Origin of the sequence: Paenibacillus sp. LjRoot56 (assembly GCF_964253335.1) — a bacterium.
Lineage (GTDB): Bacteria > Bacillota > Bacilli > Paenibacillales > NBRC-103111 > Paenibacillus_E > Paenibacillus_E allorhizoplanae.
Genome location: NZ_CAXURV020000001.1, coordinates 2,283,361 through 2,395,416 on the forward strand (window position 1 = coordinate 2,283,361; position 112,056 = coordinate 2,395,416).

Annotated in this window: 135 protein-coding genes and 2 pseudogenes (1 of these 137 only partly in view); 113 read left to right on the plus strand and 24 right to left on the minus strand. The window is 44.3% G+C overall.

Annotated elements, in window-relative coordinates; genetic code table 11:
- Positions 1–114: 114 nt before the first annotated feature.
- From ACSQ8O_RS10130 to ACSQ8O_RS10200, 15 genes are all read left to right on the plus strand, one after another.
- Entirely contained in the window at positions 115–276 is a 162-nt protein-coding gene (locus ACSQ8O_RS10130) for a hypothetical protein (RefSeq protein WP_436241454.1), read from the plus strand.
- A 67-nt stretch (positions 277–343) separates the two neighbouring features.
- Positions 344–664 (plus strand): transposase, encoded by a 321-nt coding sequence (locus tag ACSQ8O_RS10135; RefSeq protein ID WP_436240722.1) that lies wholly within the window; start codon positions 344–346, stop codon positions 662–664.
- A gap of 11 nt (positions 665–675) precedes the next feature.
- The gene (locus ACSQ8O_RS10140; RefSeq protein WP_436241947.1) at positions 676–1,596 is read left to right on the plus strand and encodes an IS3 family transposase; all 921 of its coding nucleotides are present in this window, start codon (positions 676–678) and stop codon (positions 1,594–1,596) included.
- 556 nt (positions 1,597–2,152) lie between these two features.
- On the plus strand, positions 2,153–2,455 hold the full coding sequence (locus ACSQ8O_RS10145; RefSeq protein ID WP_065854190.1) for a YunC family protein: 303 nt from the start codon (positions 2,153–2,155) through the stop codon (positions 2,453–2,455).
- Positions 2,456–2,681: 226 nt separating this feature from the next.
- Entirely contained in the window at positions 2,682–3,470 is a 789-nt protein-coding gene (locus ACSQ8O_RS10150; RefSeq protein ID WP_436241990.1) for a basic amino acid ABC transporter substrate-binding protein, read from the plus strand.
- A gap of 83 nt (positions 3,471–3,553) precedes the next feature.
- The gene (locus ACSQ8O_RS10155; RefSeq protein ID WP_056624247.1) at positions 3,554–4,201 is read left to right on the plus strand and encodes an amino acid ABC transporter permease; all 648 of its coding nucleotides are present in this window, start codon (positions 3,554–3,556) and stop codon (positions 4,199–4,201) included.
- A gap of 1 nt (position 4,202) precedes the next feature.
- The gene (locus ACSQ8O_RS10160) at positions 4,203–4,934 is read left to right on the plus strand and encodes an amino acid ABC transporter ATP-binding protein (protein WP_056624244.1); all 732 of its coding nucleotides are present in this window, start codon (positions 4,203–4,205) and stop codon (positions 4,932–4,934) included.
- A 141-nt stretch (positions 4,935–5,075) separates the two neighbouring features.
- Positions 5,076–6,830 (plus strand): sensor histidine kinase, encoded by a 1,755-nt coding sequence (locus tag ACSQ8O_RS10165; protein WP_436241455.1) that lies wholly within the window; start codon positions 5,076–5,078, stop codon positions 6,828–6,830.
- A 7-nt stretch (positions 6,831–6,837) separates the two neighbouring features.
- Positions 6,838–8,409 (plus strand): response regulator transcription factor, encoded by a 1,572-nt coding sequence (locus ACSQ8O_RS10170; RefSeq protein ID WP_436241456.1) that lies wholly within the window; start codon positions 6,838–6,840, stop codon positions 8,407–8,409.
- A 151-nt stretch (positions 8,410–8,560) separates the two neighbouring features.
- Positions 8,561–9,250 carry an ABC transporter ATP-binding protein gene (locus tag ACSQ8O_RS10175; protein ID WP_436241457.1) on the plus strand — a complete coding sequence of 230 codons (690 nt, stop codon included), beginning with the start codon at positions 8,561–8,563 and terminating at the stop codon, positions 9,248–9,250.
- On the plus strand, positions 9,240–10,280 hold the full coding sequence (locus ACSQ8O_RS10180; protein WP_436241458.1) for an efflux RND transporter periplasmic adaptor subunit: 1,041 nt from the start codon (positions 9,240–9,242) through the stop codon (positions 10,278–10,280). Before ACSQ8O_RS10175 ends, ACSQ8O_RS10180 begins: the two co-directional genes overlap by 11 nt.
- Before the next feature lie 64 nt (positions 10,281–10,344).
- Positions 10,345–13,218 carry an FtsX-like permease family protein gene (locus tag ACSQ8O_RS10185; RefSeq protein WP_436241459.1) on the plus strand — a complete coding sequence of 958 codons (2,874 nt, stop codon included), beginning with the start codon at positions 10,345–10,347 and terminating at the stop codon, positions 13,216–13,218.
- Positions 13,219–13,220: 2 nt separating this feature from the next.
- Positions 13,221–14,105, plus strand: coding sequence for an ABC transporter ATP-binding protein (locus ACSQ8O_RS10190; protein ID WP_056624229.1), 885 nt, complete (start codon positions 13,221–13,223; stop codon positions 14,103–14,105).
- A gap of 177 nt (positions 14,106–14,282) precedes the next feature.
- Positions 14,283–15,578, plus strand: a complete 1,296-nt coding sequence (locus ACSQ8O_RS10195) for a homocysteine synthase (RefSeq protein WP_056624226.1) — start codon at positions 14,283–14,285, stop codon at positions 15,576–15,578.
- A 178-nt stretch (positions 15,579–15,756) separates the two neighbouring features.
- Positions 15,757–16,647 (plus strand): M15 family metallopeptidase, encoded by an 891-nt coding sequence (locus ACSQ8O_RS10200; RefSeq protein ID WP_436241460.1) that lies wholly within the window; start codon positions 15,757–15,759, stop codon positions 16,645–16,647.
- 58 nt (positions 16,648–16,705) lie between these two features.
- Here ACSQ8O_RS10200 and namA read toward each other — a convergent pair whose 3' ends face one another.
- The gene (namA, locus tag ACSQ8O_RS10205) at positions 16,706–17,710 is read right to left on the minus strand and encodes an NADPH dehydrogenase NamA (protein WP_436241461.1); all 1,005 of its coding nucleotides are present in this window, start codon (positions 17,708–17,710) and stop codon (positions 16,706–16,708) included.
- 249 nt (positions 17,711–17,959) lie between these two features.
- Between namA and ACSQ8O_RS10210 the strand changes: the two genes are divergently transcribed.
- Both ACSQ8O_RS10210 and ACSQ8O_RS10215 read left to right on the plus strand, forming a co-directional pair.
- On the plus strand, positions 17,960–18,976 hold the full coding sequence (locus tag ACSQ8O_RS10210) for a Gfo/Idh/MocA family protein (RefSeq protein ID WP_436241462.1): 1,017 nt from the start codon (positions 17,960–17,962) through the stop codon (positions 18,974–18,976).
- A 40-nt stretch (positions 18,977–19,016) separates the two neighbouring features.
- On the plus strand, positions 19,017–19,985 hold the full coding sequence (locus ACSQ8O_RS10215; RefSeq protein WP_436241463.1) for a helix-turn-helix domain-containing protein: 969 nt from the start codon (positions 19,017–19,019) through the stop codon (positions 19,983–19,985).
- Positions 19,986–20,435: 450 nt separating this feature from the next.
- Here ACSQ8O_RS10215 and mtnA read toward each other — a convergent pair whose 3' ends face one another.
- Positions 20,436–21,533: an S-methyl-5-thioribose-1-phosphate isomerase gene (gene mtnA, locus ACSQ8O_RS10220; RefSeq protein WP_436241464.1), complete on the minus strand. Its 1,098-nt coding sequence runs from the start codon at positions 21,531–21,533 to the stop codon at positions 20,436–20,438.
- Complete coding sequence (gene mtnK / locus ACSQ8O_RS10225) at positions 21,530–22,750, minus strand: S-methyl-5-thioribose kinase (RefSeq protein WP_436241465.1); 1,221 nt, start codon at positions 22,748–22,750, stop codon at positions 21,530–21,532. The genes mtnA and mtnK overlap by 4 nt, the downstream gene beginning before the upstream one ends.
- Before the next feature lie 238 nt (positions 22,751–22,988).
- On the opposite strand from mtnK, the gene ACSQ8O_RS10230 reads away from it, so the two are divergent.
- The 8 genes from ACSQ8O_RS10230 (at position 22,989) to sufB (ending at position 29,970) form a co-directional block, all read left to right on the plus strand.
- Positions 22,989–23,447, plus strand: coding sequence for a Dps family protein (locus ACSQ8O_RS10230; RefSeq protein ID WP_436241466.1), 459 nt, complete (start codon positions 22,989–22,991; stop codon positions 23,445–23,447).
- A 92-nt stretch (positions 23,448–23,539) separates the two neighbouring features.
- Positions 23,540–23,719: a hypothetical protein gene (locus ACSQ8O_RS10235; RefSeq protein ID WP_436241467.1), complete on the plus strand. Its 180-nt coding sequence runs from the start codon at positions 23,540–23,542 to the stop codon at positions 23,717–23,719.
- A 230-nt stretch (positions 23,720–23,949) separates the two neighbouring features.
- On the plus strand, positions 23,950–24,519 hold the full coding sequence (locus ACSQ8O_RS10240; protein ID WP_436241468.1) for a DUF1802 family protein: 570 nt from the start codon (positions 23,950–23,952) through the stop codon (positions 24,517–24,519).
- A gap of 166 nt (positions 24,520–24,685) precedes the next feature.
- Entirely contained in the window at positions 24,686–25,516 is an 831-nt protein-coding gene (gene sufC / locus ACSQ8O_RS10245) for a Fe-S cluster assembly ATPase SufC (protein WP_056624201.1), read from the plus strand.
- Positions 25,517–25,569: 53 nt separating this feature from the next.
- Positions 25,570–26,865 (plus strand): Fe-S cluster assembly protein SufD, encoded by a 1,296-nt coding sequence (sufD, locus tag ACSQ8O_RS10250; protein WP_436241469.1) that lies wholly within the window; start codon positions 25,570–25,572, stop codon positions 26,863–26,865.
- Positions 26,862–28,088, plus strand: coding sequence for a cysteine desulfurase (locus ACSQ8O_RS10255; RefSeq protein ID WP_056624194.1), 1,227 nt, complete (start codon positions 26,862–26,864; stop codon positions 28,086–28,088). Before sufD ends, ACSQ8O_RS10255 begins: the two co-directional genes overlap by 4 nt.
- Positions 28,075–28,509, plus strand: a complete 435-nt coding sequence (gene sufU, locus ACSQ8O_RS10260) for a Fe-S cluster assembly sulfur transfer protein SufU (RefSeq protein ID WP_056624191.1) — start codon at positions 28,075–28,077, stop codon at positions 28,507–28,509. Before ACSQ8O_RS10255 ends, sufU begins: the two co-directional genes overlap by 14 nt.
- A 63-nt stretch (positions 28,510–28,572) precedes the next feature.
- Entirely contained in the window at positions 28,573–29,970 is a 1,398-nt protein-coding gene (gene sufB / locus ACSQ8O_RS10265; protein ID WP_056624188.1) for a Fe-S cluster assembly protein SufB, read from the plus strand.
- Positions 29,971–30,028: 58 nt separating this feature from the next.
- Here the strand turns inward: sufB and ACSQ8O_RS10270 are convergent, their stop codons facing one another.
- Positions 30,029–30,454: a PH domain-containing protein gene (locus ACSQ8O_RS10270; protein ID WP_436241470.1), complete on the minus strand. Its 426-nt coding sequence runs from the start codon at positions 30,452–30,454 to the stop codon at positions 30,029–30,031.
- Positions 30,455–30,638: 184 nt separating this feature from the next.
- On the opposite strand from ACSQ8O_RS10270, the gene ACSQ8O_RS10275 reads away from it, so the two are divergent.
- The 6 genes from ACSQ8O_RS10275 (at position 30,639) to ACSQ8O_RS10300 (ending at position 34,966) form a co-directional block, all read left to right on the plus strand.
- On the plus strand, positions 30,639–31,751 hold the full coding sequence (locus ACSQ8O_RS10275) for an NlpC/P60 family protein (protein ID WP_436241471.1): 1,113 nt from the start codon (positions 30,639–30,641) through the stop codon (positions 31,749–31,751).
- 121 nt (positions 31,752–31,872) lie between these two features.
- Positions 31,873–32,094 carry a hypothetical protein gene (locus ACSQ8O_RS10280; RefSeq protein WP_436241472.1) on the plus strand — a complete coding sequence of 74 codons (222 nt, stop codon included), beginning with the start codon at positions 31,873–31,875 and terminating at the stop codon, positions 32,092–32,094.
- Positions 32,091–32,732, plus strand: a complete 642-nt coding sequence (locus tag ACSQ8O_RS10285) for a hypothetical protein (RefSeq protein ID WP_436241473.1) — start codon at positions 32,091–32,093, stop codon at positions 32,730–32,732. Before ACSQ8O_RS10280 ends, ACSQ8O_RS10285 begins: the two co-directional genes overlap by 4 nt.
- Before the next feature lie 4 nt (positions 32,733–32,736).
- Complete coding sequence (locus ACSQ8O_RS10290; protein ID WP_436241474.1) at positions 32,737–33,933, plus strand: glutathionylspermidine synthase family protein; 1,197 nt, start codon at positions 32,737–32,739, stop codon at positions 33,931–33,933.
- Positions 33,930–34,580, plus strand: a complete 651-nt coding sequence (locus ACSQ8O_RS10295) for a signal peptide protein (RefSeq protein WP_436241475.1) — start codon at positions 33,930–33,932, stop codon at positions 34,578–34,580. The genes ACSQ8O_RS10290 and ACSQ8O_RS10295 overlap by 4 nt, the downstream gene beginning before the upstream one ends.
- Complete coding sequence (locus ACSQ8O_RS10300) at positions 34,577–34,966, plus strand: DUF350 domain-containing protein (protein ID WP_056624173.1); 390 nt, start codon at positions 34,577–34,579, stop codon at positions 34,964–34,966. Before ACSQ8O_RS10295 ends, ACSQ8O_RS10300 begins: the two co-directional genes overlap by 4 nt.
- Before the next feature lie 12 nt (positions 34,967–34,978).
- Here the strand turns inward: ACSQ8O_RS10300 and ACSQ8O_RS10305 are convergent, their stop codons facing one another.
- Genes ACSQ8O_RS10305 through ACSQ8O_RS10315 form a run of 3 tightly spaced genes read right to left on the minus strand, consistent with a single transcriptional unit; the run spans position 34,979 to position 37,865 of the window.
- The gene (locus tag ACSQ8O_RS10305) at positions 34,979–36,028 is read right to left on the minus strand and encodes an HD-GYP domain-containing protein (protein ID WP_436241476.1); all 1,050 of its coding nucleotides are present in this window, start codon (positions 36,026–36,028) and stop codon (positions 34,979–34,981) included.
- A gap of 46 nt (positions 36,029–36,074) precedes the next feature.
- Complete coding sequence (locus ACSQ8O_RS10310) at positions 36,075–37,139, minus strand: ThiF family adenylyltransferase (RefSeq protein ID WP_436241477.1); 1,065 nt, start codon at positions 37,137–37,139, stop codon at positions 36,075–36,077.
- Between the two features lie 21 nt (positions 37,140–37,160).
- Complete coding sequence (locus tag ACSQ8O_RS10315) at positions 37,161–37,865, minus strand: molybdenum cofactor biosynthesis protein (RefSeq protein WP_436241478.1); 705 nt, start codon at positions 37,863–37,865, stop codon at positions 37,161–37,163.
- A gap of 124 nt (positions 37,866–37,989) precedes the next feature.
- On the opposite strand from ACSQ8O_RS10315, the gene ACSQ8O_RS10320 reads away from it, so the two are divergent.
- The 11 genes and pseudogenes from ACSQ8O_RS10320 to ACSQ8O_RS10370 form a co-directional block, all read left to right on the plus strand.
- Complete coding sequence (locus ACSQ8O_RS10320; protein ID WP_436241479.1) at positions 37,990–38,460, plus strand: molybdopterin-dependent oxidoreductase; 471 nt, start codon at positions 37,990–37,992, stop codon at positions 38,458–38,460.
- Positions 38,461–38,528: 68 nt separating this feature from the next.
- Positions 38,529–39,995, plus strand: coding sequence for a bifunctional metallophosphatase/5'-nucleotidase (locus ACSQ8O_RS10325; protein WP_436241480.1), 1,467 nt, complete (start codon positions 38,529–38,531; stop codon positions 39,993–39,995).
- 40 nt (positions 39,996–40,035) lie between these two features.
- Positions 40,036–40,848, plus strand: a complete 813-nt coding sequence (locus ACSQ8O_RS10330; protein WP_436241481.1) for an undecaprenyl-diphosphate phosphatase — start codon at positions 40,036–40,038, stop codon at positions 40,846–40,848.
- A 118-nt stretch (positions 40,849–40,966) separates the two neighbouring features.
- Positions 40,967–42,100 (plus strand): HD-GYP domain-containing protein, encoded by a 1,134-nt coding sequence (locus ACSQ8O_RS10335; RefSeq protein ID WP_056624156.1) that lies wholly within the window; start codon positions 40,967–40,969, stop codon positions 42,098–42,100.
- 72 nt (positions 42,101–42,172) lie between these two features.
- Positions 42,173–44,398, plus strand: a complete 2,226-nt coding sequence (locus tag ACSQ8O_RS10340; protein ID WP_436241482.1) for an MMPL family transporter — start codon at positions 42,173–42,175, stop codon at positions 44,396–44,398.
- A 128-nt stretch (positions 44,399–44,526) separates the two neighbouring features.
- Positions 44,527–45,654: a radical SAM/CxCxxxxC motif protein YfkAB gene (gene yfkAB / locus ACSQ8O_RS10345; RefSeq protein ID WP_436241483.1), complete on the plus strand. Its 1,128-nt coding sequence runs from the start codon at positions 44,527–44,529 to the stop codon at positions 45,652–45,654.
- A 26-nt stretch (positions 45,655–45,680) separates the two neighbouring features.
- On the plus strand, positions 45,681–47,018 hold the full coding sequence (locus ACSQ8O_RS10350) for a hemolysin family protein (RefSeq protein ID WP_056624147.1): 1,338 nt from the start codon (positions 45,681–45,683) through the stop codon (positions 47,016–47,018).
- Between the two features lie 38 nt (positions 47,019–47,056).
- A complete protein-coding gene (ytvI, locus tag ACSQ8O_RS10355) occupies positions 47,057–48,079 on the plus strand; it encodes a sporulation integral membrane protein YtvI (RefSeq protein WP_436241484.1) in 1,023 nt (340 codons plus the stop codon).
- A 625-nt stretch (positions 48,080–48,704) separates the two neighbouring features.
- Positions 48,705–48,944 (plus strand): spore coat associated protein CotJA, encoded by a 240-nt coding sequence (locus ACSQ8O_RS10360; protein ID WP_056624140.1) that lies wholly within the window; start codon positions 48,705–48,707, stop codon positions 48,942–48,944.
- A complete protein-coding gene (locus tag ACSQ8O_RS10365; RefSeq protein WP_056624138.1) occupies positions 48,941–49,207 on the plus strand; it encodes a spore coat protein CotJB in 267 nt (88 codons plus the stop codon). Before ACSQ8O_RS10360 ends, ACSQ8O_RS10365 begins: the two co-directional genes overlap by 4 nt.
- 15 nt (positions 49,208–49,222) lie before the next feature.
- Positions 49,223–49,597: pseudogene (locus tag ACSQ8O_RS10370) on the plus strand (manganese catalase family protein); the annotation flags it as partial.
- 26 nt (positions 49,598–49,623) lie between these two features.
- Here ACSQ8O_RS10370 and ACSQ8O_RS10375 read toward each other — a convergent pair.
- A complete protein-coding gene (locus tag ACSQ8O_RS10375) occupies positions 49,624–51,060 on the minus strand; it encodes a recombinase family protein (protein ID WP_436241485.1) in 1,437 nt (478 codons plus the stop codon).
- A 352-nt stretch (positions 51,061–51,412) separates the two neighbouring features.
- Complete coding sequence (locus ACSQ8O_RS10380; protein WP_436241486.1) at positions 51,413–51,589, minus strand: helix-turn-helix transcriptional regulator; 177 nt, start codon at positions 51,587–51,589, stop codon at positions 51,413–51,415.
- A 150-nt stretch (positions 51,590–51,739) separates the two neighbouring features.
- Here ACSQ8O_RS10380 and ACSQ8O_RS10385 point away from each other — a divergent pair, with 150 nt between their 5' ends.
- The gene (locus ACSQ8O_RS10385; protein WP_436241487.1) at positions 51,740–52,150 is read left to right on the plus strand and encodes a hypothetical protein; all 411 of its coding nucleotides are present in this window, start codon (positions 51,740–51,742) and stop codon (positions 52,148–52,150) included.
- Between the two features lie 224 nt (positions 52,151–52,374).
- On the opposite strand, the gene ACSQ8O_RS10390 is transcribed toward ACSQ8O_RS10385, so the two are convergent.
- Entirely contained in the window at positions 52,375–52,785 is a 411-nt protein-coding gene (locus tag ACSQ8O_RS10390; RefSeq protein ID WP_436241488.1) for a helix-turn-helix domain-containing protein, read from the minus strand.
- Between the two features lie 158 nt (positions 52,786–52,943).
- Here ACSQ8O_RS10390 and ACSQ8O_RS10395 point away from each other — a divergent pair, with 158 nt between their 5' ends.
- The 47 genes from ACSQ8O_RS10395 to ACSQ8O_RS10625 all read left to right on the plus strand — a co-directional run bounded on the left by ACSQ8O_RS10395 (position 52,944) and on the right by ACSQ8O_RS10625 (position 83,554).
- Positions 52,944–53,159 carry a helix-turn-helix transcriptional regulator gene (locus tag ACSQ8O_RS10395; protein ID WP_436241489.1) on the plus strand — a complete coding sequence of 72 codons (216 nt, stop codon included), beginning with the start codon at positions 52,944–52,946 and terminating at the stop codon, positions 53,157–53,159.
- Positions 53,160–53,179: 20 nt separating this feature from the next.
- Positions 53,180–53,413 (plus strand): hypothetical protein, encoded by a 234-nt coding sequence (locus ACSQ8O_RS10400; protein WP_436241490.1) that lies wholly within the window; start codon positions 53,180–53,182, stop codon positions 53,411–53,413.
- A 60-nt stretch (positions 53,414–53,473) separates the two neighbouring features.
- Entirely contained in the window at positions 53,474–53,608 is a 135-nt protein-coding gene (locus tag ACSQ8O_RS10405) for a hypothetical protein (protein ID WP_436241491.1), read from the plus strand.
- Positions 53,605–53,934: a hypothetical protein gene (locus tag ACSQ8O_RS10410; RefSeq protein ID WP_436241493.1), complete on the plus strand. Its 330-nt coding sequence runs from the start codon at positions 53,605–53,607 to the stop codon at positions 53,932–53,934. Before ACSQ8O_RS10405 ends, ACSQ8O_RS10410 begins: the two co-directional genes overlap by 4 nt.
- 14 nt (positions 53,935–53,948) lie before the next feature.
- Entirely contained in the window at positions 53,949–54,128 is a 180-nt protein-coding gene (locus ACSQ8O_RS10415) for a hypothetical protein (RefSeq protein ID WP_436241494.1), read from the plus strand.
- Complete coding sequence (locus tag ACSQ8O_RS10420) at positions 54,103–54,270, plus strand: hypothetical protein (protein ID WP_436241495.1); 168 nt, start codon at positions 54,103–54,105, stop codon at positions 54,268–54,270. Before ACSQ8O_RS10415 ends, ACSQ8O_RS10420 begins: the two co-directional genes overlap by 26 nt.
- Positions 54,271–54,286: 16 nt before the next feature.
- A complete protein-coding gene (gene yyaC / locus ACSQ8O_RS10425) occupies positions 54,287–54,814 on the plus strand; it encodes a spore protease YyaC (protein ID WP_436241496.1) in 528 nt (175 codons plus the stop codon).
- A 17-nt stretch (positions 54,815–54,831) separates the two neighbouring features.
- Positions 54,832–55,422, plus strand: coding sequence for a host-nuclease inhibitor Gam family protein (locus tag ACSQ8O_RS10430; RefSeq protein ID WP_436241497.1), 591 nt, complete (start codon positions 54,832–54,834; stop codon positions 55,420–55,422).
- A 2-nt stretch (positions 55,423–55,424) separates the two neighbouring features.
- Entirely contained in the window at positions 55,425–56,090 is a 666-nt protein-coding gene (locus tag ACSQ8O_RS10435; protein ID WP_436241498.1) for a DUF1071 domain-containing protein, read from the plus strand.
- Between the two features lie 36 nt (positions 56,091–56,126).
- A complete protein-coding gene (locus ACSQ8O_RS10440; protein ID WP_436241499.1) occupies positions 56,127–56,603 on the plus strand; it encodes an AP2/ERF family transcription factor in 477 nt (158 codons plus the stop codon).
- 23 nt (positions 56,604–56,626) lie between these two features.
- Entirely contained in the window at positions 56,627–56,965 is a 339-nt protein-coding gene (locus tag ACSQ8O_RS10445; RefSeq protein WP_436241500.1) for a hypothetical protein, read from the plus strand.
- Between the two features lie 20 nt (positions 56,966–56,985).
- The gene (locus tag ACSQ8O_RS10450) at positions 56,986–57,834 is read left to right on the plus strand and encodes a phage replisome organizer N-terminal domain-containing protein (protein WP_436241501.1); all 849 of its coding nucleotides are present in this window, start codon (positions 56,986–56,988) and stop codon (positions 57,832–57,834) included.
- Positions 57,822–59,078: a DnaB-like helicase C-terminal domain-containing protein gene (locus ACSQ8O_RS10455; RefSeq protein ID WP_436241502.1), complete on the plus strand. Its 1,257-nt coding sequence runs from the start codon at positions 57,822–57,824 to the stop codon at positions 59,076–59,078. The genes ACSQ8O_RS10450 and ACSQ8O_RS10455 overlap by 13 nt, the downstream gene beginning before the upstream one ends.
- A gap of 1 nt (position 59,079) precedes the next feature.
- Positions 59,080–59,250, plus strand: a complete 171-nt coding sequence (locus ACSQ8O_RS10460; RefSeq protein ID WP_436241503.1) for a hypothetical protein — start codon at positions 59,080–59,082, stop codon at positions 59,248–59,250.
- Between the two features lie 9 nt (positions 59,251–59,259).
- Positions 59,260–59,733, plus strand: coding sequence for an HNH endonuclease signature motif containing protein (locus tag ACSQ8O_RS10465; protein WP_436241504.1), 474 nt, complete (start codon positions 59,260–59,262; stop codon positions 59,731–59,733).
- An 11-nt stretch (positions 59,734–59,744) separates the two neighbouring features.
- Positions 59,745–59,930, plus strand: a complete 186-nt coding sequence (locus ACSQ8O_RS10470; protein ID WP_436241505.1) for a hypothetical protein — start codon at positions 59,745–59,747, stop codon at positions 59,928–59,930.
- An 8-nt stretch (positions 59,931–59,938) separates the two neighbouring features.
- Complete coding sequence (locus ACSQ8O_RS10475) at positions 59,939–60,106, plus strand: hypothetical protein (RefSeq protein WP_436241506.1); 168 nt, start codon at positions 59,939–59,941, stop codon at positions 60,104–60,106.
- Between the two features lies 1 nt (position 60,107).
- A complete protein-coding gene (locus ACSQ8O_RS10480; protein WP_436241507.1) occupies positions 60,108–60,239 on the plus strand; it encodes a hypothetical protein in 132 nt (43 codons plus the stop codon).
- A 385-nt stretch (positions 60,240–60,624) separates the two neighbouring features.
- Positions 60,625–60,915, plus strand: a complete 291-nt coding sequence (locus tag ACSQ8O_RS10485; protein WP_436241508.1) for a RusA family crossover junction endodeoxyribonuclease — start codon at positions 60,625–60,627, stop codon at positions 60,913–60,915.
- A 3-nt stretch (positions 60,916–60,918) separates the two neighbouring features.
- A complete protein-coding gene (locus ACSQ8O_RS10490) occupies positions 60,919–61,128 on the plus strand; it encodes a hypothetical protein (protein ID WP_436241509.1) in 210 nt (69 codons plus the stop codon).
- Between the two features lie 102 nt (positions 61,129–61,230).
- The gene (locus tag ACSQ8O_RS10495) at positions 61,231–61,419 is read left to right on the plus strand and encodes a hypothetical protein (protein ID WP_436241510.1); all 189 of its coding nucleotides are present in this window, start codon (positions 61,231–61,233) and stop codon (positions 61,417–61,419) included.
- Positions 61,420–61,423: 4 nt separating this feature from the next.
- Positions 61,424–61,615, plus strand: coding sequence for a hypothetical protein (locus ACSQ8O_RS10500; protein WP_436241511.1), 192 nt, complete (start codon positions 61,424–61,426; stop codon positions 61,613–61,615).
- Positions 61,616–61,744: 129 nt separating this feature from the next.
- Positions 61,745–62,728, plus strand: coding sequence for a hypothetical protein (locus tag ACSQ8O_RS10505; RefSeq protein ID WP_436241512.1), 984 nt, complete (start codon positions 61,745–61,747; stop codon positions 62,726–62,728).
- A 252-nt stretch (positions 62,729–62,980) separates the two neighbouring features.
- The gene (locus ACSQ8O_RS10510; protein ID WP_436241513.1) at positions 62,981–63,499 is read left to right on the plus strand and encodes a hypothetical protein; all 519 of its coding nucleotides are present in this window, start codon (positions 62,981–62,983) and stop codon (positions 63,497–63,499) included.
- A 233-nt stretch (positions 63,500–63,732) separates the two neighbouring features.
- Positions 63,733–63,933, plus strand: a complete 201-nt coding sequence (locus tag ACSQ8O_RS10515; protein ID WP_436241514.1) for a BhlA/UviB family holin-like peptide — start codon at positions 63,733–63,735, stop codon at positions 63,931–63,933.
- A gap of 4 nt (positions 63,934–63,937) precedes the next feature.
- A complete protein-coding gene (locus ACSQ8O_RS10520) occupies positions 63,938–64,111 on the plus strand; it encodes a hypothetical protein (protein WP_436241515.1) in 174 nt (57 codons plus the stop codon).
- A 4-nt stretch (positions 64,112–64,115) separates the two neighbouring features.
- On the plus strand, positions 64,116–64,541 hold the full coding sequence (locus tag ACSQ8O_RS10525; RefSeq protein ID WP_436241516.1) for a transposase: 426 nt from the start codon (positions 64,116–64,118) through the stop codon (positions 64,539–64,541).
- The gene (locus ACSQ8O_RS10530; RefSeq protein ID WP_436241517.1) at positions 64,516–65,922 is read left to right on the plus strand and encodes a PBSX family phage terminase large subunit; all 1,407 of its coding nucleotides are present in this window, start codon (positions 64,516–64,518) and stop codon (positions 65,920–65,922) included. The genes ACSQ8O_RS10525 and ACSQ8O_RS10530 overlap by 26 nt, the downstream gene beginning before the upstream one ends.
- Positions 65,923–65,934: 12 nt before the next feature.
- Positions 65,935–66,057 carry a hypothetical protein gene (locus ACSQ8O_RS10535; RefSeq protein ID WP_436241518.1) on the plus strand — a complete coding sequence of 41 codons (123 nt, stop codon included), beginning with the start codon at positions 65,935–65,937 and terminating at the stop codon, positions 66,055–66,057.
- A 7-nt stretch (positions 66,058–66,064) separates the two neighbouring features.
- Entirely contained in the window at positions 66,065–66,274 is a 210-nt protein-coding gene (locus tag ACSQ8O_RS10540) for a hypothetical protein (protein ID WP_436241519.1), read from the plus strand.
- Positions 66,275–66,395: 121 nt separating this feature from the next.
- Complete coding sequence (locus tag ACSQ8O_RS10545) at positions 66,396–68,174, plus strand: hypothetical protein (RefSeq protein WP_436241520.1); 1,779 nt, start codon at positions 66,396–66,398, stop codon at positions 68,172–68,174.
- A gap of 15 nt (positions 68,175–68,189) precedes the next feature.
- Positions 68,190–68,393: an Acb2/Tad1 domain-containing protein gene (locus ACSQ8O_RS10550; protein WP_436241521.1), complete on the plus strand. Its 204-nt coding sequence runs from the start codon at positions 68,190–68,192 to the stop codon at positions 68,391–68,393.
- A gap of 64 nt (positions 68,394–68,457) precedes the next feature.
- Positions 68,458–69,297 (plus strand): hypothetical protein, encoded by an 840-nt coding sequence (locus tag ACSQ8O_RS10555; RefSeq protein WP_436241522.1) that lies wholly within the window; start codon positions 68,458–68,460, stop codon positions 69,295–69,297.
- A 16-nt stretch (positions 69,298–69,313) separates the two neighbouring features.
- Positions 69,314–70,144 carry a N4-gp56 family major capsid protein gene (locus tag ACSQ8O_RS10560; RefSeq protein ID WP_436241523.1) on the plus strand — a complete coding sequence of 277 codons (831 nt, stop codon included), beginning with the start codon at positions 69,314–69,316 and terminating at the stop codon, positions 70,142–70,144.
- A gap of 3 nt (positions 70,145–70,147) precedes the next feature.
- The gene (locus ACSQ8O_RS10565) at positions 70,148–70,294 is read left to right on the plus strand and encodes a hypothetical protein (RefSeq protein WP_436241524.1); all 147 of its coding nucleotides are present in this window, start codon (positions 70,148–70,150) and stop codon (positions 70,292–70,294) included.
- A gap of 61 nt (positions 70,295–70,355) precedes the next feature.
- A complete protein-coding gene (locus tag ACSQ8O_RS10570; protein ID WP_436241525.1) occupies positions 70,356–70,760 on the plus strand; it encodes a phage tail fiber protein in 405 nt (134 codons plus the stop codon).
- A 133-nt stretch (positions 70,761–70,893) separates the two neighbouring features.
- Positions 70,894–71,067, plus strand: coding sequence for a hypothetical protein (locus ACSQ8O_RS10575; protein WP_436241526.1), 174 nt, complete (start codon positions 70,894–70,896; stop codon positions 71,065–71,067).
- Positions 71,064–71,369, plus strand: a complete 306-nt coding sequence (locus tag ACSQ8O_RS10580; RefSeq protein ID WP_436241527.1) for a hypothetical protein — start codon at positions 71,064–71,066, stop codon at positions 71,367–71,369. Before ACSQ8O_RS10575 ends, ACSQ8O_RS10580 begins: the two co-directional genes overlap by 4 nt.
- Positions 71,370–71,379: 10 nt before the next feature.
- Positions 71,380–73,059 carry a glycosyl hydrolase family 28-related protein gene (locus ACSQ8O_RS10585; protein ID WP_436241528.1) on the plus strand — a complete coding sequence of 560 codons (1,680 nt, stop codon included), beginning with the start codon at positions 71,380–71,382 and terminating at the stop codon, positions 73,057–73,059.
- Positions 73,056–73,316 carry a hypothetical protein gene (locus ACSQ8O_RS10590; RefSeq protein ID WP_436241529.1) on the plus strand — a complete coding sequence of 87 codons (261 nt, stop codon included), beginning with the start codon at positions 73,056–73,058 and terminating at the stop codon, positions 73,314–73,316. Before ACSQ8O_RS10585 ends, ACSQ8O_RS10590 begins: the two co-directional genes overlap by 4 nt.
- 139 nt (positions 73,317–73,455) lie before the next feature.
- Entirely contained in the window at positions 73,456–74,037 is a 582-nt protein-coding gene (locus ACSQ8O_RS10595) for a phage adaptor protein (protein ID WP_436241530.1), read from the plus strand.
- A 1-nt stretch (position 74,038) separates the two neighbouring features.
- Positions 74,039–76,474 carry a glycosyl hydrolase family 28-related protein gene (locus tag ACSQ8O_RS10600; RefSeq protein ID WP_436241531.1) on the plus strand — a complete coding sequence of 812 codons (2,436 nt, stop codon included), beginning with the start codon at positions 74,039–74,041 and terminating at the stop codon, positions 76,472–76,474.
- An 11-nt stretch (positions 76,475–76,485) separates the two neighbouring features.
- Complete coding sequence (locus ACSQ8O_RS10605; protein WP_436241532.1) at positions 76,486–77,886, plus strand: hypothetical protein; 1,401 nt, start codon at positions 76,486–76,488, stop codon at positions 77,884–77,886.
- Positions 77,883–78,521: a hypothetical protein gene (locus ACSQ8O_RS10610; protein WP_436241533.1), complete on the plus strand. Its 639-nt coding sequence runs from the start codon at positions 77,883–77,885 to the stop codon at positions 78,519–78,521. The genes ACSQ8O_RS10605 and ACSQ8O_RS10610 overlap by 4 nt, the downstream gene beginning before the upstream one ends.
- 61 nt (positions 78,522–78,582) lie before the next feature.
- Positions 78,583–79,146, plus strand: coding sequence for a hypothetical protein (locus ACSQ8O_RS10615; protein ID WP_436241534.1), 564 nt, complete (start codon positions 78,583–78,585; stop codon positions 79,144–79,146).
- A gap of 44 nt (positions 79,147–79,190) precedes the next feature.
- Positions 79,191–80,318, plus strand: a complete 1,128-nt coding sequence (locus ACSQ8O_RS10620) for a hypothetical protein (RefSeq protein WP_436241535.1) — start codon at positions 79,191–79,193, stop codon at positions 80,316–80,318.
- Between the two features lie 17 nt (positions 80,319–80,335).
- Complete coding sequence (locus tag ACSQ8O_RS10625; protein ID WP_436241536.1) at positions 80,336–83,554, plus strand: hypothetical protein; 3,219 nt, start codon at positions 80,336–80,338, stop codon at positions 83,552–83,554.
- Here ACSQ8O_RS10625 and ACSQ8O_RS10630 read toward each other — a convergent pair whose 3' ends face one another.
- Positions 83,555–83,722 (minus strand): hypothetical protein, encoded by a 168-nt coding sequence (locus ACSQ8O_RS10630; RefSeq protein ID WP_436241537.1) that lies wholly within the window; start codon positions 83,720–83,722, stop codon positions 83,555–83,557. It abuts the gene before it with no gap.
- Between the two features lie 111 nt (positions 83,723–83,833).
- Here ACSQ8O_RS10630 and ACSQ8O_RS10635 point away from each other — a divergent pair, with 111 nt between their 5' ends.
- Genes ACSQ8O_RS10635 through ACSQ8O_RS10645 form a run of 3 tightly spaced genes read left to right on the plus strand, consistent with a single transcriptional unit; the run spans position 83,834 to position 84,940 of the window.
- Positions 83,834–84,004, plus strand: coding sequence for a hypothetical protein (locus tag ACSQ8O_RS10635; protein ID WP_436241538.1), 171 nt, complete (start codon positions 83,834–83,836; stop codon positions 84,002–84,004).
- Positions 84,001–84,228, plus strand: coding sequence for a hypothetical protein (locus ACSQ8O_RS10640; RefSeq protein WP_436241539.1), 228 nt, complete (start codon positions 84,001–84,003; stop codon positions 84,226–84,228). The genes ACSQ8O_RS10635 and ACSQ8O_RS10640 overlap by 4 nt, the downstream gene beginning before the upstream one ends.
- Positions 84,185–84,940 carry a peptidoglycan recognition protein family protein gene (locus tag ACSQ8O_RS10645; protein ID WP_436241540.1) on the plus strand — a complete coding sequence of 252 codons (756 nt, stop codon included), beginning with the start codon at positions 84,185–84,187 and terminating at the stop codon, positions 84,938–84,940. The genes ACSQ8O_RS10640 and ACSQ8O_RS10645 overlap by 44 nt, the downstream gene beginning before the upstream one ends.
- A 35-nt stretch (positions 84,941–84,975) precedes the next feature.
- On the opposite strand, the gene ACSQ8O_RS10650 is transcribed toward ACSQ8O_RS10645, so the two are convergent.
- Both ACSQ8O_RS10650 and ACSQ8O_RS10655 read right to left on the minus strand, forming a co-directional pair.
- Positions 84,976–85,950: an HNH endonuclease gene (locus tag ACSQ8O_RS10650; protein ID WP_436241541.1), complete on the minus strand. Its 975-nt coding sequence runs from the start codon at positions 85,948–85,950 to the stop codon at positions 84,976–84,978.
- On the minus strand, positions 85,925–86,179 hold the full coding sequence (locus ACSQ8O_RS10655) for an XRE family transcriptional regulator (RefSeq protein ID WP_436241542.1): 255 nt from the start codon (positions 86,177–86,179) through the stop codon (positions 85,925–85,927). Before ACSQ8O_RS10655 ends, ACSQ8O_RS10650 begins: the two co-directional genes overlap by 26 nt.
- Before the next feature lie 261 nt (positions 86,180–86,440).
- Here ACSQ8O_RS10655 and ACSQ8O_RS10660 point away from each other — a divergent pair, with 261 nt between their 5' ends.
- The 6 genes and pseudogenes from ACSQ8O_RS10660 to ACSQ8O_RS10685 form a co-directional block, all read left to right on the plus strand.
- Positions 86,441–87,799 carry an FtsK/SpoIIIE domain-containing protein gene (locus tag ACSQ8O_RS10660; RefSeq protein ID WP_436241543.1) on the plus strand — a complete coding sequence of 453 codons (1,359 nt, stop codon included), beginning with the start codon at positions 86,441–86,443 and terminating at the stop codon, positions 87,797–87,799.
- Positions 87,738–88,277 carry a replication-relaxation family protein gene (locus tag ACSQ8O_RS10665; protein WP_436241544.1) on the plus strand — a complete coding sequence of 180 codons (540 nt, stop codon included), beginning with the start codon at positions 87,738–87,740 and terminating at the stop codon, positions 88,275–88,277. The genes ACSQ8O_RS10660 and ACSQ8O_RS10665 overlap by 62 nt, the downstream gene beginning before the upstream one ends.
- A gap of 12 nt (positions 88,278–88,289) precedes the next feature.
- Positions 88,290–88,730, plus strand: a complete 441-nt coding sequence (locus tag ACSQ8O_RS10670; protein ID WP_436241545.1) for a hypothetical protein — start codon at positions 88,290–88,292, stop codon at positions 88,728–88,730.
- A 16-nt stretch (positions 88,731–88,746) separates the two neighbouring features.
- Positions 88,747–88,950 (plus strand): hypothetical protein, encoded by a 204-nt coding sequence (locus ACSQ8O_RS10675; protein ID WP_436241546.1) that lies wholly within the window; start codon positions 88,747–88,749, stop codon positions 88,948–88,950.
- A gap of 13 nt (positions 88,951–88,963) precedes the next feature.
- Complete coding sequence (locus ACSQ8O_RS10680; protein WP_436241547.1) at positions 88,964–89,152, plus strand: hypothetical protein; 189 nt, start codon at positions 88,964–88,966, stop codon at positions 89,150–89,152.
- 25 nt (positions 89,153–89,177) lie between these two features.
- Positions 89,178–89,384: pseudogene (locus ACSQ8O_RS10685) on the plus strand (manganese catalase family protein); the annotation flags it as partial.
- A gap of 389 nt (positions 89,385–89,773) precedes the next feature.
- Here the strand turns inward: ACSQ8O_RS10685 and nagA are convergent.
- Both nagA and nagB read right to left on the minus strand, forming a co-directional pair.
- Positions 89,774–90,946: an N-acetylglucosamine-6-phosphate deacetylase gene (nagA, locus tag ACSQ8O_RS10690; protein ID WP_436241548.1), complete on the minus strand. Its 1,173-nt coding sequence runs from the start codon at positions 90,944–90,946 to the stop codon at positions 89,774–89,776.
- Positions 90,943–91,671, minus strand: coding sequence for a glucosamine-6-phosphate deaminase (gene nagB / locus ACSQ8O_RS10695; protein WP_171637939.1), 729 nt, complete (start codon positions 91,669–91,671; stop codon positions 90,943–90,945). The genes nagA and nagB overlap by 4 nt, the downstream gene beginning before the upstream one ends.
- A 262-nt stretch (positions 91,672–91,933) precedes the next feature.
- Between nagB and ACSQ8O_RS10700 the strand changes: the two genes are divergently transcribed.
- The 4 genes from ACSQ8O_RS10700 to ACSQ8O_RS10715 all read left to right on the plus strand — a co-directional run bounded on the left by ACSQ8O_RS10700 (position 91,934) and on the right by ACSQ8O_RS10715 (position 94,616).
- Positions 91,934–92,605: an HAD family hydrolase gene (locus ACSQ8O_RS10700; RefSeq protein ID WP_436241549.1), complete on the plus strand. Its 672-nt coding sequence runs from the start codon at positions 91,934–91,936 to the stop codon at positions 92,603–92,605.
- 76 nt (positions 92,606–92,681) lie between these two features.
- Entirely contained in the window at positions 92,682–92,906 is a 225-nt protein-coding gene (locus ACSQ8O_RS10705) for a spore germination protein (RefSeq protein ID WP_056624122.1), read from the plus strand.
- Between the two features lie 250 nt (positions 92,907–93,156).
- Positions 93,157–94,209 (plus strand): cation diffusion facilitator family transporter, encoded by a 1,053-nt coding sequence (locus ACSQ8O_RS10710; protein ID WP_436241550.1) that lies wholly within the window; start codon positions 93,157–93,159, stop codon positions 94,207–94,209.
- Between the two features lie 29 nt (positions 94,210–94,238).
- On the plus strand, positions 94,239–94,616 hold the full coding sequence (locus tag ACSQ8O_RS10715) for an ArsR/SmtB family transcription factor (RefSeq protein ID WP_056624115.1): 378 nt from the start codon (positions 94,239–94,241) through the stop codon (positions 94,614–94,616).
- A 66-nt stretch (positions 94,617–94,682) separates the two neighbouring features.
- On the opposite strand, the gene ACSQ8O_RS10720 is transcribed toward ACSQ8O_RS10715, so the two are convergent.
- The 5 genes from ACSQ8O_RS10720 to ACSQ8O_RS10740 form a co-directional block, all read right to left on the minus strand.
- On the minus strand, positions 94,683–95,789 hold the full coding sequence (locus ACSQ8O_RS10720; protein WP_436241551.1) for a YheC/YheD family protein: 1,107 nt from the start codon (positions 95,787–95,789) through the stop codon (positions 94,683–94,685).
- Positions 95,790–95,795: 6 nt separating this feature from the next.
- Complete coding sequence (locus ACSQ8O_RS10725) at positions 95,796–96,923, minus strand: YheC/YheD family protein (RefSeq protein ID WP_436241552.1); 1,128 nt, start codon at positions 96,921–96,923, stop codon at positions 95,796–95,798.
- Entirely contained in the window at positions 96,923–98,287 is a 1,365-nt protein-coding gene (locus ACSQ8O_RS10730) for a YheC/YheD family protein (RefSeq protein ID WP_436241553.1), read from the minus strand. The genes ACSQ8O_RS10725 and ACSQ8O_RS10730 overlap by 1 nt, the downstream gene beginning before the upstream one ends.
- Positions 98,288–98,392: 105 nt before the next feature.
- On the minus strand, positions 98,393–99,499 hold the full coding sequence (locus ACSQ8O_RS10735; RefSeq protein WP_236286083.1) for a YheC/YheD family endospore coat-associated protein: 1,107 nt from the start codon (positions 99,497–99,499) through the stop codon (positions 98,393–98,395).
- Positions 99,500–99,513: 14 nt separating this feature from the next.
- Positions 99,514–100,905 (minus strand): YheC/YheD family endospore coat-associated protein, encoded by a 1,392-nt coding sequence (locus ACSQ8O_RS10740; RefSeq protein WP_056624098.1) that lies wholly within the window; start codon positions 100,903–100,905, stop codon positions 99,514–99,516.
- A gap of 534 nt (positions 100,906–101,439) precedes the next feature.
- Between ACSQ8O_RS10740 and ACSQ8O_RS10745 the strand changes: the two genes are divergently transcribed.
- The 4 genes from ACSQ8O_RS10745 (at position 101,440) to ACSQ8O_RS10760 (ending at position 104,514) form a co-directional block, all read left to right on the plus strand.
- Positions 101,440–101,778 (plus strand): hypothetical protein, encoded by a 339-nt coding sequence (locus ACSQ8O_RS10745; RefSeq protein ID WP_436241554.1) that lies wholly within the window; start codon positions 101,440–101,442, stop codon positions 101,776–101,778.
- A gap of 29 nt (positions 101,779–101,807) precedes the next feature.
- A complete protein-coding gene (locus ACSQ8O_RS10750) occupies positions 101,808–102,773 on the plus strand; it encodes an FAD:protein FMN transferase (protein WP_436241555.1) in 966 nt (321 codons plus the stop codon).
- Positions 102,770–103,342 carry a ferric reductase-like transmembrane domain-containing protein gene (locus ACSQ8O_RS10755; RefSeq protein ID WP_436241556.1) on the plus strand — a complete coding sequence of 191 codons (573 nt, stop codon included), beginning with the start codon at positions 102,770–102,772 and terminating at the stop codon, positions 103,340–103,342. Before ACSQ8O_RS10750 ends, ACSQ8O_RS10755 begins: the two co-directional genes overlap by 4 nt.
- Before the next feature lie 116 nt (positions 103,343–103,458).
- On the plus strand, positions 103,459–104,514 hold the full coding sequence (locus ACSQ8O_RS10760) for an acyltransferase (RefSeq protein ID WP_436241557.1): 1,056 nt from the start codon (positions 103,459–103,461) through the stop codon (positions 104,512–104,514).
- A gap of 132 nt (positions 104,515–104,646) precedes the next feature.
- On the opposite strand, the gene ACSQ8O_RS10765 is transcribed toward ACSQ8O_RS10760, so the two are convergent.
- Positions 104,647–105,108 carry a hypothetical protein gene (locus ACSQ8O_RS10765; protein WP_436241558.1) on the minus strand — a complete coding sequence of 154 codons (462 nt, stop codon included), beginning with the start codon at positions 105,106–105,108 and terminating at the stop codon, positions 104,647–104,649.
- Positions 105,109–105,372: 264 nt separating this feature from the next.
- On the opposite strand from ACSQ8O_RS10765, the gene ACSQ8O_RS10770 reads away from it, so the two are divergent.
- The 5 genes from ACSQ8O_RS10770 to ACSQ8O_RS10790 all read left to right on the plus strand — a co-directional run bounded on the left by ACSQ8O_RS10770 (position 105,373) and on the right by ACSQ8O_RS10790 (position 109,674).
- Positions 105,373–105,693, plus strand: coding sequence for a transposase (locus ACSQ8O_RS10770; RefSeq protein ID WP_436240722.1), 321 nt, complete (start codon positions 105,373–105,375; stop codon positions 105,691–105,693).
- Positions 105,694–105,704: 11 nt separating this feature from the next.
- Positions 105,705–106,625, plus strand: a complete 921-nt coding sequence (locus ACSQ8O_RS10775) for an IS3 family transposase (RefSeq protein WP_436241947.1) — start codon at positions 105,705–105,707, stop codon at positions 106,623–106,625.
- Positions 106,626–107,051: 426 nt separating this feature from the next.
- A complete protein-coding gene (gene nfsA / locus ACSQ8O_RS10780) occupies positions 107,052–107,780 on the plus strand; it encodes an oxygen-insensitive NADPH nitroreductase (protein ID WP_436241559.1) in 729 nt (242 codons plus the stop codon).
- Between the two features lie 86 nt (positions 107,781–107,866).
- Positions 107,867–108,169, plus strand: coding sequence for a hypothetical protein (locus ACSQ8O_RS10785; protein WP_436241560.1), 303 nt, complete (start codon positions 107,867–107,869; stop codon positions 108,167–108,169).
- A 176-nt stretch (positions 108,170–108,345) separates the two neighbouring features.
- Positions 108,346–109,674 (plus strand): DRTGG domain-containing protein, encoded by a 1,329-nt coding sequence (locus ACSQ8O_RS10790; protein WP_436241561.1) that lies wholly within the window; start codon positions 108,346–108,348, stop codon positions 109,672–109,674.
- On the opposite strand, the gene ACSQ8O_RS10795 is transcribed toward ACSQ8O_RS10790, so the two are convergent.
- Genes ACSQ8O_RS10795 through ACSQ8O_RS10805 form a run of 3 tightly spaced genes read right to left on the minus strand, consistent with a single transcriptional unit; the run spans position 109,671 to position 110,870 of the window.
- Positions 109,671–110,048 (minus strand): YtpI family protein, encoded by a 378-nt coding sequence (locus ACSQ8O_RS10795; RefSeq protein ID WP_436241562.1) that lies wholly within the window; start codon positions 110,046–110,048, stop codon positions 109,671–109,673. The genes ACSQ8O_RS10790 and ACSQ8O_RS10795 overlap by 4 nt on opposite strands.
- Position 110,049: 1 nt before the next feature.
- Positions 110,050–110,541 (minus strand): hypothetical protein, encoded by a 492-nt coding sequence (locus ACSQ8O_RS10800; RefSeq protein WP_436241563.1) that lies wholly within the window; start codon positions 110,539–110,541, stop codon positions 110,050–110,052.
- The gene (locus tag ACSQ8O_RS10805; RefSeq protein WP_056624073.1) at positions 110,538–110,870 is read right to left on the minus strand and encodes a YtrH family sporulation protein; all 333 of its coding nucleotides are present in this window, start codon (positions 110,868–110,870) and stop codon (positions 110,538–110,540) included. Before ACSQ8O_RS10805 ends, ACSQ8O_RS10800 begins: the two co-directional genes overlap by 4 nt.
- 123 nt (positions 110,871–110,993) lie before the next feature.
- Here ACSQ8O_RS10805 and ACSQ8O_RS10810 point away from each other — a divergent pair, with 123 nt between their 5' ends.
- Positions 110,994–112,056: the 5' end (the start) of a DNA polymerase III subunit alpha gene (locus ACSQ8O_RS10810; protein WP_436241564.1), read on the plus strand. 2,537 nt of this gene lie beyond the right edge of the window; only the first 1,063 of its 3,600 coding nucleotides appear in the window; the start codon lies at positions 110,994–110,996; the stop codon falls past the right edge of the window.

Below are 112,056 nucleotides of genomic sequence, written 5' to 3' on the forward strand. Positions count from 1 at the left end.
CTATATCATGATATCATTAGCAAATGTAGCCTCGTTTTCATAAATGGTTCTTTCCCCTGAGTAATTTGGAGTAAATGTGAGTAGAGAAAATAAATCGATATGGGAGGTACCACCTTGGATGATTATACAGCAAGAGAAGATCTAAGATTAAAATTGATAGAAGCAGAAGCCATTCTCAAAGAAGCCGAAGAGGAATATGCTTTATTTGTAAGGCAATTAAAAGTGTATGAAGACGTTATTAAAGGACAGAAAGAAAAAATTCGCATGATCTCCTAGGCCCCCTAAAGAAACTGGAGTCTTCCTACCCATTTTATTAAAATAGGGATAAGGGAGATGATCCGGTATGGGAAAAAGGTTGAACCAAGAAGAACGTCTTAAAATTGTTAAAGAAGCATTGGCTGGAGTTAAGGTTGGGGTGTTAGCCCGCATGTACGACATTCATCCAGAAACTATCCGGGAGTGGATTAGGGAGCATCGTGATTCCATTCCACAAGAAGAAATACCTAAGGCTGACGAGCATTTACAGGAACTTCAAAGGCTACAAAAAGTTGAAGAACGCTATGAAAAGGCCTGTAAGGTGCTTGGTGAAAAGGAACTAGAAATTGAGATTTTACGTGAGCTGCTAAAAAAGAAGAACCCCGCTTATCTGAAAAATTTGAAGTAGCAGACCTATTTATTAAGCGGGGAAATCCAACTGCAAAGGTTCTGCGCATACTTGGATTGTCAGAATCCACCTACTATGATCGGAAAAAGCGAGCTGCACAATTGGAACCAAAAAGCCCGGAAGTTGCTGTAATGGGGCGTCCAGTGCCTGGCTATTCGCTTACGGAATCGGGGGATACGGTTAGTGACGAACAGATCAAAGAGTGGCTGCTCGAACTCCTTGAAGGCGAAGAACATGTCTACGGCTATAAGCTTCTAGCACAATGTGTTCGCAACCAACGTGGTGTGATACTGAACAAAAAGAAGTCGTATCGCTTGTGTAAAGAGCTAGGAATCCTTCAAAAACAACGCAAAAGGATCCAAACACATCCTCGCAGATTAGCGAAAAACAGATCCATTACGGGGCACAACCAGCTCTGGCAAATGGATATTAAGTATGGTTATGTCATTGGACAGGAACGTTTCTTTTATGTACTCAGTATTATTGATGTGTTCGACCGCGTCGTCGTTGGACAATACAAGGGTCGGGTATGTGAAGCCAAACATGCCGTCCAAACACTGTGGAACGCGTTACAGAACCGGACAACAGCAAATGAAACGTTACCCGTCGTTCGAACGGACAACGGGCCACAATTCATTAGCAAGTTATTTCAAGACACCTGCGAGAGCCTTGATCTAGTCCATGAGCGCATACCGCCACGAACCCCGAACTTGAATGCCTTCATCGAGTCTTTCCATAGCCTGCTAGAACGCGATCTCTTCAGTCAAAGAGATTTCATGACCTTTGATGAAGCGTATAAGGGGCTCGACGACTATATGGACTTTTACAACAATCGTAAGATGCACGGTAGTTTGAAGTTAATGCCACCAAGGAAGTTTTCGGAATGGGTAAAGACGCTCGACGACTCATCAGCATTTCATAATTCCATGTAAACGCTCGAAATAAAGAGTATTTCTAAGAATGAGCAAAGACTGTAGGCTAAGACTCCGGATTAAAGGGGCCTAGCCGTGATTAAAGCAACATCGCATTTCCACCTCCAGTAAACCTGTAACAATACCGCATGAAGGAAGGTTGCGCTTTGAAATGGATCGTACTTGTTATCGTCCTATTGAGTGTGCTTCTTTTGATTTATAGACTAACCTTTAGAATTAGAGATAAGGTTGAGACGACGAAAATTATACAGATGTCACTTCACGGGAAGCGAGTATCCAAAGTGAATAAACAAATGTGTTCGTTTTGTCGTAAAAAGGATAAGAAGCTGAGTTTCTATTCAGACGAACAAGGAAGAGTTGTAGGCGTTTGTCCCGTATGTAGACCTCAAGCCGAGCGGAGAGCTCTAATGAGGTTATGAAATGGTTATGAATTAGCCTTATTTCACGAATTCGCAATAAAATGGAAAAACACACAGAATCTTTACAGTGACCTCACACCGTACTAGCCGCAGGCGCATATACTACCGTAAGACTGCGAAGAGGAGCTGTGCAGAGCATGATGCGCGTAGAACCCATTCTTCTTGAAGGACATACAGCAATCGCGATAGAGGTCAAATTGCCGAAGACGACCTTGTTAGTGGTGACAACGGATAAAGGGTACATTATGTGTGGCGCCCTCGATGTGGGGCTGCTGAATGAGCGATTAAGTGACAGGAATATTGTAGCGGCGCGAGCCACCGGGGTTCGAACGATCGAGGAGCTGTTGGAAGCACCGCTTGAATCAGTAACCTATACAGCGGAAGACCTAGGTATTGTAGCTGGGATGACTGGACGAGAAGCGATACTTAAAATGATGTAAAACAATTTAACGGCAAGCTCGAGCGCTTGGGTCTCTAAGACCTAAGCGTTTTTTGCATCATGCAAGATGACAAAGCGTCGTGTGCCGTCTGTGCATGAAACTGAAAATGCATAAAAATTCAGACTTCCTGCAATTTCCTTGCTTTTTTTACACATAAAAGTGTTGTTATTTTATTGACCAAGTGTTAATATATGATTCGTCCATTACATAGAACGGGGGAAAAATGATGAAAAAATTAATGATTTCTGTGGTAGCAGCAGCTTTAGTTTTAACAATGGCAGGTTGTGGCTCGAAAGATAGTGGTGGCACGAAAGTTAAATTTGCAACAGATGCAGCTTATGCACCGATGGAATATATGGATAAAGACAAGGTAGCTGGTTTTGATATTGACTTCCTTGCTGAAGTAATGAAAGAAGCAGGTCTTTCCTATAGCGTTACTAACACGGGCTGGGACACAATGTTGACGAGTGTTCAACAAGGTAAAGAGTATCAAGCGGGTATTTCCAGCGTATCCATTACGGATGAGCGTAAACAAACGTATGATTATACAGCTCCTTACTTCGAGTCAACGAACATGATTCTTGTTAAAGAAGGCAGCCCGATTAAAAGTGCACTTGATTTGAAAGATAAGAAAGTAGCGGTTCAAATTTCAACTACGGCAGATACGCTTATGACGAAAATTATGGGTGGCGATAACAAGTCCCTGAAACGTATGGATAATAACACGCTTGCTTTGATGGAACTTGAAAGTAACGGTGTTGACGCGGTTGTTGCGGATATTGCTATTATTCGTGAGTATGTTAAAAATAATCCAAACAAAAAATTCGTTTCGATCGCTGACGCGAAAAACTTCGAATCCGAGTACTACGGTATCTTGCTTCCTAAAGGCAGCGATCTGAAAGCAAAGCTAGACCCAGCGATTAAGAAAGTAATCGAGAACGGCAAGTATGCGACTGTGTACAAAAAATGGTTTGGTCAAGAGCCAGATACGAAAAAATTGCTCGATCAAAAATAAAAGTTCAAAAGCATGCGTGACTTAACCTTACGCATGCTTTTGTTCTGTGAGTAGCAGAATAATTAATGGAAAGGAAGTGTGGAATGGATTTTCGGTTTGATATTATTCTTGATTATGTCCCATTGCTGCTGAAAGGTACGCTCTGGACGATTGGTATTTCCATTCTCTCCATCTGTTTCGGGTCTGTATTGGGTCTGGCAGTTGGTTTAGGTAAAATGTCACACCGCGGCTATTTGAGATGGCCGACAAGTATATATGTTAACTTTTTCCGCGGCACACCGTTGCTCGTTCAAATATTGCTTGTTCACTTTGGGGTTGTTCCTTTGTTTTTAGGGTCAACGAACCCGATCATTGCATCGATTGTTGCCCTATCTTTGAATTCAGCGGGTTATATGGCTGAGATTTTCCGTGCAGGCATTCAATCGATTGATAAAGGCCAGACGGAAGCCGCGCATTCTCTGGGTATGACGCATTTCCAAACGATGAAATCGGTTATTTTACCGCAAGCGATCAAGCGGATGATTCCGCCTTTTGGGAATGAATTTATCGTACTTATCAAGGATTCCTCGTTGTTCGCCATTATCGCGGCACCTGAATTGATGTATTGGTCCAACGCGATGCGCAGCCAATACTTCAAAGTGTGGGAGCCGTATCTGACAGCTGCACTTATTTATTTCATCCTTACTTACTCTCTTAGCAAGCTTCTTGGCTATATCGAAAGGAGAGTATAATATGACAGCTTTAATCGAAGTAAAGAACTTGAAAAAAGCGTTCGGAGATAACGTTGTTCTTCGTGACATTAGTACGGAAATTCGACACCAAGAGGTACTGGTTGTAATTGGCCCCTCCGGATCAGGGAAATCTACGTTCTTACGTTGCTTGAACCTGCTGGAGCAGCCCAATGGTGGAACGATTACGATTGATGGCCGCAATCTCATGGACCCTGCGAACAAAATTAACGAGATCCGTATGGAATTAGGTATGGTTTTTCAGCGGTTCCATTTATTCCCGCATATGAAGGTTATTGATAATATTATGCTCGCGCCGATCCAGGTACGGAAATGGCCGGAGGATAAAGCACGGAAGAATGCTTTGGAACTTTTGGCCAAAGTCGGACTCGCAGACAAAGCGAACGCACTTCCAGATTCTTTATCCGGTGGTCAAGCGCAGCGTGTTGCGATTGCACGTGCACTTGCGATGGAGCCGAAGATCATGTTGTTCGATGAACCGACTTCAGCACTGGATCCCGAAATGGTTGGTGAAGTACTCAACGTTATGAAACAGTTGGCCAAAGAAGGTATGACAATGGTCGTCGTGACGCATGAAATGGGCTTCGCGCGTGAAGTTGGCGATCGCGTCATGTTTATGGAGCAAGGTGTTATCGTCGAGGAAGGCAGCCCGAAACAAATTTTTGAGGCACCGACCCAGGAACGTACGAAATCGTTTTTGTCCAAAGTGCTATAGTGATATAAATGAGGAGGCTCGCGCTTAGCGCGGGCTTTTTTGTTTTTTCATTAAAAAATGAAACTACATAAATTTCCAATATGCTATGATAGAAAATAGGTTCATTCAGATAACAATTCAGTCGAAAATGAAAGGTGACGTATGCCATCGTTGTTCTCTCACCTCACGAATCGATTCCAACTTCGTGTGTTTCTCTATGTATTTCTGGCGATTTCCCTGCCAGTAGGACTTGTGCTGTATGTGGGCTATCAGCAGTTCTCCTCTTACATGAACAAAACGGTCATGCATGCCGTGGATGTACAACATGATCAAATCATCACGGGATTACAGCAAGAATTAGGTTATATAGTCGAAATGACACATCGACATGCGGCGGATTACGGTCTTATTTCGTATGCGAAACTCAATGATTCTTCCTCATGGGCTGCGAAAGAACTGAGTACCTATGTAAATAACTTGTTATCTGAGCAAACAGTACACACCCGTTATATCGAACAGGTATGTCTGACCGTTCAGTCAACCAATCGAACGTTATGTGCTCGTACTGGAGAAACAGATGGAGCACTCGTTACACAAGTGAAACGTACGAACAAACGTTTTGAGTCGTTAGGAGAAGAATCTAGTCGGTATAACGCCTATCTAATGACCTATTCAGAGTCAATTATAGACAGTTCAAGTACCCAAGAGCTTGGTAAACTTACAATTTGGATGAATATGAACAAGGTTTGGAAGGAGTTCACTGTAAAGAGTCCAACACATACCTATGTATTGATGGATCCAGATCAACGGGTGCTGTATCGAGAAGGAGTTTACACCGGGGATTTGCTGCAAGGAGCAGGTCCGCAAGTTGGCAGCGTGTATAGGGATGGGACAATGATTCATTCGGTGAAACAAATGGAGGTTATCGGAAGTATTCCGTGGCTATCGTATTATGAGGCGCCTATGCCAGAAGGTCTTCTAGATGTATTTCCTAACTACCGTACTTGGCTCATAGCCCTCATCACTTTCATAATCGCACTTAGCCTAGGTGGGTTACTCCTCTTTATCAACGCTGTGACGAAGCCGCTTTATGTTCTGAAAGCATTAATGAATCGTGCAGAGCGAGGTGATCTGAGGGCCTATTGGACGTTCAAAAGTTCTGATGACTGGACGCAAATAGGCGAGAGCTACAATCAGATGTTGAATCGATTGGAAGATTTAATTAAGCAAGTGAAACGGGAGGAATCTCTGAAGAAAGAAGCTGAAATGGAAGCGCTCCATTATCAATTGAATCCCCACTTCCTCTACAATACATTGAATACGATCAAATGGGTGGCCAAAATCCATAAGACACCTCAGATCTCAGAGGTGGTTAGTGCGTTAGTTCGCCTTCTGCAAGCTAGCTTAGGTAAAAAAGGGGACTTTATCACCTTACGTGATGAAATTGGTTTAACGTATGATTACATGGAAATTCAAAGATTTCGTTACGGGGATCGCATTCAGATTGATATGCAAATAGATGACATCACATTAGGTTGTTTAGTTCCCAGGATGCTATTACAACCGCTGGTGGAGAACGCGATTATTCACGGTATTGGGCCAACCAAGCGTCAGGGCGTTATTACGATTCGGACATGGTTGGATCGCGATCTATTATTTTGCCAAGTTGAAGATAATGGTGTTGGCATGCAAGTCGAAGAGGGCGGCTCCGTTTGGAGTGCGGTGGCAGCAACTGGCACTGGAGGTGCGCAGGCTGATCTTATGCTGAAGGAGCGAATGAGCGGTGTGGGGATTTCGCATATTCGAGAGAAAATAAAGCTGATCTATGGACCCGAGTACAAAATGCATATTAGCAGTAAACCCGGAGAAGGAACCACGGTTCGCATGTTTCTTCCCATTCATCAAGGTGAGGAGTGAAGCGTACATGAACGTGCTTGTGGTGGATGATGAACCTATCATTCGGCAAGGTTTGCGTGAGCTGGTAGATTGGGAGCATTTCGGCTTTACGTATGCGGGTGATGCTGAGGATGGCTTAGAGGCATACGAGCTTATTGATACCTTGCATATCGACATCGTCATAACTGATCTCATTATGCCTCGAATGGATGGCTTGGCATTAATCCGAAAGCTCAAAGAATGTTCAAGACCGATCAGCAGTGTTGTCCTGAGCTGTATGGATGACTTCACTTATGTCAAAGAAGCGATGAAGCTGGGAGCCAAAGACTATATTCTGAAACCAACGATGGAGCCCGAGTCGTTAATGGACATCCTGGTTGGCGTTAAGCGCGATCTGGAAATACAGCGAAATGAGCGAAGGGAGCAGGGGCTGCGAGAGCTGGAGCTTGCCTCGACCCTGCAGATGCAGATTTCGACCCGACTGCAGGCATATCTGCAGTTGGGGGTTGGCGAAGCGGAGCTGCAGGCTGAGCTATTCGGCACATCAGCAGGCAGCTCAAGGGCAGATGCAGCAGCAGGCAGCCTAGTCAGCCTGCTGCTGCACACCGGTGCCAGCGCCGCTACCACGGGCTGGCGCTGGACCGGCTGCCTCGCGGCGCTGCCGCTGGCCGCGGACAGCGTGCTGCTGCTCATGCCCGTGGCAGCAGCAGCCACAGACGGCGGCGCCCTCGCCGCTGCCGCAGCGCTCGAGCGCGCTGCGCAGGTCCGGCTCGCAACCGCGCCGGACTGGTTCATTGGAGCCGGCGTCGTCTTACGCCGGCTCCAAGATGTGCAGCCTGCTGCGGCGCTTCATGCGCAGCAGCTGCACGAGCGATTCTACGGCGTGAGCCGGAATCGCCGAATTGTGCTAGCGCCGGAGGCCGCAAGCACGCCAACTGCAGCGCTGCCGTATGACATACGCAGCGACCTGCTGCGCTGTATCGTGCACGATAACAGCGAGGGGTATCTGCATCACGCGGACGTTCTCTGCGCGAGACTGAGGGAGCAGCGTCCAGAGAAGGAGCGGGTGCTGCCTTTTATCCAAGAGCTGCTCGCGTTAGCAGCTGGTTATGCCCGCGAACGCGGCTATGCGGAGATTGAACGTTATGAAGAATTGTTCGTGCATAACAAAGCACTCCATCCATGCACCAGCTTTGAACAGGTAAAGCTGTTTCTACTGCAAGCGATGAGCATGCTTAGCGAGCATCAAATGGCGCTTGGGAACGATCAGAAGCATCGCTCCAATAATCCGTTTATTCGGAAGGTACTCACGTATATGCAAGAGAATTATGCCTCGCCAATCAGCACATCGGACATGGCTGATCATGTCAGGCTCAGCCGCAGCTATTTAAGTGATTTATATAGTAAGGAAATGGGGGAATCTCTGAGCGAAACGCTGATTCGAATTCGAATGGAAGAAGCGAAACGAAGGCTGCGTGCGGGCGAAATGAAAGTATATGAAGTAGCAGATGCCGTTGGCTTTCCTGATGCCAAAACATTTGCAAAAACGTTCAAGCGTGTTGTCGGTTGTTCACCGAAAGAGTTCGAGAAGCCGAATTAGACTGGTATTTCGCCTAAGTTAGTATGGACTCACAAAAACGAACAAACAGACACCTTTTCCAACAAAGGCAGTCTGTTTATTTGTTATGTAAAGGTTTACATTTATAGAGAAGATGCAGGATTAGCGTAAAGATGAGGTGTTCACTTTGACTATGCAGGACAATCAGGTGCCTATGGTGCAAGCCATTGGTGTAACACGTGTGTTTGGAAAGGGGTCAGGAGCGGTTCATGCCTTGCGCGGAGCGAATCTCTCGATCCCCAGAGGCAGACTTGTGGCTTTGCGTGGAAGATCAGGGTCAGGGAAAACAACGTTACTTAACATCATAGGTGCCTTGGATCATCCTTCCGAAGGTGCAGTTTACTTGGAAGGGATGGAGATCAGCACACTCTCTGAATCCAAGCGAAATGAACTCAGACGGAAGCAAATCGGGCTTATTTTCCAATCGTTTGCCTTAGTGCCGTATATGTCCGCTTACGAAAATGTAGAGTTTGGTTTGCGCATATCAGGTGTACCTCCCAGTCAATATAGGACTCTTGCCGAAGAGGCGCTGCAATTCGTGGGTTTAAAGGAGAGAATGAAACATCGACCCTATGAGCTTTCTGGCGGAGAACAACAGCGAGTTGCCATAGCAAGAGCGATTGCTCATAAGCCTAAGCTGATTCTGGCAGACGAGCCTACGGCCGAGTTAGATAGTCGAATGGGGCTTCAGATTCTCAAACTTTTCAAGGATTTGGTGAAGGAAGGGATGACCATAATTTTGACTACGCATGATCTGGCGATTATGGAAATTGTAGATGAAGTTTATGCATTGGAGGATGGTTCCATTGTCGATGAAGGTTAATAAAATCGCATCAAGGCTTGTGCTACTAGCAGGTGCCCTTTTCATACTTGCTGGCTGTTCGTTGCTGCCCAAAGAAGAAGAAGCGTTGAAGCCGCCATTGGTGAAGCCCGTCAAAGAAAACTTTGAGCTGTATGAAGTGAAGAAAGGCTCCATCACGAGGAAAGTCAGTGCGATGGCGACACTAAGATCAAGCAAAACGACTAATTATTTTTTTAAAGAATCGGGTCACCGACTTGCTGGATTACGTGTCAAATCTGGGGATATCGTGAAGCAGGGGGATGTGCTTGCGGAACTAGAGCAAGGTGATTTAGAAACAAAAATTGCCCTGCAGAAATTGAATTTGGAGAAGGCTCAGATCGCTTATACGCAAGTTAGGATGACCTCGAGTTCGTCGGATCAAGAGTTGTCTATACGTCTTAAGGCCATCGATGTGGAAGCAGCACAGCTGCAGCTTGCTAATTTGCAAGCTGAATTGGCCAAAACCAAATTAACGGCTGAAGCCGGAGGCATAGTTACGTACGTGACGGATGCTCAACAAGGAAATATGGTGGATGCTTACAGCACACTAGTCGTTGTTTCAGATCCGAGTAAGCTGCAGTTATTTTATGAAGCACCAGACAGTGGGACGCTAACAGGGATTGAAGTGGGGATGAACGTGGAAGTGAAGTTCGGATCTAATGGAAGTGTGGTGCCAGGCAAAGTGCTGCAGACCCCTTCAAGTGCGCCTCGAACCGATAATAAGCAGATAGCTGAGCGTAATGCCAAAACGATCATGGTAGGGATTCCAGAAGGCACAGCTGGCGCAGAGATCGGGGCATCTGGTGATATGACAATCATCGTAGAGAAACGTGATAACATCCTGATTATTCCAAGAACAGGTCTCCGCTCTTATCTAGGTCGAGATTATGTGCAAGTACTGAATGGCGAGAGCCGCAAAGAAGTCGATGTCGAGAAAGGGCTTGTCTCCGCTACGGAAGTAGAAATCCGAACGGGGCTAACGGAAGGCCAGAACGTCATTTTAAATAATTAGCACACTTGAAGGATAATGTTTACGATACTAGTTTTGCTAAAGCAAAACTTTTAGGAGGATTACAATGGCTTTATTACTGATGATTCTCCGCAAAATGGCAAAGAACCGTTGGTTAGAGCTAAGTTTATTACTAGGGTTAATTATTTCTGTCGCCCTTGCGAGCTCCATGCCGATTTATACGCATGCCATTTTGCAACGGATGTTGATCAAAGACTTGGAAGTTCAACAAACGAATACACAGAAGTATCCAGGACTTGTAGCGAACCAAGCTTACTTTGGCAAAGCCAAAGAAGGTGATAAACGATTAGCAGAAACGGACGCACTCATGACCGCAATGAGTAAGCGCTTTGATTTACCGATTCTGCTTTCTACGGTAACCAGGGGTACCAAGACGTATAAACTTACACCTAGCGATCCAAGTAAATTAGATCCCAAGGTAAATAGGTATGGCGAAATCGCTGCCATGACCGATTTGGAAAAGCATATTCGTCTTGTTGATGGCGTCATGCCTTCGACAAAGCCTGTGAACGGCGTTTATGAGACTTGGGTATTTCCAGAGTTGTTGACGAAACAGAAAATCGTATTAGGTAATGAACTCACCATGGTGGACGATGATTTGAAGAGCACTATTCGAATTAAACCGGTTGCCGTGATTGATCGGGCAGATTTCACTGACCTGTATTGGACGAATACGATGAAGGATCTGAATTCAAGATTTTTCATTCCGTCGGCCTTATTCGAACAAGATTTTACGAAAAGCAGTAATTTCATGGATCAGTTTTCATACTGGAATATCGTCTTGGATTATCATCAATTGAAGTTAGAGGGTATTGACACCTTTATCGCGACTCAGAAGGAAATGGACGACTATTTTAGTCGGAACTTAGAAACATACACATCCAGTAATATAACGGTACTCACCTTGCAATCCTATGGGGAGAAAGAGAAAAAGCTCCGTATCCTACTATGGTCATTGAATGTGCCCGTCTGTATTTTACTTGCTTTCTATTTATTTATGGTTGCGAATTTGATTACCGATCGGCAGAAAACGGAAATCGCTGTGTTACGAAGCCGAGGTGCAAGCCGAGCTCAGATCATGATTGGGTATGTGATCGAAGGTATTTTACTAGGTGGAGTTGCTTTATTAATTGGTCCTTTTGTAGGGCTGGAATTAACGAAAGTCTTGGGTGCTTCGAATGGTTTTCTGTCGTTCGTTCAGCGTGCAGCTATTGAAGTAAAGCTAGGTCAGGAGGCTTACCAATACGGATTGATTGCAGTGATTGTTTCGGTTGGTATGGTTCTCATTCCTGCCGTACTCGCGACACGAGTGAGCATAGTGGGTCATAAACAAACAATCGCGAGGAAGAATAAGCTTTCTTTTGTCCATAAAATATATCTAGACGTCGTCTTATTGATTGTGTCCATGTATCTCTTGCAAAGCTTTAAGCGACGGATGGATGATTTAAATGCTCTAGGGTTAGATTCTCTGGACATGAAGGTTGATCCGCTTTTATTTGTTGTCCCCGCCTTTTTCATATTCGCTATGGGGCTCTTTCTGCTCAGGATCTATCCTTGGATCATTAAACTGATCTATGCAGTCGGTCGAAAATGGTGGCCGCCCTACTTATATTCAACGCTGTTGCAAGTGGGGAGATCAACGACCCAATATCAATTCATCATGTTATTTATTATTATGACATTGGCAACGGGTATTTTTAGCGCGAGTGCAGCAAGAACGATGAATAAGAATGTGGAAGAGAAGATTCAGTATAAGAATGGTTCGGACATCGTCTTGCAAACCGCATGGGATAATGATGCACCACCTCCACAGTCAGGTCCGCCAGGATTCGATAGTGGAGAGAAACCTCAAGGCAGCGAAGGTGGGGGGAAGAAACGCGTCCAATACGTAGAACCGCCGTTCATGCCGTTCACACAATTGACCGGTGTAGAGTCAGCGGCAAGGGTATTTAAGAAAGAAGATGCGTATATTTCCATTGGCAAAGATACGAAAAAGACGACACTCATGGGGATTGATACCGATGATTTTGGTCGAACAGCCTGGTTCCGTGATCATTTATTAGATCATCATTTCTATGACTATCTGAACGTGTTGGCGACGGATTCCAAAGCAGTTCTGATCTCTAGGTCCATCGCGGAGGAAACGGGAGCCAAGGTGGGAGATGTCATTCGAATCGGCTGGAATGATGTGGAAGGCGCTACATCGGTGATCTATGGCATCATTGATTATTGGCCTAGCTGGAATCCGAATCCGATCTTAACGGCCTCATCGAGTTCAGGAAGCAAAACAAATGCACCGAAGCTCGTCATCGGACATCTTTCTTTTATCCAAAATAATTTAGCTGTAGAGCCTTATGATGTGTGGCTAAAGCTGAAGCCAGATATGACTAGTCAAGCCTTATATGAGTCATTAGAGCAGAAACGCTTGTCAGTCACACGTCTAGTTGATACGAATATGATGGTGATTCGGTCGAAGAACGATCCCTTCCAACTGGCAGTGAATGGTGTTATGACGCTTGGTTTCCTGATCGCGATTGGCATCAGCTTCATTGGATTTCTCCTATATTGGTTACTCTCGTTGTATGGCCAGATCCTACAATTCGGTGTGCTTCGTGCCATGGGGATTTCCTATAGACAGTTGATCGGAATGCTAGTCGCCGAACAGCTTCTAACGTCGGGAGCCGGCGTGCTGATTGGTATGATTACGGGGAATGTGGCTAGCCGCTTGTTCGTTCCTTTATTCCAGTTAACATTCGATTCGTCAAGCCAAGTGCCACCTTTTCAAGTCAGCTTTGATCCGAAAGATCAGCTTCATTTGTATATGATCGTTACAATCATGATCGGGCTTGGATTACTGCTGCTCGGCACGATGCTCTCCAGAATTAAGATTCATCAAGCCGTTAAGCTTGGGGAGGATTAGGTATGATTCATTGTGAGAATTTAGTTAAAATTTATAAGGCAGCTGATCTTGAAGTTGTTGCGTTGCAAGGGCTAGACCTCCATATTCAAGAAGGGGAGTTGATGGCCATTATCGGCAATAGCGGCAGTGGGAAATCGACGCTGCTCAATATGCTGGGAGGGTTGGATCGACCTTCAGCAGGTAATCTGAGTGTGGATGGGAAGGATTTATTGAAGTTTAAAGAGTCCGATTTGGTCAAATATAAGCGGGAAACCGTTGGCTTCGTATGGCAAAATAATGCCCGTAACCTGATTCCTTATTTGACGGCATTGGAAAATGTAGAATTGCCCATTCTACTGCAGGGACGGCGCAAGCGCTATCGTGCAATGGACTTATTGGAAGCTGTAGGCTTGAGCCATCGGAGAAATAACAAGCTTAATGAACTTTCTGGCGGTGAGCAGCAGCGCGTGGCGATCGCGATTGCACTGGCTAATCAGCCTAGGCTTTTGCTGGCGGACGAACCGACTGGATCTGTCGATACGAAGATGGCGAATCAGATCCTTGATCTGTTTCGAGAGCTGAATCGCAGCTTCGGTTTGACCGTCGTGATCGTTACGCACGATCCACTTCTGGCGAAGAAAGTAGACCGTGTAGTTGCGATTCGTGACGGCAAAACCTCCTCTGAGATATTACGACGCAAATCCTATCAGGAAGAATTACTGGAGCTGGAGCAGGGGATTATTTCGTCAGAAGAGGACTCCCATGTTGAATATGCGGTCGTCGACAAAGCTGGCAGATTGCAAATTCCGGCTAACTATCTGGAATCGATAGGTGCTGCGGGGACGAATAAAATGCGTGTAGAACTGGAAAATGGACGCATTATACTACTCCCACAGGACAAAACGTGAGAAATGCCCGTAATCGAAATTCGTTTCGATTGCGGGCTTTTACAAATTGGAAATTCTTGTGTTGACTTTAGGTAGAATATTCCTTTAAACTTATACCATACTATTTTAGTAGGAATTAAATTGGCTATTATTTCTTTGGTGGATCCACAATGAATCATTATCCTAGGAGGCATGTTCATGTCAAATTCGGAACGTAAACATTTACCAGAAACACTAGCGATTCACGCAGGTCAAAAGGTTGACCCCGCGACTAATTCACGAGCGGTTCCTATCTATCAAACGACGTCGTATGTGTTCAACGACACCGAGCATGCTGCGAATTTATTTGCACTGAAGGAATTTGGCAATATCTATACACGGATTATGAATCCAACGACAGATGTATTTGAGCAACGTATTGCTGCACTGGAAGGTGCGCCTGCCGCGCTTGCGGTGGCGTCCGGTCAAGCAGCTATCACGTTTTCGATTCTGAACATTGCTGAAGTTGGTGATGAAATCGTATCTGCTTCGGCTTTATATGGCGGGACTTATAATTTATTTGCCAATACATTGCCTAAATTAGGGATTAAAGTGAAGTTCGTTGATGCAAGTAATCCTGATAATTTCCGAGCTGCGATTACGGAGAAAACGAAAGCCATCTATGCTGAATCCATTGGCAATCCCAAAGGGGATGTTTTGGACATTGAAGCTGTAGCGGCGATTGCGCATGAAAATGGCATTCCGCTTATCGTAGATAATACGTTCCCAAGTCCGTATCTGCTCAGACCGATCGAGCATGGCGCTGATATTGTGGTGCACTCTGCGACTAAGTTTATCGGAGGGCACGGTACGACTATCGGTGGGGTTATTGTCGACGGAGGGAAGTTCGATTGGGCAGCAAGCGGCAAATTCCCAGGTTTGACGACACCAGACCCGAGTTATAATGGTGTTGTTTATACGGAAGCGGTCGGTTCGATAGCTTATATTATCAAGGCACGCGTGCAATTATTGCGAGATTTGGGAGCGTCCCTGTCCCCGAATAGTTCATTCTTATTATTACAAGGCTTAGAAACGCTGCATCTTCGTCTTGAGCGTCACAGCTCCAATGCGTTGAAGGTAGCTCAATATTTAGAAGCACATGAGTCCGTGGAGTGGGTAAGCTATGCTGGTTTAGAAAGCCACCCGACGTATTCACTGGCTAAGAAATACTTGCCGAAAGGTCAAGGCGCCATATTGAGCTTTGGCATTAAAGGCGGTATCGAAGCGGGCAAAAAGCTGATACATGCTGTAGAGCTATTCTCTCATTTGGCCAATGTGGGAGACTCCAAATCCTTAATTATTCATCCTGCAAGCACGACACATTCGCAATTAAATGAGCAGGAACAAGCATCAGCTGGTGTATCTCCTGGACTTATTCGTCTATCCGTTGGAACAGAAGCGATTGAGGATATTATTTATGATTTGGAACAAGCCATCGTCGCTAGTCAGAAGTAAACTTGAAACGTTAACCTGTTCCGCATAAAATATGAGAAGGCTGCGATTTAGGAGCTCAACCTAAATGCAGCCTTTTTTGTTGAGCTAAACTAATAGCGAGCATGAAACTTTTTCATCCAAATCGCGGTCTATTACTTTGAAAAGCTTTTTCAACCTCTAGGAGGCATGACGACACGAAATGAAAGGACTAATGAAAACCAACATGAAAATCAAAATGAATGTATCCATTGCCATTCTCTTGGTGTTAACTATTGTGGCAGGATGTGGGAGTAAGAACGAAGGAGCCTCTACGACTACTCCTAGCCCAACACCTACAGCTAGTGCGACAACAAGCCCCACGGTTTCACCAAGTGTAGGAACGACACCTACGACATCAGCGACTACTTCACCTGCGGCTACAGCTACAGTGAAGCCATCGTCAAATCCTGTGACTTCACCTGCTCCAAGCCCTACGCCAACTAAGAATGGCGCGATTCAGGTGATTGCCAAACCAGAAAGTATTACAGTTCTCGTCAATAAGATGAATTCGCTGCCTTCCAGCTATGAGCCGACAGATCTTGTCTATCCGAACATTGCCTTTACATTTTCCGAAAAAATTGATAAGCGCAAAATGCGCCAAGTCGCAGCAACTGCCATAGAGAAGCTATTCGCTGGAGCGGCAAAGGATGGAGTTCCGTTAGCAGGTGTTTCTGCGTATCGTTCGTATGCCACACAGAAATCCCTTTTTGAAGCCTATGTGAAAAAAGACGGGGAAGAAAAGGCTAAAACCTACAGCGCTGTACCTGGAACTAGTGAGCATGAAACAGGGCTTGCCATCGACGTCACCAGCAGCAATGGGAAATGCGCAGCTGCGGATTGTTTTGGTGGAACGAAAGAAGCGATTTGGTTAGAGAAGCATGCAAGTGAGTATGGTTTTATTATCCGCTACCCACAGGGGAAAGCTGCCATTACGGGCTATCAATATGAGCCATGGCATTTACGATATGTGGGAGCCGACATTGCGCAGGAAATCCAGTCGAAGAACTTGACGATGGAAGAGTATTATCACACCGTTCCAGTTTCGAAATAAATGTAAGCCAAAAACCCCGCTTGGACGTTTGCAGTCCAAGTGGGGTTTTGGCTTTGGTTTACCATCCTCGTTGATAAGGTCCCGGTGGTGCGAGCTCGACGCGTAAGTCACGGGCGGCAGATCTAGCCCAGTAAGGATCTCGTAAGAGCACTCTACCTAGAAAAATAAGATCGGCACGGTGATTCTGAAGAATCTCTTCCGCTTGCTGCGGTTCTGAAATCAATCCGACAGCGCCGACAGGGATGTCGGCTTTGCTACGAATTTCTTCGGCGAAAGGCACTTGGTAGCCTGGGAAAAAGTTCGGAACGATCGGTGCATTGCCACCGGAGCTGACATCGATAAGATGGACGCCAAGTTCTTTGAGCTGAGTCGCGAAATAGACATGATCCTGCGGTGTAAGTCCGCCTTCCACATACTCATGAGCCGAAATACGGACAAACAGGGGACCACTCCACCGCGTTTGAATAGCCTGAACCGTTTCACGCAAAAAGCGGAATCGTCCCTCTTGATCACCACCGTACGCATCTTGACGATGATTCGAGTATGGAGATAGGAATTCATTAATGAGATAACCATGCGCCGCATGTATTTCTATCACGTCAAAACCCGCTTGCTTGGCACGGTCAGCTGCATCAGCGAACGCTTGGATCGTATCCTGAATGTCCGTGAGTGTTGCTTCCTCAGGTGTTTTGAACGTTTCTGAGAAGGGTATGGCAGATGGGGCTATAATCGGCGTATCCAGGACGGCTTTTCTTCCTGCGTGGGCGAGCTGAATGCCTGCATGAGAGCCATGATTATGGATGGACGTGACAACACGCTTTAAGCCATCGATATGTGCGTCATCCCAGATCCCTAAATCACGAGTTGAAATCCGTCCTTGTGCAGTAACTGCTGTTGCTTCAAATGTGATAAGTCCCACTTGGCCAACAGCTCTTGTAGCGTAATGAATATGATGCCAATCCTTGACTTCACCGGATTCATCCGATGCATACATACACATAGGTGACATCACGATACGATTCTTCAAGGTTAGGCCGGCAATGGTGTAGGGTGTAAATAACATGCAAAATCAACTCCTTACAAAGGATAGAAATAATCATTCAATTGTATACTATTCCTGTTGGAATTATCAACTTTAAGTTTCTGATTGAAAAGGCTTGACGTACTAGACATTTTATCCTAATCTTCGAGTAAGCTAGTAAAGATAAACATGTCGTAATTTTGCACCTTCATCTGTCACGAATTCGAAATTTATCCGCTTTCAAGCCCATGATACAATGAACCCAAGTCACTTATTTGGAGGTCATTCAGGATGAAAGTAGCAATGTTGAGTTTCTGGCATGTACATGCAAAGGATTATGCGAAACAGGTAAACGAGCACCCGGATACAGAGATCGTAGCGATTTGGGACGAGATTGTAGAAAGAGGGCAGAAAGAAGCTGAAACACGAGGTGTGGCTTTCTACGCAAGTCTTGAAGAGTTACTAGCCAATCCAGAAATCGAAGCCGTTGTTGTTGATACACCAACCAACCTTCACCGAGATGTCATCATCGCTGCTGCACGGGCAGGTAAACATATTTTTACAGAGAAAGTAATTGCTCCTACGCTTCACGAAGTGAACGAGATCCTCGGAGCTGTTGAGGAAGCAGGCGTGACCTTAACGGTCTCCTTACCGCGTTTGAATTCACCATCAACACTCGCTATTCAAGATATCGTTGCTAAAGAGTTATTAGGTCAAATCACGCTTGTGCGTACACGACTCTCGCATAATGGCGGAATTTCGACGACGGCGAATCCGAATGGCTGGTTGCCTCAGCATTTCTATAATGCGGAGCAATGTGGTGGCGGAGCACTCATCGATCTTGGTTGTCATCCGATGTATCTCAATCGTCTACTACTAGGTCTGCCTGTCGCAGTAAGCGCTTCTTATGGCTATGTGACGGGAAGAGAAGTGGAAGATAATGCCGTTTCACTGCTCCAATATGAGAATGGTGCGTTGGGTATCGTTGAAGCAGGCTTTGTGAATGCTTTCTCGCCTTTCGTTATTGAAGTACATGGCACGGAAGGCAGTGTATTATACTCAGAGCAAGATGGCCGTGTCATGCTGCGTACGAACAAGCTGGAAGAAGCGACAGGACAATGGGTGGCTTACGAATCTATACCAGAGGCAAAGCCAACTGCGTTTGACCAATGGGTTGCTCATATTCAAAATGGTACCAAAGCTACCGAAAATATCGGATTGGCTGTAGACTTAACGAAGCTAATGGAAGCTTCCAATCTATCTGTGGCTAGCAAAAGCCAAGTACGATTGGATTCTCTGACCAACTAATACTAATCGTCAAATCTGGAAAGGAAGCGGTGTTTCCCCTATGAGTCAACCCTTTTACTTCGAACCTATGTTAGAAAATCCGATGGCGTTAGATCGCCTGGAATTAAGCTTCCGTTGGGGAGCATACGGAATTCGAGTATTGCGTTGTCATCTTACTTCCTTTCCAGCTGGAGCCATCGTAAATTATCATCAGCATTCCGAATACGAGATTCACTATATCCCTTGCGGCAAGGGGAGCGTAATTCTAGATGGGATTACACATCCACTCCACGAAGGACTGCTCTACGTCACAGCACCTGGTGTCATTCATCGGCAAGAAGCAGATGAGCATGAAGCGATGGGCGAGCTATGTCTACACGTGGATATTGTGAAACTATCAGATAAGGAAGAAGCAGGATCCTCCGCGTTGTCTTCCTCTGGTTGGGGAGAGGAATGGGAGATGGCAGAAGCCGAAGCGTGCATTGGACAGCTTGGTGAACTGCCGCATACGCCAGCAGTGGATCGCCATGAAGCGATGAAATGCTTCCTCGTCGCTTACGAAGCGTGGCGAAACAATCAGTTAGGTCAGTACACGGTTATTAAACAGTCCATTATCCAGATGCTGTTAAGAACCGTTAGTGCGTATAAACCGGAACAGCAGGGAGTTAATCTGCCAGCCCGTGATATGAAGAACTATCGCTATCAGATGGCGGTACAATTCATTACAGACAATTTCCGTCGTCCCCTGACCTTGGAGGGGGTAGCTGAGCGTGTGCAGATCAGCTCTAGGCAGCTTCAACGGATTTTCAAGGAGAAGGCCAATGTTTCCTTCAGTGAATACTTGGAGCAAATTCGCCTTAAATTCGTATGCAGCGAGCTGCAGCAAACCACGCTGACGCTTGAGAAAATTGCCGAGCGCAGCGGCTTCACGTCCAGCAATTACTTGCACTACGTATTCAAGAAGGCGCACGGCACAACGCCTAATGCCTACCGCGAGAATACAGTGCTCCAACACGCGAGCACGATGTAAACCCAAAAAAGAGCTGTCCGTAAAGTAGAGAATCTACTTCTGGACAGCTCTTTTTGGTTACGCCCTAGCAATTTATACCGCAAACTATAGTCAGTACACTGAAAACTAGCATCTAACGTCTAGATCAGTTCGAATCCCCTAGCTACTCCTACCACCACAGCAGTCAGGACAGCAGAAAACTAGCAAGCTATTATCCAGTTAACCAGGTAATCACATCGAATTCTCTGACTACTCCAATCACACAAATCAGCTTCTGGAATCCACCAACCAACCAGCCACACGCTAGCACACTCTACTAACTGGAAAACATACAGCTATTTCGCTCCAATTTCGCACTATATGCCGAATAACTGGAAAAACTCCAGCTATTTTCAGGCTTTCTCTGCAAAAGAAGCAGATTACCTGAATTTAACTGGAGTTTTTCCATTTAAACTTCATCCCAACAAAGATCTATTCGAAAAGCTTACGCAGGTTTTCGCCATATGGTGCCTGAACGATGCCTTTTTCCGTGATAATCGCGGTTACATACTCATTCGGCGTCACATCGAAGGCCGGATTGAACACTTTCACGCCAACAGGCGCTGTGCGCTTACCAAATCCTTGCGTGATCTCGTCCTCATGGCGCTCCTCGATCGGAATATCGCCGCCAGTCGGCGTGTTCAAGTCGATCGTCGACAGTGGACTTGCCACATAGAATGGGATGCCATGCGCTTTCGCCAGCACAGCTACGCTGTAGGTGCCGATTTTGTTGGCTACATCGCCGTTCGCCGCAACACGGTCCGTTCCGACGATGACCGCTTGAATCCAGCCCTTCGCCATGACCGCGCCGGCCATGTTGTCGCAGATCAGCGTGACGTCTACGCCAGCCTGCTGCAGTTCAAAAGCCGTGAGTCGCGCGCCTTGCAGCACGGGCCGTGTTTCATCGGCGAACACTTTGATGTTCATCCCTTGTTCCTTCGCCAAGTAGAACGGCGCTAACGCCGTGCCGTACTTGGCAGTAGCCAAACCGCCGGCGTTGCAGTGCGTCAGCACGCCGAACCCATCCTCGAACAGCGTGAGCGCATGTTCTCCAATACGGCGGTTGGTGTCTTCGTCCTCCGCCTGAATCACTTGCGCTTCTGTTAGAAGCGCAGCTTTGAATGCATCCGGGCTAACGCCCTCGGCTGCCAAAGCACTCGCTCTCGCACGCATGCGATCGAGCGCCCAGAACAAGTTCACCGCTGTCGGACGTGACGTCGCCAGGTAATCCGCTTGCTTCTGGACTTCTTCCAGAAGCCCATCAACAGCAGCATCCACACCGCGGATGCCGAGATATACCCCATACGCGGCGGCGATCCCAATCGCAGGTGCGCCGCGAACTTTCAAGTGCCGAATCGCTTCCCACACCTCAATCGGTGTCTCCAGCGGTAAATACACAATCTCCTCCGGCAGCAGTCGTTGATCCAGCAAATCCAGCTGCTGGCCGTTCCAGCGCAAGGATTGCAAAGCACCTTGCACTTCATTTTCAGCACTTACTTTGCTTCCATTTACATCATTCGTAGTCGTCATAGTACAAAACCTCTTTCTGCTGCTCGTGTTGCGATTGCGATTAGCTCATCAATCGTCGTAACCTGACGGTTAGCTCGAATGCTGGCAGTGCCGATCGTTAAGGCCATGCGCTGAGCGCGTTCTCTTGCTGCAGCATCTTCGATTTTATCAATATCGGCGACGTGGGCAAGACCCACTACGCGACGGACCATTTTGGCTCCTGTGAATCCAACCGTATCACGCAGCAAGTTTAACAAGAAGTAATCTTGGTATCCTGGAGCGGTAAATACACGGTCAACCCCTTGCTCATTCCAAAGGGCACGGAAGTTTTCTTCAAAGTGCGTCCATACATCCTTAATGGTTTGTGTTAAATAGGCACGGTAAGCGGAACGGCTTTCTTCATCCTTACTCCAACCTTCTTGTGCAGCAAAGTTAAGTAGGAGGTTGGCGAGAACAGCACCAATATCGAAGCCCATCGGGCCATAATAGGCAAATTCAGGGTCAATCACTTTCGTTGAATCGGATTTGATGAAAATACTGCCCGTATGCAAATCGCCATGAAGCAGGGCTTGTGCTTGTGTCAGGAATTTGTTGCGTAGAATCGCAACTTCGAATTGAAGCTCGCTATCTGCCCAAAGTTGTTCCGCTGCATCACGAATTGGCGCTTCTATATTGTTCGTTTCCGCATCTCGATACGGATCATCGAAGATCAAATCTTCCGTGATTTTGCAAAGTTCAGGGTTGATGAAGCGTCCCAGCTGAATCTTTTTATCTTGTTGATTTTTGCCTAAGTCGGATGTAAAGAACAATGTATTAGCTAGAAAACGCCCGATATGTTCAGCAAAAAGCGGGTATTGGTTACCCTCAATCAACCCTCTACGCATGATGACATGATCGCTCAAATCTTCCATTACTGTAAGCGCTAGGTCTGCATCATAGGCGTACACATGCGGGACTAGGTCTGGCACGAGCCCTTCTTCAATGATCAATGCTTCGCTTTCAATGCGCGCACGATCGAGCGTCAGCGGCCAGGATTCCCCAACAACTTTGGCATATGGAAGAGCTTGTTTCAAAATAATACTTTTTCCTGTAGCAGCCTCTGTTATACGAAATACGAGGTTTAAATTCCCATCCCCAATTTCTTGGCTGGCCAGGTCAGAACCTGGTTGAAATAATTGCGGAATACGGCGTGCGTATTCGATGGCTTGCTCTTCCGATAACGGATGATAAGTGGACATGAGTGAACCTCCTAAAAGTTTTCGTCAGAAAACTGACTTCGTAAGCGTCCTTTAATTTGATTGGAATTAATTCCAACTAATTTACTGAGTATTAATAGTCTTTACCTAGTATAAGACAAATTGTTTCCGCATGAAATACACTTTTCAGAAATGTCGTTTATTTTACATAAAATCCGCGTGATTAACGTAAATTAGCGTGTACAAGGATGATTTTTAGGCAAAAAGAAGGAGGATTTGAATGACGAGCGCAACATTAGTTTCAACGCAATCAATTCAAACTGTTCTTAATAAGCAAATTTCCAACTGGAATTTACTGTTCGTTAAGCTTCATAACTTTCATTGGTATGTAAAAGGGAATCAATTTTTTACGCTTCATGTAAAATTTGAGGAGCTCTACAATGAGGCTGCGCTGCATGTGGATGAGTTGGCAGAACGATTATTGGCGATCGGCGGTCAACCTGCTGCTACGATGAAAGCTTACTTAGAGATTTCTTCACTAAAGGAAGCATCCGGCACGGAATCGGCTACGAAAATGGTTGAAGCGATTATAGAAGATTTCACGATCCTTACGCAAGAGCTGAAGGCGGGCATGCAGATCTGTGAGGAAGAGAGTGACGATACCACATCGGATATGCTTTTGGCGATCCAAACATCTTTGGAAAAGCATCGTTGGATGCTGCAATCATTCCTGGGATGAGAGATTTACACAATCTTTAACTTACACAAACATTCACGAGATGAAATTCCATTATCCTAGAGATAGACGATTTCAAAGGATGTGAAATGGATATGAAAATTCTGAATGTCCTATTCGCCATTGCTGTGGGCACTATTTTCCTACTCCTTGCGTACCAGGCAGATGCACCTGACACCACACATGATCCGAATCCAATGAAACATAATCAAGATCAGTTTACCCGAATGCAGGTTACGTATGAGAAAACCTCTATCGAGGCAATTCAAGGATGAGCGACCGCGTGTATAAGGTAGGTTTTATCGCCAATAAGAAAATATAAATTTTCGGAAACCGAAAACTTATATTTTCTTATGTGGAGAGAAGGATGTAGAGAAATAAAGGGATGGCCGATTTTAAGGCTGTTCCTTTTTATTTTTCCTGAAAAATGTCAATCTACATTTGTCATGCTAACAAAGTTTATTTATAATAGATAGATTAATGAGGAGAACGAGGGGTTGGCGAGATGGGGAATGGGAAAGCATTGAAAGAGTGGGCCTCTGCGGTAAAAGCGTTAGAAGCTGGCTCGCAAATTTTTATTATGCGCAAGGGAGGTATTGTCGAAGAAACAAGAGATTTCCAGGTGGAATCGAATGATTTCTTTCTCTATCCAACATATGAACATCAGAGAAAAGAACTACTGAAAGAGCAGTATCGCGGGATTATCGATGAAACGTTGGTCAACTGGAGCGCGCAGGATACACACGTAACAATCAACTCCTTTGCCCGAATGGTGGAAGATATCGAAGTCAGCGACCAAGAAAAGCTCCATCAGTTGTTTCCTTTTCATATTTGGACAGAAAATTTCACAGAAGAGCGATTGAAGTGGAAACGTAAAAACCCGTTGCATATAATGATATTAAGGGTATATACGTTGAAAGAACCGATCCAAATTGAGATCGAACAGGCCTATATTGGCTGCAAATCATGGATACAACTACAAGCACTGGTACCGGATGATTCCGGCATGACACCCGTGTTGAATGAGGAAGAATTTAACGCACAAGTTGCTGAAATAAAACGTACTTTGGCGTAAAATTCACGTAGCATTTCACAAAAAGCTCGCCTTTTTCATGGAATTGCCCTTTCTTGATTTGTCACAGTAAGTTATAATAGAATTATTCTAATGAGAATCAGTGATAATCATTACATATGATTGTCATCTATCTAGTACACTCAAACATTATGGAGGCTTAAAGAAAATGGCAAATTCATCAACATTTACAATAGAGGGTCTGAAAGCGACCATCGAAGGAAAGGAAATTTTGAAAGGTCTTAGCCTAGAAATCAAAGGCGGCGAAATTCACGCGATCATGGGGCCGAATGGTACGGGTAAAAGTACATTGGCATCCGCGTTAATGGGTCACCCGAAATATGAAGTAACAGAGGGCTCTGTTACATTAGATGGCGAAGATGTTCTTGAAATGGCTGTTGACGAGAGAGCTCGCGCTGGCTTGTTCTTGGCTATGCAATACCCAAGCGAGATCACTGGTGTAACGAATGCTGACTTCTTGCGTAGTGCAATGAATGTTCGCCGCGGTGAAGGCAACGAAATTTCTTTGATCAAATTTATTCGTCAAATGGAAGCGAAAATGAAGCAATTGGAAATGAACCCTGAGTTCATGCACCGTTACTTGAACGAAGGCTTCTCCGGCGGTGAGAAAAAGCGTAATGAAATTCTTCAAATGCTTTTGCTTGAGCCTAAATTCGTTATTCTTGATGAAATTGACTCCGGTCTAGATATCGATGCTTTACGTATCGTTGCTGAAGGTGTTAATGCGATGCGCAGTGAAGAGCGTGGATTCTTAATCATTACGCATTACCAACGTTTGTTGAACTACGTTAAACCTGATTTTGTACATGTTATGATGCAAGGTCGCATCGTGAAATCCGGTGGTCCTGAGCTCGCTGAGCGTTTGGAAGCGGAAGGTTACGATTGGATCAAAGAAGAACTAGGCATCGTTGATGAAACTGTTGGTCAAGACGAGGAAGAATTCAAAATTCCTATGAACACACCAGGGCCGAAGTACTAGGAGATGAGAGACTTTGATCTTAGGGTCAAAGATACTTATAAATGGAGGAAATCATGAGCACTAAAACAACACTTTCCATCGATACTAATGCTGTTACTGAGCTCTCCCGCAGCAAGCAAGAGCCGGAGTGGATGACAGCCCTTCGTACTGAAGGGGTAGCATTAGCGAATTCGTTGGAATTACCTATACTAGAAAAAACAAGAATCGACCGTTGGAGTATTTCCGCCTATGGTTCCTATAAAGAGCAGGCAACTTTGAGTTCACTTGATGCATTGCCTGAAGTGACTAAGGGCTTGACGAGTTCTGGCAACCTGATTGTACAACGCAACTCCGGTATCGTGTTCAATCAAGTGTCCGAAGAATTGAAAAAGCAAGGCGTTATTTTCACAGATCTTGAAACGGCTGTTCGTGAGCATGGAGATTTGGTTAAGCCATACTTCATGAAGGCTGTTCAATCGAATGAAAATCAACTTACAGCTTTGCATGCGGCATTGTGGAATGGCGGTATTTTCATCTACGTTCCGAAAAACGTTGTTGTTGACATCCCACTTCAAGCTTTGTTTGTTGCAGATGATGCAGAAGCTACATTTGCACCGCACGTTCTCATCGTTGCTGAACAATTCAGTTCCGTTACGTATGTAGACAACTTTGTGTCTTCTGTTGGCGGCGCAGATCTTGTACAAAACGGGATCGTTGAAGTGTTTGCAAAACCAGGTTCACGCGTTAGTTATTCCTCCATTCATAGCTTGGAAGCATCCGTAACAGATCTCACCTATCGTCGTGCGATTCTTGAAGATGACTCCCGTATTGGATGGGTTGTTGGTGAGTTGAACTATGGGAATTCGATGTCTGATACGACATCTATTCTCAAAGGGAAAGGCTCCGACTCCGATGCGAAAGTCATCTGTGTGGGTACGCACGAACAGAAATTAAACTTGACGACTCGCGCTGTTCATTGGGGCAAAGCGTCTACAAGCGATATGATTACACGTGCGGTTATGCGCGATAGCTCTACAGCGATTATCAACGGAATCACGAAGATCGAGAAAGGCGCACAAGGCTGTAACGGTCAACAAACCGAGAAAGTCTTGATGCTTAGCCCGAAAGCTCGCGGAGACGCGAACCCGATTCTTCTAATTGACGAAGATGATGTTAAAGCAGGTCACGCTGCAAGTGTTGGGCAAGTGAATGCAGAACAAGTTCACTACCTAATGTCCCGTGGGATTACAAAAGAAGAAGCTCAACGCTTAATCATTTACGGATTCTTGGCACCAGTTGTTTCCGTAATTCCAGTTAAGAGCGTTGAAGAACAGCTGCAAAGCTTAGTGGAGAGGAAGCTAGGACAATGATATCTGCCGAGATACGTGAACTTTTTCCCATTCTGAAGCAAGAAGTGAACGGTCATCCTCTGGTTTACTTGGATAGTGCTGCTACTTCCCAGAAGCCTATTCAGGTGATTGAGGCACTGAAGCATTACTACGAGTGGGATAATGCGAACGTTCATCGCGGGGTTCATACCCTAGGTTCCCGAGCAACTGATGCGTATGAAGGAGCTAGAGCCAAAGTGGCGAAGTTCATCGGCGCAGCTAGTGAGCAGGAAATTATTTTCACTCGAGGCACAACAACGGCTATCAATATTGTGGCAGCTAGCTTTGCCGAATCGGTACTTCGTGAGGGCGATGAAATCGTCCTTACACCGATGGAGCATCACAGCAACCTGATCCCTTGGCAGCAAGCTGCTAAGAAATCAGGCGCCACTTTAAAATATATTCCGCTGCAGCCAGACGGATCCATATCCCTTGCAGATGTAGAGAACACCATTACTGATCGTACCAAAATTGTTTCGATTGTGTATGTGTCCAATGTGCTCGGCGTCATCAACCCGATCAAGGAAATTGCAGCCATTGCCCACAAGCATGGTGCCAAAATCATGGTCGATGGTGCGCAAAGCACGCCTCATATGAAAGTGGATGTGCAAGATTTGGATTGCGACTTTTATGCATTATCCGGGCATAAGATGTGTGGGCCTACCGGAATCGGGGCATTGTATGGGAAGAAGTCTTTATTGAATAACATGGAACCTGTTGAGTTTGGCGGGGAAATGATCGATCATGTCGATCTTTATGAGTCAACTTGGAAGGAACTTCCGTGGAAATTCGAAGGCGGAACGCCTATGATTGCAGGAGCAGTTGGGCTTGGCGCGGCCATCGACTTCTTAACCGAAGTAGGGATGGATAACATATTTAAACATGATGTGGAGCTCACGAATTATGCCTTGGATCGTATGATGCAGATTCCTGACTTAGCTGTTTATGGGCCTACAACGAATCGTGCAGGACTGGTAACTTTCAACCTTGGGGATGTTCATCCTCATGATGTAGCAACCGTGTTGGATTCCATGGGTATTGCAGTTCGTGCTGGTCATCACTGCTGCCAGCCACTTATGAGATGGTTAGAACAAAGCAGCACGGCTCGTGCAAGCTTTTATCTATATAATACGGAAGATGATGTAGACCGTCTTGTGACGGCTTTACTGAAAACAAAGGAGTACTTCGGCGATGCAATTGGATGATTTATACCGTAGAGTAATTATGGATCACTATAAAACTCCTCGCAACCGTGGAAAATTTGAGTCCGGCGAGTCCGTTACGATTGACCTCAACAACCCAACCTGTGGGGATAAAATTTCCCTGCAGATGCAAGTTGAAGAGGGTATCGTGAAAATGGCGAAATTCACAGGTGAAGGCTGCTCGATTAGCTTATCCTCTGCTTCCATGATGACGGATGCTGTCAAAGGCAAAACAGTCGAAGAAGCACTGAAGATGGCTGATGATTTCTCTGGCTTGATGAAGGGCGAATCCGTAGAATTTGAATATGAAGACATTGAGGCCCTGTCGGGCGTTAACAAATTCCCAGCGAGGATTAAATGCGCAACTCTGGCGTGGAATGCACTACGCAAAGGGATTGAACATTCTCATAAGACCGATAACTAACGCATTTGCGGGTGGAATAGGTTAAAGATATGGAACAAAGAGAACGTTAAGGAGGAATTAACCATGGCGAAACAAATGCCAGATTTAGAAGATTACAAATATGGTTTTAGAGATGAGCACAAATCCATTTTCCAATCCGGTAAAGGCTTAACTCGTGAAATCGTTGAAGAAATCTCAAGAATTAAAGGCGAACCAGAATGGATGTTAGAATTCCGTCTGAAATCCCTTGAGCAATTCTTCAAAATGCCTATGCCGCGTTGGGGCGGAAACATGGATGACTTGGATTTCGATGATATCCAGTACTATGTTCGTCCTTCTGAGAAGCAAGGTAAAACGTGGGAAGAAGTTCCTACAGAAATTAAAGAAACGTTCGACAAGCTTGGTATCCCTGAAGCAGAGCAAAAGTTCCTTGCTGGTGTATCTGCACAGTATGAGTCTGAGGTTGTTTACCACAGCATGCAAAAAGAGCTTGAAGATCAAGGTGTTATCTTCACAGATACAGACACAGCTCTTCGTGAATATCCGGAGTTGTTCAGACAATATTTCGGAACGATCATTCCGCCAGCTGACAACAAATTTGCTGCATTGAACAGCGCAGTTTGGTCCGGAGGATCCTTCATCTACGTACCAAAAGGCGTTAAATGTGAAGTGCCTTTGCAAGCTTACTTCCGTATTAACTCCGAGAACATGGGTCAATTCGAGCGTACGCTGATCATCACCGACGAAGATAGCTTCGTGCACTACGTTGAGGGCTGTACAGCTCCAATCTATAGCACGAACTCACTTCATAGTGCGGTTGTTGAGATCGTTTGTCTGAAGAACTCCCGTGCGCGTTACACAACGATCCAAAACTGGGCACCTAACATCTACAACCTCGTTACGAAACGTGCGGTTGCAGAAGAAGGAGCTACAATGGAGTGGGTTGATGGTAACATCGGTTCCAAGCTGACAATGAAGTACCCAGCAGTTGTTCTTAAAGGCCGCGGCGCTAAAGGGATGGTTCTTTCCATCGCTGTTGCAGGCAAAGGTCAACATCAAGATGCGGGCGCGAAAATGACGCATTTGGCACCAGATACAACTTCCACGATTGTTTCCAAGTCGATCTCCAAGCATGGCGGTAAAGTAACGTACCGTGGTTTGGCTTCCTTCGGACGTAACTCCCAAGGTTCCAAAGCTAACATCAAGTGCGATACGTTGATCTTGGATAACGAGTCCACTTCGGATACAATTCCTTACAATGAAATCTTGAACGATAACATTACGCTTGAGCATGAAGCGACCGTATCCAAGGTATCAGAGGATCAATTGTTCTACCTTATGAGCCGTGGTCTTACAGAAGCAGAAGCAACGCAAATGATCGTTATGGGCTTCATTGAGCCATTCACCAAAGAACTTCCGATGGAATATGCCGTTGAAATGAACCGTCTCATCAAGTTTGAGATGGAAGGATCTATCGGTTAATCTCCAGATAATAAAAAAAGCGTGCCAGAGATACTTCTCTGGCACGCTTTTTTGCATGTTATCCGTTAATTCGCTTACGATTCTGTGTAGCTGCCGATTGGAGGGCCACATATAACGACTGGATATTGAACTTTTTCTTTAATTCAAAACGATAAGCCGCCGTCGTGATGTTATTCGCTTTGTAATAAGGTGAGGTTATGTAATGAATAATGAGCTCGCTGTCATCAAACCCTGTACCGCCAGATTCCATCGATACCTCATAGATGGAATCCAGATCTATCGTGGAGACTTTCGTTTTCTTACCAGTGACACCTTGATGATCAATTAGGATAATGCGTTCGTCGGTGATTATGAATGAATCCCGAACAAGTTTAAAACCTGTAGAGATAACTTCATTTGGCATGAGATAAGTACCATACTGCCTCGTAAGCTCCTCAACAGATACTTCTGATAAATTTCCTAGTAATCCACTAAAAATACCCACTATCATCACTCCTTCTTGAACAAATATATGTATCAACTCCACATTTATACGGCGTTCTCCTCTTACAGATTCCATTACTTCCAACAAACGCCAAGCCCATTTGAACGAACGGATTGCATATTTGCATGCCACTTGTCTCACTCTATAAAGGATAATAATGTGTCCCTGAAGGAGAGAGAATTTCATGTGGAATAAGCTAAAGATACCGGCAATAGGAAGCGTGATTGTCGTGCTGGCGATTTCGACTGCTTGTGGGAAGGATCATGCGAGCCCACCAAGTGTAACACCGTCGCAAAGCCCGACAGGTTTAACTGGCTCTGGTAATTCGGTTACGAAGAGTATGTCGCAAGCGGGCAAAGATATCATTGCGCTAGCAAACAATGATGCAGTTCTACCGATGAAACAAATTGGAAATGTCAATTATGTATCTGCGCAAGATCTCATTAGAACTCTCAAATTCCAGTCTGAATGGGAAGATTCTGAAGGTAAGCTGATTATAGGGGACAATGATGCTAATTTTGAGTTGATCATGAACTCGAATAAAGCTATGAAAGATGGGGCGGATATTCAATTAAGCCAGCCGGTAGTGAAAGAGGGCGGAACGGCTTACTTACCTGTCTCGGACTTAGCTGACTTATTTCAAGATGATATGTCGTACGAGGTTAGAAAAGGGGACGTCATTATTCATGCTTCGCCCATTGCGATCATCGAACATGAAGATGACCCAGCAAGTGCGAATGATAACTCACCAGAGTTGAGTTTCGGAGATGATCCTACAGATCCATTCAAAGGCAACGGGGCAGGTGCAAATCCTGCAGGGATGCCTATTCAGACCCAGCATGATCTTCAAGTATGGTCGCCAAATGATCAAAATGACGTCATGCCGGTTTTGAAGAATATCGATATTAATGCATTGATTAATAAAGGGGAAAATTATATGGGCGTAAAGTATAAATTTGGTACGGGCTCATATCCCCAAACAGGACGATTTGATTGCTCGACATTTACCCAATATATTTATGGGAAATATAATATTAAACTGCCGCGGGTAGCTCGGCAACAAGGTACTAAAGGTAATTTGGTTTCTCGCAAGTCTTTACGCAAAGGGGATCTGATGTTTTTCTACGTGCCAGGTCGTTTCAAATCGAACAAAACCGTTGGTCATGTAGGGATTTACATTGGAAACATGAAGATGCTGCATGCCTCCCCGAAGCCGAAGAATGGGGTACAAATCAGCAATATTGATAAAGCTTATTGGAAAAAAACATTTCTAAAGGCAAAGAGAATTGCCTATTAATAGGAGTAATGGGAAAAGTCTATCCGATGGATAGGCTTTTTATTTTTATCTATTTTGAAACAATTGAATTCCTGGTGCGTTTAAATGTGTAGAAAGTTTTTTTGTGGAGGAGGCTAGCAGTATGACAATCGTGCTTTATGAAAAGTTGCCAGAAGGGCAACTGCTCAAACTAAGTGAGCGTGCCTGGGATGATCAACTTATTCAAGCCTTAAATGTGGCTAATTTCATTCTCGTTGGCGGGAAGGAATACGAAATGATTGAGGGCCGTTTGAATTTGGATCTCCATGTGTTTGAGCTGCTGCTCGTTAAAGCTGGCGCAGAAGGGGGAGGGAGCAAGGAGTGAAACGACCGCTTAAAGTACTATCAACTTCACTGAGTTTGATCTTGTTAGGTCACATGCTGCTAGGAACGGCACAGGCTGCGGAGACGCCTAGTCCCAATGCAGGCTCATCTAAATTGGTGGAATGGTCGAATGAGGATGTTAAAGCCTATTACGATCCTCAGGTCGATTGGAGATTACCTATACCGCCTGATAAAGGCTTGGCTGCACCTTCACCTACGCCAACACCGAGTACAACAGGTGGGAGCACAGCTCCTATTATTGTGAATCAAGTGTCAGGCGGTGGGTTTGGATGGGATGATCTGCTGCTATATCATCTGATTTTCAATACGGTAAGTCCGTATTCATCTAGCAGTTGGGGGAATAATCATCGCTCGTATTATTATCGATCCAATACGCCCTATGTTAATAAAACGTATCAACCCAGCTCATTTACGAATCGTTCGACGACGAAGACACCAACAACTTCAAGTGGTAGTGGGACCTTTACTTCAAACTCGAATAAATCGTCAACTACCACCAAATCAGGTACTACAGGTTCCTCTGTTAGCGGCTCCAAGTCAACATCAACTTCATCAGGCAGCATAGGTGGTAAATCAAGCGGTTTTAGCTCCTCCTCCAGCTCAAGCTCTGGGGGTTAATGGCATGGTTTTTGAAGTGATTGGGAAACCAGCCCCTGACAGAAATTCTCGGATACAGCAACTAGCTGAGCTTGGATTTACATGGGCTAATTTGGAGAACGAAGAGTACTGGATTGATCAGCTTGTCGTTATGCCGAATGAGGTTTATCAGGACCTTATTCATGCTGCTGCTGGACTGTGGCAGGTGTTTGATAAAGCTGCCCGCTATGTTTTCGGCAAAAGAGAGCTTTATGCAGACTTATCGATACCAGAAGTGCTATGGGATGGGCTGGATCGACTTGAGCCGAATGGCGAAGGCTTCATAAGCCGCTATGCGAGATTTGATTTTACTGTCGATCAGGCAGGCAACATTAAATTACTAGAACTAAATGCAGATACGCCTACGGGTTATGTCGAAGCCTCCATTGCGACTCCATGGCTTTGTAAGCAATATGGGTTGGAATCACCAAATGGCAGGATGAAGGAGCTTCTAAAGGCGGCCTGGGAGATCGAGGTACCTGATTATGCAGCTTGTATAGCCTACGGTGTACATGCGGAAGACACGGGGACGATAAATGCACTTGTTGCACATAGCGGAAGAAAAATGACCTGCGTCGACTGTTTGGATTTATGGATCGACGAGGGCGTTGTCAAGGTTGGTGCTGATCAGACCATTCAGCGTATGTTTGCCCTATATCCGAAGGAGTGGATGGGGGTTGACGACGGGGGAGAAGCGCTGTCGTATGCGATCGAGGAGCAATTCGTTCATTTGTTCAATCCTTTGCATGCTGTGATTTTACAATCCAAAGGCTTACAAGCATTGATCTGGGATCTTCATATCAGACAATCAGCGTTATTTACGCAAGAGGAACATGACATCATTCAGACTTACATGCTGCCGACCTTTACGAATCCTATCCTTGCAGGTAACTATGTGTCCAAATCGATGTTTGGCCGCGAAGGCGGCTCAGTTGAGCTATATAACGAGTTAGGAGAATTGGAATACAAGGATGAAGCGGGCTTCGATACGAGTGTGTTTTTTAAACGTGTGTATCAAGAACGGGCAGACCTGCCGCGGCTAACCTTTCAGCATGGTCAAGGACATTTATTAACCGGTCTATTCGTATTGAATGGTACGCCATGTGGACTTCTAGGTAGAGCTGGCGGCATCATAACGGGAAATGCAAGTCAATTTGTGGCGATTGGAGTGAAAGCGCCTTGAAACAAGGAAGATTTATACTATTGGCAGTAGGACTTATCGGCATCATTGTCATCATTTGGATCATCTCAACGGCATTTGATAAGAAACCATCCGTCCTAAGCCAATCAACAACAGGTAACATATCGACAACATCGAATTATGCTCCTGGTGATGTGCCATGGGACTATCAAGTCCAGCAAGTCAAGGTTGGTGATCTTATCGATGGTGATATGGTGCTGTTACCGAACAATGACCGAATGTCTAACGATCAGAATTTTGCGACTGGAGATAGTATCTGGGTATTGAGTTTCATGCAAGCCACGATGAAAGCGGACAGTCAAGGGAAGAACGATGTTACTTTGTCGCAATGGAAACCGATCAAGTCCTTCAAAACAAAAGAAGAAGCCGACAAAGATCTAGTGGAGCTGAAAGTGGAAATAAAGACGGATGTGAAATTAATCGGTGTTTATAAAACAGAGCTGGATAGTCAATTCAGGTACTTTGCGGTAGTAGAATTGCCAACTGGGCAGAAGGTTAAGCAACCGATTCCAGAAGAGAGATACAAAGCGTTTAAGGATAAAAAAGAAGTAAGTGTAGTCCTAGAGGAAGTACATGATTATACAGATTTTGATCAATCGATGGCTAAATTTCGGGGGTGGGCAGAGTGATCGTTGTAGATCTAATTATAAGTTTATTCGTCATTGTCTTGTTACAGTTTGCAGGGATGTACATCTTTAGTTTAATGACTCCTTATCGGGATATGGAAGAAATAAATAACGGCAATGTGGCTGTGGGGATTACGATGGGAGGCAAGTTCGTAGCTACGGCCATCATTCTAGGCATTGCCGCCTACACGAACTCCTCCATTTGGCATATGAGCTTATGGTTTGCGGTAGGGTACGCATGCTTAATAGCCTCATATTGGGTGTTCGATTGGCTTACCCCAGGTATGAAGCTATCAGATCAGCTAAAGGGAGGGAATGTGGCTGTAGGTACCCTGCTTGCTGCTGTATATATCGGCATTGCGATTTCGGTAAGTAGTCTAATTATTTAAGATTCGTATGTATTAGATCGCAATTTTCGTAATTTCTACATTTCCAAGCTGCGATAAATCCAAAAACTGATTGTCGATGTTGATGAGCGGTCGGAAGAAATCAGTAGGGTTCGTCATGATGATCGTACCTTCACGTCCGTCGCTCAAAGACACTTTTTTACCTATAAAATTAGGAATCATGTTGCGTATGAACACTTGGGTGATCTTGGGATCCAGCTCGCCGAAGCTCATGCGGTGAAGCTCTTTAAGTACATGCAGAAGATCACGTCGTTGTTGATACACTCTGCTGGATATCATGGCGCTGTAGACATCTGCGACCGCGACAATGCGGGAGTAAGAATGGATGTCCGTACCGTTTTTTCGTAGGGGATAGCCTGTACCATCCATACGCTCATGATGCTGAAGGGCAACGAGTGCGAGCGTCTCATCTTTTAATGATTTACGAATGATATCATATCCATGAATGGTATGCTTCTGAACTTCCTCGAATTCTTCCTTTGTCAGCTTACCTGGCTTGTTCAGAATATCTGGATGTATTCTACATTTCCCGATATCGTGCAAATAGCCTGCTTTCCCGATGACGATAGCATCCTTCTCGGATTTATTCATCCATTTGGCAATATAATAAGATAGCATCCCAACTTGAACGCTATGCTGTAGAGTATAGTCATCTTTACTATGCAAAGATAAAAGCAGGGAAACAACATCCTTCTCCTCTTGTATGCTGTCTATCAGTGGATTGAAAGCGGATTCTACAGTGTCGTTGCGAAGAGATCCACCGTCTTGCAAAGCTTCAAACATTTCTTTAATACCCTGAGATGCGTTGTTAAAAGAGGTAACCTGTAAGATATTTGCTTGTCTAGTTGGCGCTTCCTCTACGACTTTCTCGATTTCACTGCTTCTTGGAGCTATATCAACATAATCCACACTGTGGCGATTGAGCATCGAAATATCTCCAGCATCGAGAACGGTGCCCGAGGATAGAAGATGAAGGCCTACTGCATTGTAGGAATCGGAAATTAATTTGTCACCAACGATAAGTTGAAGCACATGTACACGCATAGAAGCTCCTCTCCAAGTCCTAGTATCTGGTAGGTATATTGTAATACTACATCCCAATATAACGACTGTAAAGACTTTTGGCTTGAATTAAATCCTCAGTCCCTTGAATGAGAACACGACCACCAGGGAATAGAATTATTTGGATATCTGAAGAAGCGTGAAACTTAAGTAGAAAACGGTTTCTCTCAACCAGGCCAAGAGGTTGTAGTCGTTCCTCCCAGTACTCCAGTGGTTGCGTGCTGGGAATAATCGGATGAATTTGAACCGAATTGCGCCCGCATAAGGATTGAATTGTATCACTTTCAAGATGGGCATCTAAGTACTCAAATTGCTTCTGCGCACAAGCGGGACAATCTGACTTCTTAGCACCAGAGACCCGTATTGCCGAGTTCTGATTGAACCATAAGTCCCATTGCTGCATGCTGAGATTGAGCTGCTCCGTAGCACCTACGAGCAACTTAAGCGCCTCTGTGGCTTGAAAAGAAGCGACAACATGGATGATTCCTCCAATGACACCAGCAGTGTCACAAGTATCCGTGGTGCCCGCAGCAGGTGCTTGTGTGAACAGGCAGCGCAAACAAGGTGTTCGTTCAGGGATAATCGTCAATGAGACACCTCGCGAAGCCACGGCACCACCATAGATCCAAGGGATCCCTAATTTCAAGCTGACATCGTTGAGCAGGAACCGAACGGCAAAGTTATCGGTGCCATCGAGAATCACATCGACATCATGAAGCAATTGTTCAGCATTCGTGGCATTAAGATCACAGACATGAGGATCTATGACGACATTGGAATTAACTAGCTGAAGACGTTTCGCAGCGGCGATTGATTTGGGAATCGTGGCAGCAGCGTCCTCTTCATCGTACAGCATTTGTCTTTGCAGATTGCTTTTATCAACAAAATCACGATCAATGATCCGAACAAATCCAACGCCTGCTCGCACCATATGATTGGCAAGAACGGTGCCTAAAGCACCCATACCAACAATAGCAACACGACCAAGGCCAAGTTTGCGTTGACCTTCCATGCCAATTGGGGGGAAAAGAATTTGTCTCGAATAACGCGGGTCAACATCTGACGCAGTTTCTGTATGTAAATACGGGTCCAAGTGAAGTCATCTCCGTTCAAATCAGTTATCAGCTTGCGGTGCTTGTAGCGGGTTCCAGGGGCCTGTTTGATTGCCTTTCCATTCGGACCCATCCTCCCATATTTCTTTTTTCCAAATAGGTACGATTTGTTTCAAACGCTCAATCGCATACCGACTAGCTTCATAGCAATCAGCGCGGTGAGGAGAGGATACAGCGATCACGACGCTGGCCTCTGCAATCGCAACCTTACCTAATCGATGTGTAATGGCACAAAGCGTGCCAGGCCACTTCGCATCGATTTCTTCGCCGATGCTTGCCATCGTTTTCAAGGCCATAGGGACATAAGCCTCATACTCCAAAAGGACGGTTCGCTGTCCATACGTCATTTCTCGCGTCGTGCCAATGAAGGCAAGTGAAGCACCGTGGTTGGGATGATTCACCTTAGAGGTCACGGAAACCACATCAATCGTTGAATTGGTGATTTCATAAAGCGATGGCTGTCCACCTGAAACAGGTGGGATGAGTGCGAGCTCGTCGGAGGCGGAAACCGTTTCCTGATCACCGGCATAAGCTTGATTTTTGGCGAAAAAGCATATAGGAAGCTGCGCCGATGCAGCAGGATAATCGGTGATGATTTTATCCTTCAATTGTGCAATGGTAATCGAATCTTGATCGACTGAAATCGTCAGAACTGCAGTACCGAATAGGTCTACAAGACCTGCGAAGAGTTGGATGTGTAAGTTCAATTTGTTTCTCCTTGCGATAGATGTTAGAATCCCTTACAGCATATCATATTTTGCCCTGAAAATGGTATAATGGAGTGATCCTTTGGAAGGACATGGAATTTGAATTAACGGAGGAGATCTACGCATGCAAACCAATTCACACATAGAAGTGTCTGACCTACATAAGCACAAAGAAACCTTTACCGTTGAGGAAATGGTCGCATTAGCGGATCTACGGTTGAACATTCAGGATCGGGTTCCAGCGGTGGAAGGGGAGGCATTTGATCTCAAATCATGGTACCGAAACTGGAATAACAAGGGGAAACATCCTGCAACTGAAGAGCCAACGCATGTGAGAGTGGAAGCGGTAGATGAGTTCCAAGCGCTGATACCTTGGGGGCAGGCGGATCAAGCGCTATTCCTATATGCACAAGAGGGACAAGCGTTGAAGAAAGGATACCCTATTCGACTATATGTACCTAATGGAAGCAGTGAATGTCTGAATGTAAAAAGTATTGTAAGGGTATGGTTTCTGAACGATCCAAGTTTAGGTGAAGAAGCAACTTATGGGTTTAAGAACAAAGTAACCCCAGGTGAGCTCAAATTCAAGAAATGAGGAAGGGGATACTTGCATAATATAGAGACATGCTAGGATCTACTTGCCCATGAAGAGAGGTGAACGGGATGACGTCCCCCTTGCAACGGCTAGTCATATTACATACGAATGATATTCATAGTCACTTTGAACAAATGCCCAAGATAAGCGCCTATTTTGATCGTGTCCGCCGTCTCTGGCCGCCAGATCAGGTATTGACACTTGATATTGGCGACCACATGGATCGGATGTTTCCAGAGACAGAAGGAACGAATGCGATCGCCAATTTGGAAATCATGAATGCTACGGGCTACGAAGCTATGGTTCTAGGCAATAATGAAGGATTAACCTTCACACCGGATTGGCTCAGGGCTGTTGTGTTGGAGCATGCGAAATTTCCGATTATTGGCAGCAATATTACGGATATCAACACGAAGGAAACGCCGGATTGGATGTTGCCATCACTTACGCTTGAGAAATCAGGTCTTCGTATTGGTCTGATTGGGGTTACGGCTGCTTACCAAGCTTACTATGAGTTGCTAGGCTGGGATGTAACGGATCCTATGAAGGCTGTAAACGCCCATGTGAGCCTATTACGTCCCAAAGTGGACATTCTAATCGTTATGTCGCATTTGGGCCTGAGAACGGATCAACGGATGGCTGAGGAGTTGGATGGCATCGACATCATCCTTGGCGGTCACACCCATCATTTACTCGAAGAGCCGCTGCTGCTCAGCGGCACTTATATTGGTGCGGCCGGCAAGTTCGGTCAGTATGCCGGCCATATCGAGCTTGCCTACGACCCGGCGCAGCGCCGGATCGTAGAGCTGAACGGCCGCGTCGTCCCGATGACGGACGCGAGTGAAGAAGACAGCAGCGTCATTACGCTGCTGGAGCACTACCGCATCGCCAGCAGCGCCTCGCTGGCGGTGGAAGTGGCGCAGCTGCGGCAGCCGCTGCGCCTGGATTGGTACGGCGAATCCCCGCTCGGCAACTTGCTTGCCGCGGGTATACGCCGCTGGACCAGCGCCGAGATCGGGCTGGTCAATAGCGGGCAGCTCCTTCAGGGACTGAAGGAGGGTGGCTTGTCCCGGGGCCGGCTGCTAGAAATCTGCCCCGGCCCGATCAATCCCTGCCGCATGCTGCTCAGCGGCGCGGACATTCGTCAAGCGCTCGAAGAGTCGCTGCTTGACGAGTTCATGGAGAAGCCGATACGCGGCTACGGCTTCCGCGGGGAGGTGCTAGGCGTCCTCTGTGTGGACGGGATAACCGTCCAAGTGGATGCCTCGCGGCCTCCCTACGAGCGCATCGTCGCCGTATATGTCGGCGAGGAATTGCTGGATCCAGAACGTTCCTACCTCGTGGGTACGATCGATATGTTTACGTTCGGCTCAGGCTATTTATCGCTGAGCCGAGGCAAGGAGATCGTTTACATGCTGCCAGAATTTATCCGTGATGTGTTAGCTGATCAACTGCAAGATGAGGCTGCGATTGCAAGCAGCCACCACCTTCGGTTCTTAGATGTTGTCAGACCCAGTCCTAAACAGGTAGAATAAGAACCGGAGCAAGAAAGTTATCAGAATATAGGGGGCAATTATGCATACAATTTTTGAGGCGATCATTATTGGGATCGTTGAAGGTTTGACGGAGTTTTTACCCGTATCCTCGACAGGACATATGATTTTGGCACAAAGCCTGCTAAACTCACAAAATGACGAAGTGATGAAGACGTTCGATTTCGTGATCCAATTGGGTGCCATTATGGCGGTTGTCATTATCTATTGGAAGCGAATCCTTTCCTTATTTGGACTTGTGAATCGGAAAAGCGAAAGTAAAACAGGGAAAAAGCTGAATTTATTTCATATTTTAATTGGTATCATACCAGCTGGTGTGATCGGTGTTTTATTTAATGATATTGTGGATGAGAAGCTATTCAATACAACAACCGTATTAGCTGGACTCGTGCTTGGTGGTATTCTACTGATCATTGCCGAGAAGAAAAAGGAACAACCCAAAACGACGGTCCTTGATGATTTGACGTATCGACAAGCTTTCGCTATCGGATTGTGGCAGCTCGTATCAATTTGGCCTGGCTTTTCACGATCGGGTTCCACGATTGCCGGAGGTATGCTTTCTGGTGTAAGCCGCGCCGCTTCAGCGGATTTCACCTTTATTATGGCCATTCCGATTATGTTCGGGGCTTCAGGCGTCTACTTTTTGAAAAATTATGAAGCATTGTCATCCGACGATTTGGCCTTCTTTATTGTAGGGTTTCTAGTGGCTTTCGTGGTGGCCTTACTGGCTGTGGTAACCTTCATTAAACTTGTACAAAAGATGAAGCTCACTTACTTTGCGTATTATCGTTTTGCCATCGCGATAATTTTCGCGCTTTATATGTTTTTAAAGTAGGAAAATTACGAAACACTAGCGAATCGCGTCGAAAGACGCGGTTTTTTGTATTGAACTTTTCTTTAAAATCTATTACATTTAAATAGAACGTAATGCTCACCTATGCGGGGGTCCTGAAATGCTGTTTATGCCGATCAACATGTGTCAACCTGGGATGAGGCTGGCTAAGAATATATACAACGATGATGGTATGGTCCTTCTGGCCGTTAATGTTGAGCTTACACAGAGACTCCTTGATCGCTTGTTTAGTTACGGAATTGATTATATTTACATAGAAGATGCAAGAACGAATGATATTATTCAACAAGATGTTATTCAGGATGAAACAAGAAGCAAAGCGGTTACCGAAATTCGCAATACGTTCAAGAAGGTAATGGAAGATTCCAATAAACGCGGAGCTGTGAATTATTACGACATTGGTCGTAATTTTCGTGATGTCATGAAGATGATTATTGATGATCTGAGTGCTCATGAAGGCGCTATGGTCATGCTTAATAATATGAATGTGAAAGATAATTACTTATTTCAGCATTCAGTTAACGTGAGTATCTATGCGATTATGCTTGGAATCAGTTATGGGTATAGTCGAGATAAGCTCGAGACACTTGGCTTAGGTGCGTTACTGCATGATATTGGGAAAACGAAAGTGCCATTAGGCATTCTTCGCAAGCCATCGCAGCTAACTCCAGACGAGTTCAAGGAAATGAAGAATCATACGACCTATGGATTCAATCTATTAAAGGATGAACCGAATATCCCACTTCTTTCAGCTCATTGTGCTTTGCAGCATCATGAACGGATTAATGGCAGTGGATATCCACGAGGCATTCAAGGGGGCGAGATTAATGAGTTCGCCAGATGGATTGGACTTGTCGATTCCTATGATGCCATGACGACTACACGGGTATATCGCAGACCTTTATTGCCACATGAAGCGATGGAGCAGTTATTCGCAGGCTCTGGCACGATGTATGATCAAAGTCAGATTGCTTTGTTTCGAGACAAAATTGCTATTTACCCACTAGGGATTACAGTCCGATTGAATACTGGTGAATATGGACTCGTATCGAAGTTGAACATGTCTGTTCCGCACAGACCTACTATCCGCGTACTACAAGATGAAGCAGGTACTGTACTTAAGGAACCTTATGAAATCGATCTTTCAAGCAAGCTATCGATATTAATTTCCGAAATTGGAGAAATTAAGGTAAGTGAATCAGAATTAGATTCAACTATGCCTACACTTCTATAGTATAGATATAGCACGTATTAGATAAAGAACCTGGGAAACCAGGTTCTTTTTGTAGATTAAGGAGGAAGCACGATGCGGGAGTCCATGGAAAAAGGTGTGTTCTGGAGATGGGGGCACGCCATGTTTCGGTTCCGATGGTTAGTGCTAACGATTGGCATAAGCTTAATGCTGATCTTTGCTATTTTTGCTCAAAAAACGCCAGGGATGTTGAAAGACAATGGGTTTACTCCGAAAGGGAGCGAATCCGATCTGGGCTTGATTCAAATGAGGGATGAGCTTGGTGTGCCTCGTACCCAGCTGAATATCGTGTATACGGGGCATAACGGGCTTGATTTAACGGTGAAAGATCAGCGAGATGCGATTATGGCCTCACTTACGAAACTGAAAGAACTGCCTTATGTGGAGGATGTGAAATTTGTAACTACGCCTCGGAATGAGGGACATCTAGATGTTCAGGCTGTTAGTGTATCGCTCACATTGGATACAGATCCTGCGCTTGAGGCATACCCAGAGCTCAAGTCGCTTGTGCATCCACCGGCAGGTATGGACGTGTATGTAACGGGAGGTCCCGCAATTCTGTATGACATGCAAGTAGCCAGCAAACATGATATCGCTAAGTCGGAAGCGATAGGTTTACCTATTGCACTACTCGTATTGTTAATTGTCTTCGGTACATTCGTTGCAGCTTTCCTGCCTATGGTCGTGGGATTAATGAGTGTGACGCTCACACTGGGAGTTACCTATTTTATCGCACAACATCAATCTTTATCGAATTTTTTGCCGAATATGGTTACGATGCTGGGGCTTGCAGTTGGGATTGACTATGCACTCTTTCTGGTTAGCCGGTTTCGTGAGGAGCTTAAAGTACAAGGTAGTGTAGCTGCTGCCGTAGCCATGACATGTCAGACCGCAGGAAGATCGATTTTCTTCTCGGGTATTGCTGTGCTCATTGGTTTATTAGGGATGCTGTTTGTGGATTTGACCTTCTTCCGGTCTCTCTGTCTCGGGGGGGTTATCGTTGTATCTATTTCCGTAGTTGTAGCTAATACAGTATTGTTAGCGCTTCTAGGTATTTTGGGTCATCGCATTAACTCTTTACAGGCCGTTCCTAAACGATTCCGTAAGCAAGAAACATCGAAATTCTGGGAGAAAATCGCCTATGCGGTGATGAAACGTCCAGTTGTTTTAGTTGTCGTAGTAGGCGGTGTGTTGATCTACAGTATGACGCCGATCTGGCATATGAAATTAGGTGTACCGAATGCGGAGGTCCTTCCTCCGAGCTATGAATCCCGTTATGGAGCGGAGCTGCTCAAAACGGCCTATGACCCTCGTATGACAGGACCGATTCAAATTGTGATACATACGAAAGAAGAGATCTGGTCATCAGCTTCGATTGGTGAGATTCAAGCTTATGGAGAACAGGTTAAAGCTGTTGCTGGTGTAAAAGAAGTGCAGAGCTATCTAACCGTCTTAGGGCAGCATTCGAATGCAGAGCTTGCGGGGATGTTTACAAAGGCTGATGTTCAAAAGCAGTTAGAAGAATCGCAATTAGCGAAAGGGCATACTGCTTTGATGATTGTTATCCCTGAGAAGGACACGGATGATCCTGCGACGGATGCGTTAGTCCACGAGCTCCGCAAGTTGGATAAAGAAGGAATAGAGACTACCGTGACAGGTGGACCAGCCTATCGATTGGACATTATTGATCGCATTCAAAAGGAAATTCCGGAAGTTCTTATTTTCGTTATGGGAATTACCTATCTCGTCCTTTTGTTGGCATTTCGCTCCATCCTGCTCCCGCTCAAAGCTGTGCTGATGAATATGCTTAGCTTAGGCGCTAGCTTAGGTATCGTTGTATTAGTTTTCCAACACGGATTTATGGCAGATATGCTGCACATTACGTCAATTGGATATGTGAGTGCAACGCTGCCTGTTATCATTTTCTGTGTCGTTTTTGGTATCTCCATGGATTACGAAGTATTCCTTATTTCACGTATCATGGAAGAGTACGAGGCAAGTGGAGACAATGATCAGAGTACAGCGGAAGGTTTGAAAAAAACAGGGAGCTTAATTACAAGCGCGGCTTTCATTCTTGTCGTCGTGGTTGGATCCTTTATTTTCACGGATATCGAAATTATGAAAGCTTTAGGACTTGGCCTCGGACTCGCCGTATTGATTGATGCCACGATCGTACGGGTTATGCTTGTTCCTGCGCTAATGAAACTGCTCGGTGACGCCAATTGGTGGGCACCAAGGTGGCTCCGTGTGAAGCCCCAGGCAAAAGTGGAGAAGCGGTAGCGCCATCTGCAATTCCTGTCTCTGTTTCCTTTTTTGTGAATCATAAGTTACAATAAAGGGCATAGGTATAGGCATAATAGGTAGTAACATGTTCTTGAATAGGAAATGATAGGTCAGGTGTAAACAGCATGAATAGGAACGTAACACACTCCATCTTACCGGAGTTAACCCCCCATTATGATCCTTGGGACCCCATTCGGTCATATCGGAAATACGGGAAACATGTATTAACCAGCATTGAGCTTACCATCACCAATCTGTGTAATATGCGTTGTGAGCATTGTGCAGTTGGGGATTCACTTACGATGTCAGAAGGACCACGTATCCCGTTGCCAGTTATTTTGAAAAAACTGGATGAAATTGAATATTTGGAAACGATCAGTTTAACAGGCGGCGAGCCGTCTTACCACATCAAGATTGTGAAGGACTACATGCTGCCAATCCTGAAGTACGCGCGGGAGCGGGGAATTCGCACTCAAATTAACTCGAATTTAACATTAGATTTGGAGCGTTATGAGCTGCTTGCGCCGTATCTCGATGTGATGCATATTTCGTTTAATTATTTGAATGCAGATGATTTCCATCAGGTAGGATTTGTGAATTCTCAGCGTCCGGTCGGGCAAGTAACGGCATTAGGGATGTATGAGCGAATGGTGAATAATACGATCGCGCTAAGTAAGGGTGGTTTGTACGTTTCTGCGGAATCGATGATTAACACGCGAACCCATATGAAATTGCCAGAGATTCATCAGTTAATTAACGAAATGGGCTGTAAGCGTCACGAGGTACATCCGATGTATGCAAGCTCTTTCGCCTCACATCTGCCGATGGTTACCCTGGACGAATTGCGTGCGAGTATCCATCGCTTGTTAGACCACCGCAATCCGGACATGTGGATGCTGTTCGGCACGCTGCCTTTCTTCGCATGTAATGAACTGGAAGCGGACCGTAAGTTAGTTAAGCGTCTACGTGAAGAGCAGAATGTTACGGTTCGTAACGACCCAGACGGGCGGAACCGATTGAACGTCAGTACGTTTACTGGCGAGGTTTTCGTCACCGATTTTGCTAATGAGCCTCCGCTTGGAAATATACATGATGATGGGCTTGATGATATCTTTGCACGTTGGGAGAACAATCCGCTGAACCAGCGGGTGAATTGCTTCTGTAGTACGGCATCCTGTTGCGGACCCAATCTGCTTGTAGCTGACTCGTACTATCGCACTGTGGATTTCAAAAGCCGTAAAGCTATTATCTAATCATCTTTCTGAAGGAGAAATACATTTTGCCACATACGTCGTTTGATTTCGGTTCCATCGCACTCAATCTTTTCCTGGTTATCTTACTCGTCCTGTTAAATGGATTTTTCGTAGCAGCTGAGTTTGCCCTTGTGAAAGTTCGACATTCTCGTATTCAACAGCTTGTCAATGAAGGCAGCGGAAAAGCCAAATATGCGAGTATCGTAACGTCACAACTGGATAGGTATTTATCAGCTACACAGCTTGGCATTACACTTGCCTCCTTGGGACTGGGTTGGATTGGAGAGCCTGCGATTCATGATCTGATTATGGAACCTCTATTTCATACGTTTGGTTTAGGGGAATCCGTGTATACAACGACTTTGTCTTTTGTTATTGCTTTCGGATTTATTACGTTTATGCACATTGTGCTAGGGGAATTGGCCCCTAAATCATTTGCGATTCAAAAACCTGAATTGACCTCTTTGTGGCTCTCAGCTCCGCTATTGTTTTTCTATAGAATATTTCGCCCGATTATTTGGGTGCTTAATGGCGCAGCGAACAAATTTCTGGCAATGATCGGCGTAGAGCCTGCCAGTGAGAATGAAGCGGCGCATACGGAGGAAGAAATTCGAATCCTGATGGATGAGAGTGTCAAAAGCGGTCATATCAATGAAGACGAGATGACGCTTTTCGATAACATTTTCGAATTCTCCGATCTCATCGCTCGTGAAGTGATGCTGCCGCGGACAGATATGGATTGTCTGTTTCTAGAAACAAGTTTTATCGATAATTTGCGTTTCGTTCATGAAACCAAGCACACACGCTACCCTGTAGCTGATGGGCATAAAGATAACATCGTAGGTTTTGTACATATTGCTGACTTACTAACGGCGGATCCTGATGTTGAGCAGGAACTTAAAACCTTCATTCGTCCGATTCTGAACGTGCCGGAGTCGATGGAAGTTAGCCGTGTGCTTAAGCTCATGCAGAAAAAGCATTCCCAACTCGCGATCGTTGTTGATGAGTACGGGGGAACTGCGGGTCTCTTAGCTTTGGAAGATATCATAGAGGAAATCGTGGGAGAATTGCATGACGAATTCGATGTGAATGAGCGACCTGGCGTGGAAGTGAAAGACAAATATACCTCTGTCGATGGTCGTGTATTGCTGGAAGACCTGAACGACATGCTGGACCTTCAAATTGAAGACGATGATGTGGATTCGATTGGCGGCTGGCTGTTCAAGAAGGTGGAAGGCGCGCCTGTCAAAGGGAAGAAAGTGCCTTATGCTAATCATGTTTTCGAAGTGACTGAGGTAGATCGATTACGTATTGTTCGTATACATATAACGAATATCGACACGGTTAAACCGGGAAATGAATAATCGGAGGAGTCTCTATGTCACCCAGGACAGCTATAATCATGGCGATAGGAATATTGGTGTTATACGGTTTGTTCACCGTAGGGCTGCCATTTTTCTTAGCGTTGGTGACTGCTATTTTTTTAGACCCACTCACAACTCTCTTGATGCGTGTCGCGAAAATGAAACGCTTTGTCGCCGCAACCATCGTTAGTACGGCATTTACTTTGCTGATGGTGGCATTAATCTATTTTATTGGGATGAATGTCGTAACGGAGTTAATCGATCTTGGTCGTAAAGCGCCTAATTATATGGAGGATGTCAATAAATACGTGGATCAAGCTGTAGTGCGAACCCAAGTATTCTATGATTCTTTATCCCCAGAGATGGCAGCGCAAGTACAGACGTGGGTAGAACGGAGTACAGAGACATTAACCGGAGCATTGACGAGTATTTTGAGTGGTATTTCAGGCTTTTTCCTCAATATGGCCGGGAAAATCCCTAATTTATTCATGTTGTTGATCATCTATGTGATCACCCTGTATTTGTGCATGTACAACTTGCCCAATTTGAAGGTTGCTTTTCTCTCGATGTTTGAAACGAAAACGAAGGATAAAATGGAGCATGTGCTGACTTATTTGCGTGAGGCCATTTTTGGCTTCATACGCGCTCAACTGATCATGGCGATTTTTACGTATTTGTTGACTTTCATTGGATTGCTCGTTCTTCGGGCAGAGTACCCACTCGCAATTTCACTACTAGTTATGGTGATGGAATTCGTGCCTGTGATTGGGACTGGAATTATTTTCATCCCATGGATCATTTATCAGCTGTTGCTAGGATATACGAGTATGGGAATTGGGCTATTCGTGCTCTTCTTGGTACTCATCATCTTGCGTCGGATTGTAGAGCCAAAAGTGCTTAGTGATGCAGTTGGAATCAACTCGTTAGCGGCTTTAATTTCCTTGTACATTGGCTTTGAATGGCTAGGCTTTGCTGGTTTGTTCCTCGGCCCTCTAGTCGTCATTATTTATCAAGCATTGCGCAAAGCAGGCGTGTTGAATTTGAATATTAAATTAGATTAATAATGGGCTAAAAGAAATCTCTTTTCGAATTGCGTGGGTGCAATCGGAGAGGGATTTTTTTGCGTTTGGTGGGGCGAAAGGCTAATCATCTCTCAAAAATGCAAAAGTACAACCTTTTTTACTAATTTATCGTTTGATAATGCTAAATGCCTGCGAATAGGCATCCTTTGTAACGTATTTCATGATAATCTCCTGAAATCACTCCAAATTGATGCCTATTTGCATCAGTTTCCAATAGCGGAGGGGTGGAACCCATTCGAAAAGTGCTCTTTTGCATGTTTGACAGGGGGAGAGGACAAGAGCTTGAGATTTCCTAGAAAATCAACAACCTTACACTATCGGGCACTACATTTGTTGCCTCCACAAACTTGCTACATGACTCCACATTCTCCTCTCACTTCACATAACTCCACTACACTCTTCTCTTTATCCTCACAACTCTCCATCTATTCTCATTGCACACACAACTCCACATTACAATCATTATTACTCCCTACTCATATTGGGGGGAGAGTTGGGGCAACAGTGGTGAAGAGATTTTCTCGAAAAATATGGGAATAGGTGATTTTGGTCAAGTTATGCCGCATATAACGAGTCATATAGGCTCTGAAAAAGGAGGAGACGTATGTACACACAATTTAAAAGTTGGTACCCGTATATCGGACCGTGTGACCCTTGTCCACCGATTCGAGTGAAATGGTATAATACGCCGCCGCAATTATATATGCATTTTCAACCGCCAGGATTGCCACAGTTTAGCCCTTATGATGCTTTGAAAATGGGGACGCTCTGGCCAGCACTTTATGGGCCCTATCCGAATCCGTTACAGGAGATTAGAGCTGATGAAGGAGGCGAATCTACATGAGCGAGCGAGTGCTGCCCGAAGCCTATTACACGCAACTTCGTGATTTGCAAGCCGTGGATTTTGTATTGGTGGAGTTGACACTTTATTTGGATACGCACCCTGACGATCTGAGCGTGCTTCAGCAGTATAATCAATTTGCCCATAAGCGCATGCATATGGCACAGCAGTTCGAAATGGAGTTTGGCCCTTTGATGCCCTTTGGACACAGTTTCACGAAAGCGCCATGGCAATGGGTGGAGACTCCTTGGCCGTGGCAAGTTTAAGAAGGAGGATAGCCAATGTGGATATATGAGAAAAAGTTGCAATACCCGGTCAAGGTAAGCAAATGTGATCCGCGGATGGCCAAACTGCTTCTTGAGCAGTATGGGGGAGCAGATGGGGAACTCGCTGCGGCACTTCGCTATTTGAACCAACGCTATTCGATTCCGGATAAGGTTGTAGGTTTGCTGACGGACATTGGTACGGAAGAGTTTGCACACCTCGAGATGATTGCTACCATGGTGTATAAGCTGACGAAAGATGCCACGCTGGAGCAAATGAAGGCAGCAGGATTGGATGATCACTACGTAGCCCATGATCGAGGGCTCTTCTATCAGAGCGCAGGAGGCGTCCCCTGGACCGCAACCTACATACAAGCGAAAGGAGAACCTATTGTATATTAAGGCGCCAATGATTCCGCCTAGGGTTTCCACGTTACAGAGATCTCTTCCCCTTCAACAATTACGCTATCAATTAGCAAGCGTATAGCGGCCTTCGCCTTCATACGGTCATCCCCAGTTATATCTTCCAGGAGCTTCATAGCATTGTTTTGAACATTCGATGCATTCCCATTTTGATTCTCAAGTTTGGTTAACTGGTCGAGTAAGATAGCGCGGTCAGCTTCTGCTTTATCGGTTGCCATCTTTAAAACCTGCGCGGTAATGAGATCCATTGTGTATGCTTCGAGTTGCTTCTGCATCTGCTTGTCCAGTTTAGCGAGTTGCGCTTTAATCTCTTTTAACTCAGTATCCACGTTAGCTGCTGCAACTTTGATGTTCAGTTCCTTATCTGTTGCGGATGCTACCCACTTGATCTGTCCAATAATAAGATCTTCTAAATCGCCGCGGTGTACTGCATGATGTCTGCAGCCATATCCAAGCACATAGGACGAGCAGATGTAGCGGTGGTAAGTGTAATCATTGTACTTGGTCTTATGACGGTTCGTAGCGCCCTTCATACCGCCTCCACAGTACTTACACTTAACTAGGCCTGTAAGGAGATAAGTCTCGTTGTCGGCGTGACTACGTGCCTTAGAACGTGAAGATATAATGTCCTGCGCTTTCTCGTACCTCTCAGGATCTATAATTGCAGGATGGTTATCATCCTTGATAATCCATTCACTTTGATCTCGAAGCACTGTTTTCCCGTGTTCTGTTTTCCTTTTGTTAAAGATACGTATCCCGGCTATCGTTTCTGTTTTCATTAACCGCTTAACATTGATCTGATCCCACGGTTTACCTTGCTTCGTCAGCACACCTTTTAAATTCAGGTGTTTAGCAATCATTCGGTGGCCTTGACCTTGTTCGGCCATATCAAACATATAGCGGACGTTAGCGGCTTCATCCTCATTTATCACATACATACCATCTATGATGTCGTAACCGTAACAGGGCTTACCTAGCGCCTTGTCAGTGTTCCTAGCGATACTAACCATGTTATCATGCACGCGTTCGGAAATACGCTCACGCTCGAACTCAGCGAACGTACCGAGCAGTTGCAGAGTCATGCGTCCTACCGCGGTGGAAGTATCGAAGCTCTCCGAAGATGATACGTAGCTGCAGCCGTATTTGCTGAATGTTTGAATGATTTGCAAAAGGTCCAAAAGGTTACGGCACAACCGGTCTAGCTTAGAGGTTAGAATGATATCCACCTCTTTGCGTTCAACACGTTTGATCATTTCGGTGATACCTGGGCGGTTCAAATTTTTAGCGCTGTAACCATCATCTATGATAAAAGCAGGAGGAGGCCATCCCATAGCCACACAGTACGCTGTAAGGCGTTCCTGTTGTTCGGTTAGGGAATTACCTTTCTCTGCTTGATCTTCCGTACTGACACGAATGTAAGAAATGACACGCATGTTTTTTTGCCTCCTAATACTTTCTTAACATTATACTGCTATAGTATCCCTGACTAGGTGTAACTTTGTGGAATATCTCACATTATTTTGTTGTTTAATGTACATTTTCCACCCCCCGTATATTAGATTTTAAAACGAATACTATATACAACTCTGTGCTTAGTTGATGTGATACAAAATTTTCCAGTGGAATTAAGCGCTTAATCGGTATACCATTACATGGAGTGTAAGATGTTGCTTTTAGACTTTAGTACGTTACCATATAACCTTTTATAGTTACAGGTTGAATTATTTGGAAGTCACCCTTAAGTTATAGATTAAGGTATCCACCGCGGAGGAGTAGTAAATCTACTCACAGCCGTTTACCTTTTATCTCAGGTATCCATACGTAAAGATCTTCTATGTTGCAGTTGAGAACATCAGCAGCGTGCTTGGCTTTCAAAAGTGAAAACGTCGTCTTGCCTTTAATGATTTGCGAAACGTAGGGTTCAGAAACATCTATACGTCGGGCAAACTCGGCTTGACTCATCTTACCTAGCAGCTCAGGTAAACGGCTTCTCCCAAATTGGAGAGCCATGGTTTCACCTTTCAAAAATATTTATAAAAATGCGAACGGTTGTTCTTGTTTTGTTCGCACTTTGTTGTTAAAATGAAAACAAGAATAGGAGATCTACTAATTTTGAACGATGACAACAAGACTAACTTCAAGAGTATCGAAAAAGAAATTGGTAAACAATTAGGTAAAAGTTACAGAAACGTAACTGGTCGAGGCCCGGTTAATACTGAAGCGCGAATTGTAAATCAAGCTATTTTTATACAATATAAAGTCGAACGTGTATACATGGAGAAAAGATATATTTCATTTTTACAATCAAGAAATGAAGAAAATGATTTTTTTGATTTTGTTCGACCTGATTTTAAAGTCGCTCTAGGCATTATAATGAGAGACTTAAATCCTCATTTAACCGTTGAAGGAATTGAATTCCGTATTGATCCTGACACCACTTACATGTTAGTGACTTTAAACAAAAATCTCGAAAAAATGCTGCATTCTGGGGAAGCCAAACTGTCACATATTTATGAGGGCTAAGGATCCCCGTTTAAATAGATTCGCCCAAGGGACATATTTTCGCGCCTGTAAGAAATCATTGAAGCAGATATAGAAAAAATAGGGTTACATCTGGGGGAACTAATCCATGGATATTTTTACTGAGAAACTAAAAAAAACGGGTATTGACTTAAACGAAATAGCCGAAGTATTGAAAACATCATCTCAGAAATCCATCATCCATTGTCAGGCTTACAGAGCTGTATCTACGGTTTGCCCTTCAACTTGCCCATGGCCGTTAGAGTGTCTACATAGCGCGTCATATCATCAATAAATGACTGCGGTATAGGATGACCGTTAATAACTGACTTAGGATCATTCAAATAATCAATGAACTCATTCACGGCTTCGTGGTTGAGTTCTTTTTTTTCTTCTTGCTCTTCTCCTTCATCAGATAAATATCCAGCCTTCTTCATTAACTCTTCATATGGATAGTTATAAGCATTCGATAAGCTCTTCAATATATCAGGTGTTGGATTTATTGGCGCTCCTGTTCTTGGATGTTTCCCTTTCTCTAAAGAGCTAATATAAGAGTAACTTAATCCACTTCGCTTAGCTGCATCTCTAAGACTTAATTTACCTCTCAAACCTTTCAGTACTTCTCCGAGATCCTGCACAATAATTCACCCTCTTATTTTGTTCAACTAATAGAACAACATTGTACTACAAATAATTTTAAATTTCATGTGTTACGGAGTTGACATTATGTTTTATTCGTAGTACATTATAAGTGTGCTACAGGTAAAACAAGGAAATAAACGAAAGGGGTGATTAAATGAAAAACAACCTTCAATTTCTTATTGAATCCAATAACATCAACATCACTCACATGTCTAAGGAATTGAAAGTATCTCGTGGATCAATCTACAGAGTACTCAATGGAGGTGTACCATCCGCTGAACTACTACTCAAGATTTCCACATACTTCAAAAAAGATGCAAGGGACATTTTTTTTATCCCTGATGTGCGACAAGTAGCACATAGAAACTAATCGGAAAGGTGGTGATTTGTATGGCTGTCCTACAGGCAATGGCACATACACATAGGCATGAGGAGATGATTCCAATGCCTGTGAAACGGAAACGTAATGAACGGCCAAAACTCAGAATCGTTGCTGATTACATGGTGATCGACGGTGAACTCAAGCAGATTGATCCACTTAAAACAGATTTGCCAGACCGCTGCATGAAAGTAATCGCCGAAGTCATGACTGGCTGCAAATGTGAAATGGTTGACCGCCGCTGATATCGTACCCCAAGTAAACGGTTACTATCCATCCTAAAAATTTACCAAAGGAGCAAACGCATGAAATGTGAAATAGCTGGCTGCGAAGAAGTCGCAACACACCGCATCGACGGGATCGGCAATGCATGTGGTGGATGTGCTAAAGAAGTGCAAGATGATTTACAGCTTGATGAAGAGGAGCTGAACAGAATATGAAAAATCAAAAGTTACAAATTGCGATGTTAGTCGGGGAAATTCAAACATTGGTTTACATGGTCAACGAGTTCACAAATTACTGCGCATTCTTTAACTTCTCAGGTCATGTATGTTCGATCGATGTAAGCATAAGGGAATCCAGAACAAACTATACGGAGCATGTTGCAGATACATCGGTATACTCAATGACTCAAAACCCTGAAAAAGCAATAGAAAAACTCACAGTAATGAAATCGAATTTAAGAAAGATTCTACGGAAAAATGAGGTTGATTACAGCCGCTTAAATTACACAATCGAAGAAGTCCGGCATTACAAACTTGTATAAGGAGGTGCTGAACGATGAGTTTTATAAGCCCGCAATGGTTGAAGGATTACTTTAAAGGATGGACTGACGATGACCTCCATGATCGTCACCGCGAGATTACTTCATTCGGTGGTAGTGAGTCGGAAAAGATGATGATCGAGATGGAGTCGAAGCGTAGGGAGGCGGAACATGCTAATAAAGTTGCTAACTCCTGAGGAATGTCAGTGGCTTGCTAGACAACGGCCGCATCATAAGAGACAGAATCGCAATCTCTTACTTCACGCAAAAAAAGCCCGTAAGCTGCTCGAACAGCTTGAGGGCGGCATGAAAAATAATTCTACGGTAAGTATATCATAATTCGGAGGTTTTAACATTGATACATTTTGCCTGTATTGGTACTGATCGTTCAACGGGCGACTCACTTGGACCGTTAGTGGGAACGCGTCTACAAGCTCTAGGATATCCCGTAACAGGCACATTAGATGAACCCTTACACGCTATGAACATGGAAAAAAGATTGGCTGAAATACCAGAAGGAGTCTATATCGTTGCAGTAGATGCAGCTCTTGGTCAAGTCAGTAGCGTGGGCACAATCAAGCACATGAAGGGCCCGATTAAGCCAGGTGCAGGAGTGAACAAGGATTTAAAGCCAGTTGGAGATTATCACTATATGGGTATCGTGAATGTCGGTGGTTTCATGGAATACTTTGTGCTTCAAAACACACGTTTATCCCTAGTCATGAAAATGGCTGATGAAATCGTCGGAATGATTCAACAAAAGTTCGGTAACAAGTTGCTAGAAGTCGCAGCCACTAAAGAAGGAGTGACCGACAATGAGCGAGACGGAGATCATTGCATACCTAGAAAACGAGCTAAACGCAGCGCAACAAAAAATAAATGAACTGGAGAGTGTTATAGATGAGTATCAATCCCCTTTATGCGACTGAGCTTCAAATGATCGATGGATTGGAAGAAATGCTATGGGATGCAGGATTGGAAAACAAAGAGGAATTAAAGCAACGGTTTCAAGTAAAGGATATGCCTTCTCTTAACTGGGCACTACGGAAATTAGCTGCTATTGAAGCGAAGAAACTTGAGATGAGCAACATGATCGTTGCAGAGATTGAGCGATTGAAGTTGTTCGCTGAAAAAGAAACGCGTGGTTTAACTGAGTCTGAGAACTTCTTCAAAGCATTGATCACCGAATATGCAGCAGACAAACGTGCAGAAGATCCAACATACAAAATCAAAACTCCTTACGGAAAAATAGCTTACCGCAAGCAGCCTGATAAGTGGCTGTATGATGAAGATTTGCTCGTTGCGTACCTGGAGCAGAACGACTTCCAAGAATTGATTAGAACCAAGAAAGAACCTGTTAAAACGGAAATTAAGAAGTCTTTTCAAGTCGGTAGTAACGGAAGAGTGTATGACAATGACGGTCAGTTAGTCGAAGGCATCACAGTTGAACCGCAGCCAGACGTTTTAGATATCAAAGTTTCGGAGGTGTAAACATGGAAAACTATTTCACTGATTTAGCCAAGATAGATGTACGTGAACACACTGAAAAGAAAGGACAGTTCAGTTACTTATCATGGGCATGGGCTGTAGACGTTCTACGCAAGAAAGATCCAACGGCAACATGGGAAGTGCTTCGATTCAACGGTATGCCTTTCATGGAAACAAAGTACGGAATCTTTGTAGAAGTAGCAGTCACGGTTCAAGGTATCACACTTTCCCAGATCCATCCGGTACTTAATAACAACAATAAACCGATTGCACAACCTAACAGCTTTGAAATTAACACTAGCATTCAGAGATGCCTTGTAAAAGCGATTGCACTACATGGGTTGGGTTTATACATCTACGCAGGAGAAGACCTGCCAGAGGGCGCGGAGGAAGCTCCTACAACGCCTGAACAACCGAAAGAGATTAACTGGAAAGAAAAGAATGAACAATCAAAGAACGCAGCTCAAGAAGTCGGTCAACAGAAGCTATCAGAAGCGCTACAACGTGACGTAATGGGCTTGATGAAGAAACGTAATATGGGTTTCCCAGACTTGAATGAGTTCTGCACAGCCATGTTAGAGCGTCCTGTGAAGTTCTTCAAGAAAGATGTTGTGGATGTGGCAGAACTGAAAAAGATCAAGGCGGCAATGGATGACGCGGTGGGGGCTTAGTCCCTCACCTGGCTTTAAGAAAGGGGTGTACAAGCAATGGGGGAACTAAGACTTGGCAAAGGTGAAATTTGTCTTGTTGATGATGAAGATTACGAATGGCTATCTAAATATCGTTGGAATAAATCTCAATACGGATACGGATATAGGCTTGGTGATAGAAGCAAAGGCGAACAGTGGAAGATCCTCATACACCGCGAAATCATGAACGCTAAAAAAGGGCATGTAATTGACCACAAGAACGGAAATCCTTTAGATAATAGACGATCAAACCTACGTTTTTGCACACAAGGAGAGAACCTACGGAACTCGTGTGGAAGAGGCGGATCTTCTGGATATAAAGGTGTTTTCTTAAACAAATCAAGCCGCAATTCATCGTGGAGAGCATTGATTCGAATGGATGGAAAATCAATACATTTAGGATGTTTCAAAACAAAGGAAGAAGCAGCGCGAGCTTACAACGAAGCAGCAATTAAATATCACGGTGAATTCGCAAGATTAAACGAAATTATCTGACGGATCTTTAGGAGGTCTAGAACATGGCAGACAATCAAAAGTTGTTAACCTGGATCGAGGATAAGCGGTACGTCTACTCAGGACCGTATGAAGGTAATCTACCTTTAGACATAGCAAGGTGGAAAGGCGCTTTAAAGATATTGGACATGCTTGAAGGTGATCTTGATCTAGGGGAGTTTAATGCGGTTGATGATGAAAAGAAGAGACCACGCTGGACGTTCGAAGAGGAATCGAAGCTTACATCATTGTTCAAAGGTACTGATATGTCATACCGGGAAATTGGCGAGAAGATCGGAAAAACAGAAAAGTCAGTAAATAACAAGCTGCGGAGAATGGGAATAATTAAAACAATTAAAAACTAGCGAGTTGAGTAGGTGATTATATGGCTGGTGTAACGTGGTTCAAGGTGTTAACGGATATTTTCGCAGATGACAAAATTAAGATACTTCAATCCATGCCGGAGGGCGATTCACTTCTTGTTATGTGGTTTAAGGTGCTATCCCAGGCGGGAAAAACGAGTGATGGTGGTTACATCTATTTAAAAAAGAACATACCGTATACACCTGCTATGCTTGCGACACTTTTCGGTAAACAACAGCAGCTTGTTGAGTTAGCAATGCGTACATTCTCAGAGTTTGGAATGATCGACATTGACGACAACGGTTATATATTCGTTACCAACTGGGAAAAGCATCAAAGCGTAGATAAGATGGAAAAAATCAAGGAGCAAACACGGTTGAGGGCATCTGCTCACAGAGAGAAAAAGAAGCTCGAATTACTCGAAAGTAACGCAAAAGTAACGCAAAGTAACGTTACAGTAACGCTCGAAGTAACGCAAGATAACGCAACAGATATAGAACTAGAATTAGATATAGAAAAAGATCTTAAACATATTGTCGTTAAGGATGAATCCGCAATTGCTTTTGAAACATTTTGGAGTGCCTACCCGACCAAAGGAAGCAATAAAAAAATGTCATTAGCAAAATGGATTCTGTTATGGAGAGATAAGAAGATCAACATGGACCAGATGTTGAAAGGTGTAAACGACTACGTTAATTACCAAACACATAAGGGTTACAACATCTGTGCTGCGCAAGTTTTCCTTAACCAAGAACGTTGGAAAGATGACTGGTCTTTAACTCCTACTCTTATTATATCCGAAAGTCGGACAAGTATTCCTCCAACAGCAAAAAAAGAAAAGGAGGTTGAACCTTTACCGTGGACATTGTAGCTGAAAAAACAATCATCAAAGCAATGATGAACGGGCTTATGGAGGAAGTAACGGATCAAGTCCCTTTCTATCTCTTTCAGTCGCCAAATGCTCAAGAGACAGTTCGCAAGATGTACGAGATGAAAGGTGCTGTCACGTTTAACACCATGCTATTGGCTAAACGATTCAACAGCGATTACATAAACGATTGTCAGTACATGCGATTTGAAAAGGATGATCTCCCATACTTCATCAACAAATTAAAAGTAGCACATGTGAAAAAGTTGGGGCTTGCACATATCCGGGAGCTCAACAAGCTGATTACAACCGACTGCAAGCTAGAGGATTTAACAACGCTGCTTCGCAATGGTGTAAGCATCGATTACCAGGACACAGATTCCAAACTAACCATCATGCCTAGTGAGTATGCAAGCGACCATTTCCAAGCGATTGTAGATCGAGCAATAAATCCAGAGATTGCAAAGGGTATCCAGTTGAAAGCTTTCCCTGAGTTAAATGACACGTTCTACAGATTGCTAGGTGGAGACTTGATTCTCTTATGTGCTCAATCAGGTCATGGTAAGACAGCCCTAGCATTGAATATAACAAACGATTTGTCAGTAACGCAGGATTACATTGGGTACTATGCAAACGCTGAGATGAGGGATGAGGAACTATCTATGCGGATAGTTTCCATGAGGTCTGGGATTCCAACAACGGAAGTAATGACTTCTCAATTTTCTATGGATATGGTCGAAGCGCTAGACAAGATTTCAGCCCAGTATGATCTGATCGGAAAAAAGAATCTTGTTCTATCCAGGATTCCCGTTATGACAATCAACTCCATTCGCAGAGGTTATAAAAAGCTAATGAACGCAGGCAAGAAGCCAGACTATATCCTAATCGACTACCTAGGGCGTATGGAGCTTGAGGGGAACGTACAGGGCTTGCAGGAGTGGCAGAAGATGTACAGGCTGTCAGAGGATATAAAGACCTTAGCGGTCGAGCTAGACGTTCCTATAATTGCATTATCGCAGCTTAACGATGAGGGACAGATTGAAGGTGCTAAGAAGATGAAGAATGCTTGTGACGGTGTGCTGTTCTTCGAACCCATCTTAGAAGATGACAACGACAAAATGAATGAGAAGCAGAAGCAATACGCTAATTACAGAATCGTGAAGTTTAAAGTACGCCGAAACGATAACAGCAAGCCTATATACATCAATTTTACGAAGAAGTATCAAAGAATCTCGGAGGTGTTCTGAGATGGAAGAACTTTTCGCAATCGCCATGAACCCGGACATTGACCTGCAGACACGTTATGACGCAGCTAGGCTAATGCAGTACAACCGCCGTACAGATCCGAAGGACTACATAGAGTCACATAAGAAAAATGTGTGGAGAAGCAAGACAAGACCAAGTAGAGCGAAAGGGTGAGGCAATAAAATGCTAGAAAAGTTACCTGAAAGATTTAGGAAAAGAGTTGATTCAACTGGTGATTGTTGGTTATGGACAGGAGGTTTTTATACAACCGGATACGGTTCATATTTCCACGATGGTAAAAAACTAAAAGCACACAGATATGCATGGTCATTTTTTAACGGCCCAATTACCGATGGTCTCTTTGTATGTCATAGATGTGATGTTCGTAATTGCGTAAATCCAGAACATTTATTTTTAGGAACGCAAAAAGACAACATTAAAGACATGTACGCAAAAAACAGAGGCAATAAACCTAGTGGTGAGAATCACTTTAAGGCAAAATTAGATTGGGAAAAAGTTAAAGAAATACGGGATTCATATAAATGGTTCAGTTGCGATAATTCGTCATTCGCTCTGGGAAAGAAATATGGAGTAGCACCTAATCATATAATGCAGATTGTTAACAACAAGGCATGGAAGGTCGTAGACGAAAAATAGGGGGTTAAGGCGTGGGTAAAATGGCAAATTCAATCGGGAAACAAATGCTTACATCTGCTATTATCGGCACTCAAAATGTCAAAGGGGATGCCAATAGTCCCGTTACAACTTATTTTTTATCGGAGGAAGAGTTGGAGAAGTATCGCGCATTACCGGCACCACGGGTAGAGAAGAAAACCAATTCTAGGATCTGGTAGGTGAGGACATGCAACAACTGCAATTGTATGACGGTGTAGTGAAGTCGATCAGGCAAGTAAGACCAGTATTCCCTGAGTTATCAGATACGGAGTTTGCAACCTGGTACAGCGAACGATACAAAATCACGTTGCCGAGAGTGTTAACAATATTGGAGTACCTAAAGGAGTATGAGTGATATGAAGGTGAGATTGACTAGTTATGGTAAACCGTTTGGCCGGCCAATGCATAGAGAAGTTGCCATGTTGTACATCGAGCAAACAAAGCATGTGTTCACAGGTATTCATTTTGAAGTAATCACAGTGAGGTGATTCTCATGAACGATCGGAGTCAAAGACGTGAACTCAGGTTCGATCTGATATCTAGAATTAGCAAGCTAGAGATAGCTAACTGCCATGTGTGTACGAAGAGAGCAAGATCCAATCCAACGACCTGCCATGATTGTCCGATATTTCAGCAGCTTGGAATGTTAGGTGAGGAGTTAAATCGGTTGTGTGTTCGCGCTATTGAGCAAGTGAAAATAATTGAAATACCGGAACCATTGAAACCAGTGAGGATACGCAAGAAAAGTAAGACAGTCAATGTCATCAAGCCGTATCCGTACCCTAATCGAAAGCGAAAGGAGAAAGCGACATCCAAACATTCACTGTCCATGAGTTCCCCCCGAATCTAAACGAATTAAACAGGATGCATTATATGCAACGGGCGAAGCTAAAAGAGCAATGGGAAAGCATTGTAAGGGATTCATGTTGGATTTATGGGATCCAACCAGTTAAACGAGTATCTATAACGCTAGAGTTTTACTTTCCAGATAAGCGCCGAAGGGATCTGGACAACTATGCTTTCGCATTTAAGTTCATTGGGGATGCTTTAGTTAAGTTGGGCATCCTCCCGGATGACAGCACGGAAGAAGTTGTAGAGCTTCGCGTGGTTAAGGGTGGTATAAGCAAGCCGAAGCATATAAACATTCACTTAGTGGAGGTATAGCGGATGATCGAAGTTAAGTCGTTCACGGATCGGAAAGGGAACAAAGTGCGAATCGGTGATTATGTAGGCTACGTTCACCAAGGAAAAATCATATGTGAAAATAAAGTTGTTAGCATTTCAAAATCAGGATCTCACGTCGAGGTATATGTTGAAGGAGAAGAGGATCCGTGGTTTCCATTTTGGATTGAAGGGTGGAAAAGCCGTGTTCAATGAAGAGGATGATGACGGACTAGGGGCGATCAGGGGATTAGTGAACGTGTTCCTATTCATGGTACTTGTAGGGTTGATAATCGGTTACGTATGGAAGGTGACTACATGAGCACATGGCATAAACAAACTCTATTCGTCTTGAGAAGTCCTACAGGGGTTATAGTGGGCATTTCAGAGTCAGTTCCACGCGGTTATAAGGAACCGACAGTAAAAGAGCTGAGAGAGGCGTACAGAGCGCCTACGGAGCATTATAAAAAGAAGGTAGCGGAGAAGAAGAGATGGATGGGAGATTGAAACTATGACATGGCAATGGATGATGGTCGCAATAACACTAATCGTGATGACGGCGGTAGTAATAATTACGTTTGATGGTAATGACAAGGAAGCTTTAAAGAAAAAGTTGGAAGAAGAACGAGATAAGAACAGCAACCTTAGATCGGATATTTATCGAGAGAAACAGAAGAATCTAAAGTATAATGAAGATAACTAAAGTAATTGAGTATCTGATATTAATATTTGCGTAAATAAGGTTAATTTATAGTGGTTTTTGATGAAATATGGTATACTTATAAGTAATAATACGATCGTTTTCGAACATTCGAACTAAGGAGGATTTACCATGACTTTGCAGGAACAATTGGATGGAATTGCAGAAAAATTATCCCAGCTTGATGTGAATAACCGTGGTGATCTAGCGGAGATTTCCAGATTAACGACTATGCAGAACGAATTGCTTGCACAACAAGCGTTAGAAGAACGAGTTCAAGTGCAGGAAACTAAGGTTGCAGCTATTATTCTGCCTTATGATTTTAATGAGTTGTTTGGTGATCCGAACGCTAACGATATTGTGATTGAGCTTATCAAGGATTTACAGCGCCAGGCGTATGCGGAACATAACGGTGAGCATAACGAATTGGTATCAGCGCATCGTGATGAACTAAGGGCTGCGGCGGATCGTGAGTTGCAATTGAAGCGTCAGAATGATGAGTTGCAGTTTGAAAATACTAGTTTATCAGGCGTTATCGAACACGGTTCAGCGGCAAACAAAGAATTGACTCGAGAAAATGGTGATTTGAGAGATCACATTCAAAAAGTTAATCTCGAACTTGAAGTTACGGCAAGAGAACGTAATGTAGCATTAGCGAAAGTTGAAGAACTTGAAATTCAATTAGCAGAGAAAGCAAAAGAAGCTGTTAACGTGTTACATATTGCTGGTAATGATCGTTTAGCAACACTGGTTGAACAGAGCAAGAATGCCAAGGTTAAATCAGCGCTCGATATCGCACTTGAGAATGCAGCACCATTCCGTGGGAAAGTTATCAAAGATGGTGAAGTGGTTGCGCCACTATATGCGCCTGAGGTTGCACCCTTTCAGCCGATTGATCAAGCCAGCGATTCAGGTTATCAATTGGTCACAGGACCAGTTGAAAGTGTTCCTGCAGATGATCAAGTGATACCCAGTGAAGCCGAAGTACATTCCGAACCAGCTCCAGTGGCTACCGGACAACCTGAAACTGGCACAGAAGCGATTACAGCGGATTATCTCGAACAAAGACTAGCGTGGTTTGCAACAGAACATGGATTGGTGAGTAAGGGAGCGTAATGCTCCCTCCTTAGGGGGATAACATGGACTTCGCAAAAATAAAGTTTTACCTTGAATTATCAACTATATGTTTAGTCGTTGGATCGATTGCAAGTATATTAATGACCATGCTTATGAGTAGTGACGTTTCAATGGGTAGGCTGATGACATCAATAGCAATGACCATGATAAGCGCGTATTGTATGATCAAATATAACGAAACGTTCGACACGCTCGCTAAAAAATGGGGATGGCGAAAGTAAGGAGGATCACATGTCGATAGATATTAAGAAGCTCCTGTACAGCTACCACAAATTACAAGTTGGATTAGCCAACATCAAAGAGAGTATCAGACGTGAGCAATTGAAACGTCAATACCCATCCTGTACGCCAGCTTACAATGATGACATTAAAGGTCGTGGTGGACGACCCGTCAGTCAGACGGAGCGTTTCGCATTACTTAATGTGGAACTAGACGACAACGCTCGATTCATGCAATGGGATGCAGAAGAGCATGAGTACGTCATCAGACTAATTGAGAGCGCACTAGCGACACTTAATGAGAAGCAACAACAACTTATAAAGTTGGCATACTTCGAAGGCAGAGAACCGATACAGGCGCACGGCATGATGAACATCAGTTTATCTCACTATTACCACGTTCACACCACAGCACTTCAAGGGATTGTACAATGCTTGAATGGTGGTCATGTATTCATGAATCGTTTGATTCCGACAAAGAAACAAGGAAAAATGAGCAAAAATCAAGGAAATATGGCAGTTTTAGTGTGATATAATGTAATTACGTAGATCATTCGCCATGATCAGGATATCCTTCGCGAGAGGATAAGGTTATAGGGCGTTCTGTATTAAAGTTTCGGTAAGGCAACACAAATTCAACTGCGGATTGACCAAGGGAAGTGCAAGCCATATGAGGGATCTATTAGATCTTACATGCGGTTTCGCACTTCTTTTTGTTATCTGGATGAAGTTTTGGTTATACGTTTACTATGATGTATTAGGAGATGATGATGATTCCACAAATTGAATGGGATAAGCTAATCAAGAACGGGATATTTGCGGCATTGTTTATTATGCTCCTGGTATATGTGATGAACGCCAATAACGCAAGAGAGCAGCGGTACAACGAAACGATAGATAAATTGAGTGATACGATTAATACAAAGCTGGTAGAACTAAAGGCCATGCATAGCTCTAGGAGTTGATACGATGTTTGAACCAAGTGATTGGATACGCAAACCATCTACCAACGAAGATATGCGCATGATATACATAAACGTGGATACGAAGCTACCGAAGCTGAGAGAGACATTCAGCAGTGAGCATCAGCGGATGTTAGATCGGCATGAAGTGAAACAATATAATCTAAAACGATTGAGGTGAGACTATGGCAGGAGGGCGGCCAAGCAAGTATTTTTCACATGTTGAACCTAAACTCTTGCTCATAGAAGCATGGGCAAGGAATGGATTAACGGAAGAGCAGATGTGTGAAAACCTAGGTGTTTCAATCGCTGCTTTCTCAAACTATAAGCTTGAGTATAAAGAGTTGGTAGATGCCTTAAAAAACGGTAAAGAAGTAATTGACACCATGGTTGAGAATGCTTTACTCAAAGCAGCGCTAGGATATAACTATGAGGAAACAAAAGAAACTGCTGATGGTTTCGAGAAATCAACCAAGTTTGCACAACCGAATACAACAGCGCTCATCTTCTGGTTAAAGAATCGTAAACCTAAAGATTGGCGTGATAAGCAAGACATAGAACACAGTGGGAAAATGGTGATGTTCAGTGGAGAGTCAAAGCTCGAAGATTGAAGTACATCTGCCTGATGTGGTTGGTAAGGGTTACGCGTCCTTCTGGAACTGTAAGAAGCGTTATCGAGTTATTAAAGGCGGTCGTGCTTCTAAGAAGTCAAGGACAGCAGCGCTATGGTACATCTATAACATGCATAAGCATCCACTGGCTAATACAGTCGTGGTAAGGAATACATTTAACACCAACAAGGATTCAACGTATGCGGTTCTTAAATGGGCTGCTAAGCAGTTAGGTGTATATCATCTGTGGAAGTTCACGGAATCACCGTTAGAAGCTCGCATACTCGATACAGGACAGAAGATATTATTCAGGGGCTTTGATGATCCACTCAAGATTACTTCCATCACGGTTGATGTTGGTGTGTTGTGTTGGGCATGGGTGGAAGAAGCGTTTGAGATCGAGGATGAAGAAGAGTTTAGAACGTTCGATGAGTCTATTCGTGGTGATATGCCTGAGGGACTTTGGAAACAGGTCACACTGAGCTATAACCCGTGGGTACAGTCACATTGGACCAAGAGTAGGTTCTGGGATAAACAGGATCCGGATGCAGATACATTCACAACCACATACAAGTGTAATGAATGGTTAGATGATGCAGATAGGAAACTAATCGAACAGTTAGAGTTTTCACATCCAGAACGTTACAAGGTTGTAGGTCTGGGTGATTACGGTATACCTGGGGGAACATACTTTGAAGAGTTTAGACGTGATGTGCATGTGTGTGAACCTTTTGTCATCCCCACGCACTGGCAAAGATTTAGATTTATGGACTATGGTTTGGATATGTTGGCTAATTATTGGGCTGCAATTGATACCCATGGTAACGCTTTTATATACAAAGAACTATATGAGAGTAACCTGATCATTTCCGATGCAGCTAAGCGCATTAAAGAAATGACCAATGAAGATATAAAGTTCAGCTACGCGCCGCCTGACTTATGGAATCGAAGGCAAGAGACGGGTAAGAGTGCGACGGAGTTGTTCAGAGACAATGGAGTTACGCTAATAAAAGCTAATAATGATCGTGTACAGGGATGGTATAACCTTAAAGAATGGCTGAAACCGTATAAGTCCAGGGATGAGCAGACAGGTGAGGAAATCACAACAGCACGGTTAAAGATATTCAAGAACTGTGTGAACCTGATCAGGACATTACCACAACTGCAGCATGACGAGAAGGATCCTAACGATGTAGCGACTGAACCGCATGAACTAACACACGCTCCGGATGCACTCCGTTACTTCTGCTCGATGCGTACACGGCCTAGTGTTACAACGGTGGATAAAGATCCTGATAATCCAACACCGCATGAGAAGCATCAGAAGGCGATTAAGGCTATGACGGGTAATAGGAATGTATCAGCATTTACGAAATGGTGAGGTGAGATAAGTATGAGTGATACCGCTGATAACGATAACGTTAAGGATACAATGAATGCTGGAGATATCATGCTTGAGTTGGAAGATGAGCACCATTCGTCTCTCATGCCGCTGAATCAAGAAAGAACGAGGTGAACTAAATATGGATTTCCTATCAGGGGTGCTGTTCGCAGCATCCTTTTTCGGCGTTGCTTATTGTTGCTACAAGCTAGGGCAGAAGAGTAAACGTCCAGTAGTCACACAGGTAGATGAAGAAGGACAGAAGAAGGCGGAGAGAGTACGTCAAGGGTTCGAGCAGTTAATGAGCTATGACGTGCATACAGCGTTGAAGGGGAAGAGGGTGAGTGAGTAGTGGAATGGATGACAGCGAAGGACCTAGAAAATATGATTAACTACAAACTGCCCGTCGGAATGCCTAAGCCACAACTTAATATAGTGAAGATCGTACTTGACTCATTAAAGAAGGTGACATAGTGGCAGACAAAACCAAGGATTGGTCGTTATACGAGAACGGTGTGAACTATAACAATAGGTTGGAGCCAAACTATTATGAAACAGTTAATGCAAATTTGGATTTTTTCGCTGGCAATCAGTGGCGTAATCTTCCTGATAGCGATATGCCTAAGCCTGTATTTAACATCATTAAACGGGTAATCACGTTCTTCGTCGCTTCACTAACCACAACGAAAGCAACGATTAATTATAGTGTGCCAATGTTCTCAAAGGATAACCCCGATCCAAACAGGCAAGCAGAAGCGATTGGTGCTGTCATTGCAAAGAAGCAAACTGACCTGCTGTTCGAGAAGTTTAAGATGGAGTTTCGAATCAAGGATGCGTTGTTTGATGCCGCTATTACAGGGGATGCAGCAGCGCATTTTTATTTTGACATGAGTAAGAAGCCGTATGGCAGTCTTAGACCTGATATCAAGGGTGAGATCTGTATGGAACTGGTCGATGGTACGAATGTATTCTTCGGTAATGCCAACAACGTTCGTGTTGAACATCAGCCTTACATCATCGTTAGTGGCCGTGACATGGTTAAAAATCTCCAAGAAGAAGCTAAACAGTATAAGCAAGATCCAGATGAGATTAAGGAAGATGCGTCATACCAATGGCAGTCTGGCCGTGATGGACTGATCGAGGTTGAAGGTGATGAGTCAGGCAAAGCGGAGTACATCATTGTTTACCGCAAGGTGAAAAAGACTCGCAAGGTTAGAGATCAGAATGGCATCGAATCAGACGAGGAATATACCACTGTAACGGCTTCTAAATCGACGGAAAAGGCTTATATCTACCAAGATATTGATACGGGCATGAGTGGCTATCCTGTGTCTTGGATGAACTGGGAACGCACAAAGAACAGCTACCATGGTCGAGCGATTGCTACAGGAATTCTACCGAATCAAATCTTTATTAACAGAATGTTTGCCATGGTTATGTATCACTTGATGATGACTGCGTTTCCTAAAGCTGTTTACAACCAAGATGCAATTCAGCTATGGGACAACGCAATCGGTTCTGCTATTCCTGTCACTGGTGTTGATTTGAACACCAACTTAAAGAACATTGCCGGATACCTTGAACCAGGCAACATGAGCAGTCAAATCATGTCCACGATTGAGCAAGCCATGCAGTATACGAAGGAGATGTTAGGTGCCAGTGATGCAGCATTGGGGCAAATTGATCCGAAGAATACGTCAGCAATTATCGCGGTACAGAAAGCAACTGCCGTTCCATTAGAGAATCCTAAATCAAACTTATACGAGTGGATCGAGGACATTGGTCAAATCATCTTTGACATGATGGGTACTTATTACGGGCAACGTCCCGTGCTTCTTGATGATGGGAATGTAACAGACTTCGACTTCTCATCACTTAAACATACATGGTTAGACGTTAAGGCTGAGGTTGGAGAGAGCTCCTACTGGTCTGAGATTGCTGCAGGTCAGACGCTTGATAACTTGCTCGCTAATGGTCACTTAGACATTCTGCAGTACCTTGAACGTGTGCCAGATAACATGATCACCAAGAAAGATGAACTGATCAAAGAGATACAAGATCGAATGGCACAGCAACAACAAATGCAAGAACAGCAGATGCAACAACAGCAACAGCAAATGGCTGATCAACAAGCGCAGCAAGCAGGTATGGCGCAGCAACAGGCTGGTCAGAAGATGCAAGAACAGGTTATGAAGCACGAAGCGGATATACAAAAGGAACTCATTAAAGCCCACGCTAAATCAAGCGCATAACACTAGGAGGAAAATATGAATCCAGGAATCGAGAACAATTTCATGTACCACGGACCAAAAGAAGGTCAAACCGAAAAGTACGAAGCTATCCGAGCAAAGGCAAAGGAACTGGCGTACTTGATTGATGAGTTATGCCCCAGAAGTCGCGAACAATCAGTTGCTATGACAAACCTTGAAACGACCATGTTTTGGGCTAATGCCGCTATCGCACGGAACTAATTAAACCATTCTGACCGTCAAGTCATTAAACTGTCCATCACCTACCCGTGATGAAGGAGTTACTATGAATAAACCTTATATGCTGCCTCTCAACTTGCAACTATTTGCAGGAGACGAGGACGGTTCCTTTGACGATGGATTTGACAGCCTACCCGCTGAGGATACATCAGATGAGATTACGCATGAACCTTCCGACTTTGAACAAGAGGACGTAACCGAACCTACCAGTGAGGATGAGCCGCCTGTAGAAGAGACGAAGGAACCTGAGACACCACAGCAACGCATGTTACGGTTGAAGGTGGACAGGGAAGAGCGAGAAGTGCCTGAGGAAGAAGCTATTCGTCTTGCACAGATCGGTATGAACCAAGATAGAGCGATTGCACGAGCGAAGCAAGAAGCACGTGATGAGTACATCAGAGATCAGGGTTACACCTGGAACGATAAGCCGATCACCAATGAAGCTGAGTATAAGCAAGCAATAGCTGAAAAAGAAATGATGGACAAGTATAAAGACAAGGATCTCCCTCCCGAAGTAATTCAGGAACTGATTGAGAGCAGACGAGATCGTGAGGAAAGACAGAAAGAAAAGCAAGCCAAGCAAGAAGAAGAAAAGTATCAAAAGGATTACAACGAGTTCTTTCAATACTTCGAGAGTGCCAATGACCGTAGGTTTGATCCTAAAACCGACACATTGCCTCAAGAGGTTATTGATGCTGCAAACAATGGCGTACCGCTGAAATATGCGTACATGGATTACCACAGTAAACAGCTTCGCAACAGTTTAAAAGTTAGCAAGCAGAACGAAACAAACCAAAAGAAATCACCAGTCGGTAGCGTCACGTCACACGGTAACAATGCAAAAGTGGCAGATGATGACTTTATGTCCGGTTGGAACTCAGAATAAAGGGAGGCCATAAACCATGGCAGTTAACTTAGCAACCAAATTTAGTCCTAAAGTAGATGAGCGCTTCTCACTTAAATCCTTAACAGAAGCAGCAACAAACCAAGATTACGATTGGGACGGCGTTACAACGGTTAAAATTTATTCCATTCCAACAGTAGCAATGGGTGCTTACACTCGTTCCGGTCTTGCTCGTTATGGTACAGCAGCTGAACTTGATGACACTGTAGCAACATACACACTAACACGTGATCGTGCCTTCACGTTCGCGATTGATAAAGGTAACAAACTTGATTCCATGAACGTTCGTGATGCTGGTAAAGCTCTAAGCCGTCAAACAAATGAAGTAATCATTCCTGAAATTGATATCTACCGTATCGCTGCATTGGTAACAGCGGCAGCAGCTAACTCCGGCCGTCCAACAGCAACAAACATCACAGCTTCTAACGCTTATTCTTCCTTCCTAACAGCTAACGCTTACCTGGATGAGAATAAGGTCCCAATGGGTGGCCGTGTAGCGTTCGTAACTCCAACTTTCTACAACTTCTTGAAACTAGATCCAACGTTCTTGAGTGCAAATGAAATTGCACAAGATATGAAAATCAATGGTCAAGTAGGCGAAGTAGACGGAGTGCCAATTGTAAAAGCACCTTCCACTTACTTCCCAGTAAAAACTCCATTTGTTATCACACATAAGAGCGCATTGGTAGCTCCTAAGAAATTGCAGGATTACAAAGTCCATGACAATCCTCCAGGGATCAACGGCAACTTGATCGAAGGTCGTATCATCTATGACGCATTCGTACTTGATGCTAAGAAAAAAGCAATGTACGCATGGTTAGAGGTGTAATATATGGAGTTTCCGCAACTGTACCGCAATGCGGACGGTGTGGAGCTTGAAGCAAGGGACGATGTTCAGGCCGCAGCGTTCGAGGTTGGTGGATTTCAAGCAGTAGAAGAACCAACTAAACGTACAAGAAAACCGAAAACAGACGAGTAAACGAGACGATAGGAGAGGCTTAGTGCTTCTCCTATTTTTTTTGTATAAAGGAGGATTAACCATGGCAACGGGATATGCAATATCGAATTACTTGGAGAACGCGATCTTAAACCATTTCTTACGTGGTGGATCAGCAGTGTCACAGCCCTCAGCAATCTATCTAGGGCTGTTCACGGATGCAGCAGGTATTGTTGCAGATCAACCAACAACAGAGGTCTCAGGCGGTTCCTACGCACGTACAGCGGTTACATGCAGTGCATCAACAACAGGAACAACGGCTAATACAGGTGACGTTACATTCCCAACGGCTTCTGCATCATGGGGGACGATTAACTATGTGGGCGTTTTCGACGCTTCAACATCAGGAAACCTGCTATTCTGGGGAGCTTTAACAGCAAGTAAGACGGTAGCAAGTGGAGACACATTCAAGATTACAACGGGTTCATTTACGGTGACTCTCGATTAGGGGGTGAACGTTATGGCTTACTACCTTTCAATGAATGGAACGAGTGACAAGATTTCCACTCCATCTATGGCTACAACAGAAATTGTCATGGATGTTGTCGTAAAAACACGGGCAGCGTTCAAGAAGTGCTTCATTGGTTGGCGTAGGCTATGTAAATGCAACAGCCATAGAAGGCGCTCCAATTATCAGCAGTATCACGCTTTATGCCAATGAAGAAACAACCGTCGCACTATCCGCATCGGAAGAACTAACAGTGAATTTATATGCGTTAACGCTCAACTCTGTAACATTGGACGGTGGACCATGACAGTTTCAAACCAAAACTTCACAATGTACGCTGGTGACTCTAAGAACATTGCCGTTAAAAACCTGAGTGGCATCTCTTATGATGGTGCATCCATCGTTTGGACTCTCAGCATCAACGGTGGGCAGGTACTTAGTAAATCAACGTCAAGCGGAATCACCATATCAGGGGATACATTCACGGTAGTTCTGAACAGCTCAGATACAACCAATCTTAGTGGCGAATACATGCAAAAAGCTAAGGTAACAGACATATTCGGCAAGGTATCAACATCAATGACAGGGACGATTACCTTTAAAAAGTAGGAGGTGCAAGATGAACGAAACAACAGAGTTGATCATGAAGCAGCTCAACCAAAAAAAAACCCACGCTATAACGCATGAGTTAGGCGGCGGAGATGAAATAGATGCAACAAAGTTAAAGAACATTGACGCTGTGCCTGTTTCAAATAGCATGATTGCAGATGGTGCGGTTACGACTTCTAAACTGTCTGATCTGTCTGTTACTACCGCAAAGATTGCTATTGGTGCGGTTGGCGTTAATCAACTTGATGCCACATTGCTAAATTCACCAGTAAACAACGTAGCAGTTCAAGCTGAATTTGATAGACGTGGAATCAATGTAATGAAGTTTGGTGCTTTAGGTGATGGTGTAACGGATGATTCAAATGCAATTATAGCGGCGATTACATCTGTAAGTAGTACAGGTGGTGGTATCGTTTACTTCCCTGAAGGAACATACCTGGTTAGTAAACGAATTGACGTAAAAGGGAATATAATCTATGCAGGAGCAGGCAAAACAGCATCGATTATAAGAAAGAAAAGCACTCATATAAACAGCGAGATGTTCCGACAATCTCCAACGGAAACAAACGTAATTTTTCGCGACTTACAAATTGACGGTCAAAAGGCAGATGGTAATGTAACAACAACAACTGGTATTCGCATAAAGGCAAATAATACAATTGTTCAAGATTGTTTGTTTAAAGATATGCTCCTTGATTCCATTTATATCGGCGATACCGCTTCATTCTCTGCTAAAAATGTAACGATCTACAGAAATGAAATTTCTAACACAGGTCGAAACGGGATAACATCGGTTAGTTCTGAAAATTTAACGATTGAAAGAAACTACATTCACAATGTTGGTCTTCTCGGTATTGATCTTGAAGCAGACGTATCGGCCACAAATAAAGAATTCACTATACGAACAAACATCATTGAAACAGCAGGAGACAAAGGTATTCAAATTACGAATATCGCTGAATCAGGGTTAGTTGAAGATAATGAAATCCGTGATACAGTTTCATCGGGAATCATTTTAGCGCAGGACGTTCAAAATGTAATTGTGCAAAATAACCGCATTTTCGACGCTGGTTTATATGGGATAGAAATTCGTTCGCAGAATTCAACAACCCTGAACTACCCGAGACATAATCGGTTGATCGGTAACTTGATCCAGCGGGTACAGCGGCACGGCATTTATATCTTATCAAATGTGACGTACATCGACATGCTATATAATCGGATTATTGATCCAAGAAGAGACACTGGCGCTTCTTATAGTTACATTCGATTGGAATCGGGAGCAAGCTACTGCAACATATCCTACAATCGCGGCGAAACAATTTTAAGTACCGTAACCACCGGATTAATAACAGACGGAGCTGCTCTGTATTTGACTATAGCTTTTAACCGTTTCAATAATGTAACAACAGGTATAAGTAACGGAGCGTCAACTGTAACAACATTTGGTAACTGGGTGAACGGTTCAACGGCAGAGCCAGCCTTCTTGAATGATAAAATTCGTATCGACGTAAACGGACAGTTCACAAGATTTCTGAATGGTTTGCAACTGACATACGGAACAGGTAGCCCAGAAGGAGTTGTAACAGCTAATCAAGGGTCCATTTATATCCGTAAAGATGGATCAGCAAGTCAGGCTTTATATATAAAAGAATCAGGAACAGGGAATACGGGGTGGGTTGCGAAATGATGAAGTCATGTGTTGTGCTGAACGGAAAAGTTATTAATATTGGGGAATGGGATTATCAGTATGAACAAATAGAAAATGAAATGGTTGCGCGTAATCCAATGCCTGAAGGCGCTGGTATTGTAGAATTAGAGATTCTAGAGGGCGCTGACGGTGGACTTTATGCCGCTGATCAAGTGCGGCCTAAGACTTCGGAGCAACGTATCGCAGAGCTGGAACAATTAGTTGCTGATCTCGCATCTTTGCAATTGGGGGTATAGTTAATGGACGAACGTAAGTTAAGACTTTATAAGTTTCTATTGGAAATTGGACGAATAACATTAACCGATATTCCTGATCCATACAAGTCAGCTATTACGGAGTAGGACCATTATACGCAACAAAGAAAGGAGGCAACCCATGAACGTTCAACAAATCCTTGATGAGATCCAAGAGAAGTACCCACACGGACTATCAGACGCTTCGGTGATGCGAAAGCTCGATGAAATCCAAAAGGAACTATTCAGGACCATTTACAAGCCCGTAGTCATTGACGTGATGGACATTGTGAATGACGCAGAGTTCTACATCCTTGGTTACTCCAACACGAAAGTAATTGATGTAACTGTGAACGGCGTAGAGTACACAGAAGCCAATATAAAGGGCGTTTCGCCTAGTCCTCCATACTTCTATTGGTTCGTCTCTGACACGGTTCTAGGGCTGTATCCAACGCCTGATACGGACATTGCGGACGGTTTAGTAATCACAAGATATAAAGTACCACAACTTCTGGAAAGTACCTCAAGCATCCCTGATTTCGATTATGACTTTCATATGATGTTGGTTTACTACGCTTGTAAAATCATCGCTGAGAACTATAAGGACTTCGATACGGCTAATGGGTTCTTCACCCAGTACAACGCCTTGTTGAAGTCCTTTAACATGTCTAAGCAAGCCACGCAGGACTATTACATTCAGAACGTGTACGGAAGGTTGGTGTGAAATGAGTGATTCGTCAGAATTAATCGCGCAGCAGATTCTAAACGCGAGTATCAATAAGAGAAATTGGAAAGATGTTATGTACAATGTAAAGGTGTTCGGCGCTAAAGGTGATGGCATCTACGATGATACGCAAGCGGTGCAAGATGCCATTGATACGGCATTGTTCAACAATGCAACGTTGGTTTACTTCCCTCCGGGAGCGTACAAAGTAACTTCACTCACTTACGCTGAGACGATACACTTTATCGGGGATAACGCGTCATTCGTTGGGTACGCTGGTGAGATTACGCAACTAGGTTCTGGCAGTTCATTAGGTGTTTACAATGTAGCCTCCTATGAATCTATACAGGCTACAATTGATGCTGCCAAAACTGGTGGCGGTGGGACTGTTCATTGCCCTCCTGGGACATATACAGAGGATGTTTTAATCGATTCTGACAATATAACATTAAGTTTAGATTGCGCTGCTGTGATCACTGGTAAGGTTACTATGCAAGGCGGCGGATTCAGTAAGTCTAACTCGGTATCGTTAACGGGTGCTTGGGCTTCATTCCCTGTCGGAACCACAGTTTTCAGCGGTAATTTTTCAGCATTGTCTATAGGTGATAAAGTCGTTATCGAAACGACTGTGCAGGATGGTTTAATCAACCAAGTAGGCGTTGATTTTGCAACCGTTGTATCAGCGAGTAACACTCAATTGGTCATTGATTTACCAACTAAGTTCGCTTATAACAATCCAGTTATTTCAAAGTTATCTAGTGCTCGTTATGTGGTTGGTTCGATCACATCTGATGACACAACCATCACAGGAGACTTCACAAGTCAATTAGCAGTAGGTGACATTGTAAGGTTTGAAAATAGGAACGGAACAGGCGGAGTCAGTTCAAGTACTGCTTACTTTGAGTTGAATAAAGTAGTTGCTATAGATACTTCAACTGTCACATTTGAAAATAAATTCACTCACTCCTTCACGGATTATTGGGTTATTAAGCTGAACTACATCAGCAATATTTCGTTAACAGGCGGTAAGATCAATACGCTTTTTGTTGGTTATGTAACTAATTTTCATATGGATAAATTGGCGGTTGGACTTACTACAGACAGTGATGGTTACGCTATGTCTCTGCGTTACTTGTATGAGTTTTTTATCAGCGGTGTTGATGTAGAGGTAATTAATAAGCCGATTGGTGTTGATGCCGTTTTCAACTACAACGGATTTTTCAGCAATATCGTAGCGAGTGGATCGAGAGGAAGTACGGATAACGGAAACTTTAAACTGATGAGTCATGTCAATGTGGTTGTAGATACCGTGGTTTCAACCGATACACAAAGTACCGGATCAGAAGCTGATATGCCGTTTATGATTGATTATTACTACACGCCTTATAAGTGCTGGAACAACAAGCTTACGATTGACTCCGTATCAGCAGCAGGCAACAAGAATGCCGAAGACTTAGGCAAACCTGATGTATGGTTAATCGGTTTGAAAAACTCAACAGTTAACAACGTTGTGAGTAATAACCCTATCCGCGTTTCAAATTGTTATAGTGTGATCCTATCGAATTTAGTTAATGACAGCTTGTTGGTGTTCGATGAGTCATGCAATTTGGTTTCCGTCAATGGATTCAGATGTGGGTCCATAGACATGACAGCAACGACACAGGTTTCATTATCCAATGGGATTCTAACGAGTAAAGATGCGCTAAACTCAAGGATTATTTTCATCCATGGGGTGTGTTCAAATATTACGCTTAGAGACATTTACATGACTGTTAGCACGTTTGACAGTATATATCTTCAAGACTGCGATAAGATCCAGATTGACGGAGTAACAGATGAAGCAGCTGGAACAAACAGCGTGGTTCACGGTATTAATGCAACTAACATTATCTATGGCCGAAACTACTTCAAAGCTGCAACACCAGTTAACACAACTTCAATTGCACCAGTAAAGGATTACGGTATACCGAAGGGTGTAATTGTTCCTATCTTTGTACTAGGAAGAAACAGTTATGCAGCTAAAGGTAACATTACTGGTGATGGAACGGCCTATAAATGTGTGTTCGACGGTGATGGGATTAACTTTTCCAATAAAAACAATGTTGTTGCTGGTCAATCTACATTTACTGTAGCAAAAGAAGCTGCTGGAAACTATGTATTTACGGGATCAATCGGGCTAGAAAATGTAGGTTCAGCTCATACGCTTGCTGAGTTGTACATTCGCAAGAATAACACGCAGAACTATTATCTGGACTACACGTCATTAACTGTAACTGGAACGATTAAAGTATTTTTAAACGGTTCTGTCATCATTCCATTGGTAGCAGATGATTACATTGAATTGTTTGTAAAGGTGTCTGGCGGTACAAAAGTGGTAACATGGGCATTCTCTGAGCTTGGCGGTCAATTTGCAGGTACATTGTTATTTGCCCAATAAGGAGGGATCATATGAACTATTGGCCTTCCGTCAAAAGCAAGAAGCCAACCATTCAACGTGAGTTTCGCGGTGTAAATAAACTGGACTCATTCAGCATTGGCGATTCGTTCGCCACAGAAGCAACCAACTTAACCTCATCCAAGTACCCGGCGCTAACAACTAGGTTGGGTTTTTCATTGCTCGGAAGTGGTTTTGTTGCTGCGGTTAACGGGCTAGGAGCATGGAAAGACAGTGAGCTACAGGCCATCTCAGGAGGTACATGGTATAAGTACTCCGGCGGTGCATGGAGTGGCGTTACAGGCGGCACAGGGCTTGCAACAGCAGACGCAAGCTTCGCCAACTTTAAAGGTGGATTCGCAGGTATAAACCTGATCATGGCGAATGGTGTGGTGTTCAAGAAGTATGACGGTGTCTCAGTTACCAATCTTGCAACAGCTCCTGCAGGTGGTAACTATGTGGAGCAGTTTGCAGATCGTTTATGGTGTGCAGTCGGTAATGACCTGAAATACACAGCTTATCGTGTTGGTGATGATTGGACTACGATTAATGGAGATGATGCTGATTCAGGGTTCATTACGGTAGAATCTCCAAACGGGGAGACGATCAACGGTGTTAAGGCTGGTCTATCCGCTATGACCTTGTTTAAACCGTCATCCATTCATAAACTGATGGGGTACGCTCCATCGGACTATACCTTAATTACAGTGACGCGAGAGATCGGAGTCCTTAACAATAAATGTGCGGTAACGATTCAAGGCGTAATGTACATTCTTGATGATACTGGGTTATATAAATACTACGGTTCTACATTGCCCGATAAGAGCTTTTCAGAGGTCGTGCAGTACTACATTGACAACATGAACAAAGCAGCCTCTAGCACATGTTTCCTCGCGTCTGATGGGCGTTATCTGTATGCAGCTATTCCAATGGCAATGGCTACAACACCTGATACGTTAATTGTGTATGATACACAGTTTAAAATCTGGTATGTCTACAAGGATTGGAGTCCAACGTGTGGCGTTAAGATGGGCAATGACCTTTACTTAGGTGAATCTACGGGTAAAGTTATCAAGCCTAGCGGAACGACTGATGGAGGTCTTCCTATCGCGTTTAAATGGGTATCTAAGCCGTTTGGATCGGGTTCGATGAATCAACGGATTAGATGGTACCGCACTTGGTTGGTGGTGGACGTTGCACCAGGTAGTTACGTTACAGTGTCGGTGAGCAATGAACCAATATTAGACAGCTGGACTACAGTTCAAACGATCACAGGTACGCTGCAAAGTGTGCGTATGCCTGTTAATCTTGGTGCTTTGGCCATGGGTAATTGGCTTAGAGTGAAGTTTGAAGGTGCAGGTCCAGTAACAATATACGAATGGGATCGTGAACAAGAGGAGATGCCGTTAATATGACATTACCTAATTTACCAGAAGTACCACCGAATCCATCCACACAGCAACTAGCGCAGGTTGTCGGTGCATTGGTTCAGGAACTATCATACCTACTCAGTGGGTTTTTGAGTTCTGAAAATGCTCGAGAGTTCGGTGGATGGATCGTAGGGAAAACAGAACTTCAATCAAAAGACAAGATGGTCGGAATGTCCACAGAAATCACTGGTGCCGATGATATCCGCTTTTGGGCAGGAGACTTAAAGACGGGCGCACCAAACTTTGCAGTAACAGAATCAGGCAATATTACACTAAAGACTGATGTTGGATATCCAAGGATCGAATTTAACTCTCTAAATAACCTGCTTGCAGCTTACTCCGATGCTGATACGTATATTGCCATATTACCTAATTACAGCGGTTCTGTTCCTGCGCTAGTCCTTGTGGATGCCGCTACAACTAAAGCCTTTTTAAACCGCGCAGGAAGTGGCGGGACAACACTAGGTACGTTTGATGGTGAAGCATTGAACCTGCAACCATCGGGTTCCCTACAGATTAACGGTTCATCAGGGTTATCCGGGACGTTTTATGTTTCTGCTACATCAGGCGGAGCAGCTACCATTCCAATTACTTTTACAAAAGGAATCAGAACTTCCTAGTTCTATTAAGTGTATTATGGTATATAATGGGATCAAAATACCATGAATACGAGGGATTACTATGAAAAAGTTTATTTTGGGATTAATTGTAGGCGTTTCGGTTACTGCAGCAGGTTCGGCATACGCCGATGATATTGTTATGGTAGGTAAAACCATACAGGGACAGTTTCCTGTTAAAATCTCAGGCAGTCAATTAGATACACAGGCTATAGTTGTAGATGGCACCAGTTACTTGCCTGTGAGATCCATAGGAGAAGCATTGAATATGGACGTTAAATTCGATGCAGAACTAGGAATTGAACTGAATGCAAAAGGAGTACAATCGTCGATGGAATCAACTTTAACTCCGGAAGATCAAGAAAACATTAATTCCACAGAAGCGCAGTATCCGCAGCTAACTGCTAAAATCGAAGAAGCTAGTCAACGAATAGTTAAATACAATCAAGAAAAATCAGAATTGCAAGCGAAGGAATCTTCTGAAACAGATCCTTCTCAAAAGAAATTATATAGTCAACAGATTGCAAGCATCCAGGAGAACATCAGGGTTGCTCAAGAAATTGTAGATGAGCTGACAAAAGCTATCGAGTCGATGAAACAATACGTCATAAAAATAAAGTCGAAATAGTCTAGCATCCGCTAGGCTTTTTATTTTGTAAAGGAGGGCGCAACATGGCAGATGTAGGCATCCGTGATTATTTAAAAGGTAGAGGTTACAAGGACGATGAAATCACCTACAACAACGGCAATGTGATGCTTAAGAACAAATTCTATGCAAGTGCTACGCCACAGGCTGACGGCAGCACATACGGGGATCCTAATAAATTAAACCAAGCTTTCAACAATTACAACATGGGTGATGCGCTTGATACGTTTAAAACGAACCTTGCTAAACCACGGGCGCAGTTCTCGTACGATCCAAACAGTGACCAAGCGTATCAATCAGCTCTAGGAGCCGCGCAGAGAAGCGCACAAACCGCAGGCAACAATGCTACGGTTAGACTAGGTGCAAGGGGCATAGGGAACTCACAGCAAGCCTTAACCACAGAGAATCAGATCCAGCAACGTTCGGTAGCTGATGTGAACTCAAATATCCTACCGCAGTTGATTAATCAAGCTTATGGGCGCTTCCACGATCAACAAGTGATGGATGATCAGAACAACGATAGGTACCTAAACTTAGCAGGTACTTACAATAATCTAGGGCAGCAGGACTTCAATAACAACCGACTAACCCAACAAGACACATTCAACAATAACCGCTTAACGCAGCAAGACGAGAGACAGACACGTCAAGATCATATCGACTTGGCTAACATGCTAAGCGAACAATACGGTATCAAGGTTGATCCAAAAGACGACCCGGCTCTAGCTTACTCTCAAGTAGCAGGATTAAAGCCTCTTAATATGCGTGAATATGAGGATAGACGTGCTGCGGACGAATTTGACCGACAGTATAAAACGGCTTCGCTCGCTAACAGGGGTTCCAGCGGTGGTGGTTCTGCAATTGATAATGAGATGGATCAAATCAAGCTAGAAACAGCAAGGTTGAATCTTGACACATTGAAAAATGGTGGTAAACCTGCTGCGAAAGCCGCTGAGGAATCAGCTAAGAAAATGGAAAATGAAAAGTCAGGGTTAGTCAATGGTTTGAAAAGTGGTGATCTTTCGTATAGTGATGCTGAAAAAAGCATTAAAACAGATTTGGCCGCTGGATTCTATACATCAGAAGAAGCAGCTGAGTTGCTGAAAGTGTTGCAAACGTGGGCTGCTAGTGCATACGGACAAAGGTGGAATTAGAGGGGGATTGGTTTTAGATGCCATTCAGTAATAATAATTCCAGCGGTGGAACAAGCACAAAGTCAAAAGGTGGACAGGGGTTCTCTCACTATGGGGGAACCTCTTCTAGTTCTTCGAAGTCAACATCGAGCAGCACAAAGAAAAAAGAAGAACTACCCGTTGATCCATTCGATACGGGTAAGGTACAGAAATCCATTGATAATGCAGCATTAAGAATTAAAGATGCTGGTGGAGAAGTGGATCCAGATAAGCGCAATTGGTTTGAAAAGCTTACGAATTTACCACAAGGGCAGAATGGATTGTTTGATACCTTTGAAATCATTGGACGTCCTGGCAGTGCCTTGAATGCGTGGTTTAAAGGTAAGTTGGATAATAAGCCTGGAGCAGAGATTGAAAAGGATACTATCGAAGCTTTCAAAGGTAAAACGCCAAGGGTTACAGGTTCGGACCTAGCAAAAGAATATGCAGGTATTGATAATAAGTATGGCGCGGCTGCAGCGGGATTTGCTTGGGACGTTGCTTCGGATCCTACAAACCTTATTCCTGTTGGAGCAGTGGCGAAAGGCATCAGTAAAGGCGTAGGATTAGGTTCTAAAGTTTTGGATAAAGTTACAGACGTTATACCGGGTGTGAATACATTGAAAAACGAAGCTCTAAAACCCGCAGCTAATGCTCTAAAAGAAGGGTTAGGAAATATATTCAAGTATCAACACGGGTGGAATCGTACGTTATCAGGTGGAGAGGATGACGCACTTAAAACCCTGTATAACCAAACTGAAAATGACATTAAGTATATGTCAGAGAATTCGCTAAGAGACATTACACAGGCCGCTAAAGAGTCTGGTGGGGTTAAGATTGGTACTGATGTTGGACGAGTCAGGGAGAAGGATTTAAAACAGTTTGAAGATGTTAAAGGGTATGAGTTCCCTGATGGTGTGACGAGGACTGAAAACAAACAAGATTTGTTAGATGCCATACAAAAGAATCGCGAGTTGCTAGAAGGCACGGGTAAAAATATCGGCAAAGAAAGCCGTGAATATGCAAAGGCGATTACACAAACGTCTGAGGAATTGCAAAAGATTGATGGGAAAATTAGAAGGCAGTACTTTTCTAAAGAAAATGAAGCGTTAAGGGCACTAACAAAGAGGAAAAACAAGCCTGTAAACATTGATGAACTAGCGAAAACAAAAGCATTAAGCAGAGTTTCAGTAAGCCCCGCATTTAACTATTTACTTCAACGTAGAGATGAACTTAAAAACGGTCTTGATACATTAAGGACAGAAGCAAACACGTTTAAAACGCAAGGGAATCAACAGTTGAAAAGTATTGCTGATGAATCGGAAAAACTAAAAGAGTCCGCGAAGAATCCCGTCATGATACAGAAGGAGTTTCAACGTCCGGTCCGCGATATCCCTACAGATCCTAAGGTAACACAAGCGGCTGCAACATTATCAAAGAGTGATAACGAACTACGGGAATGGGCTGTGAGTAACAATATCCCACTTGGCGAGTTAGAAGGATACATGCCGCACGTTCTCAGCGCAGAAGAAAAAGCATTTAGAAAAACCAAAACAGGTCAGCAAGTAGACCGCGCTAGAAGTGGTATGAACAATCCAGACAAAGGCGTATTAAAAAGTCGTGAACTGTTAGGCAGCGTGGAAGATGTAAACGAACGAACAGGAAGAAAGTTTTTTGAAGATAATGCTTTTGTTGCTACTGCAATCAAACAGAAACAAACTATTGATTATGCGAATGCAGTTAAATTCAGAAAAGATGTATTGAGTAACAAGAACTTTGCTAAACCATTCAAAGAAGGCGATAAAATCCCTGATGGTGCAGTGAAGATCAACTTGAATAATTACACTTTCTTGAAACCTGGGGAAGATGCTGTTGAAACAATTGGCGGGGATTACGTTGTCACTAAAGGCGTGAAGGCGGCCTTAGATCGTTACCAGCATTTAACCACTGATGAAGGTATCAATGCATTCTTAAAAGCTTACGATACGGGCATGAGCTGGTGGAAGCGCGGCGCATTATTTTCAGTTGGGTACCATCTTCGAAATGACATTGGAGCAAAGTTTAACAACTACCTAGCAGGTATGGACCCTGTTGATATAGCGAAGTATTCAACATTGGCAATGAATGATGTGAAAAACGCTTTAACTAAGAACGTGGAAACAAAATTATATGATCAATTCCGCAGACATGGATTAAGTTCAACATCTCAATCTGCTATGGAATTTGCAAAGCATGGTGACGAACCTGAAAAGGCTATCACAAACGCTGTAAAGGACATGAGTAAAACCAATGGTAAAAAAGCACTTGGATTACTTAACCCGTTAAAAGGGTTCGACAACTCACAAAAACTAGGTAACTATGTGGATCAAAGCAATCGTTTCGCATTGTTTCGTTGGGCCATTGAGAAGAAAGGCATGACTCCAGAGAAGGCAGCTGACCTTGTAAGGGAAACGCAGTTTGATTATTCTCGCATCACTAAAACGGAGAAAGAAGTATTCACACGGTTAGCGCCTTTCTACAGATGGTCGAGAAATAACATTCCGTTTCAACTTAGAAAGTTCGCTGAGGATCCTGCAAGGTATTCCCGAGTGGATAAACTGCGCACAAACTTGCAAGATTCAATGGGACTAGAAGAGCAAGACACACCGGAGTACATGAAGCAAAACTTATTCATGCCTGTTACAAGCAACGGAGACGGAACGGGTAATATGTTGGGGGCCAACCTTCCGGTTGGTGACTTAACCAAACTTTCTAACCCGGGTAAGTTAGGCCTAGATTCGTTAACAACAGCATTAAAACTGCCTATCGAGCTTGTGAGTAACCGAAACCTATTCTTTAACAATGACCTGAAACGCTTTGATGGGCAAGAAAAAAAGTATCAAATCCCCGACGATGTATACGGAGCTTCAATACCTGGGGGTGGAACAGAGTTAGGTGGATTGCCTGTTAAACTGGCTTATGCGCTTGAACAGTTAGGCGGTCAACCAGCGCGTGCATTATCTAAGACTTTCGGTAAACCTACGCAACAAGATGCGGAAAACAGCTCATTGAAACCATCGTTAGGAATCAGCTCATTGGTTAAAAAGTACGACATCAAAGAAACTAATTTACGTGCAAAGCAAGCTGAACTCCGCAAGTTAATGGAGTATATGGACTATCTGGAACAAGAACAAGGGGAACGTGCCCGATCGGTTAACGACATCAAAAAAGGAAAGTAGCTAACGTCCATTATATTGTTGGTGGAATTCTACATTAGGGTTTCCATCTTTATCATAAGGATCTTCGCCTAAGTCGTACTTTATGGCTAGGTAAATCACAGTACAGAAAACAATAACGTAAACCGGAAATATCAAATATCCCCACTTGGAGGCTATCCATTTCTTCAAACTCGTCACCTCCACAACAGGAATAGTTAGATTATTCCATTCTAGCACGCAGAAGTAAAATTATTCCACATAGACATCCTTCGGGGTGTCTTTTTGTTTGGAGGTACGTCCATGATTGTTCCATTATCAACCGCAGTAGATGAGGAAGTTTACAAGGCAGTATCAGCAATCTGCGGTGAGGAAGTCGCGCTGCAGCTCTGCTATTCAGATCCAGAAGAGATACAAGAAATTAAAAATGTAATCAACATTATAACCAATGGGGTAAGGAGTGGAAGGAAATGAAATTCAACAAAAAGCTGATTATTCCAATACTAACTTTAATCGCAATGCTCGTTAAAACTGCATTTAAAATCGACATACCGGATGCCGCGGTGGATCTCTCAGCGGACATTATAGGTTACGTTATTGCGCTCGTAGGTATGTTTATTCATCCTAAAGTGACTGAAACAGGAGGACCAACTAATGACGATCAGAAACCTACAGTTACCATCGGAGATAATCGCTAAACTTGGTGTCCCTCAGATTGAGGACATCGTTGAGAAGCTGCCGATCAATCCTCAAAACTCATGGGCACGCTTAGCTGGTGTACGTAACGTTAATGATCTAACAACGATAGCGCTGCACCATGACGCTTACCCGAAGGCCAACACAACCAAGTATACAGACTTTCAGCTCGCTTCTAACATGGCAATAGATCACATTAACAACACCAAGTATGATGCAACTGGTGAGGGTGGTATTCCTTATCACATATGGATTCGTAACGGCCGCATATACCAGACGAATGACATTCTGGACCGTACATATGGGGTGTCTGGTCAAAACGGCTACACGGTCCATATATGCGTCTCAGGCGAGTACTATAAAACCGATGTATTAACGGATGCAGATAGCAAGGCGCTATGCGCGGCTATTCTCATGGTTAAAAGTGTGCTGCCGAACTTCCAGGCGATTAAAGCGCATAAGGAACTTAATCCCACTGATTGCCCGGGATATGACTACAAGAAAATTATTGCTGATGTACTGACGATTGAAAACCAATTAGAGTACGCGAAGAGTGAGGAACATGCAAAGGCTGTAGCGTTTCAGATCGCAAACCAAATTCTATATCTCGCAAATCTTCTCAACAGTGCAGATACATCAGATGGAAATCGTATATGGTCCCGTGAGATGCTTCTACAATTGCAACCATTCATGAAAGAACGTGGACTTTTATAAAACAAAAAGCCCCCCTCAACATCTGGGGGGCTAAATTAAAATAAAGTTGCTTGTATAGTGTCTTGATTAACCGTGTATCCCATCCATTTATATATTTTGGTTTCTCGTTGTTTGGAGTAGAATGGTTTCTTAGGATACCATTTTTCAATTAGTGTTGACCCTTTACTTGTGTTACACGTTTCACAGGCTGGAATGATGTTAGTGATTGTATTTGAACCGCCTCTTGATATTGGAACAACGTGTTCTTGGTGGATCTGTTTATCCGTACATCCGCAATATGCACACTCATTATTGAAATGATTTAATGACTTACTCCAATCTTTCGCAGTAAAATCATTAACCATTGAATTTCGTTTTAGTGATCTTCTTTTGTGCCCATACACTTTAACTTGTAACCTACTCAAGTTACTTTCTCGGAAATGTTTTTTACAAAGATCATGTTGATGGTACTCACTGTCACAATTTTCAATAGAACATTTACCATTGTTCTCATAATTCCTTGAGCTCTTTAAAACGTCGCCATGATCGGTTAATCTTTTGTAATGTTTAGCACAATAACCTCTACTTTTATATGCTCCACGACAACCTTCCACAGAACATTTCCCGTTATTATCAAAATTTCTTCCGCTAATTTCCGCTCCGCCTTTTAATGGATCTCCATGTGTCATGAAACGTTGGTAATGACCACTACAATAACCTTTCGCTACATGTTCCCTTTCGCAACCTCCAACAGAACAAATTTCATCGTAAACGAAAACAGCTATTGGAACATTTACAAGAGGATTGCCATGTTTACGGAAACGTCCATAGTGCGAATTGCAATAACCATGACCTTTATGTTTACCCTCGCAACCTTCGACTGAACAAATCTCTCCATGTTCCCGGCTGCTTACTCTTATAACTGTTAATGGATCTCCATATTTATTAAATCTTAGTAAATGCTTCTCACAATAACTTTTACCTTTGTGTTTACTACCGCACCCTTCAACGCTGCAAATCTTCAAACTCATACAGATCATCCACCTTACAGTCCAATAAAATTGCAAGCTTAAAAGTCTTTTCAACTGTGGTTAATACTTTCCCGTTAACCAATGCACTGAAATGTTGAGGGAGCATATCGAGTTTATCAGCTGCATTTTTATTAATGAATTTATTCCCAGTTCGTAGTTCGTACTCTGCAATTTTAAGCTTAATCCGCGACTTTAACACGATCAATTCCTCCACTACATTTGTTACCATGAGTATTCCACCTCCTTTATAATTTACCTGCCTGTACACTAAGTATAACATAAAAGTTACGAAAATTATATAAAAGTTATGATTTAATCGGAATAATGAACAAGCAATAGTCAATAGAATGGACTATTCGGCGGAACAAACTTACGGTGAATAAGGTTCGGAAGTGTGGAATTCGCATACTATAGCGGTTTCTTCGATTTTCGGAATATTCCCACCAAAGGTAACTATCATCAAATGATAATCTTAAAGGCGGTGGTGCGAATGATATTAGAAATCGTTGGCGTGACATGCATGAGCGGCCTCTTAACTTATACAAAGTTTGGCAATGGAACGAGCGAAGCAAGCAAGATTCAACGCATCGCCAACACCTGCGGTCTGACCGTGCAAGAGGGAGGTAAAACACACACGATACACTTACTTAGGCGTAAACGACACGATTGGGGAATGGAGTACGTTTATCGCGTTCCTTTGGGTTTATCATTTGAAGACTTCAAAAAGAAGCAGCAGTACATTGAGGATGGATTGAATCATAAGCGCGGTATCTTGGATCTAACCATTGATGACTTGAAGTCATTACGCATAAGATCGGATATCCTGGAGCAAATCAAGAAGTTGATGCACGGTAAGAAGCATAGGAAAGAGATTTTACTGAATTACGATGGCACGTTAAAAATCAGTATCTACAAAGAGCCATTAGCGGAGTCAGTGCCTTTCGATGAAAGCACACTAGACGGATGCGATGGCTGGAAGATATGTATGGGGGAATCAAGAGAAGGAGTCATACATCATGATTTTGATAAGATTCCCCATTTAGTTGTAGCTGGTACTACTCGGTACGGTAAGTCTGTTTTCTTGAAGAATGTAATCACAACTTTGATTCACACACAACCGGACTCTGTACGGATTACGCTAATTGACTTAAAAGGAGGCTTGGCATTTAATCGTTTCAAGGATGCGAAGCAGGTGGTTGAGGTAGCAAAAGACGTTAATGAAAGTCTGACGGAACTTAGAAAGATTCACACGGACATGGTAAAGCGTCAGAAATATTTTTTGGCAAAGGGTTATGAAGATATAAAAGAAGCACGAATGAAACAACGTGATTTTATTATTATCGATGAAGCAGCAGAATTGGCGAGTCAAGGTGAGCCGGACAACGCGGTTAAGAAACTAAAGGTTGAATGCGAGCACATTATAGCAGAGATTGCACGTATTGGTGGCGGCTTGGGATTTTTTTTAACGCTATGTACACAGTATCCGACTGCGGATACATTGCCGAGACAGGTGAAACAGAACTGCGATGCTAAACTTTGTTTCAAACTACAAACAGATACCGCGAGTCGCGTTGTATTGGATGAAGGCGGCGCGGAGGATTTACCCTTCATTAAAGGCCGCGGAATCTACCAAACAGACCGTAAACATATTGTGCAGACACCTTTTATACAAAATGACTTTATCGATAAAACAATTAAACCGCACATCATCATCAAAGCTAGAAAGGAAGTGCAAGATGCCGAGCAAACAACTAGAACGGACAGAGATGATTCTCTCGTCATTGAAGATGCTGGATTACCTAACAACGTCACAAATCGGAACGTTACACCATTTAGGAGGAGAACGTAACACACGGCGAGTCATTGAAAGTATGAGTGATTATCTGGGATGTTTCCGAGATGTTGAAAATGTGTTTTACCTCAACAAAGCAGGACGTGAATACATCGGATCAAATACGGTCAGACAAAAGATAGCCGAAGTTGACCATTACCTAATGAGGAACGATCTATATATTAAGCGCCGCCCAGAATCATTCAAGACAGAGCAGCGGATAAAAGTGGGTGAGCTTACAATCGTGTGTGATGCCATCATGCAATGCAATTCAACACGCTACCTGGTGGAGATCGACAACACGCAATCCATGACAAAGAACGTGCAGAAGATTGATAAGTATAAGAAGCTGAAAGACTTAGGAGTATTCCAAAAACAACACGGTTACTTTCCACGCATCTTTTGGGTGTGTACGTCCGAAGCTCGCAGAAAGAATTTGGTGGATGCTTGTGTAGGTTTAGACACGATTGTGCATGTTTGGGATGAAATTAAATAAGGACGTGATGACATGAAAAACACATTCACGATTGCGGAGTTTATGTCCGGTAAGCACAACGAGACTTTCATGGATCGGGTTAGAGATCGGATAACGAAGGAACGTATCGAGCGTTGGGTAAAGACCGCTACAGGGCTTACCGTGCCCGTTACAACCGGCTTACTGATGAGTGGTACTGTTTTCGCTGCACCTGCTGCCATACCTGCAGGAGCTACAATTGGAGCAGGAACGACCGCACTTATATTGAAGGCATTCGATCCGCTGATACAGTTAATCACTTCGTTGGCATACCCCATAGCCGGGGTGATGATAGCTGGTGGTTGTTTATTCATCATGATAGGTTCCAGAGATAAGGGAATGGATATGCTGCGGAATGCTGCAATTGGGTATATCCTAGTTCAGTTAAGTCCATTGCTTTTAAAGATTCTTGTTGGTATCGGTACTGGCGTATAAATAGGAGGTGATAACAATGATTGATGTAAAAAAACTTTTCCCAAATCTTTCTGAGGTATACACGGAAGAAGGAGTCGACGAAACATTTTTAATGGCTGCAATCATCGAGAGGTTATGCTTTGAAATGGGTCCGCAAGAAATCAAACATTTTTTGAAATTCATCGATGGTGGAAGATGGCACGATGCGTTTATTATGTTCCGTGAAGAAATGAAAAAGTAATGGAGGTTACAACATGGCTAAAGGACAACAAGTGGAGCAAACACAAGAACAGGATTTCTTAAGAACCGAAGCATTAAAAATCGGTTACAATAAAATGATTTCAGATTTGGATGAGATGCTTCAAACGCCTGGCATTACTGATTTGCAGAAGAACCTTTTGAACAGCCAGAAGAACGAAATTAAAAAGCGTCTTGGTGCGTAAAAACATTGCGCCTTAGTGTACTTTAGGAGACCCTATCGCCGACCTTTACGAGGATATAGCAGCAGAGGAGAAGGCGAGAGCGACTTATCAATGGTTAATTGATTTGACGGATGATGTGGATTTGCAGGATAGTTTGAAGTTTCTGCGGGAGAGGGAGATTGTGCATTCCTTGCGGTTTAGGGAGGCTGTCGAGATTTTGAAGGCGGATCGTGTGGAGAAGAAGATATATTAAGAGTGGGGATACTTGTACCACATTTCATAGAAAGAGGGCCGCCTCAAAGTAGTTATCGCTACTTTGGGGCGGCCTTCTACTGCGTTAGTCCGATTTCTCCGAACTAAACCGAGGATTACGTATAGGAAAGGACAAATAGTCCAAAATTACAGAACTATATACCCATTTTTCTTAAAGCAGGGTTCTTTGGGTTGATGTAGTTAGGAAATTTCAGACTAAATATGATTAAATGGTGCTGACAATGAGATCAATTCGACAATTTCGGGCTAATGAGTTGCTGAAGGAGTAATCCGTCCCGATCTTGTCGAGATAAAAAGAGGTCACTCCTCGTTGAATAACGACTGAGTGACCTCTTTTCATATTCCATTTATCTAAGTAGACAACCACAATTAAGCTTCTTTCATCGCCACGCCGTGCACCCAAACCTGCTCGAGCTCAAGCTCTGAGCTGATCAGCAACAAGTCGGCGTGCTTGCCTGCGGCAATCGAGCCGTGCGTCGCTTCGAGGCCGAGCAGCCTCGCTGGATTGCCGCTCGCATAGCGGCTCACGTCTGCGATGCTGACACCGACCTCGCGCACCATAAACCGGAGCGCATCGATCATCGTCAGCGTACTGCCGGCGAGCGCGCCGCCCTCCGTCAGCCGGGCAACGCCCGCCTGCACGGTCACGGCTTGGCCGCCTAGGTCGTACTGCCCGTCGCCGAGCCCGGCGGCGGACATGGCGTCCGTGATCAGCAGCAAGCCATGCGGCTGCTTCACCATCGTCAGCAGCTTAATCGCTGCTGGATGCACATGGATCCCATCGGCGATCACCTCGCCGCTGATGCGTGCGTCGGTGAGCACAGCACCGACGGTACCTGGCTCGCGATGATGCAGCGGCTTCATCGCGTTGAAGGTATGCACCGCATGCGAGAGCCCCACTGTCACCGCCGACTGGATGTCGGCGTAAGAGGCGTCCGTGTGGCCGCATGCGGCAACGATGCCATGATCGCGCAACCACGCGATCATTTCATGGCCTCCCTCGCGCTCGGGGGCCAACGTCAACTGCTTCATGAGCTGCGGGAACCGCTCATGCCAATCTTTCAACCAATCAAGCTGCGGCGTAACCATGAGCTTCGGATCTTGGGCGCCGGCCCACTTCGGCGAAATGAAAGGACCTTCCAAGTGCACGCCAAGCAGCTGAGCATAAGGCATGCCCTGCTCCATATAGCTGTGCACCTCAACGAGCACACGATCAATGGCTTCACGCGTAGCTGTCATCGTCGTAGCCAGCATGCCAGTTGTGCCATGCGAAGCATGAAATTTGGTGATCGTATCCAAAGTTTCCGAATTCGCATCCATGAAATCAGCGCCGTGACCGCCATGCACATGAACGTCAATGAAGCCAGGCAGCAACCATTTGCCGTCTGCTTCGATGCGAACCACACTTGGACTAGCTGTGTTCTGCCAACCAGATTGTTCACCCACGTAGGCCAATTTACCATCTAATACATGAACTAATCCATTTTCAATAATTCCTTGTTCCGTGACGACCTTGGCACCTGAGATGAGAAGCTCGCTCATTCGAACAGCCTCCCTGCCTCAGCATCAAGCAGAACAACTAGATGAGGATGAGTCTGGAGCAGTGTGGCAGGTACTTCAGTTGTAATCGGTCCCGTTAGAGCACGATGTACGATTTCGGCTTTATCCGCGCCGCGTACGATTAATAGAATCGTTTTGGCTTTCAGAATGGTACCAACGCCCATCGTCAAGGCGTGTGTAGGCACGTCATTAATGGAATCGAAGTATCGTGCATTGGCTTCACGTGTTTCTTCTTTTAATTCAACACGGTGTGTACCACTAATCAAGGAATCGTCAGGCTCATTAAAGCCGATATGACCATTATGGCCAAGGCCTAGAATTTGTAGATCAATTTGCTTCGCATCATCCAAAAGTTGATTGAATCGCTCACACTCTGCTTCCAAATCAGGTGCATTTCCATTCGGGATATGAGCGGCTTCCGCAGGAAGATCAATATGCGCAAATAAATGCTGCTGCATATAAGCATGATAGCTTTCAGAATGATCCTCAGGTAAGCCAACGTACTCATCCAGATTAAAAGTTGTCACTTGTTTAAAACTAACGCGGCCCTTCTCGTAGGCTTTCACGAGCTCTTCATAAATACCAACGGGTGTGCCGCCTGTGGCTAAGCCAAGAACAGCTTTGGGCTGCATTTGAACCAGCGAGGTTATAATACCTGCACCTGCTTCGTTAAGTTCTTGTTGATTCTGGAAAATATGAAGATTCATATTCATTATTCCTCGCTTTCATGGATGTAAGATGTAAGTGGTTAGAGAGATAAGTAAGTTCAATTACTATTTAGTAAGAGTTTATTTTATTTTGCGTGAAAATTTCATTTATGGATCAAATTATTCTCATTTCAATCATAACTGATATTTTTGAGATCGGCAATAACCATTTTCCATGATTGTACATTGACTTACATGGGTATGTTTGCCATTCTTAACATAGATCATTACATCTATTTTATACATATAAAGGAGTAAGAACATGACTACTCGGGGACAACTGCCAGAAGCGATGCTTTTTGATTTGGATGGGACGTTATTTCAGACGGAAACCTTACTATTACCAGCTTACCATGCGACCTTCGACGAGCTACGAGCCCAAGGAATATATGAAGGGGAGACACCGCCTGAAGAACGAATTCTCGGGGCGTTAGGCATGCTCCTTGAACAAATATGGATGCGTGTCATGCCAGAGTCGCCTGTTGCCGTACATCAGGAGGCCGATAAGCTATTGATCAAATACCAGGTGGAGGGACTTCAGGAGGGACGCGGGGTATTATATGAGGGTGTAGCTGAAACCTTACAGACCTTGCATGCCAAAGGTGTTCGTTTATTTGTAGCTAGCAATGGGTTAGAAGATTACGTCAAACAAGTTATCGCGGAGATGGGGATAGCGCATCTGTTCGAAGGCTTATTTAGTGCAGGAGAGTACCAAACGCGATCCAAAGTAGATTTAGTCCAAATTTTGCTCGAAAAACACGGTATTCAGTCCGCTTGGATGGTTGGAGATCGTTCGTCAGACGTAGAAGCGGGACTTCGCAATAATCTTACGGTTGTGGCATGCGACTATGCTGGCTTTCGAGAAGCTGGTGAACTAGAGGGTGCCCATATCCGAATTGGACGATTTGCTGAGCTGCTTGACTATATTTCCTAATTCTCGCAGGTCTGTCGCAAAGAGGGAGCCTTGGGCATACACTGTAGCACATTGAGAGATAAAGGTGCTGATCAGAATGCCTTCTTTTGTAGGGATATTCAATATTATAAGGAATGAAGGAAACCTGATTAACGGAGATACGTGTATCATTGCCCCGACGAGTGCCTCCAAATCATACACAGGTGCTGGCGGAGGAATCACGGGGGACTTCTCGATTTCTACGACCGTATTCAGTGCGACAATTACCTTAGACCCTGATGTGATTGATGCAGGGGCGAATAAGACAGCAACAGGGACCTAAGTGAGTCTAGTTGCTCATGAAAAAGACCGATTCATCCTCACCATGCGTGGTGTGACGAATCGGTCTTTTTCCACATGAGAGAGGTTAAGTTTTCGCTCATCCTCGAAGGACATCGATACAAGTTTTTCTCATTTTTGGAGAAGCCTATTGACACTGGCAAGCATGCTTATTTATTATTAACATATGAGTAATCATTCATATATTAATTTGTAGTTATAAGTATGTAGTGTGCAACTGGGGAGGGAATGCCATGCATCAACATGATTCGAAAAAGGAACACGCATGTGGACATGACCACGGAGAAGCTAAGCATCATGACCATGAGGGCGACGCTCACCATGAAGCTGAGTATCACGGTCAACACCAACATCATCATCATGACCACGGGCATCACCATCATGGGCACGGACATCACCAAGGCCATCATCATGGGCATTCAGGCAATAAGCAAGGGCTGCTGATCGCGCTAGGAATAACAGCGGGTATCATGGTGCTTGAATTGGTTGGTGGACTCTGGACGAACAGTTTGGCACTGCTATCGGATTCTGGTCACATGCTAAGCGATGCAGGTGCGCTAGCATTGAGCCTTCTAGCGCTATGGTTTACAGCGAAGCCTAGCTCAGCTCGTTTATCCTTTGGATTTCATCGTATTGAAATATTAGCAGCACTTTTTAATGCGGTGACCCTATTCGTCATTGCTGGACTCATTATATGGGAAGCGATTGAACGATTCCTCCATCCTACTGCTGTTGCTAGCGGGTCCATGATGATCATCGCGTGCATAGGACTAATCGCCAATTTATTAAGTGCTTGGTCGCTCATGCGTAAGGGCGATGTACATGGTAATCTGAATTTACGCAGTGCTTATCTGCATATCTTAGGTGATGCGTTAGGTTCTGTTGGCGCAATTATTGCCGGTGCTGTGATGCTGCTGTTTGGCTGGTACGCGGCAGATCCAATTATTAGCATCATTGTGTCTCTACTTATTTTAAGAGGCGCCTGGGGCGTCCTGAAATCAACCCTTCATATCTTGATGGAAGGAACACCAAGTTCTATTTCTATGGTCTCTGTTAAACAAGTCCTAGAAGGAATCGAAGGTGTCATTGATGTACATGACTTGCATGTGTGGACGATTACTTCGGGCATTGAAGCCATGAGTTGTCATTTGCTGATTAAGGATGATCAGGATAGCCAAACTATTCTGCAGCAAGGAATTAGCGTGATTGAGAAGCGGTTTGGCATTACACACGCGACCATACAAATTGAGAAGTCAACGATCAACCATCAAGCGCTTCCGGTATAAAATACGTGATGAAGACAGGAGGATTTCCTATGGATAAGGGAGTACTGGAAGCGAGGAAAGTAACCGAGGATGATTGCAGCTGTGAGCATACGGCTATAACACAAGCGGAACGAGAGAGTGAGCTGACCGATGAGCAAGCGACTGGTATTGCAGAGATTTTCAAAGCCCTAGGAGATCCTACACGCGTCAAAATCATCTACTTTCTACTGAATAAGGAGCTTTGTGTGCACGATCTGGGCATGCGAATTGGGATGGAGCAGTCTGCAGTATCCCATCAGCTTAGGTATTTGCGGGATCTTCATATTGTCAAACGACGAAAAGAAGGCAAGACCGTTTATTACTCGCTGGATGACGAGCACATTGAGCAAATTTTTGTACAAACGATGGGGCATCTAGGGCACGAATAAATCGAAGTAAACCCAAAAAACAAGCGTTCACCCAGCAAGGTGATTCGCTTGTTTTTTCGTGAACGATTAATCAGTTCTGTCATCCGTGCCTTTTTTCTGCCGTAGCATCCAAAGCGCATATTCTAGTGGCCTTATTACGGCCTTCTGGTAGGTGGCGTGCTGTCCAATCCTGCGAAATACTTCACGTGATGGCTTGGGATTTACTTCGAGGAGCCAGACATTGCCTTTGGGATCTACCGCGATATCCATCCCCAATTCACACAGCTTTCCGAATTTGACCTCCAAATAGTCGGCCAGCTTATAGGCGAAATCGTTCATCTCGTCTTTGATGCCAACAATTTTCTCTTGAGATGAGAAGCGGTATCCTAATAAGCGATCTTGCGTTACAGCCGTGCCGCCACCGTGAAGATTGGAAGTAATACTGCGATGAGGGCCGATTCTTCCTGCGCACCCCGTCACTTCCCATTCGCCTTGACCATTTTTCTGAATCAACAACCGATAGTCATGAACACGACCATCATTCAGTGTTAGATGGATCCCTTGCTGAACGACATAGTCAGGGCTCAGATTCAGCGTATGCAGTTTGATGGCCAGCTGTTTCTCATTCGCTCTGAAGGGAGCAATGATCGATCGGTATTGGTTTCTGCCTTGTAACAAATAGAGATCAGTGGAAATCTGTTCAATTCGAAGAATTCCTCTACCTCCAGTGCCATTTTTCGGTTTTACGTAGATGAGCTTATGTTTCTTCAGAAACCTCATCAACTCATGAATGGTGCTATAGCGAACGGTTGATGGCAGATAAGGGCGAATGGCATTGCTTTGAGAAAGGGTTTGATGCATCGCCCATTTATTGGCCAGCGGTTTACTCAAGTAGATGAGCTTGGCATGGCGGTTGCGAAAAGCTTGAAGCATATGATAATTCGCCGCGGCTCTATAGCGGCAGCGATCGTAGATAATGGGAGGTAATGTTGTGTACTTCCGAAGCCATCTTCCTCGACTGGTATCAAATGTGAGAGTTCGCACGGCATTTCCCTGTACATCCGCCGGAGTAAACACCTCGACTTGAACGCCTAGCCGTTGGCCTTCCTTGCTAAGCCGCTTGAAATAGGCCAGTTCCTCAAGTCGTGAGTTGTTTAAATAAATAGCGAGTACGCCTAGTCGTTCTTGAGCCAAGCATAATCACCTTCTTCTCCGATTATTGATCAAATGCAGACTGTATTGAATAATCCGTTCAAGCGATTTCTGGCGGATTCGAGGTTCATCGAATTTCATTGGTTTCGAATTCGCTTCAAAAAACCAAATATGTCCAGACGTATCAACACCGATATCCATGGACATTTCACCAAGTGGATTGCCTGATGATTTCTCTATTTGTGTAGCCAGTGTAATCGCCGCTTGTCGAACCCGTTTTAGAATATTTTTGGCTTCTTTGGGCCCGAAAACATAAGCAAGCAGCTTCCTTGGTTCGTCAATGGAACCTCCGCGCGGAACGTGTGTGGTTATGCTGGCTTTGCCTGCTACGCGGGCGCCAATCCCAGAGACACTCCATTCACCTCTTGCTGTTTTCTGGACTAATGCACGCAGATCGTAAGCACGTTCTTTGAATCTGGTTAGCGCTATCCCTTGTTGGACGATATAATCTTGGCCACCGCTATGACGCTCCCAATCATGCCAGATATCCTCCGAACCGTTATGATAACTATAAACCATCTTCTTGTCTTCAAGGCGGCTAAGACGATATTGTCCATTGCTTCCCTTAGTGCTAACACGATCTATACGCATAATGCCCATACCAGCTTTACCTTTAACAGGTTTCAAATAGAGTACTGGGTGCTTTTGTAATAATTGGGAGAGATCAGATACTTCTTTCATTTGCAGGGTATCCGGCATGAACTGCTTACTTTCTTTAGCGCTATTTAACCAACTGAATAATGTCCATTTATTGAAAAAGGAAGGATTGAATAAATGAATGCTGGTGCTGCGTTTACAAGCCTGAATCGTTTGCTGGACCTCAGGTCTCATTTCCATTTTTCGATAAGGGATACGGTTGTAAACAACTTGAGGAGAGGGAACGAGTTCCCTGCTCCATTTATTAGCACTTGGGCGAAAGCGATATCCGTACATTTCAGAGTTCGAAATACTGAAGTCCTTGGTAGTCACGACATAAACGTCGAGACCATATCGTTCGCCTGTTTTAATCAGGTCAAGAAAGTTATCTAAATTCCCTCGAAATACGCGGGAACTGTCTTTTACGGTAAGGATAGCTAATGTTGGTTTAGGAGCTCTCTCATGAAGGGTAAAACCCATTAGTTTTCCCTCCTTGAGCGGAAACGGCTCAAATAAAGACAATGCTCATACACACTTTGAAGGGTGGCCGTATCTCCTTCTTTTAGCGAAGGATGCTTGAAAATAGATCGACCAGGTTTTGCATTAGCTTCAAACATCCACACTTTTTCGTTTTGATCAATTCCGATATCGAAGCCTAACTCTCCGAGCAAATGATTGTAATTATTTTCAATGCCTTGAGCGAGTTTAATCGCTGTTTCCTTGGCATTATCAAGAATTTGTTCCCCGCGTGCCCCATAAACTAGACGAAGAACCTGCTCAGGTGTCATGAGCTGCCCACCGTTTCGGATATGCGTTGTGACACTGCCTTTTCCTGATTTCTTAGCCCCGATCGCTGCAACAACCCATTGGTTACTGCCGTTTTTCGTTAAGTGGAAGCGGAAGTCAATCGGACAGTTATCAATTTCGATGAGTCGAATACCTTGTTGGGCGACATAGCTGGCTAAACGGCCGCGTCCTGTTCCCAGCATTTGCATTAAACCTTCGAATTTGGCATAACGAATCAGGACGTTTTTATTCCCTTTCCGGAAGCGGACGAAATAACCGCGCTTCGGATTATAGGTAACACGATAAATGCCGATGCCAAGGCTGCCAGCTGTTGGTTTTAAGTAAATAAATTTATGTTTATCCAGCATTTCTTTGATTTGTTCGGCAGTGGGATTTATTCGGGATTCGGGTACGAAGCGAAAGGCATCGTCACCATCTAACATTTTGTAAACATCCCATTTATCAAAGAAGCTCCAGTTAAAGATCGGAATGCCTTTTTGTACGAAGCGATTTTTAAATCCCTCCATCCCCGCTGATTTCTCAGCTTTACGGCTAGAGAGCCGATTGTAAATGACATCCGGAAGCGGGAAGGTTTTACGCATCCAACCGCCGCCTTCTTTGGGAATAATGCCCGATACGGTCTCTTGAATCCAATTCACACTCTTAGGGCTGAAAGCGAAGCTGAAAGAACGTTGTGAGCCCGTGTTGATGACTTGACGTATGAAGCCTGTTTTGGAACCGAATGGCGATGTACCGTTTTCCACATTGGTTAAAACGCCAATAAGTGGACCGATGCGAAGCTCTTTATTGTTGGTATTAACGACTAACACATTCCCAGTGCGAGGAATACGCAAGGAGGCCATTAGGGAAAGCGGGATGTACATATGCTGACCACTTTTTTTGATCAAACGGACCGGTAACGAAGTCCCTTTACTCCCAACCTTTACAGTAATGGATTTAGTTCCGGTTAACCGTAAAGCTTTGGCGAGATCACTCGTTAAGTAGACCGATCTATCTGTTCGTTGTACGGCGTGGAGCATACACGATGTCAAACTCATTAGGTTACCCTCCTAAACTTGTTGCCCTACGGGGCTTTCCGTGTCAAACCAAGCAGATATGACGTTCTGCCCCCATGAGCACGTTCAAACAAAGCTTAGCTAACTTCAGCTCAGCTGTTTGTTCAACAAAAATCCAGCATAGTGGATTGGATTTGCAATTGATTTCGAACGAGCTCGCTCATTATGCAATCGGGCGAAAATCGTTCGACCCGGCTTTGAATTCACTTCAAGAATCCACACGCGTCCGCTGGTATCAATACCGAAATCAATGCCTAACTCGGCTAATCGACCATGATTGGACTCGAGTACAGACGGGATATGATTAGAAAGCGTGGTTATGGTGTCTATTAGTTGTTCGGACTTCATCACCCCGAATTCGCGAGTTAGATACGCACTCACATCTTCGGCAGTACCTCCGCCATGCAGATTGGAAGTGATACTTCCAGGCTTTCCAACGCGAACGGCCATGCCCGTATGTTCCCAATTTCCCCGACCATTTTTCTGAACTAGCGATCGTACGTCATAGGACATTCCGTTCATGGAGTGGAGTTGTAAATATTGTTGCAGGAGATAAGGACGTGAGCCTATTTGATGCTTCAGCCATTGCCAGCAAGCTGACCATTCTTGAAACTCTTCTGAGACGGGATGATTACGTCCATCTCGTCCTTGCAGCCCAAATCGGGAACCCTCTTTGTGAATGTGAATCGCACCCTTACCTTGACTCCCGCCTTGAGGTTTTAAGAATGCATCTGAATGGCTCTGTAACCAACTTTCAAGTTGATGTCCGCTTCGGAGTCTACTGGTCTCTGGCAAGTAGGGCAGTAAGGCAGGATCTTTCTGCAGAATCAGCCCCACTTCCCACTTTCCGCCAAGACCGTAGCCAAGGAATCGAATCGTAGGGATCTCACGCAGCTTGCGTACATGATATTGATAAGTGAGATAACTATGTTTATTACTGAAGAAGCAGCGATCATAGATGAGAGAGGGAAGGGGGAACAGCTTAGTCATCCATGCTGATTGTATCCGATCGTACATATAACCTCTTACCATCCCTTGCATCCAATCGATGCGATTTGGCGAGAAAACAAACACATCGATCCCTTTGCTAGCACCATGTGCCGACAGATTCTGATAAAAACTCGAGCTTGCAAAGGGCAGTTCTCGGTTTAGTTCGGTAACCATGATGCCTAACAAAGGTCGTTGTGTTCGCAATCGCATAGTTCACCTCAATGCTTCGCTAGAAAACGAGCGTATTTAACTAAAGTTCTTACAGATGGTCTGATTTTATTTTTCGTGTTGTCGGTGTTGAGAGCTGTATTATCATCCTTAGAGGGTTTGGAGTTCACTTCGAGCAGCCATACTCTACCTGATCGATCAACAGCGAGATCAATTCCTAATTCACCGAAATGACTGGGGATTTGGGTTTCGATCCCTTTGGCAATGTCCAAAGAGGCTTTGCGTAAACGACGAATAATCGAAGCGCGTGCTGCAGTCGTGGAGAAAGAGGCTTTGGCGAGCGCAGCCGGTACAGTGGATAAGGATCCACCTCGTGCCAGGTTAGAAACAAAGTGCTGAGCACCTGCAATCCGACCTACAATCGAAGTGATTTCCCATTCTCCTTTTTCTCCCCGCTGCACAAGTGCTCGGAAGTCAATCGGATTCCCCTCGGATGAAATGAGATCAAGTCCTTGCTGTATTTGATAGCGCTGTGTCTTAAGCTTTCCGGAAACGGACTGAAAAACGGCTAGCAGAGAAGGGAACGTTTGTCGGCGGACGCCTGCAAGGCTAGTTGAATGAGCCGTATACGCTTCGCCAAGGCCTTCTCTGCGAATACGAATAATGCCATTTCCAAGACTTCCCGTAATGGGTTTGAGGAATAGAACACTATGGCGAGCAGCCATAGATTTCAGCATTTGAAAGTTTTTGAAAAGATAAGACTCAGGCAAGTAGCTATGCAACGAGCTATCTTTCCGTAAAGCCTCGAAAACCTCTGTTTTGTTGAGATATTTCTCATTAAAGATTTCCGTGCCATAACGGGACTTAACGTCCTTCATGAACTGTTGAACATTGGGCATATTCTCGTACTTGCGTGAGGTGAGACGATTGTAAATGACATTCGGAATCGGGAACGTTCTTTTACTCCAAGAACCATTGGCATAAGAATAAGCAGAAAGTGACTGTGGGTTGGCGCGCATTTCTTTGGGTGGGAAGAAACACACGCTAGCCCCCATCTGATCACACGCATCGGTCAGTTCTTTACAAAAAGTGGTGATAGCACCAAAAGGGCGGCTCGTGGAACTCGCGTTAACGCGGCTAATCATGACACCAATTAAGGGTCCAATCGACATTGTATTCGAAGTTGGCTTATAGTTGATGGTAAGCCGAGCCCCTTGATGAAGACCTATCTTAGATGCAAGCGCAGGGTCGACACGAAGGCTATTCGGTACAGCAGCTGTGACCACTTTAACTTCCTGCTGAGAGGAGCCGAATCGCATGTTAATCATTTGATTGGACGGAACTTTCCATTTTCTTGCAATGGCTTCACTTAGAACAACGGTCCGATCATCCAAAAAGATGCTGGTGCTTTGAATGGTTACGCCAACTTTCGATCTGGTCAATAGTGAACACTCCTTCCAGCATGAGAAAATCCCTATCGAGGCCATTCAAGGATGATCGACCGCTATTCTCCCCTACAAAGTGACGAGAATCTTCGAAGCAAAGTCAGTCCGCACCGAGTGAGAGTTCAGTCGGCTTCTACACTTTCCGTTTACACGGTTAGTCATCATTGGCTTTCTTCGAAATGCGTTTCTACATTATTTTGTGGGGGCCCCGGGAAAGGAGAGACTTTGGTTTCCGACCAAAGATCCCTATATCTGGTAGATTTTATCTCCAACAAGAAAGTTGTTTCGTAAACCGAAAGCGAATACTTTCTTATCTGGTCATGGCGGTATTGCTGTTTATGCAAAGTAAACTACTCCATCATATGAGGACATATTTCCCTTTGTGCCTAGGCTTCGGGAGGAAAGCGCCCATTCTTCAAACATAACTTCAGGGAGTATTCAGCTAATTTTTAGGGTTTACTCAGGATTTTAGGTACTTAACCGCGTATAATGAGCTTAGATTCTTATTCATAGAGATGGGATGGGATGGGTATGAAAGCATCCTCAAAATGGACCAAATGGCAGATCGGACTCGTTAGTGCGATGATTGTTGTCTATTTGTTTCAGGAAGTTAAAGAGAGCCCTGAATTTCTTGCAGCTGTTCAAAAAGCATCGAATTCTATGCTGAATACGACAACCGTGGTTGCACAGAAAAAGCTGGATGTGCCGCCTTCAGAATCATTCAATCGCAATTCAGGTAATAGGACGAAGCGCAGTGCAAGTAGTAGTCGAGAACAGCTTAATCAGTCAGATAGCTCTTCCGCGCAATCACTTCCACAATCGCAAACGCAAAACAATACGCAGACCCACACAAGAAGTCACGCATCCTAGCTTCGAGTTGGGCTGGAGGGGATGGCTACATGTTTCGAGACTTTACATTTCGTGCGATGAATTCACACATTCAAGTCTTATTGGAATCGGAAAAGTCAACCGCTGAGCTTGAAATCCCTGTATTGGATGGTTTTGATCTTGCTGAGCAAAGGTTTAGCCGGTTTCTTCCGACAAGTGAATGCTCATATCTCAATGCGAGAAGTGGTCAGCTAAGTTTTGTTTCCGACAGCATGCTCGAAGTTCTTGAACTAGCGAGGCATTATAAGGAACAAACAAATGGTGCTTTTGATATTTGTGTTGGACATGCAATGGAACAGGCTGGATATAGACAATCATTTGATCGTATACAGGAACGAATGATGGAGCTTGAGCAACCGAATTCTCCTCCATACTCAGGTATGGCGCTGCAAGTGGATCCTTGGATGAAATCGGTTCGCTTATCAGCTGGGGACAAAGTGGATTTCGGTGGAATTGTGAAAAGCTGGACTGCACAGCAGGTTGCGAATCGTTTGAGGACGGATTGGCGAGTTCGTAGAGGTTTCATAAATGCTGGCGGAGATGTAACGGTATGGGGAGGGGCTGCAGTGAATGAGCCTTGGTGTGTCGGGATTGCCAATCCCTTCGAAACGGATCCGTCCAAGGAAGTTACGCTTCAACTACGAACAGGTGCTGTAGCTACTTCCAGCATTTTACGAAGACGTTGGCTAACGAACGCAGGGGAGATGCACCACTTGATAGATACACGCACGATGCGGCCAAGCCTATCATCTGTTGTGCAGTGCACAGTTGTCGGTCAAGATTTGATTGCATGTGAAGTCTGGGCAAAAGTGTTGTGTATGCTCGGAATGGAGGAAGGAGTTCCGCTCTTCCAACGTAGATCCCAAGACATGGAAGCGCTCATATATACCTCTGTTGGTGATGTGTTTCAAGTGAAGCCGCTTCTCGGGAGCATGGAGCATTCCTGGACAGGGTTGAAAGGAGAAAGAAGCTTATGATTCATTTCTTGATTGAACTGCCAACCTGGATGCTTATTCGGACCTTTGGTCTACTTTCTTATTTAACTTTGTTCGTTGGCATGGCGATCGGTATTACCTATAGCTTTCCTCAGATCAAAGGGCATAAGAAAGGCCAACTGCTCCGCTGGCACACCTATGCGAATTTAACAGGAACCTGCTTTGCCCTTCTGCACACGGCTTTTCTCATTATAGATACTTTCATGCCTTTCGACTGGGCGGAACTGTTAATCCCTTTTTCAGCTAAAAATAATCCAGTACTGAACGGCTTGGGGACGATCGCCATGTATGGTTTACTCCTTGTACTGTTTACAACAGATATTCGACATAAGTTGAAAAGAAAGGTATGGCTTGCCCTTCATCTGTTGTCTTATCCGATATTTGTATTGTCCCTGCTGCATGGATTCTTCCTAGGGACAGAAAGTAAGCAAGGCTGGGCAGCCATGATGTATATCGCATCAGCGATCATTCTTGTGAGTTTAACGCTGGTTAGATTTCAATTGTCGTCACGTAAACGTCAAGTTAAGGTAGGTCAATCGAAGCAAATATGATACAGAGTTCCAATCCATGCGATTGGGACTCTTTTGCGTATTCCCTTGTTGCGAAACATGTCGAAAATGTCTATAGTTAAAGGGTATTTATTATGAAATGAGGATAGAAAACCGACATGGCAAAAGCAAAGATTACGGAGCTTGATATTGTCAGAGCTATTTCCATCTTGGCTGTGGTTCTGATTCATGTAACGGCGGACTGGACAGTAGATCCAGCGTTGAAAGGCAGCAGCACGCAGCTGTTTATTTTATTTTTGAACAAAATAAGTTATTTTGCTGTTCCTGTCTTTATTTTTTTGAGCGGTATCGTGCTGTTCTATATTTATGCGGATAATTGGAGCGCTAAGCAAGCAGGCATATTCTATTGGAAACGCGTACGGCAAGTGCTCGTCCCCTATATCGTTTGGTCCTTTTTCTACTATATATATAATCCGTGGTTATGGACGCCAGGGCATCCCTTTAAAATAGATTTAAGTGTATTTCTCAAACAGCTAAAATGGGCAGATTCCGGCTATCATTTATATTTTATGATCATTATTGTGCAGTTCTACCTGCTGTTTCCATTGCTCGTCTGGGCAGTAAGGCATGCAGCATGGTTTCGTAAAACACTAGCCTTTTGGGGATTAGCGATTCAAGCTGGTGTCTACATCTATAGTCACTGGGTCGGACCTATCAGCCATAAGCCTGAGCTATGTATCACCTATTTCGGTTATTTCCTAGTTGGCGGCGCCATCGGGATGAATTACAGAAATTTCCGCGCGTGGCTGGATCGTAACAAAGGGTGGGTCATTCCATCCTCAATCTTGAGTGGTTTGGTGTACACGGGACTGTATTTATTAGCTTCTAGAGGATATTCTTTTGAAAATACATGGTATGAGATTGCGTGGCTGCTGTACAACCTTGGCATTGGTGTGAGCATGATCTGGATGGCTAAGGAGCTCTTGTTAAAATGGAAGCGTGTGGCGAGCTTTTTCGTCTCACTGGGGATGGTCTCCTTCGGCGTCTACCTGATGCACCCCGCCCTACTCTCCTTATGGAAATATAAGGTTCACATGCCGGGATCAATTCTACTATTTAATGTCTACAATGGCATTGTGTTTGTCTTGATTGTGGCCATACCTTGGATCTTAACTTTGCTGTATCGAAAGGGAAGAAAAGTTTTGTTGAAATGAGGTAGGAAACCTCTGAGCAGTAGCTCGCACTAGCATTTGTACCAGCTAATACGGGAAGAGTTCCATTCTAGCACCATTCTGGTCAGATATTTTGACCAGCACCTGCATAAAGAAACAATGATGCCTCAGCTTTCACAAAAGCGGCTCCCACAAAACTGCGAAAATGCAGCTTTGGTGGGAGCTTTTTCGTGGGAAAGGGGAATGCGTGCCTTGAACGAGCATTAGGAACTGGCAGAGGTTCTGCCCGCGCACCATCCACTGAGCCCCAGTACGAGTATCAGTAGTGTGGACTATTAGCAGATCTTCCGCACGAGCACCAACATCCTGCATCCTCCGTCTAGCCTTCGAGCGAGCTCTACTAGCATGGTTCCCGCGCTGCGAATTAATCTCCGAGCCTCTCGCATGAGCACCAGCAACTAGCGTAGTTCCACGCCGCGTATCAAACGCCGAGCCTCCCGCATGAGCACCAGCAACTAGCATAGCCCCCACAACACACATCAACCATTGGCCTCTCGCATAAGTTCCATCAACTAGCATGGCTCCCACACCGCACATCAACCATTGGCCTCTCGCATAAGTTCCATCAACTAGCATGGCTCCCGCACCTCTCACCTACATCACGAAACTGTACCTACACCAGCTTTCATAAAAAACACAAGCAAAATTGCAAAAAGGCATCTTTAGTGGGGGGTTTTCCGTGGAAATGCGAGATAAGTGCAGAAAGGCACTTATTTTTGGTTATATCGTAAAGAAAGCATGTTTTCTTGCGAAAAGGATGCTTATTCTCCTAGGCCCCCTAAAGAAACTGGAGTCTTCCTACCCATTTTATTAAAATAGGGATAAGGGAGATGATCCGGTATGGGAAAAAGGTTGAACCAAGAAGAACGTCTTAAAATTGTTAAAGAAGCATTGGCTGGAGTTAAGGTTGGGGTGTTAGCCCGCATGTACGACATTCATCCAGAAACTATCCGGGAGTGGATTAGGGAGCATCGTGATTCCATTCCACAAGAAGAAATACCTAAGGCTGACGAGCATTTACAGGAACTTCAAAGGCTACAAAAAGTTGAAGAACGCTATGAAAAGGCCTGTAAGGTGCTTGGTGAAAAGGAACTAGAAATTGAGATTTTACGTGAGCTGCTAAAAAAGAAGAACCCCGCTTATCTGAAAAATTTGAAGTAGCAGACCTATTTATTAAGCGGGGAAATCCAACTGCAAAGGTTCTGCGCATACTTGGATTGTCAGAATCCACCTACTATGATCGGAAAAAGCGAGCTGCACAATTGGAACCAAAAAGCCCGGAAGTTGCTGTAATGGGGCGTCCAGTGCCTGGCTATTCGCTTACGGAATCGGGGGATACGGTTAGTGACGAACAGATCAAAGAGTGGCTGCTCGAACTCCTTGAAGGCGAAGAACATGTCTACGGCTATAAGCTTCTAGCACAATGTGTTCGCAACCAACGTGGTGTGATACTGAACAAAAAGAAGTCGTATCGCTTGTGTAAAGAGCTAGGAATCCTTCAAAAACAACGCAAAAGGATCCAAACACATCCTCGCAGATTAGCGAAAAACAGATCCATTACGGGGCACAACCAGCTCTGGCAAATGGATATTAAGTATGGTTATGTCATTGGACAGGAACGTTTCTTTTATGTACTCAGTATTATTGATGTGTTCGACCGCGTCGTCGTTGGACAATACAAGGGTCGGGTATGTGAAGCCAAACATGCCGTCCAAACACTGTGGAACGCGTTACAGAACCGGACAACAGCAAATGAAACGTTACCCGTCGTTCGAACGGACAACGGGCCACAATTCATTAGCAAGTTATTTCAAGACACCTGCGAGAGCCTTGATCTAGTCCATGAGCGCATACCGCCACGAACCCCGAACTTGAATGCCTTCATCGAGTCTTTCCATAGCCTGCTAGAACGCGATCTCTTCAGTCAAAGAGATTTCATGACCTTTGATGAAGCGTATAAGGGGCTCGACGACTATATGGACTTTTACAACAATCGTAAGATGCACGGTAGTTTGAAGTTAATGCCACCAAGGAAGTTTTCGGAATGGGTAAAGACGCTCGACGACTCATCAGCATTTCATAATTCCATGTAAACGCTCGAAATAAAGAGTATTTCTAAGAATGAGCAAAGACTGTAGGCTAAGACTCCGGATTAAAGGGGCCTAGCCGTATTTGCAACAATTTACTAGTTTTGAGCCGGAATGAGGTGAAAAGGTTGCACTTTCGCATCTTTGGTCTACTTTTTATCCTTTTCTTCAGCTCCCCGCACCACTACAAGCCCGATCACAAGTCTCAGCCACCGCACCACTACAAGCCCGATCGCCAACTTAAGCTCCCCTCATCATCAGTTACCAGCCCCACTATCTACTCTAGCATCTTCGTCCTCACGACCCCAGTCTCTGCAACCGCCTCAACACCAGCCCGCCCAAACACCTCTCATTTCAATTCTGATTAGCATTTGAAAATCGCTCCAAATTCAAGGATACTGATAGAAAAGAGATAGAGGAGTGGACCCATTCATGAATGCAATCATTGATCTACTAAAAAGTCATCGCTCTATTCGTAAATTTACGAATGAGCCCGTAAGTACCGAGCAACGCGAGGCGATTATTCAGGCAGCTCAAGCTGCCTCCACCTCGAGCAATATGCAAGCTTACAGCATCATCCATGTGACAGATGCTGATCTGAAGAACCAGCTAGCCGAGCTAGCTGGCAATCAAGCTTACGTCAGCGAGTGCCCGCTGTTCCTCGTGTGGTGCGCAGACCTACACCGCTACGCGGAGGCGGTCCACCAACACGTGGACACGCCGGTCACCGGCAATGCTGAGAATCTCATCATTGCCACGGTCGAGGCTGCATTAGCTGCGCAAAATGCAGCGATCGCTGCCGAGTCACTCGGCCTCGGCGTCTGCTATATCGGTGGGCTGCGCAATAAGCCCGCGGAAGTATCCGAGCTGCTGGGCCTGCCTCAGCTTGTGTACCCGATCTTCGGCATGTGCATCGGCATGCCGGACCAAGAGCCGCTGCACCGCCCGCGGCTCCCGCTTGAAGCCGTATACCATGAGAATCGGTATACGCACAACCCATCCGCGGTCGAGGCATACGACGAAACGCTCCGCGATTACATGAACGTGCGTACCGGCGGCAAAGTCGATACGACCTGGTCCAAGGAAATGGCTGCGAAAGCGCAGCGTCCAAGGAAGCATATGAAAGCCTTTCTGAGCAGCCAAGGCTACGAAGTAGAATAAACTTGGTCTTACTGCGCCCCACGCATTCATATCTCGACGACTTGTCTCATACAATGGAAGTAGGTAGAGCTAGGTTCGAGGTTATTATGAACGAAAGGCGTGTGATTCGGTTGAAAGGTTTCAAAAATATCGTGTACATGAGTTTGGCGGTCGGCATGTTATTTTATTCCATTCCCCAATTGAATTTTCGCGAAGTGGGCTCATTGCCGATGATTTTTAGCGTCATCTGGCTTGTGATGGCCTTGCTTATCATCGCTGCTCATTTGCACCAAATCCTTGGTGTAGATGAAGAGAAACGCAAGCAACAACTCCGCATTAACCGGATGAAGAAATGGCAAATGGAACAGCTTGTACAAGGCAGACGGAAGCTTCTTCAATTCCGTAAGTAAGCGAAGAATGAGCTAAACTTTGACTTCGAACATATGTTTGGTATAATGAATATGAAGCATCCAATCCTATAGGGTTGGATGCTTTTCCATCTTCCAAACCCTCATTGTTCTTACCCAGTGGAACGATTATACTAGTAGTACAGACTAATACAGGATCTAATAATGAGGTGTAACAGTTGGATACACATTCCGTCGATACATTAACGAAGCATGAGCAGATTTTGCGGTACATTGAGGACTTGAAGCTAGGAAGTCGGATTTCTGTACGCAAAATCGCCAAAAATATGGAAGTCAGCGAAGGCACAGCATACCGCGCAATTAAAGAGGCCGAGAATCAGGGTCTCGTTTCAACGAAAGAGCGGATCGGAACCGTTCGTGTCGAGAAGAAGCTTCGTCAGAACATTGATAAGCTGACTTTTGCCGAGGTTGTGAACATGGTGGATGGCCAGGTGCTTGGCGGAGCGAAGGGGCTGCATAAGACGCTGCATAAGTTCGTCATCGGTGCAATGGAGCAAGACGCCATGATGCGTTACATTGAGGCAGGCAGCTTACTTATTGTAGGTAACCGGAATAAAGCTCACTTGTGTGCACTCGAGCAAGGCGCCGGCGTTCTCATTACAGGTGGATTTAATACGAGTCCTGACGTCAAAGTTCTAGCGGATGAGCTGGAACTGCCAATTATTTCAAGCAGCTATGACACGTTTACCGTCGCATCCATGATTAACCGGGCAATCTACGATCGTTTGATCAAAAAGAAAATCATGCTCGTGGAAGATATTCTCGCCTCTGGTGCAGCTCTCTTCGCCTTAAAGGCGAACAGTACATTGAAGGATTGGCAGCGCATGTCCGAAGATACGGGCTACAGCCGCTTTCCTGTTGTCGATGAGTGGAATCGGATTATCGGTGTTGTAACGTCCAAAGATATGGTTGGCGCGAGTATCCAGCAATCCGTTGATAAATTAATGACACGCAATCCATTAACCGTTTCGCCTCAGACATCGGTCGCATCTGCCGCACACATGATGGTGTGGGAAGGCATTGAGCTTTTGCCAGTTGTGGATACCAATCGCAAAATCGTCGGTGTGCTGAACCGCAGCGATATTTTGAAAGCCATGCAATCGATTCAGAAACAGCCGCAGAACGGCGAAACCTTTGAAGATTTGATCTGGTCCGGGATGGAAGAGGTCAGAGATGAGAAGGGCAAACTGCAATTTCATGGCGTAATTACCCCGCAGATGACGAATCATTTGGGGACGGTTTCGGAAGGGGTTCTCACGACACTTATGACGCAGGCGGCTTACCGTATTGTGCAGGAGCATAAGAAGGGAGATCTCGTCATGGATAATATGTCGACCTATTTTCTGAAGCCGCTTCAGATTGATTCCAAAATAGAAATACGACCCACCATCATTGAGGTGAGCCGTAAATTTGGCAAGATCGATGTAGAAATTTATCATGTAGGAGCCCTGGTTTCCAAGGCGATGCTAACCGCACAAGTGATCTAGCGGAGCAGACGATCAAAGTGACCGTGATTTCGGATACCAACGAAAACATTGAATACACCGATCAATACGAGCACGGTACCGAAAATGCGGCGGAAGCTGGATTCACTGAAGAAGAAGATCTGTGTAATCGCAATGAGTACTAGCATCAAGCCCATGCAAATGTTCATGCGTGCTGTGTACAAGCCTCGTTTGGCAGCATCTGATTCGCGACGTGAGCGAATGCTATAGAACAAGGTAAGCCCAAGGAAGAGGCAAATAAGAATGAATAACGTCAATTGTATGGCGTACATAACGACAATCCGTCCCTTTTCGTTGAATTTACAATTAACTTTAGCGATTTTAAGAGGGGATTGCAAGATGAGCGACCATTTCATGTTATGTTTTTTTCTCTTGCGCTGTAATCCAAAGGGTTAATTCGGTTTGGATTAACACAATGGATTTGACCTCGACGACATATTTTTTATCGTGCAGGAAATACGTTCTTTGCGTGATCAATCGCTCATAAAGGGGCTGTGAATCCCGGACGAAAGTTGCCTTTTGGCCAATGACGAGCTTGAGCTCCGCTTTCACATCGCCTTCGATTTCCTTTTGAATATCCTCACTGATTAGATCATCTTGATTTTTGGGCATCAGATGAACATTAATAACATTGACTAAGGTTTGATTATTTTTGGTTTTTTTCAAGCTAGCGATATCATCTTCGAGATCACTATTTTCCTGCAAAACTTTATGCAATTGCACATATAACTCGTTGTATGTGTGTTGATGAATACTCATGTACACGGCACTCCCAATGATCGCTCCCGACAACAGCAGTCCAAAGCTCGCCAGCAGTCGTTGGTATCTTGCAAAAGGAGGGATTCTCAAGGCTGATGCCCACCTTTGCAGATCATTTGAATAAGCGCAGTTCCAAATTGTGCCCCTGTAAAAGCAACGACGATATAGACAATCTGCTTGATTGCCGGATTGAGATGGCCGATGGCCACGTGACTTTCAATATAACGGATTGGATCAATGGTACCGCCAACCGCAGCGACCATCGCCCAAATCTTGATATTTTCCGAAATGGTCAGCATTTTCTCCGTTGGAGATTGCAATGTTAATACGGCTGCGATGCCGCTCAGCATACTGCCTCCGAATACAACCCCAAACGCAATACAGAAATACATGATAATACTTGCCCAAAAGCCAGCCATGTGCCAATCGCTTCCTTTCTACTGAGTTGGAGGACAATCTCTCTCTACTACTGTATGGGACTGGCTAGCTCCAATATGATAAAATGTAAGGAATAAATCACGAAAGAAGGGGGGAACCAGCGGATGAGTTCGTTTGTACATCTGCATGTGCATAGTGAATATAGTTTATTAGACGGTGCGGCACGGATGGAGGAGCTTGTTTCACAAGCGGCTAATCTGGGCATGACCTCTCTGGCGTTGACAGATCATGGCGTCATGTACGGGGCGATCGCATTCTACAAAGCTTGCAAACAGCGGGGCATCAAACCAATTATTGGCTGTGAGGTTTACTTCACTTCGAGTTCCATTCGTGAAAAAGGGACACGGCAGGAACAGCCGATTTATCACCTTATTTTGCTTGCCAAAAATTTCAAAGGCTATCAAAACCTAATGAAGCTCACGTCGATTGCACATCTACAGGGCTTTCACTATAAACCGCGTATTGATTTAGAACATTTGTCCCAGCACTCGGAAGGGCTCATTTGCCTTAGTTCCTGCTTAGGCAGTGAGGTTTCTCAGCATTTGCTGCATAACCGATATGACGAGGCTCGCAAAGCAGCAGAGCGTTATCGCGACATATTCGGTGATGATTTCTTTCTGGAGATTCAAGATCATGGCATGATTGAGCAGAAAAAAGTGATGGTTTCCATGATCGAATTGAGCAAAGAAACCGGGATTCCTTTAATTGCAACGAATGATGTGCATTATGTAACAGAGCCAGACCATGTGATGCAGGATATTCTTATTTGTATAGGCACTGGCAAAACGGTAGAGGACACGGATCGGCTCAAGATGGGAACAAGTCAGATGTATTTGAAAAGCGAAGAGGAAATGCGGCGTTTATTCGTCCATGTGCCTGAAGCGCTTGCGAATACTGCTGTGGTTGCCTCGCGCTGTGAATTAGAACTGACGTTCGGTAAGTCGATTTTGCCAAGTTTTAGTCCGATACCTGAGCATTTAACAGCAGGGGCTTATTTGCAGGAGCTGTGCAGACTAGGGCTAGAACAGCGTTATGGCAGCAAGCCTGAGTGGCACGATGCGAGCCATCCTTTGAGAAAACAAGCCGAAGAACGACTCTCTTACGAGCTTGGTGTCATAGCGAACATGGGCTTCTCGGATTACTTTTTAATCGTGTGGGACTTTATTC

Excerpts from the sequence above, each read along its gene's own strand:
- ACSQ8O_RS10135 (WP_436240722.1), top strand. The coding sequence starts at position 344 with ATGGGAAAAAGGTTGAACCAAGAAGAACGTCTTAAAATTGTTAAAGAA.
- ACSQ8O_RS10145 (WP_065854190.1), top strand. The coding sequence starts at position 2,153 with ATGATGCGCGTAGAACCCATTCTTCTTGAAGGACATACAGCAATCGCG.
- ACSQ8O_RS10150 (WP_436241990.1), top strand. The coding sequence starts at position 2,682 with ATGAAAAAATTAATGATTTCTGTGGTAGCAGCAGCTTTAGTTTTAACA.
- ACSQ8O_RS10155 (WP_056624247.1), top strand. The coding sequence starts at position 3,554 with ATGGATTTTCGGTTTGATATTATTCTTGATTATGTCCCATTGCTGCTG.
- ACSQ8O_RS10160 (WP_056624244.1), top strand. The coding sequence starts at position 4,203 with ATGACAGCTTTAATCGAAGTAAAGAACTTGAAAAAAGCGTTCGGAGAT.
- ACSQ8O_RS10165 (WP_436241455.1), top strand. The coding sequence starts at position 5,076 with ATGCCATCGTTGTTCTCTCACCTCACGAATCGATTCCAACTTCGTGTG.
- ACSQ8O_RS10170 (WP_436241456.1), top strand. The coding sequence starts at position 6,838 with ATGAACGTGCTTGTGGTGGATGATGAACCTATCATTCGGCAAGGTTTG.
- ACSQ8O_RS10175 (WP_436241457.1), top strand. The coding sequence starts at position 8,561 with ATGCAGGACAATCAGGTGCCTATGGTGCAAGCCATTGGTGTAACACGT.
- ACSQ8O_RS10180 (WP_436241458.1), top strand. The coding sequence starts at position 9,240 with ATGAAGGTTAATAAAATCGCATCAAGGCTTGTGCTACTAGCAGGTGCC.
- ACSQ8O_RS10185 (WP_436241459.1), top strand. The coding sequence starts at position 10,345 with ATGGCTTTATTACTGATGATTCTCCGCAAAATGGCAAAGAACCGTTGG.
- ACSQ8O_RS10190 (WP_056624229.1), top strand. The coding sequence starts at position 13,221 with ATGATTCATTGTGAGAATTTAGTTAAAATTTATAAGGCAGCTGATCTT.
- ACSQ8O_RS10195 (WP_056624226.1), top strand. The coding sequence starts at position 14,283 with ATGTCAAATTCGGAACGTAAACATTTACCAGAAACACTAGCGATTCAC.
- ACSQ8O_RS10200 (WP_436241460.1), top strand. The coding sequence starts at position 15,757 with ATGAAAGGACTAATGAAAACCAACATGAAAATCAAAATGAATGTATCC.
- namA (WP_436241461.1), bottom strand. The coding sequence starts at position 17,710 with ATGTTATTTACACCCTACACCATTGCCGGCCTAACCTTGAAGAATCGT.
- ACSQ8O_RS10210 (WP_436241462.1), top strand. The coding sequence starts at position 17,960 with ATGAAAGTAGCAATGTTGAGTTTCTGGCATGTACATGCAAAGGATTAT.
- ACSQ8O_RS10215 (WP_436241463.1), top strand. The coding sequence starts at position 19,017 with ATGAGTCAACCCTTTTACTTCGAACCTATGTTAGAAAATCCGATGGCG.
- mtnA (WP_436241464.1), bottom strand. The coding sequence starts at position 21,533 with ATGACGACTACGAATGATGTAAATGGAAGCAAAGTAAGTGCTGAAAAT.
- mtnK (WP_436241465.1), bottom strand. The coding sequence starts at position 22,750 with ATGTCCACTTATCATCCGTTATCGGAAGAGCAAGCCATCGAATACGCA.
- ACSQ8O_RS10230 (WP_436241466.1), top strand. The coding sequence starts at position 22,989 with ATGACGAGCGCAACATTAGTTTCAACGCAATCAATTCAAACTGTTCTT.
- ACSQ8O_RS10235 (WP_436241467.1), top strand. The coding sequence starts at position 23,540 with ATGAAAATTCTGAATGTCCTATTCGCCATTGCTGTGGGCACTATTTTC.
- ACSQ8O_RS10240 (WP_436241468.1), top strand. The coding sequence starts at position 23,950 with ATGGGGAATGGGAAAGCATTGAAAGAGTGGGCCTCTGCGGTAAAAGCG.
- sufC (WP_056624201.1), top strand. The coding sequence starts at position 24,686 with ATGGCAAATTCATCAACATTTACAATAGAGGGTCTGAAAGCGACCATC.
- sufD (WP_436241469.1), top strand. The coding sequence starts at position 25,570 with ATGAGCACTAAAACAACACTTTCCATCGATACTAATGCTGTTACTGAG.
- ACSQ8O_RS10255 (WP_056624194.1), top strand. The coding sequence starts at position 26,862 with ATGATATCTGCCGAGATACGTGAACTTTTTCCCATTCTGAAGCAAGAA.
- sufU (WP_056624191.1), top strand. The coding sequence starts at position 28,075 with ATGCAATTGGATGATTTATACCGTAGAGTAATTATGGATCACTATAAA.
- sufB (WP_056624188.1), top strand. The coding sequence starts at position 28,573 with ATGGCGAAACAAATGCCAGATTTAGAAGATTACAAATATGGTTTTAGA.
- ACSQ8O_RS10275 (WP_436241471.1), top strand. The coding sequence starts at position 30,639 with ATGTGGAATAAGCTAAAGATACCGGCAATAGGAAGCGTGATTGTCGTG.
- ACSQ8O_RS10280 (WP_436241472.1), top strand. The coding sequence starts at position 31,873 with ATGACAATCGTGCTTTATGAAAAGTTGCCAGAAGGGCAACTGCTCAAA.
- ACSQ8O_RS10290 (WP_436241474.1), top strand. The coding sequence starts at position 32,737 with ATGGTTTTTGAAGTGATTGGGAAACCAGCCCCTGACAGAAATTCTCGG.
- ACSQ8O_RS10305 (WP_436241476.1), bottom strand. The coding sequence starts at position 36,028 with ATGCGTGTACATGTGCTTCAACTTATCGTTGGTGACAAATTAATTTCC.
- ACSQ8O_RS10320 (WP_436241479.1), top strand. The coding sequence starts at position 37,990 with ATGCAAACCAATTCACACATAGAAGTGTCTGACCTACATAAGCACAAA.
- ACSQ8O_RS10325 (WP_436241480.1), top strand. The coding sequence starts at position 38,529 with ATGACGTCCCCCTTGCAACGGCTAGTCATATTACATACGAATGATATT.
- ACSQ8O_RS10330 (WP_436241481.1), top strand. The coding sequence starts at position 40,036 with ATGCATACAATTTTTGAGGCGATCATTATTGGGATCGTTGAAGGTTTG.
- ACSQ8O_RS10335 (WP_056624156.1), top strand. The coding sequence starts at position 40,967 with ATGCTGTTTATGCCGATCAACATGTGTCAACCTGGGATGAGGCTGGCT.
- ACSQ8O_RS10340 (WP_436241482.1), top strand. The coding sequence starts at position 42,173 with ATGCGGGAGTCCATGGAAAAAGGTGTGTTCTGGAGATGGGGGCACGCC.
- yfkAB (WP_436241483.1), top strand. The coding sequence starts at position 44,527 with ATGAATAGGAACGTAACACACTCCATCTTACCGGAGTTAACCCCCCAT.
- ytvI (WP_436241484.1), top strand. The coding sequence starts at position 47,057 with ATGGCGATAGGAATATTGGTGTTATACGGTTTGTTCACCGTAGGGCTG.
- ACSQ8O_RS10360 (WP_056624140.1), top strand. The coding sequence starts at position 48,705 with ATGTACACACAATTTAAAAGTTGGTACCCGTATATCGGACCGTGTGAC.
- ACSQ8O_RS10365 (WP_056624138.1), top strand. The coding sequence starts at position 48,941 with ATGAGCGAGCGAGTGCTGCCCGAAGCCTATTACACGCAACTTCGTGAT.
- ACSQ8O_RS10375 (WP_436241485.1), bottom strand. The coding sequence starts at position 51,060 with ATGCGTGTCATTTCTTACATTCGTGTCAGTACGGAAGATCAAGCAGAG.
- ACSQ8O_RS10380 (WP_436241486.1), bottom strand. The coding sequence starts at position 51,589 with ATGAGTCAAGCCGAGTTTGCCCGACGTATAGATGTTTCTGAACCCTAC.
- ACSQ8O_RS10395 (WP_436241489.1), top strand. The coding sequence starts at position 52,944 with ATGAAAAACAACCTTCAATTTCTTATTGAATCCAATAACATCAACATC.
- ACSQ8O_RS10400 (WP_436241490.1), top strand. The coding sequence starts at position 53,180 with ATGGCTGTCCTACAGGCAATGGCACATACACATAGGCATGAGGAGATG.
- ACSQ8O_RS10405 (WP_436241491.1), top strand. The coding sequence starts at position 53,474 with ATGAAATGTGAAATAGCTGGCTGCGAAGAAGTCGCAACACACCGCATC.
- ACSQ8O_RS10410 (WP_436241493.1), top strand. The coding sequence starts at position 53,605 with ATGAAAAATCAAAAGTTACAAATTGCGATGTTAGTCGGGGAAATTCAA.
- ACSQ8O_RS10415 (WP_436241494.1), top strand. The coding sequence starts at position 53,949 with ATGAGTTTTATAAGCCCGCAATGGTTGAAGGATTACTTTAAAGGATGG.
- ACSQ8O_RS10420 (WP_436241495.1), top strand. The coding sequence starts at position 54,103 with ATGCTAATAAAGTTGCTAACTCCTGAGGAATGTCAGTGGCTTGCTAGA.
- ACSQ8O_RS10430 (WP_436241497.1), top strand. The coding sequence starts at position 54,832 with ATGAGTATCAATCCCCTTTATGCGACTGAGCTTCAAATGATCGATGGA.
- ACSQ8O_RS10435 (WP_436241498.1), top strand. The coding sequence starts at position 55,425 with ATGGAAAACTATTTCACTGATTTAGCCAAGATAGATGTACGTGAACAC.
- ACSQ8O_RS10440 (WP_436241499.1), top strand. The coding sequence starts at position 56,127 with ATGGGGGAACTAAGACTTGGCAAAGGTGAAATTTGTCTTGTTGATGAT.
- ACSQ8O_RS10445 (WP_436241500.1), top strand. The coding sequence starts at position 56,627 with ATGGCAGACAATCAAAAGTTGTTAACCTGGATCGAGGATAAGCGGTAC.
- ACSQ8O_RS10450 (WP_436241501.1), top strand. The coding sequence starts at position 56,986 with ATGGCTGGTGTAACGTGGTTCAAGGTGTTAACGGATATTTTCGCAGAT.
- ACSQ8O_RS10460 (WP_436241503.1), top strand. The coding sequence starts at position 59,080 with ATGGAAGAACTTTTCGCAATCGCCATGAACCCGGACATTGACCTGCAG.
- ACSQ8O_RS10465 (WP_436241504.1), top strand. The coding sequence starts at position 59,260 with ATGCTAGAAAAGTTACCTGAAAGATTTAGGAAAAGAGTTGATTCAACT.
- ACSQ8O_RS10475 (WP_436241506.1), top strand. The coding sequence starts at position 59,939 with ATGCAACAACTGCAATTGTATGACGGTGTAGTGAAGTCGATCAGGCAA.
- ACSQ8O_RS10480 (WP_436241507.1), top strand. The coding sequence starts at position 60,108 with ATGAAGGTGAGATTGACTAGTTATGGTAAACCGTTTGGCCGGCCAATG.
- ACSQ8O_RS10485 (WP_436241508.1), top strand. The coding sequence starts at position 60,625 with ATGCAACGGGCGAAGCTAAAAGAGCAATGGGAAAGCATTGTAAGGGAT.
- ACSQ8O_RS10490 (WP_436241509.1), top strand. The coding sequence starts at position 60,919 with ATGATCGAAGTTAAGTCGTTCACGGATCGGAAAGGGAACAAAGTGCGA.
- ACSQ8O_RS10495 (WP_436241510.1), top strand. The coding sequence starts at position 61,231 with ATGAGCACATGGCATAAACAAACTCTATTCGTCTTGAGAAGTCCTACA.
- ACSQ8O_RS10500 (WP_436241511.1), top strand. The coding sequence starts at position 61,424 with ATGACATGGCAATGGATGATGGTCGCAATAACACTAATCGTGATGACG.
- ACSQ8O_RS10505 (WP_436241512.1), top strand. The coding sequence starts at position 61,745 with ATGACTTTGCAGGAACAATTGGATGGAATTGCAGAAAAATTATCCCAG.
- ACSQ8O_RS10510 (WP_436241513.1), top strand. The coding sequence starts at position 62,981 with ATGTCGATAGATATTAAGAAGCTCCTGTACAGCTACCACAAATTACAA.
- ACSQ8O_RS10515 (WP_436241514.1), top strand. The coding sequence starts at position 63,733 with ATGATGATGATTCCACAAATTGAATGGGATAAGCTAATCAAGAACGGG.
- ACSQ8O_RS10520 (WP_436241515.1), top strand. The coding sequence starts at position 63,938 with ATGTTTGAACCAAGTGATTGGATACGCAAACCATCTACCAACGAAGAT.
- ACSQ8O_RS10525 (WP_436241516.1), top strand. The coding sequence starts at position 64,116 with ATGGCAGGAGGGCGGCCAAGCAAGTATTTTTCACATGTTGAACCTAAA.
- ACSQ8O_RS10535 (WP_436241518.1), top strand. The coding sequence starts at position 65,935 with ATGAGTGATACCGCTGATAACGATAACGTTAAGGATACAATGAATGCT.
- ACSQ8O_RS10540 (WP_436241519.1), top strand. The coding sequence starts at position 66,065 with ATGGATTTCCTATCAGGGGTGCTGTTCGCAGCATCCTTTTTCGGCGTT.
- ACSQ8O_RS10550 (WP_436241521.1), top strand. The coding sequence starts at position 68,190 with ATGAATCCAGGAATCGAGAACAATTTCATGTACCACGGACCAAAAGAA.
- ACSQ8O_RS10555 (WP_436241522.1), top strand. The coding sequence starts at position 68,458 with ATGAATAAACCTTATATGCTGCCTCTCAACTTGCAACTATTTGCAGGA.
- ACSQ8O_RS10560 (WP_436241523.1), top strand. The coding sequence starts at position 69,314 with ATGGCAGTTAACTTAGCAACCAAATTTAGTCCTAAAGTAGATGAGCGC.
- ACSQ8O_RS10565 (WP_436241524.1), top strand. The coding sequence starts at position 70,148 with ATGGAGTTTCCGCAACTGTACCGCAATGCGGACGGTGTGGAGCTTGAA.
- ACSQ8O_RS10570 (WP_436241525.1), top strand. The coding sequence starts at position 70,356 with ATGGCAACGGGATATGCAATATCGAATTACTTGGAGAACGCGATCTTA.
- ACSQ8O_RS10580 (WP_436241527.1), top strand. The coding sequence starts at position 71,064 with ATGACAGTTTCAAACCAAAACTTCACAATGTACGCTGGTGACTCTAAG.
- ACSQ8O_RS10585 (WP_436241528.1), top strand. The coding sequence starts at position 71,380 with ATGAACGAAACAACAGAGTTGATCATGAAGCAGCTCAACCAAAAAAAA.
- ACSQ8O_RS10590 (WP_436241529.1), top strand. The coding sequence starts at position 73,056 with ATGATGAAGTCATGTGTTGTGCTGAACGGAAAAGTTATTAATATTGGG.
- ACSQ8O_RS10595 (WP_436241530.1), top strand. The coding sequence starts at position 73,456 with ATGAACGTTCAACAAATCCTTGATGAGATCCAAGAGAAGTACCCACAC.
- ACSQ8O_RS10600 (WP_436241531.1), top strand. The coding sequence starts at position 74,039 with ATGAGTGATTCGTCAGAATTAATCGCGCAGCAGATTCTAAACGCGAGT.
- ACSQ8O_RS10605 (WP_436241532.1), top strand. The coding sequence starts at position 76,486 with ATGAACTATTGGCCTTCCGTCAAAAGCAAGAAGCCAACCATTCAACGT.
- ACSQ8O_RS10610 (WP_436241533.1), top strand. The coding sequence starts at position 77,883 with ATGACATTACCTAATTTACCAGAAGTACCACCGAATCCATCCACACAG.
- ACSQ8O_RS10615 (WP_436241534.1), top strand. The coding sequence starts at position 78,583 with ATGAAAAAGTTTATTTTGGGATTAATTGTAGGCGTTTCGGTTACTGCA.
- ACSQ8O_RS10620 (WP_436241535.1), top strand. The coding sequence starts at position 79,191 with ATGGCAGATGTAGGCATCCGTGATTATTTAAAAGGTAGAGGTTACAAG.
- ACSQ8O_RS10625 (WP_436241536.1), top strand. The coding sequence starts at position 80,336 with ATGCCATTCAGTAATAATAATTCCAGCGGTGGAACAAGCACAAAGTCA.
- ACSQ8O_RS10635 (WP_436241538.1), top strand. The coding sequence starts at position 83,834 with ATGATTGTTCCATTATCAACCGCAGTAGATGAGGAAGTTTACAAGGCA.
- ACSQ8O_RS10640 (WP_436241539.1), top strand. The coding sequence starts at position 84,001 with ATGAAATTCAACAAAAAGCTGATTATTCCAATACTAACTTTAATCGCA.
- ACSQ8O_RS10645 (WP_436241540.1), top strand. The coding sequence starts at position 84,185 with ATGACGATCAGAAACCTACAGTTACCATCGGAGATAATCGCTAAACTT.
- ACSQ8O_RS10650 (WP_436241541.1), bottom strand. The coding sequence starts at position 85,950 with ATGAGTTTGAAGATTTGCAGCGTTGAAGGGTGCGGTAGTAAACACAAA.
- ACSQ8O_RS10655 (WP_436241542.1), bottom strand. The coding sequence starts at position 86,179 with ATGGTAACAAATGTAGTGGAGGAATTGATCGTGTTAAAGTCGCGGATT.
- ACSQ8O_RS10660 (WP_436241543.1), top strand. The coding sequence starts at position 86,441 with ATGATATTAGAAATCGTTGGCGTGACATGCATGAGCGGCCTCTTAACT.
- ACSQ8O_RS10665 (WP_436241544.1), top strand. The coding sequence starts at position 87,738 with ATGCTGGATTACCTAACAACGTCACAAATCGGAACGTTACACCATTTA.
- ACSQ8O_RS10670 (WP_436241545.1), top strand. The coding sequence starts at position 88,290 with ATGAAAAACACATTCACGATTGCGGAGTTTATGTCCGGTAAGCACAAC.
- ACSQ8O_RS10675 (WP_436241546.1), top strand. The coding sequence starts at position 88,747 with ATGATTGATGTAAAAAAACTTTTCCCAAATCTTTCTGAGGTATACACG.
- ACSQ8O_RS10680 (WP_436241547.1), top strand. The coding sequence starts at position 88,964 with ATGGCTAAAGGACAACAAGTGGAGCAAACACAAGAACAGGATTTCTTA.
- nagA (WP_436241548.1), bottom strand. The coding sequence starts at position 90,946 with ATGAGCGAGCTTCTCATCTCAGGTGCCAAGGTCGTCACGGAACAAGGA.
- nagB (WP_171637939.1), bottom strand. The coding sequence starts at position 91,671 with ATGAATCTTCATATTTTCCAGAATCAACAAGAACTTAACGAAGCAGGT.
- ACSQ8O_RS10700 (WP_436241549.1), top strand. The coding sequence starts at position 91,934 with ATGACTACTCGGGGACAACTGCCAGAAGCGATGCTTTTTGATTTGGAT.
- ACSQ8O_RS10705 (WP_056624122.1), top strand. The coding sequence starts at position 92,682 with ATGCCTTCTTTTGTAGGGATATTCAATATTATAAGGAATGAAGGAAAC.
- ACSQ8O_RS10710 (WP_436241550.1), top strand. The coding sequence starts at position 93,157 with ATGCATCAACATGATTCGAAAAAGGAACACGCATGTGGACATGACCAC.
- ACSQ8O_RS10715 (WP_056624115.1), top strand. The coding sequence starts at position 94,239 with ATGGATAAGGGAGTACTGGAAGCGAGGAAAGTAACCGAGGATGATTGC.
- ACSQ8O_RS10725 (WP_436241552.1), bottom strand. The coding sequence starts at position 96,923 with ATGGGTTTTACCCTTCATGAGAGAGCTCCTAAACCAACATTAGCTATC.
- ACSQ8O_RS10730 (WP_436241553.1), bottom strand. The coding sequence starts at position 98,287 with ATGAGTTTGACATCGTGTATGCTCCACGCCGTACAACGAACAGATAGA.
- ACSQ8O_RS10745 (WP_436241554.1), top strand. The coding sequence starts at position 101,440 with ATGAAAGCATCCTCAAAATGGACCAAATGGCAGATCGGACTCGTTAGT.
- ACSQ8O_RS10750 (WP_436241555.1), top strand. The coding sequence starts at position 101,808 with ATGTTTCGAGACTTTACATTTCGTGCGATGAATTCACACATTCAAGTC.
- ACSQ8O_RS10755 (WP_436241556.1), top strand. The coding sequence starts at position 102,770 with ATGATTCATTTCTTGATTGAACTGCCAACCTGGATGCTTATTCGGACC.
- ACSQ8O_RS10760 (WP_436241557.1), top strand. The coding sequence starts at position 103,459 with ATGGCAAAAGCAAAGATTACGGAGCTTGATATTGTCAGAGCTATTTCC.
- ACSQ8O_RS10765 (WP_436241558.1), bottom strand. The coding sequence starts at position 105,108 with ATGCTAGTTGATGGAACTTATGCGAGAGGCCAATGGTTGATGTGCGGT.
- ACSQ8O_RS10770 (WP_436240722.1), top strand. The coding sequence starts at position 105,373 with ATGGGAAAAAGGTTGAACCAAGAAGAACGTCTTAAAATTGTTAAAGAA.
- nfsA (WP_436241559.1), top strand. The coding sequence starts at position 107,052 with ATGAATGCAATCATTGATCTACTAAAAAGTCATCGCTCTATTCGTAAA.
- ACSQ8O_RS10785 (WP_436241560.1), top strand. The coding sequence starts at position 107,867 with ATGAACGAAAGGCGTGTGATTCGGTTGAAAGGTTTCAAAAATATCGTG.
- ACSQ8O_RS10795 (WP_436241562.1), bottom strand. The coding sequence starts at position 110,048 with ATGAAATGGTCGCTCATCTTGCAATCCCCTCTTAAAATCGCTAAAGTT.
- ACSQ8O_RS10805 (WP_056624073.1), bottom strand. The coding sequence starts at position 110,870 with ATGGCTGGCTTTTGGGCAAGTATTATCATGTATTTCTGTATTGCGTTT.